Raw genomic sequence first — 93,931 nt, forward strand, 5'->3', positions numbered from 1 at the left:
CATCGTAATTAAACGATGCGGCTTTTATATGTATACGCTATATGGCAGTTAAACTTTAACAAAATGCAGTGCAGTCAAATCCAGGATTTGAAATCTATGCCATAAAAAAACGGCTGGTTCATCAATTTTATAAAGGGTTAATATTGTCCTATAGAAAGCAAAACCAGGGTACATGCCTCCACAGGTTCAATGCCATTTGCTTTTAACAAGGATTCCAATTCAGGATTCTCCGTCCCAGGATTAAAAATAACACGGGCAGGTTTAGTATCCAGAATATAATCATAATACTGATTTTGCAAATGCGGACCTATATATAAGGTTACCGTATCAATATCGTGATGAACTTGTCCTGGTTTTTCTATGGCTACACCTGCAACCTCTCCTTTCTTGATACCAACATTTACGATGTCATGGCCTTTTGCCGTCAGCATGTGGGCTGCACGATAAGCATAACGCTCCGGATTTGGTGCAGCACCTATAATTAATGTCTTTTTCACGTCTTTCTTATTTATATAGATTCCTTAACTTCTTATCAGGAACATCAGAAGAATAACAAATGCCTGTTGTAAATGTTTAAATATACTTGAGTATCGCATTTGCACAATTCAACCCGTCGATCGCAGCAGACACGATGCCCCCTGCGTAGCCTGCCCCCTCTGCACACGGAAATAAACCCGCTACCTGAGGATGCTGGTAACTTTCTTTATCCCTCGGGATACGCACTGGTGAAGAGCTTCGGCTTTCTACCCCCACCAATATCGCTTCATTGGTATAATATCCTTTCATTTTTTTCCCAAACAAAGGCAAAGCATTCTTTAAACTCGAAGCTACAAAATCCGGAAGGGTTTCTTTCAACATCACACTTCTGGTTCCTGGCAGGTAAGAATTTTTGGGCAAATCTGTCGACACCCTTCCTTCCACAAAATCAACCATACGCTGAGCAGGTGCAACTAAATTTCCACCACCCAATTGAAAAGCAGTTTTTTCTATTTCCGCTTGAAAGTGCATCATTCTTAAAGGATCAGTTCCTTTTACATCGTCTAAAGTAACCTGAACTACGGTACCAGAATTGGCAAACGGGTTGTTGCGTTTGGAGGGCGACCAACCGTTTACGACAATTTCGTTCTCGTAAGTTGCACAGGGAGCAATGATACCACCCGGGCACATGCAAAACGAAAACACCCCCCTGCTGTCTACCTGCTCCACCAAGCTATAATATGCTGGTGGTAAAAACTCACTGCGGATATCACAATGGTATTGCGCCGCATCTATAATAGCCTGCGGATGTTCAATTCGAACGCCCAGGGCAAAGGGTTTAGCCTCAACCAAAATTCCTTTGCGATGAAGCAACTCATAGATATCCCGCGCCGAATGTCCGGTGGCCAGGATCACGGCATCCGATAATAATTTTTCTTCGCCATTGATCAGCACCCCGCTAATTTTACCAAAATCGATCAGCAGGTCAGTCACCTTTTGCTCAAACCGCAGCTCCCCTCCAGCATTTAAAATGGTTTCGCGGATAGCGGTGATGATTTGCGGAAGTTTATTTGTGCCAATATGCGGGCGGGCATCGATTAAAATATCCGCATCCGCACCATGCTGCACAAAGGCCTGAAGCACTTTATTGATATCTCCACGCTTGTTGGAACGCGTGTAGAGCTTTCCGTCAGAATATGTTCCTGCACCGCCTTCGCCGTAGCAGTAATTGGATTCTGTATTGACCAAGCCTTCCTTATTGATGGCAGCAAGATCTCTGCGCCGTTGTTTCACGTCTTTACCACGCTCCAGTACAATGGGCTTTAGCCCGATTTCGATGCATTGCAATGCGGCAAATAGACCCGCCGGGCCTGCACCTACAATAATCACCTGTTTGGCCTGACTGACATTTTGATAGTTGGTATTGAAAATAGCTGCCAAAGGTGACTCATCAATAAATACTTTAATCTGTAATCGATAAATTACATTTCTGGAGCGGGCATCGATCGATCTTTTCAGGATCTGATAGCTGTTAATCCGCTTTGCGTCTATGTTTAGGGCATTGGAGAGCTTTTTCCGGATGGCTGGCTCAGACTCCACAATTTCTGGAGCCAGTGTAATTTCTATATCTTTTTGCATAAACCTTGTCAGGTTTTTATCCTGAATCGTAACAAAGGTACGGAATATAAGAATAAACACTATCTGCTAGGTGGTTACGAATTAACAAATTTTATAACCCACTAAAAAGGTATCAAAAGTTTATGGTAATTAAACCTTATCCATTAAATCCAAATTGTTCTCACGTACATATTAATGTTGGAAAAGTACATTATGTGTATTTCTATTTCACACAAAATGGAAAGCGCAAACAAGTAAAATATAAAACCGGGCTTAATAAAGCCGGAATTACCGCTAAAGAAGTTGAGAAACGCATTAAGAATATGTACAATGCAGTTCATGACCTATTGACTACTAAAGTATATGATGGTAAAGATTTCAATGAAATCAATAAAAAACCGTTAATGCCATCATTTAATCAAGCCGCGACCGTATACATTGAAAACCGTAAACAATTTGTGTCAGAAAAAACAATAACCAATTACGAATTAGGCATCACATTTTTTAAGAAGTACCTATCCAATATCAATAGATCGAATATTCTTTTGGATTGTATAGACGGTGAGCTAATAGAAGATTACATTATCTATATAAAAAGTTACATATCACCAATGTTTCAAAAACCATTATCAAAATTTACCATAAAAGAATATAAAGAACGCCTAGGTGCAGTATTGGATTTCTGGTATTCAAAAAAAAGGGTTTTAAGTTTTAACCCAATGAAATCTATAAAATTGGGATATGATCACAAAAGAGAATATCAAGACAATAGCACAGTGTTCACGATCGAACAACTGCAGGCCATTATAGAATATACAAAAAAGCATCGTCGACCACCTTACTTAACGTTCTTATTGATGATTTACTACACTCACTTAAGACCAATAGAACTTTGCAGGTTGGAAATAAAAGATATTGACATGGAAACACGGATGATTCATCTTAAAGCAGCTAAAAGCAAAACCAGAATTGCAAGAAAAATTCCATTGGATGCCCCAATCTATAACCACCTTTGCTTACTTAATATCGATTTCGATGATGAAGCGATAAAAGATAAACATCTGTTCAGCTACCATGGGAATGCCAGAATTGGATATGTGGGCGAAAGAATGTATAACCACAAAAACATGACTTACAGCTTCAAAACGATGCTTGCCGACCTAGGAATTGATAAGAGATTCAATAAGTACAATCTGAAACATACAGCAAACGTTCATGAAATTGTATATGAAGGGTTGTCATTTGCAGAAGTCCAATCAAAAAACGGTCACACCCTAAGTAAAACAACGGAAGTGTATTTAAGAGATTTGAAAGACTTCTATTTGAAGCATCAACACCAGGAAAAAGAACGCGTTTTGAAATTCGATATCTAGTCAACATCTGCTTATCTATCCATGCGGCAAACGATTGATGTTACACCAAACCATCAATTATGGTTCTCATCCTTTGATTTTAAATAACAAAGTGGCTGTACCTTCCGACACAACCCCAAATTAACGCTCTCCAAACAAACGTAACAATTAATTTGATTTGTGAATCATTTTATTGTTTTATGGTTCCGGAAAATTGAAACATTGTTGAATCAATTACATCAAATTCCGTAGTCTAATTTTCTGGATCAGATTTTTTTTCCTAAACGAATTTTATAAAGCCATCGAAACATAAGTGTTCATGTTTGCTTTAACATCTTACCAAAAGGCAATCACCATGTCATTACAAAGCAATAAAGCCGCTTCTTTTTTTCACAAAAATGAAACTTTTTCAAATTCAGCACTATATAAGGGAGTAACAATTTAAAAATGAAAAAAATTAAAAATGCAAGCTTTATCAAGAATTATGGTGAAGCTAAAGAAGAAGATCCATTTCAACTAATAACCATTATGGATGTAAATATGACAACAGACCGGGTAAAAATTCAACCACCCGACCGACCTAATTCAGAGTTGATGATCATCAATTTCCAACTTCAACGATTTGTTACGAATTTCCTGATGGCAATCATAATTACCCCTCTTATAATACGTTATGCAGAATAATTGCACCCGTGTTAATAATTTAACTAAATCAATGAATATACTGTAATAATGATGGTCAACCAGATTAATAGCCACATTTTTTTAACAAAAAATATTTCAAAAAACAAAAATTAAAAAAACAACATATGGAATTAACAGAATTAAATCTAGATACAACAAGAATTAATGGCGCTATTAGGTCGTTCGCTACTAATACGAAATTCAGCCCTACACAATTTGAAAAAATGACGCAATATGCAATAAATGTACCGGGTCAACCGCAAGCGATATTACGCGTTTACAATTGTAAAAATCTTACTACAACACTAGATCCCAGTGCTGGATCTAACCAGGAATTGTCAACAGAATTGGCGCTTCATGTAAAAAAGAAATGCCAATCATATGTAACTAAACCTCTGTTTTGAAAAAATATCTTACGATTATATTACTTTATATAATAAATTGGTTGCGGGTTATGAAAATTTGCAATTGTAACCGGTCAAGATACTATTTTTGATTAAAATCAATACCACATTTTTCATTTTTAAAATGTGGTATTGATTTTCGACCGAACAATAGTGATTCTGTAATCGATAAGAAATAGCAACTTTTTTTTTCTCAATGTAATATTCTATAAAGAATGGAATATGTGGTCTAAGAACCAAAATGTTTTTTGGATTTTTAGCGGTTACCATTTTCAATTAGTCATTGTAGGTAAATGAAAATGCTTTAAAACTTTTTCATTTTTTGGCATACATGGAAATAAAGAATTATTTATTTATTCAAGATTCCATGAAGCAAATCCAAGTCAACACCTACACAAACGTAACGTCGCCAGCAGTAAATGACACAATATCTATTGAAGACCATCTCGAAAGAATTAAATGTCCACCAAAGGAGATATTAATAAAAATTGAAGAAGCCAGGGTATTCAAATATCAATATATTAATACTGATAATGAAAAAGTTAAATTTACATCAAAAGAAAAATATGATGCTGTAAAGCTATCCATTCCAACAGTAACGTATAGTGCATTGTTTTCTGGCTCCCGAAAAAATGAAAATTTCATTCGTGGCACTGGCTTAATGTACATAGATATTGACTCATCCGATTTTAATCCGGAGCGATTGGATAAAAATAAAATATTTAGTTTTTACAAATCAATCGGTGGATTAGGTTATTGTATTCTGGTAAGAGTAGATCATTTAACCCTTAAGAATTACGATGCAACATATCTATCCATAGTTGAGGACCTAAAAATTAATAGTGAATGTGATTTAAATGCTAAAAGAATAGGTCAACAATCAATTCAATCACATGATCCTAATATTTTTACGAACTATAATTCATTTGTATATTCCACCGCTAAAACTAATATACCAGAAAAAGAGCCCACGGATCCTATTAATAAAAAAAAGGAAGAACATAATGTGACCCTTGGTCTCTTTTATAAGTTGCGGTATAACAACATTGATGATTTTGATTTTAATGGAAATGCTTTTATTGAAGATTGGGTTAATGGATCATTAGAATATGTGTACTGCAGTAAGCCATTTAGCCTACTTATTGATGGCAGAAAAAGATATATGAGCAATTACGTAAGGAATTTGGTGTGCCTTAATCCCCTTGCAGATGGAAAGCAAATATGCAGTTCTGCTAAGTTTGTCAATTTGTCAATAGCCAAGGAACCATTGCCATGGGTATACATTGAAAATCTTGTTAACTCAATTTTGAAGCAAGAAAATGAAGGAAGTTTAACACCTAAAATAACATACAGGTCATTAATATTTAATCCAAAATATGGATTGACAAAAGTTGAAAAACAGAATTTAAGGGGCGAACGACAAAGAATCCATTATAATGATTTATACACCCGAAAAATATACGATTGTATTGAAGATTGGAGCTTTGAACACAACGGAAAAATAACAATCAATTCTGTTAAATCTTCTCTAGGTCTAAACGTCAAAACAGTTAAAAAAAGGTGGAAAAATGTTAAAAATTATGTGGCCGGCCGGAATGAAGAAAATAAGTTAGAAATAAAGACATATAGAGGCGTTCAATCGAAGATTAACAAAGATTCAACTGACAATAAGTTACTACAGCTAATGACTGATATGGATGTCAATACCTTAACAGCGCAAGCTTTGATCGAAGAGCCGGACTTAATTGGAGATAGCGGTGATGAATAATCTATTTTTTTAATATTCAACTTTACATATAATTCAAACAACGAACATCGAATAATCCGCATGGTGGCAACAATCGGGTTGCTACCTGCTATAATTCTTCAAGCAGTTGATATAGTTTAGTAATAAAAATGAGCATGGCACAATTTTTTAGCCATCTACCGTTCGCACATTTGTCTAAACTATTCCTCGATCAGTTAAATATTGGTTAAGGTATAAAGAAAATTCTTTATCAATTGCAGAACTTTCAATGATTTCTTGTCGCAAAATCTCTTTCAAACCGACAATTGTTTCTCTTTCGTATTTATCAATTAAATTCTGAAGTGCTTTTATCGCCTCAACTCTCCGTTCAATTAGTTCTTTTCTGTTAAGTTTGATTTCCAAATGCGTAAGTTCGCCTCGTTTGCTGCTATTAACGTGCATAACAATAGGTCCAAATGCCCTTAAGTGTTCATCAATATTATCAGTATAAGGGTTTAAAAGTTTGCACTTCTTATCAATGGTATTTCGCTTGTGATTATTGCACCAATAACATACAAACGATAAGTTATTCCAAGTAAAAGTTAGTCTAGGAAAAATTGACTTAGGAATAATATGTTCTATATCACCAGGATATTGATGGGTGACATAACTTTCACAATAAGCACATTTTCCATTGGTTTCCACTATTACTTGGTTTTTAATATCAACGTGCCTATATTTTCCCCTTATATTTTCAGGAACATTCGTTCCATTGGTGATATGTTGCATTATAGCCATTGTCCATTGCGATCCATTATCAATTAACACTTGTGGTTTTGCTGTTTTAAATAATTTAATCATTCTTTTTACTCTTTTCTAAAAGGTCAGCCACTGATGTTGAAACATATTTTTCTAGTCCCACTGTTTTTAATTCTGATTTGAATGCAGACAAGTTCTCAGTCGTAATTCCAATTTCAGAATATCTTGAAATAATAGCTTCAATTTTCGCATCTACCCAATCTGGCATAGTAGTCTCGATTCCCAAAACCTCTCTTAATATATCATTCGCACTTCCCGATTTTTCGATATTCTCTAGGAGCAACGATTCAACTCTATTATTTTGATTATAATTTAAAACATAAACATTAGAATCAGGAACTGAACTGATAATGAATGGATTATGAGACGCTATAATAAATTGGGCATTTGGAAACGCCGCAAGAAAATTTGGCAATAAAGTTTTTTGCATTTCCGGATGCAAATGATTTTCGGGTTCATCAAATGTTACAACATATTTATCTACTGTATCATCAAACATGTATATTTGCCAAGCTAAATCTATAATCGAAGCAATTCCACCTGAGACCGCATCAAGAGCGAATTCTCCTGATTTTGTAACTAATATAACTTCTGGAATTCTGATTGCAATCTTCTCAAAACCTAATTTTAAAGGTAAAACCTTTTTTAAAATTTGTTGAAAACCTTCAAAAATGTTAATTGCTTCATCATTTTTTGAGACCACTTCATTTCCATACCCGAAAGTCGCAAGAGAAATGAGCGCTTCTTTAATATAATAATTCTCTGTATGCTGTGTATGCCCTCCTTGATATCTCTGTACTTTTGTTTGGTTATATAAATTAAATGCAGTTGTTTTCGATACAGCTTGAGTAGAAATATTATGAATGGGCTGATATTTATAAATAGGCCTGTGGGAAGGAATATGTAGGCCTTTTATCCCTTGTTGGGGATGTAAACTAACGTTGTATACTGAACCAACATTTGTAGGCACACTTAAACTGCAAATTCCACCATTTTCGTATGTAATCTGTCCTATTGAGTTTTGGATATTCTGTTGGCCATTAATGTCTTTTTCAAAGTCTGTTAAAATTTTCCAAAAGTCAGAGAAGAATTTTAATCCTCCGGTTTTCTTATCTTTTTTTGGTGTTCCAATTAATTGAGTTGGCCAACCAAAATGCTGATTTAACAAATTGAGTAAAGTTGTCTTACCTGCTCCATTGGCCCCTGTCAAAATTGTTAAACGTGGATGAAAATTAATATCAATTTCTTCATATTGCCGCCAAGTATTTATTTTTAATGATTTAAACATGTTTAATTTTCATTTGTTAGATCTAAATAGATGAGATATGTTTTTAGAAAGCAATTCCTCTACCGAAATGATAATGGAACGCAACCGATGTAACTAATTTTTATGATTAGAAGCACTACCACATTATGAAAATGGTACTTACTCTGATTACTTTTTGGAGTCATGTTAATTTAGTTAAGCTATTGCACTAAGATATGGTTATTACCAACCATAATCAAACGGTTATAAATAAGATGAAACAGTGATTTAAAAAAATAGAATGAAGGCTGCTTTTGTCGAAATGCTATATAGGTATAACAAAAGCTATTGAACGGTATGTGCAAATGAATTGAATCTACAAAAGACCTTTTCCGATAAAACAATAAGTCAGCTGACAATAATCAGTGGTTATAAATTAACCGCGATAAGTTGTTTGACTTTTTGAACCGTAGCGCTACTTTTTTCTGTTAACTTCATAATATTTCTTATGCTTTGGCCTTGTTTCAAGAACTTTACAACATCTTTATGTTTTTCCAAAATTTGATCTTTGGTTTCTTTAGTATCCATATTTCTTCCCAATCGACCACCATTTGCAATATACTTAGAGCGACCACTATTAAGCCTTTGTTGGGTTTGCTTTAATTCCATTTCTGAAAATGCAGCCCCTATTTGCAACATCGTTTTGGTTATCGTGTTTTCCGTCTTGTCAGCATTTAGGCTGTGCATGTTGTAATTATCAATTACAACATTTATTTTGTGTTTTGTGCAATCCTGGATAAATAAAAGAATTTCAATAACCCGACGAGCAACCCGGCTTACTTCGGTAAAAAGAATATGATCTATACCATTGGTTTTTGCATAATTTATAATTTCTGAAAGTTGTTCATCATTAGACAAGCCAGATTTATAATATTCGAAATTCCTTACAATTTGGTACCGGCTTTGGTATTTATTATCTAAATCGAAAGATTGTCTTGTAACATCTTGTTTGGTTTCGTTTGTTGAACATCTCGAAATGATTATTGCTTTTTCCATATTATAGTTGCTTACTGCACATTTAAAGATATAAAAAAACAGTACAGTATCAAATTAAATCAAAGATAATTACTGATACACATTTATCAGTGTATCAATCGCTGTTTAAGATTTAATTTGATACACTTCTAATTTTGATACAATCGTAACGTCAATTCTCTAGTGATTTCAAATTTGATTTTATGAAGTCATGTGATCGGTTACGAACCCAACCTTTTATATGCTATTTATGTTTACCCAAAATTGGGTTCAAATCATTGGCTAATTCCACTTCGAATACGCTCGCGAGTACCGCTAAATTTTCTGGTAGGTAAATCACATTCAATTTCAGTTTAAGTCCTACCCTATTTATCCAATGGCATAGCTGCAAGCCTTGTGGCGACGCACTCCTATTGTACCCAAGATGCAGCAACATACGACCAGCTAAGTTGCTCTTAACCTTCCCAAGATATAGTACATTGGAATTGGCATCTTTAAGCACCTGGTGATGGGCAGGTAGATTCCGGTTTGTGTTCTTCTTAAGTTGGATTACTGATTCGTAGATTTCATTTGCCGTATGATCGGATGTGATTTCGAACCAATACAAAGCCGGTTTATTTCTGTGACTACTTTCATCTTCGGTTTCAATAGCTTTAATAAATCCAGTTGCTGTTGCGCATGATTGATAGCCGGAAATGAAATCCGGAAGAATACCACAATCCAGATCGTATGATATAATTTGTTTAAATGAACATTCCGTTAGGTGGTTCAAAGATTTTGCTAAGTCATTAGCATGTTTAAATAATGATGTTGAGATTGATGATAATTCTGGGTTTGCCATAATGGATTATTCTTATTTCCCTATATTACTTAAATGATATGCTTTGTTGCAATAACCTATCATTGTAAAATAAATTCATGTGAACAATGGAGAATATACCAATTTTAACGCCTAAATACTAAAACACTCATCCAAAAGCATTTGATAATTGTAATCGGAATAAATCAACCGGTAATATATATGCTAATGGACAGATATATTCAATTGACCGGTAAAGTAAAAGTCTACATCAACTGTACAAAAATATGCGCAGTTACACCAACCCTAAGCGGCTGTACAGTGCACATGGACAACGGAGATGCGATTCAAGTGAAAGAATCACATAAAGTGGTAATCCATAAGATCTTTGCCATTATATAGCATAAATCAATTATTAATAGGTATACACCTTCCGAAACTTAATATATGCACCGGAAGGTGTAAACAAAATAATAACTATCTTTTATACTTGGTTCCCTTAAGCCGCCGCCATTATATTACGACCTATTGAATAGACTTTATGTATTTTCCGTTCTTGTATGAATAGGTACTAGATTGATTAATTGTAACAATTTTTTTATTTCGCATGATTGTGCCTGTTTTCGATACATGAATATCGTAAAATGCTTTGCCCGTATTTATAAATTTCAATTTGCTATCATATTCATAACGGCCCAACTTACCATAATTACCACTATTGTCTCCAGCGAAATCAACTATATTCAGTACTTTAGATAATGAATTACAGTCGTAACAGAAAATTTCATATGAATAAGTACCTTCCCCGTGACCGTAATCACTAGTGGTAACCAAAAAACCAATGCCAGTACCAATATTTACGAGTTTAGCTTCAAATCCAATATAGTCCAGTGGAGAAAAGACATAGTCTTTAAGATTATAGTGATCAATTTCCTTTTGAAACGTAAATAGCATCATTTTAGGCGCATCCCCGAATCTATCATCTTCGCCATTCGTGGGTGCAACGGCCAAAAGCACATATAACAAATTTTCATTTTTAACATTGGCCGTACCCATACACACTACTTTAGACGAAAAATACGAGGTTTCAGTTAAGGAAAAGGCTTTAAGAATTGTTAAGTCTTTACATTGAAACGTCGAATTCTTCGATTCGGAATTATAATTACCATACATCTTTTTCATAAAAATTTCACTATTTGTATCGGATAATGTAAAACCGGTTTTAGGATCCCAAGGTAGATATGTTAGAGATGCAAGTTTTTCGTTTCTTACTTTTGAAATTTCTATCGAATCTATTTTTTCTAATTTGCTATTGATATCCGTTAATTCGATTGGCCGAACCACATTTTCATGTTCTTTTAGTACCTTTTCGTACAACAATTTGGCACGGTCAAAATTATTCGCCTGAAATGAATGTTCTGCATCAATATAATCTTGTTCGCTCTTAAGATTGATAAATTCAAAAGGCTTTAAGCGCCTCATGTAGCCCCCATTATATTGTACAGAAATACCATCACCTTCACGTTCTATCAATTTATCACCTAAAATAGTTGAATACATGAAGTCAGTGTTATTGAAGATGGTTTCTTTAAAATCCAATAACTTGTTGGAAAAAACATTTGTTTCATTAGTCGTATATCCGGCATTTTTTAATTCGGATAAATCTATCTTACCTGAAGCAAAATTGATTTTTAAAGATTTTAGGGCTTCATCATCAACTTCCTTTTCCAAAATTTCACCATTTGGCATTGATCTGTTTACTCGGTTAATCACAAGCCCATGTTTGTAATCGGTAGTTTCTTGATTCACATCAGTATTCACAACCCATTGACCATCACAATAACCATTTGTATCAAAATTTCCGGTAATCGTTCTTGTTGAAGTTTTTATCTTGATCGGGCCTGCAAATTTGCCATCCTTAAATGAAATTGAAACTTCGATATCTCTAAAAGGTTGATACGGACCAACGATTAACTTACCAAAGAAATACCGTTTATCGCGATTGGAAAGTACTTTACGATATTTCCAAATTCCATTTGGTAATCCGTTCAAATAAGACGCTGTAAGTGTGACTTGACCGGTTACGTTCACCAAATCACTAAAATCTGCCCTTGCGTAGTCAAGGTAATTTAAAGAATAATTCCAAATCCCATCTTTATTCCCATTTTTAAAAAATCCACTTGCTTTTTTTGAAAACGTACCTGCTATGTCATTTCTCTCATTGAGAACATAACTAAACGCACCATGCTTCACTCGATTCGAATTGGATTTATTCGTGTAGTATGAATATGTTGCTTTACCAAGTCCACCAAGCCCCAACCCTACCCGATATGCCCCACTATATGTTTGAAGATTTTGTGCCTTTACGACTGAGGAAAGCGTTAAAATGCATATACATAATGCAACTGTAATTTGTGTTCGTTTCATCGTTATTTAAGATTTGTTAATTAAGATTAATTTCTTTGTTAAATAGTCCTACGTCGAGTCTATTCCTGCTATTCTTTAAGCAAGAACCCAATAGTTTTAAATCAAAAAATTTGAAAAATGTAATATGCTGGATACCCCTATTGTATACTTTGAAATCTGTATCCCGCGTTCTCATTTGGATCCTTGATCACTGTGTCAAGTTGAGTCGAATCCGAAATTATTAATATCATATAATTTTCAGTTGTAACATTAAATGTAAATGTACTACATGTCGTACACGATGCAAAATATTTTATCCGAAATTTTGCTAGACATGGCCACAAAGAATCCACGTAACGATAAATTGATTAAAACATTCGGCCAAAATGTTCGGAAATATCGTATTACCAAAAATTTAACAATGATTCAATTAGCTGGATTATGTGACGTAGAATACGGAGCTATCAGCACCATTGAGCGTGGAATTGTTAATTGTTCGATTAGTACCGCACATACAATAGCCAAAGCCTTAGAAGTAACTTTAGATCAATTATTTGAATGAAATGCATATTGATAGGAATCTTAACTCAATCAATATTCTTGTAAATGTGACATAATTAATGTTGATTATTCCCAGCTTAGCAGAATGGAAAGAGGGATTGTCAATGCGAATGTTTTGATAACATTTGACATCGCGAACGCATTGGATGTAGATGCAAGCAGGTTCTTGGAGCAATTATCTACCACGTAGATACAAAATGTTTCTAATAAACGAAAGATTGCGATCAACATTAGCCGTTTATTATATCAAACCTTTCGGGAATTTATCACCGATCAAAATATCAGTAACGGTAATGATTTATTTACCGAAACACGTAATCGAACCAATTAATCAATTGAATATAAATCAATTACACAATATTTTTCAATCAAAAAAAAGGGTATCAAAATTGGCTCAAAAAAGGTATCAAAAGTTTACTATTTTAATCGATTTTGGCTACTTTTGACAGGTAATCACTAGCAATTATGTCAGTTCTTTTCTATTCCAAAAATTAAGAAATTACGCCTTATAGATTACATTTCTGGAGCGGGCATCGATCGATCTTTTCAGGATCTGATAGCTGTTAATCCGCTTTGCGTCTATGTTTAGGGCATTGGAGAGCTTTTTCCGGATGGCTGGCTCAGACTCCACAATTTCTGGAGCCAGTGTAATTTCTATATCTTTTTGCATAAACCTTGTCAGGTTTTTATCCTGAATCGTAACAAAGGTACGGAAATTGAGTTCTAATGTGTAAATTAACACTTGTGAAAACGAACAATGTTAAGTACAATATTAACTTATACTAATAAATAAAAACTATGAAAAGAACAGTATTAGGAATCTTAGGCATTCTATTTTTAGGCGTCTTATTCAGCGGATGTGGCTACAACGACATGGTAAGGCTGGATGAGGATGTAAAAGCAAAGTGGAACCAGGTAGAGACACAATATCAACGTCGTTCTGATTTAATTCCTAATTTGGTCAACACCGTAAAGGGTGCTGCTAAATTTGAGCAAAGTACTTTAACCCAGGTTGTGGAAGCACGTGCAAAAGCAACCCAGATCACTATAGACCCCGATAAATTAACACCGGAAAACATCGAAAAGTACCAGGCAGCACAGGGCCAGGTGAGCCAGGCTCTGGGCAGATTGTTAATGGTTACAGAAAACTACCCAACTTTAACCGCAACTGCACAATTCAGAGATGTATCGGCAGAGCTTGCAGGTACAGAAAACAGAATTGCGGTGGCCCGTAAAGATTTTAACGAAGCAATCCAGACTTACAACACCAAAATCAGGTCGTTCCCTACTAACCTGACATCTGGCATGTTTGGATTTAAGCAAAAAGAAGGTTTCAAAGCAGAAGCCGGAGCAGAAAAAGCACCAAAGGTAGAATTCTAATTTAAATCTATCATGGGGGTATTCACAGAAGAAGAACAAGAGTTAATTACCAATACCATTGCCGAAGCTGAAAAAGCAACTTCAGGAGAGATCAGAATCGTAGTAGACAAACACTGCGAAGGAGATCCTTTTGAAAGGGCTACGGGTTACTTCGCGAAACTGGGAATGGATAAAACGGCCAAACACAACGGCGTTTTGATATACCTGGCCTACGAAGACCATAAGTTTGCAATTATTGGAGATAGCGGAATTCATAAAGTTGTTCCGGAGAATTTCTGGGAAACGACACATATTGCAATGAAAGCGCATTTTGCAGGCGGTAACCTGGTACAGGGCATTATCGCAGGTATTGTATTGGCCGCTGAAAGGATGGCAACATTTTTCCCATTCGAATCAGGAGACATCAATGAGCTGCCGAATGACATTGTATTTATGGATCAACAAAAAACAGTATAGCTATGAGAAAATCAATCATAGCTATATTTTTATGTACACTTTATGCCTTTGCTGGTTATGGTCAGGATTTTCCGGCGCAATCAAACCGTCTGGTAAACGATTATACCGGTACACTGACGGCCGATCAAACCGCCCAACTGGAGCGGAAACTTGTCGCTTTTGACGATTCGACCTCAACCCAGATTGCTGTAATTATGCTCAAATCAGTCGGAGATTACGACATCAATGACTATGCACTTCAATTGGGCAGGAAATGGGGAATTGGTAATAAAGGAAAAAACAATGGCGTGCTGGTACTGGTGGCTTTGGGCGACCGGAAGATATCCATTCAAACGGGTTACGGCGTTGAGGGTGCATTGCCCGACATGTATGCCAAGCGCATCATTGAAGAGGACATTAAACCTTTTTTTAAAACGGGCAATTACTTCAAAGGCCTGGATGCCGGAACCGATGCCATTATTGGTTATACCAAGGGCGAATATAAAAATGACAAACCCCGGCCAAATAGAGAAGGTGCAGGTTTACCTGGCGTTTTCGTGATTATACTCATCATCATTGTCATCATTATCATTCTGAGAAGAGGTGGTGGCAGTGGCGGCGGCGGACAGGTTATGGGTGGCCGTGGTGTTGCCGATGCCCTTTTCTGGAGTATGTTACTTGGTGGCGGAAGAGGCGGTCGCGGTGGCGGATTCGGCGGTGGCAGTAGTGGCGGCGGAGGCTTTGGTGGTTTTGGCGGTGGTAGTTTTGGTGGTGGTGGCAGCAGCGGAAGCTGGTAATTTAAGCATACATGGAAATATTAAAATGGAAAACACTCTCATCTGAATACCTGGTGAAAGAAAAATGGGCCACTTTACGGGTAGACACCTGTGACCTGAGGAACGGTCAGATCAAAGATGATTACTATGTGCTTGAATATCCAAATTGGGTAAATGCCATTGCCCTGACCCAGGACAATAAAATATTATTGGTTACACAGTACAGGCACGCAGGCGACATCATCTCACTGGAGGTTCCAGGAGGTGTAATGGACGGCAATGAAAGCCCGGAGTTTGCAATCAGAAGAGAACTGCTGGAAGAAACCGGCTATACATTTGACAGCGCAGAACTCATCGCCACCCTTTATCCAAATCCTGCTACAGCCAATAATGTCACCTATACGTATTTATTAAAGGGCGGTATCAAAACACAGGAACAGCACCTGGATGAACATGAAATACTGAATGTAGCAAGCTATACCATCGAAGAGGTGGAGCAGCTTTTAAATGAAAACAAAATAGATCAGGCTTTACATGCCGCTGCCCTATTTTACGGCTTGCTCAGGTTGAAGCAGGCTTAAAGCAGGCAATTCAATAACCAAAAAAGGGATGTTAAGTTTGGCTTAACATCCCTTTTTTGGTTACAACCTATAGGTTAACTCATTTTCAATTTCTTCTGAATGTCATGCACATAACCTTTAAATTTCTTATCTGTATCGATCAGATCTTCTACAGTCTGGCAGGCGTAAATCACAGTAGAATGGTCTCTGCCACCAAAAAAGGCGCCGATAGTTTTTAAAGAAGACTTGGTATGGCTTTTAGAAAGGTACATTGAAATTTGTCTTGCCTGTACAATTTCGCGTTTCCGTGTTTGCGATTTAACCATATCTGCCGGAACTTCAAAATATTCACAAACCAGTTTCTGAATGTATTCCATCGAGATTTCTTTGGAAGTATTTTTAATAAAGTTTTTCAGCATTTGTTTGGCAAGCCCCAGATCAATGTCTTTTTTATTGAGTGTTGACTGCGCAAGCAAAGAGACCATCGCACCTTCCAGTTCACGTACGTTGTTGTCAATATTATTAGCCACATACTCGACTACCTCTTCTGGCAGTTCAATACCATCGGCATACATCTTTTTACGGAGGATCGCAATTCTGGTTTCCAGATCAGGGATTTGCAGATCTGCCGAAAGTCCCCATTTGAAACGACTTAGTAAACGCTCTTCTAAGCCAGCCAGATCTTTAGGCGATTTGTCCGAAGTCAGGATGACTTGTTTGCCCGACTGGTGTAAATGGTTAAAGATATGGAAGAAGATGTCCTGTGTTTTCTCTTTACCAGCAAAATTATGCACATCATCCATGATGATCACATCCATGGCCTGATAAAAATTCACAAAATCGTTGATGGTATTGTTTTTCAGGGAATCCACAAATTGCTGGCAGAATTTCTCGCAGGAAACATAAATGACCAGTTTATCCGGCATGCTTCTTTTGATTTCATTTCCTATAGCCTGGGCCAGGTGCGTTTTGCCCAGTCCCACGCCACCATATATCATCAGCGGGTTAAATGAAGTCCCTCCAGGCTTAGCTGCAACAGCATAGCCGGCAGATCGGGCCAATCGGTTACAATCACCTTCTATATAATTTTCAAAGGTGTAATTGGAGTTGAGCTGAGGATCTACATTTAGCTTTTTTAAGCCGGGAATGATGAAAGGATTTTTGATGTCTTTATTGATCGACACTGGAATGGGCATGGACTGCCTTTTGGCTTCTGCCCCGTTTCCATTGCTGGGCATATTGGTGGTATAAGGAGAACCAGAATTCGAAGACTTATCTACCACAATATTATATTCCAACCGTCCCTCGTCTCCCAGTTGCTTTTTTACCGTTTTTCTGAGTAAACCAACATAGTGTTCTTCCAACCATTCGTAGAAAAACAAACTAGGTACTTGTATCGTTAAAATGTTACCTTCTAACTTTAAAGCAGAAATCGGTTCGAACCAGGTTTTAAAGCTTTGGGCTGGAATGTTATCCTTGATAATTTGGAGACAGTTTTTCCACACTTCTGTACAAGTTTTTTCCATAGGGATTCTACAATTTCTTGGTTTACAATAGCGATAGAGGCTTAAAAAAATAGCTCTTTCGAGAGATCGAATATTCAAAAAATTATCAACAAATAAAACTTAATTTTAACTTATTTGGTAAGTAACTAAACAGCAACAGAATACCCTAGTTAACCTCAATTTATTGTGTTGATAACTATTTTTTAACATCGATTTTTAATATTCTCCAAAAACATCACGCAAGATGTCGGCTATTTCGCCCAGGGTGGCATAAACCTCCACAGCAGCTAAAATAAAAGGCATTAAATTGGCGGTTCCTTTGGCAGCAACAGTCAAGTCATGGAGTGCTTTGGCCACAGCTTCAGCATCACGTTCAGCTTTCAGTTGCTGAAGTTTTTCTGTTTGTATGGTCCTGATGGATTCGTCGATGGTAAATACGTCATTGATGCCTTCTTTTTCCTGAGTAAATTTATTTACACCAACAATGATCCTGCTGGCATTTTCTATTTCCACCTGGTATTCATAGGCGGCTTTGGCAATTTCATTTTGAATGTAACCGTTTTCTATCGCCTGGACAGATCCGCCCATTACATCAATTTTATCAATATACAATTGTGCGGCAGCTTCGATCTCATCTGTTAAAGTTTCTACAAAATAGGATCCCGCCAAAGGATCAACTGTATCCGTTACCCCACTTTCAAAAGCAATAACCTGCTGTGTACGCAAGGCTATTTTAGCCGCAGCTTCTGTAGGTAATGACAGCGCCTCGTCGTAGCCATTGGTGTGTAAAGACTGTGTACCGCCTAAAACGGCAGCCATGGCCTGATTGGTAACCCGAATGACATTATTTAATGGTTGTTGTGCAGTGAGTGTTGAACCACCTGTTTGCGTGTGAAAACGCAGCATTTGTGCTTTCTCATCTGTAGCGCCTAGTTTTTTGGTGATGCTGGCCCACATCCGTCTGGCCGCCCTGAACTTGGCGATCTCTTCAAAGAAATTATTGTGACAATTGAAAAAGAAGGACAAGCGCTTGGCGAAGACATTGATATCTAATCCTTTTTCCAATGCTGCGTTTAAATAGGCCTTACCATTGGCCAAAGTAAAGGCAAGTTCCTGCACTGCTGTTGATCCCGCTTCGCGGATGTGATATCCGGAAATGGAGATGGTGTTCCATTTGGGTACTTCCTTACTGCAATATTCAAAAATATCGGTGATGATACGCATGGAAGATTTAGGCGGATAGATATAGGTGCCCCGGGCAGCATATTCTTTTAAAATATCATTTTGAATGGTACCCGAGATCTGTCTGATGTCTGCGCCCTGCTTTTTGGCAAGGGCAATATACATGGCCAGCAAAATGGAAGCTGTAGCATTGATGGTCATCGATGTCGTGATTTTCTGCAACTCAATGCCATCAAATAAAATCTCAATATCTTTGAGCGAATCTATAGCCACACCAACCTTACCTACTTCACCCTCTGCCATTTCATGATCTGAGTCATAGCCAATCTGGGTTGGTAAATCAAACGCAACGGAAAGTCCCATGGTTCCCTGCTTGAGCAAGTAGTGATATCTCTTGTTTGATTCTTCGGCAGTAGAAAAGCCAGCGTACTGACGCATGGTCCATAACCGCCCACGGTACATATCTTTTTGAATGCCCCTGGTATATGGGAATTCTCCCGGCGCTTCTATTGTGGTTTTAGCCTCCGTATAGACTTCTTTAATTTCGATACCAGATGTGGTGGTAAACTTCTTCTCACTCATAATTTAAAACAATTGATGAATATCTTTTTTAATCAGCGCCAGGGTCAATTCGTAGGGATTGTCTTTCATTTGTGCCATGTGCTGCAGGATGTTCCGGCTCAGATCTACACCTGCGGCATTTGCCGGCAAACTTTTCATCCCATTGTTCAGCATGGCAACGGTATCCTCTTTCAGTTTAGTTACCACATCCCAGGTACTGGCCTCAATATACAATTGCTGGGTGATGTTGTGCTGGTATTCTGCCCTTAACTCCGTTAACACCAATGCCTGCAGGTCTTGCGGGGATATGCCCGGCTGGTGTAACCTGAGCAGCAGGTTTGCCGGGTTGATGCGTTCTACAAACAGGATCAATCGCTCGTAAGCCTGTAATCTCAACGACAAAAGTACGCCTTGTCCTTCTTTTTGTTGCCCTTGAAATCTCAGTTTAAAATAAGTCTGTATGTCATTTTTAATTAAAGCATACGCAATGGCAACGGTAATACCTCCTCCTGCAGCCAGTACGGCAATATCTATGATCAATTTCTGTACGTTCATTTCATTTGTTTGAATACCGTAATAATTGGTGTTTAAGCTCAGCAAAAATGTACAAATTATTTATATTTACACATTAATTGATTTTTATTCCCAAAAGGATAGAGATCGTTTGTTTCCTTAATTTTGAATCGATATGAGTACTACAGTTGATACCGCATTTGCACCCGTTACTTTTACACAAACAGCTGTAAAGGAACTTTTTAAATTGAAAGATCAACAAGAGATTGCTGAAGACTTTGGCTTGCGCGTGGGCGTTGAAGGCGGAGGTTGTTCGGGCATGAACTATGTTCTGGGCTTTGATCAGAAAAAAGAAGGTGATCAGGAATTTATCATTGATGGAATTAAAGTATTTATGCACAAAGCACACCAAATGTATTTAATGGGGATGCAGGTAGATTGGCAGGACGGGTTAAATTCAAGAGGTTTTACCTTTAGCAATCCAAATGCAGCCAGCACTTGTGGTTGTGGCACCAGCTTTTCGGTATAATTAAATCAAAATTTTCAGTATAGTTGTAACAATATCAGGAGTCTTGTTGTCTTAGCAACAGGACTTTTTTATTTCTTAGCCTCCTCAAATTAAATTTAATGACTTATACTGAAAACGTACGACTAGCCTTACAATCAATCAAGAGTAACAGGTTAAGGACCTTGTTAACCGCATTGATTATCGCCATTGGTTTATCGGCGTTGGTAGGTATCCTCACGACTTTAGATGCGGTTAAGAAAAGCATGACCGATGCTTTTTCCAGTATGGGTGCAAATTCTTTTACCATTAGAAACCGTGGTACAGGAATCCGGATTGGTGGTTCGGGCCAGCGACAAAAGCCTTTTAAATCGATCCGTTATGCCGAGGCCATTGCCCTTAAGGAAAGACTAAATACCCCTGCATCCATGGCCGTTAGTGTCATTGCCAGCAGGGGCGCTACAGTAAAATACAGTACTGCCAAAACAAATCCGAACATTACGGTACAGGGAATAGATGAGAATGGTTTAAATGCGCAGGGCCTGGAACTGGCATTGGGTAGAAATTTCAGTCTTACCGAAATCCAGAATGGCAGCAATGTCTGTGTCATTGGTGTAGAGGTTAGCGATAAACTCTTTAACGGACAATCACCGCTTGAAAAAATCATCACAGTAGGAAGTCAGCGCCTGAAGGTGATTGGCGTGCTGGTCTCCAAAGGTCAGAGTATGGGCTTTAGCGGCGACCGATCGGTCTATGTTCCTTTACTCAAAGCCAGACTGATCAATGCCAATTCAAATCCTTCTTATACGATCACTGTCATTGTTCCGAATAACAACATCATGGATAATGTCATTGGTGAAGCGACCTCTACATTTAGAAACATCAGGAAAGTTAAGGTTACTGAAACCAATAATTTTGAGATCACCAAAAGCGATGCCATTGCGCAAACGTTATTTGAGAACCTCAAATACATCGTATGGGGCGGTATCGCTATTGGTGGTATTACCTTAATGGGTGCGTCCATAGGCCTGATGAACATCATGCTGGTTTCTGTTACGGAAAGAACTCGCGAAATCGGGATTAGAAAAGCAATTGGTGCCAATCCTTCTGTGATTCGAAAACAGTTCCTGATTGAGGCCGTGATCATTTGCCTGATGGGCGGAGCATTGGGGATATTTCTCGGGATATCCATAGGGAATTTGATTTCCCTGGCCATGGGTGGATCATTTATTGTTCCCTGGCTGTGGATATTTGGAGGCTTTGCCCTCTGCGTATTGGTTGGAATCGGTTCCGGTTATTACCCAGCTAAGAAAGCCTCCAAATTAGATCCTGTTGAAGCCCTGAGATACGAATAGTATTAACGTGCGCTATATTGTGTATCATAATAGGCCTGATAGTTACCTGAAGTAACATCAGAAAGCCAGTCTTCATTTTCAAGATACCAATCTACTGTACGTTCCAGTCCTTCTTCAAACTGCAGGCTAGGCACCCAGTTCAATTTCTCCTGAAGTTTAGTAGAGTCAATGGCATAACGTAAGTCGTGCCCTGCCCTATCTGTTACAAAGGTGATGAGTTTAGCAGATTCGCCAGCCTCGCGACCTAATTTCTTATCCATAATGCTGCAAAGCAAATGAATCAGGTCAATGTTTTTCCATTCGTTGTGTCCACCGATATTATAGGTCTCACCAGTTTTTGCCTGGTGAAAAATCACATCAATGGCACGGGCATGATCTTCTACCCATAACCAATCGCGTACATTCTCTCCTTTTCCATAAACCGGAACAGGCTGGTTATTTTTAATGTTGTTGATGGCTAAAGGAATCAGTTTCTCCGGGAAGTGGTGCGAACCGTAGTTATTCGAGCAGTTGGAAATCACCACATCGATGCCGTAAGTATCATGATAAGCCCTTACAAAGTGATCGGAAGAGGCTTTAGAAGCCGAATAAGGACTATGCGGGTCGTAAGCTGTGCTTTCAGTAAACATCCCTGTTTCGCCCAATGCACCATATACTTCATCGGTAGATACGTGGTAAAAGCGTTTTTTATCATAGTCGCCCTTCCAGAATTCCCTGGCTGAATTCAACAAGTTCACTGTACCAATCACATTGGTCATTACAAACGCCGTTGGATCTGTGATCGAACGGTCCACATGTGATTCTGCAGCCAAATGGATTACGGCATCAAATTGTTCCTTTTGAAATAAATCATTGATTTCCTTCGCATCCGTAATGTCTGCTTTGATAAAGCGGTAGTTTGATTTGTCTTCAATATCTGTCAGGTTAGCCAGATTGCCTGCATACGTCAACTTATCCAGGTTCACAATCTCATACTGCGGATAACTGTTGACAAACCTCCGGACTACATGCGAACCGATAAAGCCGGCCCCACCTGTAATTAGTATTTTCTTCATTGGTATATTCATTTATAGTTAAATCGGTTATAAATTTTCAGGCAAGCCCAATTCCCTGGCTACTGAAGCGGTTTTATGCTGGTAAATTTTCCGGAGCAAATCATTCATTGCATCCTGCATATCAAATCTTAAATCTTCATGTAGTTTCTGGTACTTATTCAATAAGGTTACTGTTGTTTTCACAAAATACACCATTAACTTCTCCTGGAATTTATAAGCTGCTGTAAAAACACCTTCATTCAATTGAATCGGCAAACTGTTCAGGAGGTGTATCCTCAATTCCAGTTCTGTTCCTAAATCTTTGGTCACTTTGAAATGATGGTTGATGCTGCCATTTAACTTGCGCATCATCAATAAAGTATCCTTAGCATTCGCCTTACGGCCACGGACCAGGCTTTCCACCCCTTCGTCAATGGCTTGAATCAACTGTTCCTGCCGGTCGACAAGATCCTGTTCATTTTCAAGCAATTTAAAGTGCAGGTGTTCCGTCAAGACTTTATCCTTTGCAATTAATCTGAGCAATAGTTTATCCTTCTCCTTTTCAGGCAGGGACTTGATCTCTGCTTTGAGATCTTTATGCTCACTTAATAACATTTAGAATGGATTTTCCTGAAGATATTTTTCCCAGTTCCAGGCAGATCTCATCATTTCTGTCACATCCAGTTCTGCTTTCCAGTTCAAATCGCGTGCTGCTTTTTCAACATTTCCCCATACCTGCTCAATATCTCCCTCTCTTCTTGCACCAATGGTATAATTCAATTTCACACCAGTTGATTGTTCAAAAGCGGCAATCACTTCTAAAACGGAAGAACCGGTACCTGTACCTAAATTGAAAACCTCATAATTGCTACTTGCGTTGGCACTTTCCAGGCGTTTGATTGCTGCCACGTGTGCTTTAGCCAAATCTACAACATGGATATAATCGCGGATCGCACTGCCGTCCGGGGTATTATAGTCGTTGCCATAAACTGTGATTGGTCCGCGTTTACCAATAGCCGACTGGGTAATAAACGGAACCAGGTTTTGAGGAACACCAATTGGCAATTCACCGATTAAAGCAGATGCGTGTGCACCTACCGGGTTGAAATAACGCAATGAGGTTACTTTTAAGCCAGGTGTCACAGCGCAGGTTTCCTGCAAAATTTCTTCTGCAATTTGCTTGGTGTTGCCATAAGGCGATTCTGCTTTTTTGGTAGGCTCAGACTCATCTACCGGCAAAACATCAGGCTGACCGTAAACCGTACAAGATGAAGAGAATACGAGGTTAATTTTGCTATTGAAGGCATTGATCAGGTTGATCAGGGAATAAAAGTTGTTGCGGTAATATTTTAAAGGCTGTTGTACAGACTCACCTACTGCTTTAAAAGCAGCAAAGTGAATTACACCAGTGATGTCGGCATTTTTAGCTACGAAATCTTTCACCTTTTGTTCATCACAAAGATCCAGTTCTACAAATTCAGGTCTGCTTCCTGTAATCGTGGTAATCTGATCCAGGATTTTTGGGTTAGAATTTGAAAAATCATCTACGATAATTACTTCATAGCCTGCATTATGCAATTCTACAACGGTATGAGAACCTATAAACCCGGTTCCCCCGGTTACTAATATTTTAGACATTCTTTTATTAACGGTTATAAACTGTAAAATCTTTATGTTCTTTATTGATCAATGCCTCCTCTGGCAGAGATTTGAAATATTCGTAGGTAATTTTCAACCCCTCTGCACGGTTTACTTTAGGTTCCCAGCCCAGAATTGCTCTGGCCTTGGTAATATCCGGGCGCCTTTGCTTGGGATCATCGACTGGCAAATCCTTAAAGATCAATTTCTGCGAAGTACCTGTCAACTTAATGATCTCTTCACCAAACTGTTTGATGGTAATCTCATCCGGATTTCCAATATTTACCGGCTGGGCATAGTCGCTCAACAATAAACGGTAAATACCTTCAACCAGGTCATCCACATAACAGAAAGAGCGGGTTTGTGAACCATCTCCAAATACGGTAAGATCCTCACCACGCAAAGCCTGGCCGATAAATGCAGGCAGTACACGGCCGTCATTCAAACGCATTCTTGGTCCGTAAGTATTGAAAATACGTACAATTCTGGTTTCCAGTCCATGGAAAGTATGGTAAGCCATGGTCATGGCCTCCTGAAACCGTTTGGCTTCATCGTAAACACCCCTTGGTCCTACCGGGTTTACATTACCCCAGTATTCTTCAGGCTGAGGGTTTACACTCGGATCTCCGTAAACTTCAGAAGTAGAAGCAATCAGCATCCGTGCATTTTTATTTTTAGCCAATCCCAGCAGATTGTGTGTACCCAATGAACCAACTTTCAAAGTCTGGATCGGAATCTTGAGGTAATCAATCGGACTGGCCGGTGAAGCGAAATGTAAGATATAATCCAATTCGCCGGATACATAGACAAATTTCGACACGTCATGGTGTGAAAATTCGAAATTCTCCAGACCAAACAAGTGTTCTATATTTTGCAGATCACCTGTAATCAGGTTGTCCATGCCAATAACATGGTAATCTTCTTTAATAAATCTGTCGCACAAATGCGATCCCAGAAATCCGGCTGCGCCGGTAATCAATACCCTTTTACGTCCCATTTAATTTATAAGCTTACGGCCAATGCTGTTGTAATAATATCCCAAATCAATCATTTTGTCCAGATCGTAAAGGTTACGTCCGTCAAAAATAACTTTGTTGACTAAAGTTTTTTCCATTCTTTCAAAATCCGGATTTCTAAACACAGACCATTCTGTTGCAATCAACAAGGCGTCAGCATTTTCCAGTGCATCGTACTGGTTCTCTGCATAATTGATTTTCCCTCCGATCAGTCCTTTCACATTTTTCATGCCTTCCGGATCAAATGCCGTAACTGTAGCGCCATGTTTAACCAGTTCATCAATGATATACAAGGATGGCGCTTCGCGGATGTCGTCCGTTTCAGGTTTAAAAGCTAATCCCCAAAGTGCAAAATGCTTGCCCTTCAAATCGCCCTTATAATATTTTAAAAGTTTATCTACTAAAATGGTTTTTTGTTTTTCGTTAACCTCCATCACCGATTTCAGAATCTGGAAATCGTAATTGTGCTCGTCTGCTGCTTTGGCCAGGGCCTGAACATCTTTAGGGAAACAACTACCTCCGTAACCAATGCCCGGAAACAGGAAGCGTTTACCAATCCGCGCATCGGCACCAATTCCTTTACGTACTGCATCCACATCAGCGCCAACAATTTCACATAGATTAGCCACCTCGTTCATAAAGGTAATTTTTGTAGCCAGGAATGAATTGGCTGCATATTTGGTCAACTCTGAAGAACGCTCATCCATAAATAAGATCGGATTACCCTGTCTAACATACGGACCATACAATTCTGCCATCAGTTTTTGAGCTTTATCACTTCTGGTACCGATCACCACACGGTCTGGTTTCATGAAATCTTCCACAGCTACACCTTCCCTTAAAAACTCAGGGTTAGAAACCACGTCAATTTCTATATCGGTATTCGCCGTAAATACGGCTTGCACTTTATCCGCTGTCCCTACAGGTACAGTAGACTTGTTCACAATCACTTTATATTCTGTCACCAGTCCGGCTACATCTTTTGCAGCACCTAGAATATAAGACAGGTCGGCCGCACCATCTCCACCCGGAGGCGTTGGTAAGGCCATGAAAATAATCTGTGCTTCTTTTACAGCCAAGGCAAGATCTGTGGTAAAGGATAACCTACCCTGTGCGATATTTCTATGAAAAAGCACATCTAATCCCGGCTCATAAATTGGCACAATGCCTGTCTGCATCTGATGCACCTTTGCTTCATTAATATCTACACAGATTACAGCATTGCCTGTTTCTGCCAGGCAAGTACCCGTAACCAAACCTACGTACCCTGTACCAATAACGGCTATTTTCATATATTCAACCTATTTTATGTTATATTCAAGTATCTTCGGCTAAGATAATAAATAAACACACAAAATGCTTTGGCTTTATAACATCGGAATTCAACTTTATGGCTTAGCTGTCAGGTTATTTTCTGTATTCAATACAAAAGCATCTTTTTTCATTAAGGGAAGGAAAGATATTTTCCAAAATATAAAAAAAACCATAGATCCTGCTGATCGCCCGGTCTGGTTCCACTTTGCTTCTCTTGGAGAATTTGAGCAAGGCAGACCCGTTTTCGAAAAGCTGCTTCAAAAATTCCCGGATAAAAAGATCGTCATTACTTTTTTCTCACCATCAGGTTATGAGATCCGGAAGCATTATGCACAGGCAGCAGGTATATTCTACCTGCCCCTGGACAGCGCCTCAAATGCAAAAAAGCTAATTGCAGCGTTCAATCCTGAAATTGCCATATTTACAAAATATGAATACTGGTATCACTATTTTAAGGAACTTAACCGTAAACACATTCCACTTTTCATCATTTCAGGGATATTCAGACCTGATCAGATCTTTTTCAAATGGTATGGCAGTTTCAACAGAAAGATATTATCCTTTGTAAACCATTTCTTTGTACAAAATGAGGAGAGTGTGCAACTGTTAAAGACAATTGGCATCGACAGGGCCAGTTTAAGTGGTGACACCCGGTTTGACCGCGTAGCTGAAAATGCAACGGCAGCTAAAAAAATAGCGTTAATAGCTGATTTTTGCGGAAACGCTCCTGTTTTTATCGGCGGTAGCACCTGGCCGGAAGATGAGCGTCTGATTTATGGGCTCACTAAATTACATCCCGATTGGAAATTTATCCTGGCACCGCACGAAATTGACCAAAGCCACATTAAAGCTATTCAAACCCAGTTTCCTGACGCGCTCACCTATTCCAAATTGAAGGACGAAGCCCAGGTTGATTCCAGTGCACATCAGACCTTGATTATAGACAATATCGGAATGCTTTCTGCTTTATACGCTTATGGAAGGATCGCTTATATCGGAGGTGGTTTTGGCGTAGGGATCCACAACACCCTTGAAGCCGCCGCTTTTGGTATCCCTGTCATATTCGGGCCTAAATACGACAAGTTCCAGGAGGCAAAAGATCTGGTGGCGCTGGGTGCAGCACAAAGCATTGAAAACCAGACCAGCATAAACAATGCGTTTGAAACTTTCCGGAAAAATCAGGAATCGGCTGGCTTCATAGCAAAAAAATATGTAGCAGATAAAAAGGGCGCTACAGACCAAATCATCAGCTACATCATGCCTTACCTGGCTAGTTCTTTACCATGCCAACAAGGGCCTCAATAAAGCGCGGATCATCATTCAAACTTTCCACCAGCTGTACATGTTCACCACCAAGCGCTTTAAACTCTTCATGGTATTCTACCGTAATCTCGTATAAGGTTTCCAGGCAATCGGCCACAAATGCAGGACTAAACACCAGCAGGCGCTTTTTTTCCTCGCCTGCAAGTTTTTTCAAGACATCGGTCGTATACGGTTGTACCCAGGGCTCTTTACCCAGGCGGGACTGGAAGCATACGGTATAATCTTCCCGTGCAATATTCAATTTATCGGCAATCAGCCTGGCCGTGTCGTGTCCCTGCGCAGAGTAGCAAAGCTTATTGGTATCGTTTAGCGTATCGCAGCAGTTTTCTTTTTTCAGGCAATAGCTGCCGGTATGGTCGCATTTTAACAACTGGCGTTCTGGCAAGCCATGGAAACTGAACAAAACATGGTCATAAGTTTCAGGCTGATACTTTCTGGCGTTGGCCGCAAAAGTTTCGAGCATCAATTCATTATTGTGGAATGAGCTGACAAAACTTACAGGTGGAATGGTTGGCCATTTGCTCAGTTCTTCCATTACATTTTGGATCACAGATCCTGTACTGGCAGATGCATACTGTGGAAACAAAGGAATTACCTGGATACTTTCTACCAATGCAGCCTTCATTTTCTCCAATGCTGAAGATATGGAAGGATTTTGATAGCGCATGGCCAGTTCAACATGGTATTCATCACCCAGTTGTTCCTGAACCAAAGCAGCTTGTATTTTACTAAAATACAATAATGGAGATCCATTTTCATCCCAGATTTCTTTATACAGTTTAGAAGTTTTAGGGCTGCGAAAAGGGACAATAATACCTTTAACCAACAACGTCCGTTTAAATGCATTGATGTCAATTACGCGTTCATCCATCAAAAACTGATCAAGATATTTACGCACGTCTTTCACCTCCGGACTGTCCGGGGTTCCCAAATTCACTAATAATACACCCTTTTTTCCCATAATTTGCCCAAAAATAAGTATTCAAACCGTTATTTCGGTCTGAGCCTGATTGCAATAAGAATATTTACTTTTTAATGATGAAGCAAAAAGGCCTTCACCTCTTCCATCAACCACATTGGCGTTGATGTAGCACCGCAAATGCCCACTTTATCGCCCGCAGAAAACCAATCCATTTCGATCTCTGCTACATTGGAAATGAAATAAGCATTGTCATTGTACTTTTTGCATACATCATACAATACTTTTCCATTTGATGACTTTTTGCCCGACACAAATAAGATCTTATCGTAATCGGCGACGAATTTCTCCAGATCGGTATAACGGTTGGAAACCTGACGGCAAATGGTATCATTTGCTTTAACCTCGTAGCCCCTACTGATCAGTTCGTCTTTAATGTGATAAAACTTATCTGTGCTCTTGGTAGTCTGGCTGTATAAGGTAAACCTTGCCGGAAGCTCCACATGATCCAGTTCAGCAAGATCCTGAAATACGATCGCTTTACCATCAGTTTGCCCCTGTAAGCCGATCACCTCTGCATGGCCATGTTTTCCAAAAATCAGGATTTGCTCATCGTCATCATGAGAATTTTTGATCCGGTTCTGTAATTTCAATACAACAGGACATGAAGCGTCAATGAGTGTGAGGTTATTTTCCAGCGCCAACTGGTAAGTAGAAGGTGCTTCGCCATGCGCACGGATCAGCACTTTTTCATTACTTAAGCTGTGTAATTTATCGTGATCAATAATCCGCAGGCCTTTTTCAGTTAGGCGTTTGACTTCCTCATCATTGTGCACGATATCACCAAGGCAGTACAAATAAGGTTCGTGATCCAGAATATCTTCAGCCATATCAATGGCATAAACTACCCCAAAACAGAAGCCTGATGCCTTATCAATGGTTACAGCCAAGTCGTATTTCATCTCACAAAATTACATAAAAACTGTTTCATATCCTTGCTTTAATGTTTAATTGCAGTCAAGATCTGAAGCGCCATTGCTTTAAGCATCAAAACAAATAAACAGATCATCTGTAAAGGATGCAGCAGCACATTCCATAATGGCGACTGAGCAGTGAGGAAGGAAATCATCATTCGTGACAAAAAAATCAATCCGACAGGTAACATCCACAACATGGGATCGAAGTAAATGCCGATAGCCAGCGGTCCGACAATAACCAGCAACAGATAAATTCCTGCGATGAGCGGTTGGTTGCCCAATAACAGCAATAACTTCGTGGCTGTAGCCTTCGAGTTCAAATCTTGTTCAACCACATCAATCATTCGATTACCCAATAAAACTTCTACAGGAAGCTTTTCCCGCTTTATAGCTTTCATGATTTCCAAAGCACCAGATTTCGGCTGATGATATTGGTGCCACCCATGTTGTTTATACAAAAAAGCATCAAAAAAAAGGCAGTCTGAATTTGCACTCACAAAAGCCTGGTTATTACTCAAACGTACCAATCTCAAGGGCAGGATATTGAGCAACACAAAATCATTCAAGGGTGCAAGGCAGCGTGACAATACATTCGTGTTTTTATAATTGGGGATGATGCTGAGCAAAGCCAGATTGAATGTCCTGGTTCTGTAGATCAGATTATTGATGAAGCTATATTGTATGGTGCTGTTTTCTGTTAAAAACAATAAGTATTTTCCGGTAGACCGACCAACCAGTTCTTTTACAGACATGCCCGGTTTTTGAATAAGCAGCTCAAGATCCTTATAATCCTGGGCCGCAATAGCAGCAGCCAGTCTGTCGGTATTTGGAGCTGAATTTGGCAACAAAACCAATACGGACACCCGATCGTTAAAATGCTTACCATAATGGCCAAGCTTAGGATTGGACAGGAAATTAAATAGAGTAACCGAAAATCTCAGGACTAAAAAAAGGAGGACAGCGTACAGAAATTCAATCATAAGCCATCCTTTTTCTTTTTAACTTAAATACACCCGATCTTCTTCACCTTCCACATCCATCACCACATCCACATGTTCTTTTAACACAGTAGACATTTGCAGTCCGACAAAATCTGTTGCTATCGGAAATATTTTATGACTCCGGTCTACCAGAACTACCGTTCTGATTTTCTTGTGCGGGGTATTTAGAAAAACGCCCAAACCATAGGCCAGTGTTTTTCCACTATTTAAAACATCATCAACCAGGATCACCACTTTGTTTTTCCAATGTGACTCATCTAAATCTGTATTGGCAATCAATCTGGAGCTTTTACGTTCCAGTTCAATTTTAAGCATCACGATTTTCATATCCGATATTTTGGCCAATACCTTTTTCAAACGCAAGGCAAGTTTGTATCCACGATCCCAAATTCCAGCAAGTACAATTTCCTTTTCATTGATGTTATCTTCCAGTATCTGGTAAGCAATTCTATTTATTTTTTGCTGTATTTGCTTTTTATCGAGAATGAGTAGCTGAGATCCTGCCATGTGTGTACCTTGTTTTATACTGCAAAAAGAACGATTTTAACACTTATATTCAAAACATTTGAAAAATAAAATATAAAACCTGCAACGTTTTGCTCCTTCATGCGTCTAATAGATGTAAACCTAACAAAACAAAATATGAAAAATGCTATTAAATCCTTATTTCTACTCTTTGTTTGCACATTATTTACTTTTTCCTTAAAAGCCCAGGAAAATAAAAACATTGGAATTACAAATTTTAATGCGGTTTCAGTGGCCAATGGAATTGATCTTTACCTTACACAAAGCACTTCAGAAAACATCAAATTATCAGGACATCCGGACTTGATCAAAGATGTAATGGTAACCAAAGAAGGTAATACCCTTAAAATCCGGCACAAGAACAACGGTGGCCTTGGTAAAATTTTCAAGGGTACAACGGTAAAAATCTACGTGAACTATAAAACCCTGGAAAGCATAGATGCCAGCGGTGGCAGTGATGTATATGCACAAAATACGATCAAAACAGAAAAATTGAGCATCCAATCTTCAGGTGGCTCAGACCTGAAACTTGATGTCATTACGAAGGATATCAAAATTCAAATTAGTGGAGGCTCAGATCTTGACTTAAAAGGCAGTGCCTCAAACATGGAGCTCAGCAGCAGCGGTGGCAGTGATGTGAAAGCTTATAATTTTATTGTAGAATATGCGAAAGTAAATGCCAGTGGTGGTTCTGATGCCAATATTCATGTAACAAAGGGGCTTGAGGCGAGTGCAACGGGTGGCAGTGACATCAATTACAAAGGCAATGCTGCCTTAAAAAAGACTTCGTCCAGCAAAAGCGGGGACATTAAGAAAATAGACTGAGGTCTAGGTTTTAGTTTTTTAGCGATCCCCCTCAGTAGCCATCTGAGGGGGATTTTTTTGCGCTTTACTTTTTATAAGGATAGTAAATGAAATTGGCACCTTCGGGCACAACGACAAATACACACATGAAGTTCTCTGGTTTTTTATAAGCTTTCAGGAACATTTCTTTTTTATCAGCAGCGATAATTCCTTTTTCGGCAAATTCTTCAAATGTTGAAGCTTGTATGGTCCAGTCCGTATTCAATTCTTTACGATCAAGGATCACCTCTCCGATACTCACCGTATGCTGGTGGGCAATAAAAATGGGATTTGCAGAAATACCTTCCATCATGATGGCAACCGCTACTTCTTTAATTGAATCAGAATACAATTCCAGGTCTTTTTCCAGACTGACCAGCGGACTTTTCTTTTGCTCCACCTTACCCTTTTCAGGTTGTTGGGGCAATAACTCTTCCATATCCATTTCTAATATCTTTTTAGATTAAGCAATTCCGTTTATTAATTTAAGCAATACTACGTTTTCAACGTGCTGCGTATGTGGAAACATATCGACAGGTTTGATGCGTACCACTTCATATTTTTCTTTCAATAGGGCAAGGTCACGTGCTTGTGTAGCAGCATTACAACTTACATAGACTATTTTTTCAGCTTCCATTTCCAATAACCGTTCCACAACATCGGTATGCATACCAGCCCTTGGCGGGTCGGTAATTACCACATCAGGCTTACCATGTTCAGCAATGAAATGCCCGGTCAGGATGTCTTTCATATCTCCGGCATAAAAAATGGTGTTTTCAATGCCATTTAAATTCGAATTGAATTTGGCATCCTCAATTGCCGTTGGCACATATTCGATTCCTACGACCTGTTTCACACTGCCGGCAACAAAATTGGCAATGGTACCAGCACCTGTATATAAATCGTAAACCAGTTCATCACCTTTAAAACCGGCAAATTCCTTGGTTATTTTATACAACTCATGAGCCTGCTCAGAATTTGTCTGGTAAAATGACTTAGCGCCAATCTTAAACTTCAGCCCATTCATATCTTCAAAAATATGGTCCCTGCCTGCATACGTGATCACTTCCTGATCAAAAATCGTATCGTTCTTTTTCTGATTGAGGATGTATAGCAAAGATGTGATTTCTGGAAACGTAGCCTTCAGATGTTCCATCAACCCATTTACTTCTTCTGGCGCTGCATAAGCAAAAACCAAGACAACCATCACCTCGCCAGTCGAGGAGGTACGGATGATCAGATTGCGCAGGTTTCCTTCATGATTGCGGAGATCGTAAAAGCTCAGGTTATTTTTCAATGCGTAGTCCCGCACTTCATTCCGGATCGAATTGGAAGGCTCCGCCTGCAGATAACAATGCTGAATATCCAGAATTTTATCAAAACGCAAAGGTACATGAAAACCCAGTGCATTCATTTCCAGTTCATCAGCAGCATCAAGTGCGGCCATATCTTCCTTGTTCAGCCAGCGCTTATTGGAAAAAGTATATTCCAGCTTGTTTCTATAATATTTATTTTCAGCAGAACCCAAAATAGGCTCCATGGAAGACGTATCAATTTTGGCGAGGCGCTGCAGTGCAGCTTCAACGTTGTTATACTTAAATTTTAATTGAGATTCATAGCCCATGTGTTGCCATTTACAGCCACCACAGGTTCCAAAATGCTGACAAAACGGATCAGTCCTTAATTCGGAAGGTTTATGCAATTGTTCTATTACCGCCTCAGCAAAGTTTTTCTTCTTCTTTACGATACGTACATCCACCACATCGCCCGGGACCGCCTTTTCGACGAACACCACCAGTTCATCTGCTTTTCCCACACCTTTGCCTTCTTCGGCAATATCAATAATACTTAAATTAGGAATGATGGTTACCGTTCCGGCTTTTCTATTTCTACTCATTATGCCGCGAATTTAAGTTTTTTTTAAGACATAAAGATTTACCACAGACATTTTGACTTGTCTGAGCGATGAGAGATACCTCAACTAATGCCTAATTTCCAAAGATGCGTAAGATCAATCCCAATACACCTCCAGCCAGATTAAAGCTCATGTCGAACTTCTCATCAACCAATACAGAAATTTCTAAAATCTCGTTACTCATTGCTAAAATATTGACTACAACGCCAATATACATATTTATATACCAAAAACCAAAACGGTATACATTAACAAATTGTAAAGAAATAGACAGATAAAAGAAAAGGTTGTCCTGAAACTATTTACAAAGCTGCTTTAACCAGAAAGGGTAATAGTTCTTTTTGAAAGCTTACAAAATTTTTGCGTACATCAGAATCACTCACCGATGTAAAGGCAAAAGAAAACACTATGTTTTTACTTGCCTTTAACAAAAAGGCCAGACCTTCTTTTCGGGAAGGATTGTTTTTAAAATGATCCAGTTGCAGATAAGCAGATAAAAGTAATGACTCCAATTGATCAGAAAGGTGCTTCAAAAACTCCTGGGAGTTTGCATTTTCACGTACAAAATCCCAACCGATAAATTCGTTGCAAACGGTATAAGAAAGCCGGCAGGTCTTCATCACCAAAGCTTTCAAATGCTCTTCCTCATTTACGAACTGAGCTTTATTCTGAATAATTTCGTGCAAATTAAGATCCAGATAATTCATCAAAATGGCATCCAGAATCTGTTCTTTACTCTCAAAGTATTTATAAATGGTTGCTTTGGCGATACGTGCCTTTTTTGCAATCTCATTCACACTGGTTTTATGGTAACCGTATTTCCTGAACAACTCCTTAGCAGCCCTGATTATACTCTCTTTTATTTTCTCTGGTTCCATTAGTTTCTAACCTGTAATGTGTTTCCTGAAATGAAAACGTCATATTTTTTGAGCGATAATTCTGCAGGTGCCTTAACCGGAGTGCCATCTTCCAACAGGAATTTAGCTCCCGAGCAGGGATCTGTAACCGTAAAAGTAGGATCGTCCAGTACCACAGCACACTGTTTTTCTGGATTAACTGTGCTACAGCGGTCGTATGCTACGTAATTGCCATTGGTTGTACGGTAAATAACCAATCCGGCTACTCCATAGCCAGTCAGCACCACACCACCTCCCGGACTACTTAACTTGAGCAAACGAGGGTCAGTCAGCAGGGCACTAAAGTTAACTGGAACATTGGGAATCACCATCCGCTCTTTCCCACAGCCCGCCAATGCCAACATCAACAAAAACACCCCTGCTACTTTCCTGATCATTATATCAATGCGGATTTATATTGTTTTAAGAACCTCGCATCATTTTCAGAGAACAAACGAAGATCTTTAATTTCAAATTTCAGATTGGCAATACGTTCTATACCCATTCCGAAAGCAAAACCACTGTATTTTTTACTGTCAATGCCACAGTTTTCCAAAACATTAGGATCAACCATACCGCAGCCTAGTATTTCTACCCAACCACTGTATTTACACAACTGGCAGCCCGCGCCTTTACAGATCGTACAAGAGATGTCCATTTCAGCTGAAGGCTCTGTAAATGGGAAATAAGAAGGGCGGAAACGCACCTTTGTTCCCTCACCGTACAATTCCTGTACAAAATAGAATAAGGTTTGTTTCAAATCAGCAAAAGAAACCGATTCATCTACATATAAACCTTCCACCTGGTGGAAAAAGCAATGTGCCCTGGCAGAAATGGCCTCATTACGATAAACGCGTCCAGGCATAATCGCACGAAATGGTGGTTTCCCGGCTTCCATCATGCGCACCTGTACAGAAGAAGTATGGGTACGCAAAGCGATATCGCCATGTTCGCCACCTTTTCTAATGAAGAAAGTATCCTGCATATCACGCGCCGGGTGTTCTTCAGGGAAGTTCAAAGCCGAAAAGTTATGCCAGTCATCTTCAATCTCCGGGCCTTCTGCAACCACAAAACCTAGTTTATTGAAAATTTCTACAATTTCCCTGCGCACCAGTGCCAATGGATGACGGGATCCGATTTCAAAACCCTCGCCTGGCAAGGTCATATCTAAACCACTGTCTTTTGAAGTTTCAGCAACCTCAGTGCCTTCTTTCAGGCTCTGGTATTTTGCTTCAGCAAGTTGCTTAAACTCATTTAAAACCTTGCCTAGTGTTCGTTTTTCTTCTGGTGATACCGATTTAAATTCATCAAAAATATCCTTGATGATTCCTTTGGTACCTAAAAATTTGATACGAAATTGTTCCAGTTCATCAACGATGACGGTAGAAAATGCATTGATCTCTTCAGTATATTGTGTTATCTTCTCTTGTAACATGGGGTCAAATATACAGCTATTTAGTTTATATTTTTATACTGCCTGAGTTCAAAATCTACTTGAAGGCTATTACAAGCAAGAAAATGAACTCAGCAGGTTATTTTTCTAGATTACACCCAGTGATTTACCAACTTTAGTAAATGCCGCAATGGCTTTATCCAAATGATGCTGCTCATGCGCTGCAGATAACTGCACACGGATACGGGCTTTACCCTGACCCACTACCGGATAATAAAATCCGATCACATAAATGCCTTCCTCCAGCATTTTCGCTGCAAATTCCTGGGCTAATTTAGCATCGTATAACATCACCGGAACAATGGGATGTACACCCGGCTTAATATCAAAACCAGCTTCAGTCATTTTTTCACGGAAATAACGGGTATTGCTTTCCAGCTTATCCCTCAAATCGGTGGTTTCGCTCAACAGATCCAATACCGCAACAGAAGCGCCTGCAATGGCCGGGGCCAATGTATTGGAAAACAAATATGGCCGCGATCTTTGACGCAGCATGTCGATAATTTCTTTCCTACCGGAAGTAAATCCGCCGGAAGCGCCGCCCAATGCCTTACCTAAGGTACCGGTAATGATGTCAATACGCCCCATTACATTGAAATGTTCATGTGTACCGCGACCGGTCTTACCGATGAAACCAGTACAATGCGATTCATCGATCATCACCAGTGCTTCATATTGATCAGCCAGATCACAAATTTTATCTAAAGGAGCAACTACACCGTCCATAGAAAAAGCACCATCCGTCACTATAATGCGATGTCTGGCATCCTTTGCTGCGATCAATTGCTGCTCCAGGTCCTCCATATCTGCGTTTTTATACCGGAAACGTTTGGCTTTACACAAACGCACACCATCGATAATCGAGGCGTGGTTTAGTTCATCAGAAATAATGGCATCCTGATCATTAAATAGGGGCTCAAAAACACCACCATTGGCATCAAAGGCTGCAGCATATAAAATGGTATCTTCGGTACCTAAAAATTCGGATATTTTGGCTTCGAGTTCTTTGTGTACATCTTGAGTACCACAAATAAAACGCACGGACGACATACCATAACCATATTTATCTATGGCCTTTTTAGCGGCCTCGGTAACCCGCGGATCAGCAGACAGGCCAAGGTAATTATTTGCACAAAAATTGATCACTTCCTGTCCCGTGCTCACTTTAATGTCTGCGCCTTGTGGCGTTACAATGATACGTTCACGTTTAAATAGACCATCTTTTTCAATTTGTTCGAGTTCTTGCTGAAGAACAGGTTGTAATGTTTTATACATAGTTATCCTATTATTAATGGTGACAAAGTTATACAATTCCTATCTTCGGGTGGTAAGCAAAACAGGTCTCACAAAAACTTTAATGTAAAAATTATGTTTACTCCCGTAACTTACCCGATATTTAGGGATCAATACCAGGTATGAAGAACACTTATTTAACAATTTTATTGCTATTTACCGGACTTTCTTATGCATTTTCACAACAATATAAAATCAGTGGAACAGTAACAGACGCAAGCGGACAAGCCGTACCCTTTGCTTCTGTATACATTAAAGGTACGACTAAAGGGACTTCAGCCAATATTGACGGCAATTATGCTTTCGCCATAGATGCTGGTACATTTACCATGGTATACAAAGCCATCGGATATCAGGCCGTTGAAAAAAAGATCACCATTAGCGGGGATGCCATTGAAAATACGGTCATTAAAGAGGAGGCCTATACCCTATCGGGTGTGACCATTACCAATAGCGGAGAAGACCCGGCTTATGAGATCATCCGGCAAGCCATCAGGAACCGGAGGAAACATTTACTGGAAATTAAAGCCTATACCAGTAATGTTTACATTAAAGGTGTACAGAAGATTGTGGGGGCACCTAAAAAAATCTTTGGAAGGGATATACAGAAATTATTGGATTTGGATACCAACAGACGTGGCATTCTATATTTATCTGAGTCGACTTCCACATTTGCCTATCACCGTCCCAATCTCATTCACGAAGAAATGCTCTCGTCTAAAACGGCAGGCAGGAACAATGCCTTTAGCTTCAATAAAGCGTCGGACCTGATGGTGAATTTCTATCAGAACCTGTTACTGGAAGGCAAATTGAGTTCCAGGGCTTTCGTATCTCCGATTGCCGATAATGCCTTATTTTATTACCGTTACAAATTACTTGGAAGTACGACCGAAAATGGCACGACCATCAATAAGATCCAGGTGATTCCCCGGCGGGAAAATGATCCGGTCTTCAGAGGAATCATTTACATCAAAGAAGATACCTGGCACCTGGTCAATGCAGAGGTATATCTGACCGCAAATAGTGGCATTAACCTCATCGACACCTTAAAAATTTCGCAGCAGTTTTTAAAAACCGAAAAGAACTATATGCCCTCCAATATCAATTTCCAGTTCAACGGACAGGTCTTAGGTTTTAAATTTGAAGGTTATTATGTTGGCGTTTACAGCAATTACAACATGCAGCCCAATTTCCCGAAGGGTTATTTTAACGGAGAAATTCTGAAAATCACCAGATCTGTCAATAAGAAAGATTCGTTGTTCTGGTTAAACAATCGGCCCATTCCGTTAACAGCCGAAGAAAGTGCAGACTACATTAGAAAAGATAGCATCGAAGCACGTAAAACGTCTAAGCATTACCTGGATTCATTGGAAAGGGTGAACAATAAATTCAGCATCAGTAAAATCCTGGTCACCAAATACACCTTAAACGATCGTTTTTACGCCAGGCGCTTATCCTTCGATCCCATTTTACCTGCTATCTTTTATAATACAGTCGAGGGACTGGGTTATATCTACGGTGTAACCTATACCAAAGGACTTAAAGACCGCCGGTATTACAACATCAGACCGGAACTGCGCTATGGCTTATCCAACAAGGTGCTTACCGGAACCTTAACGGCAAATTACTATTACAATGCCGTTAAACGTGCAAATGTAGGCGTCCGGTTTGGCTCTGGAATTTACGATCTGAACGATCTTGGTTCAATGAGCTTATTGGGAAACTCCATGAACACGCTGTTTTTCAAAACCAATTATTCTAAATTCTACCAAAAAGAATTCATGAATGTATCTACGCAAAGGGAACTGCTCACGGGGTTATATGGCAGCCTCTCAGTAGATTACTCCCGAAATAAAGCCCTGGTAAATACCACGCTATACACCATCAGGGATATCAAAGGTGAGGTATTTACGTCCAATAATCCTTTTAGCCCTGAAGATGACAGCCCGCAATTTCCAACCTATAAAGCCTTAATTGTAACAGCCAACCTCAATTACACTTTTGGCCAGCGCTATGTAACCCGTCCTGATCGCAAAATCTACGAACCTGCCGCCTACCCAACGCTTGATTTCACTTATAAAAAAGGCATCCGGGGCGCTTTTGGTAGCGATGTCAACTACGATTTCGTATCTATGGAGTTGCACCAGGATGAAATCAGTGCAGGCTTATGGGGTAAGTTTTCTTTCTCTGTTGGCGCGGGTAAGTTTTTAAATGCGCATGCTATTTTTTACCCGGAATACAGACATTTTATGGGGAACAACTCCTTGTTTAGCTTACCCAGTCTGAAAAAGTTCCTGTTCCTTGATTTTTACCAGTACAGTACAAATGCACAATATGCAGAAGCACACGTTGAGCATAATTTCTCCGGCTTCCTGACCAACAAAGTACCTTTTCTCCGCAAACTCAAACTGGAAGAGGTGTTGGGTGTAAGCTACCTGAGCCAGCCCATTAAAAGAAACTATACCGAAGTTTATTTTGGCTTCCAGCGCCTGATATTCAGAGCTGCTTATGGATTTGCCTATGATGGCAATAAATGTGTTCAGCAGGGCTTTCGTTTATCTTACGGATTCTAATCTGGCCTTGCTCCTGAAGCTTAATCATAAACTTCAGGATTAACCGGATGTGGTAATTGCTCACCTTTTAATCCTGCGATGATATTTTCAGCCGCCAGTACGGACATGGCATTACGCGTTTCCACGGTTGCAGAGCCGATGTGCGGCAATACAGATACATTTGGCATATTCAATAAAGGATTATCAGCCTTCATGGGTTCCGGATTGGTCACATCTAAGCCTGCGCCCCAAATTATACCGGCTTCCAGCGCATTGGTCAGATCGGCTTCATCATGAATCCCGCCTCTTGCCGTATTGATAAAAATTGCTGTTTGCTTCATTTTTGCAAAAGCTGCAGCATTGAAAACACCTTCCGTTTCCGGCGTCAATGCAGTGTGTACAGTAAGCACGTCACTTTGGGCCAATAGTTCGTCAAAACTCACCCATGTTGCACCCAGTTCAGCCTCAGCATCCGGATTAGTCGATCTGTTGTGGTACAAAATCTTCATGCCATAAGCATGTTTACAACATCTGGCCATTTCCAGTCCGATTTTACCCAGACCGAATACACCCAGGGTTTTACCACGAAGTTCAATTCCCAGGTTAGCTGTCGGTTCAAAAAATCCCCAGTTACCTTTTGCAATGCTTTTATGTAAATAAAAGGCTTTGCGAGAAGTAGCGAGCATCAGTAGAAAGGCAGTATCGGCAGTAGCTGCACTTAAAACACCAGGTGTATTCCCTATAGGAATCCCCAATTCAGTAGCCGCCGGTATATCAACATGATCATAGCCTACAGAATGCAGCGCAATCACCTTTAGGTGTTTGCAGGCCGCTAAAAACTCCCGGTCTACTTTACTGCCAACACTCAGCAGTGCATCTGCATCCTGACAAGCCGCGATCAGTTCTTCCTTACTCAACTGACGTTTCTCTTTCCATTCTACGATGTCAATTCCTGCATCTCTTAACAACTTCAATCCGGCTTCTGAAATTACCCGGGTAATAAATACTTTCATGTGTCTTATTTATATCAATCCAACAATTGACTGCGCTGAAAAGTTCATTAAAAAAAAGAAAGGCGGCTCCAGGATCTGGAACCGCCTTTCTTTCTTAGCAGCAATTGAAATTAAATGCTTAGTTTTTTACGGATATCACTTGGAATACCTTTTTTATTCAATAAGAATGCAGTGGTTTTGTATTTCACAAAGTTTTTTGATACATATAAATATCCTTTGTAATCATTTGTTGCACCCCAGGAGTTTTTAACAATATAATATTCTTTACCATTCTGATCTTTAGCAATACCAGTAATCTGCATACCATGATCATCAGTAGTTTCATAATTATCAAAAGCAGCCTGACGCATTTCTACAGTAATTTCTTTCTCTGGTTTAGGGCCATTGAACATTGCTTTTTTCTCATCACCGCTCATGCTTTCAAAGTCTTTAGCAGGAACATAAGCTACACCATTTTTCCAGCTGAAACCTTTTTCGCTCACATCAGTAGCCCAGGCCACAGTAAATCCTTTTTTCAATGCATTATCTATGATATCGGTGATGTCATTCATCTGAACATTGTACACCTGATCAAACGACCAGTTGTCTGGTACCATCAATACCGTTTTTTGATAATATGGTGCTGTAGTAAAAGAAGACAGCTCTACATAGTCCTCAGGATTTAAGCCTACCACTTCTTTTGCAAAAGTTTTAGGCGTGTATTCTTTTCCTTCGTATGTGAATTTCTCAGGAACGGCGCCCATGCAGGAATCAATCGTTGCGATATATCTGGCTTTCCAGGTCGGATCAAATTTACCTTCAACAGCTTTTTTCAAAATGGCTTCCGTCAATTTATTCATACGATCAGAAGAACCTGGAGATCCGTAATCATTTCCGCTATAAGCTTCCTGAGGTAGTGCACCATATTTAGCCAGCATGTTGGTTACATCGTGACAGGCACCACCATCACCTAAAGTCAGCGCGCCGTGCATACGTACATAATTGATTCCTTTTTCAATATAAGCGTTGCGGGCAGTAAACAAATCGGCCAGATCTACTGGTTTTTTACCACTGCGGATCATTTCTGATTCCAGGAAAGAGTTGGTGCTATAGCTCCAGCAGGTACCTGATGATTTTTGATTTTTCACAGAAGTAGCTTCTGCATTAATTACCGGAGTAAAAGTAAAACTACCTGTACTGTTGGCACTTTGGTTATTTTTAAGTGAGTTTACAAGATTGTCTTGTGCAAAACCAACGGTAGATCCGAACAGAAGGCCAACGGCCATCCACACTGGTTTCATTGAGATTTTAGTCATTTTTATGTTTAAAAGTTAGTTAGTATATGTTGTTTCAGGCGCTATCTCTTACAAAACTATGTAAAATTAGCGATCCACGAAGTGATGTCCACTAATTTTGTTACAAATGAGTGTTATCCATTAAATATATTGCGCAAACCAGGTCAGTAATGGTCCTTACCTGATGTATTGTTTTGCTGCTTTCATTTTCAGGACCTCTGCTTTAAACACAACAGGTATTAAGGGCAGGTCCTGCTTGCTGGTCGCCACCGAGTTAATCGCCTCCGCCACATCCAATCCAGCAACAATTTCGCCAAAGATCGTATAGTCACCATCCAGGTTCGGACAGCCGCCTATCGTTTTATAGGCTTTTCGTTGTTCAGCACTAAATTTCATGCCCTTTTTCTGTTCCAGGGCATCCAATTGCACATCAGTTTGAATCTTGCCCTGCACCAGATAAATCTGCGTTAAATAAGAGCGCATTTCCGGATTGTCATTCCGGCCAGCACCTAATGCACCTTTTTTATGAAAAATATCTGCCTTAATCTCCGCATCAATGCGTTTCAAAGGCTGCTCGGGGTGCAAGGCTTCCCGGTCCAGGATGGTTTCATCCAGTTCCCCAGCCTGACTCACAAAGCCTTTAATGACCCGGTTAAACTGCGCATCCCTGTATAAACCTTCTTTAATCATCCGCACAAACATATCCCGATGCTTCGGTGTAGCGTCATATAGTTGTAGTACAATCTCTCCTTTACTGGTAAGCAAGCGCACAAAGGTAGACTGCGCCTGCACTACCGTCAGTCCGAAAACCAGAAAAAACAGACACAAAGCCATTCTTTTCATAACAAATCTATTTAACATACGAATATACCAATTTGTACACCTCTATTGTTATACAACGGTTATTTTCATACTTTTGCAGCGCATTAAACGCCATTTGCACCGGTATCAATGAATATGAAAAAATTCCAGACATTACTTTATTATTGCTATAGTCCCATAACTGAGGCGGAGCAATTCGCCGATGACCATCTTAAATTTTGTAAATCTTTAAACCTTACGGGACGGATCATTGTAGCCGAAGAAGGATTAAACGGTACCGTTTCCGGTACACCAGAAGCTTGTACAGCTTATATGGCTGCCATTCACGCTGATGGACGTTTTTCAAAAACAGAATTTAAAGTCGACGAGGTTGACGAACCTTCATTCATCAAAATGCACTGCCGTTATAAATCGGAAATTGTGCATTCAGGTTTAAGAGATCCAAATATCATTGACCCAAATAAACAAACTGGAAAACACCTTGAGCCAAAAGAGTTTGAGCAAATGATTGGACAGGAAGATGTAATCATCTTAGATGTACGTTCCAATTATGAACATAACCTGGGCCGCTTCAAAAATGCCATTACACTGGACATTGAAAACTTCAGGGATTTCCCGGAGAAGATCAATGAACTGGCGCAATACAAAGACAAAAAAGTGCTGACCTATTGCACCGGTGGCATCAAATGTGAAAAAGCGTCAGCCTTATTGCTGCATCACGGATTTAACGACGTTTACCAGTTACATGGCGGAATTATCAAATATGGTAAAGAAGCTGGAGGTAAAGATTTTGAAGGAAAGTGCTATGTATTCGACAACCGCATTGCGGTTGACGTAAATACAGTTAATCCAAGCGTCGTTTCAACTTGTTTCAACTGTGGAAAGATCACGCCTAAAATGATCAATTGCGCCAACCCGGAATGCAACGAGCACGTTACGCAATGTGATGACTGTGGTGAGGAATTACAAGGCTGTTGTTCAGTTGCTTGTACCACCAATCCACGCAAGCGAAAATACGACGGAACCGGGTATTATGTAAAAGTACCGCAGCCAGTGAATGTAAGCACCAAATAGCTATATTAGCTATTTATGAAACCAATATACTTCAAATACTACCTGTACTGCCTGGCATTTCTGTTGCCTTTTTTTGCCACTGCAGATCGCATCAAAAGTATAGGGGTTCCGTATGTTCAAAATTATCCGAAATCCGTTTATCTATCCGGAAACCAAAACTGGTCCATCGTAAAAGATAAACAAGGCATCATGTATTTTGGCAATGCACAAGGCCTGCTCAGCTACGATGGCAAATACTGGCAGCAATACAAAATGCCCAACCGCCAAATTGTACGTGCCGTTGCCGCCGGTGCTGACGGCATTATTTATACCGGGGGCTTTGGTGAACTGGGTTATTGGTCAAACAAAAATAAAAAACTGACCTATACCTCATTAACCAGCCTCCTCCCTAAGTCGAAACAGATCAAAGATGAAATCTGGAAAATATATGTAGCGGGTAAAAAGGTCATATTTCAATCCTTCTCTGCAATATATATTTATGAGCACCAAAAAATAAATATCGTTACCGCAGCGCAGTCCCTATTATTTCTACATCAGGTAGATCAGCATTTTTATGTGGAAGTTATAGGTGCAGGACTTTTTGAGCTAAATGGCACCAAACTCTCCCCCTTAAAAAACAATGGCTCCGAAGTTCCAAAAGGGATCTTGTCTATCCTACCCTACAAAAATGGGAGCCTGCTGATCGGTACCAGTAAAAATGGCCTGTTTGTATATGACGGCGAGGGCTATACTGCATTAAATACCCCAGCCAATGACTTTTTAAAAACCTTTCAATTAAACAATGGCGCACGCATTCAGGGCAGATATTATGCCTATGGAACGATTCTAAACGGCCTGATCATCATAGATGAAGCGGGCAATATCGTACAGCGGATTAATAAATCAAGCGGACTGCAAAACAATACGGTACTGAGCCTGTATGCAGATCAGGATCAGAATTTATGGGCGGGACTGGATAATGGCATCGACCGGATCGAACTTAACTCGCCCCTTTACTTTTATTTTGACAAAACCGGACAGTTTGGGACAGTATACTCCAGCCTGATCTATAAAAACAATATTTACCTGGGTACCAATCAAGGCTTATTTTATAGTCCCTGGGCTTCCGGTACCGGAAACCTGTTCAATGCTTTAGATTTTAAGCTCATCCCCAATTCGCAGGGCCAGGTCTGGGACCTCACGCTAATCGACGATCAGTTGTTTTGCGGACATAACGATGGTACTTTTAAAGTAACGGGCAACCAGCTGGAGCGTATTTCTACAGTCAAAGGTGGCTGGACAATTAAAAAATTAGCAACCAATCCTGATTATCTGATCCAGGGCACCTATAATGGCTTGGTCCTCTTTAAAAAAGATCCCTACGGACAATGGAAGTTTTACCATAAAATTGAAAATTTTGGAGAACCTTCCAGGTATGTAGAACAGGATGCCAAAGGCGATATATGGGTAAGTCATGCCTATAAGGGCCTTTATAAACTGAGTTTGAGTGCAGATCTTAAAAAGGTGACTTCCATTAAAAATTATGATGAAAAAAATGGTCTGCCAGGCGATTACAATATCAACATCTTCAGTCTGGAAAACAGGCCGGTTTTCTCGTCCGATGCAGGATTCCTGGTTTACGATGAGATCAGCAACCGCTTCAGTAAATATGCAACCTTAAATAAAGAACTTGGCAGCTTTTCGGGTTCAAATAAAATCATCAGTGCAGGTTCAAAAAAATATTGGTTCATCAACCATGGGAAAATGAGCCTGGTACACCTGTTGGAGCCCGGTAAGCTGGAGGTGGATTCAAATACCTTTAGTATCCTGGACGGAAGGATGGTACAATACTATGAGAACATCAGTAAGATAAACGACAACATTTACCTGATCAGCGTAGACGATGGTTTTGTCATTTACAATGCCACGGATATCCAAACCACAAAAAAACACCCAAAACTGCCTGCGGTACTCATTCGGAAAATTGAAGACATTACCGATACTTACCATACCATCAGTGATGCGGGTGATGCAGGTACTGTCGTAGAAATTCCGTTTAGCCGCAATAACATCAGGATTTCCTTTGCTATGCCTTATTACCGGCAGGCAAAAATTAAATTTCAGTATTATCTGGAGGGCTATTCTAAACAATGGTCAGACTGGAGTTCGGCATCCCAGAAAGATTTCACCAACCTCTCCCGGGGAAGTTACGTTTTTAAGGTAAGGGCCAGGGTCAGTGAAAATGCCGTTAGCGGAATTACAGCATTTGAGTTTACCATCCTACCCCCTTTTTATGCCAGCAACTGGGCCTTCGCATTGTACTTTATCTTATTGGTTTTATTGCTTATTGCTTTCAAGCGGCTTTATCAACTAAAGTTGAAGAAAGATCAGCAGGCCATCACCAGGCATCTTCAGGCAGAAAAGGACGAGTTCCTGAAAAAAGAGGCCGAAGCTACAGAAAAACAGATCATCAAATTACAAACAGAAAAACTCCAGGCCGAACTCGCAGGAAAAAACAGGGAGCTGGCCAATTCTGCAATGAGCCTCGTCTATAAAAACGAGCTCCTGCAAAAATTAAGTCAGGAAATGCTCAAGCTGAAAGACAGCCATGGCAAACCGCTGACCGAAGATCAGCTTAGGAAAATCCAGAAAGTCATTGATGATGGCATGAACGACGTGCGCGACTGGAACCTGTTTGAAAGCAGCTTTAATGAGGCGCATGAAAGTTTCTTTAAAAAATTAAAAGCAAACCATCCCGATCTGGTACCTAATGACCTCAAGCTTTGCGCCTACTTAAGGATGAATATGAGTAGTAAAGAAATGGCTTCACTGTTAAACATTTCTTTGAGAGGAGTAGAAATACGACGTTACAGGTTGAGAAAAAAGCTGAATGTACCTCACGATAAGAACCTGGTCGAGTTTCTCATGGAGCTTTAGCACTACATCATTACCTCTCACAGCCATTTTTTTAAGGCAGTTATTTTGAGCATTAAATCAAGCCTTGCTGTAGTCGGTTTCTCTGATATCCATGCCCTAAAAAGGCCGTTTTTAGACCATATACAGATTCAGAATCCCTACTTGAGATACTACACAAGCGGCTCGTGATGTATTAATGTAGAGGTGTTTTTTTTGTATTCTCCACAATAGTACCAGAGATTTATCTGACAAATAAATAACCAAATAGTATGAAAAGAGTCTTTACAAAACTTTCTGTTTTAACATTTCTCTGTTTTCTTTTTACGAGTGTTGCACAGGCACAAAACATTACTGTAAAGGGTACAGTAAAAGATGGGGCAGATCAAACTACCCTACCTGGTGTAAGCATACAGGTAAAAGGAAGCACTGCTGCCGTCCAGACAGACGCTTCAGGAAATTATGCAATCGCTGCACCATCAGACGCCACGCTGGTATTTACCTATATAGGCTATACCAGTAAAGAAGTGCTGATCAACAATCAGGTGACCATCAATGTCACCTTATCCTCAGCTTCACAAGAACTGGAAGGCGTAGTTGTAGTTGGTTACGGTACGCAGAGAAAGCGTGATTTAACTGGCTCTATTACACAGATTAAAGGAGATGAGATCGCCAAAATGCCGAATACCAATCCGGTATCATCTTTACAGGGTAAAGTACCTGGTTTAACTGTAGTGAACAGTGGTACACCGGGTGCCGCACCAACCGTACGGATCAGGGGGATAAACAGTACCACAACAAGTGGTTCAGATCCGCTATACGTTGTAGACGGGGTACATCAAAGCAATATAGATTACCTTAACCCTGGCGATATCGAAAGCATTGAGGTACTCAAAGACCCCTCATCAATTGCAATTTTTGGTCTGCAGGCAGGTAACGGGGTCATTGTCGTGACCACAAAAAGAGCAGCTAAGGGCGAAACCAGGATAGCGCTCCAAAGTTCGGCCGGAGTGCAAAAGGTGATCAATAAAATCGCAGTAACCGATGCTGCCCAGTTTAGAAAATTATATGATAACCTGCTGGCCAACTCTGGTGCGGCACCTTTTGATTATACCAATTATACCGCCAATACCGACTGGCAAAAAGAAATCCTGCAATCTGCATTTCAAAGCAACAACAGTCTGAGTATCTCAAACAGTGGGGAAAAATCCACCACCCTCATTAACCTGGGCTACAATACACAGGAAGGCGTAGTTAAGTTTGGTAAATACCAGCGCTATGTAGCCAGGTTAAATGAAGAAATCAGGATCAACAGCAACATTAAAGTCGGAGCCGATCTGACAGGTACACACTGGATACTCAATTCATCAAATGCAGATTTAAACAGTGCCTTATGGGCAGCGCCGATAGTTGGCGTTAGGGAAAGTGAAACAGCCTATTATTCGATGCCTTCTTTTCAAAGAACACAAGTCGGAAATCCGATGGCCAGAATTTATCAGAACAATGGGAACAACATCAATAAAGGATACCGCGCTGTGGGAAGTCTTTTTGCCGAAATTAAATTCCTGAAACAGTTCAAATGGCGGTCACAGTTTTATACCGACCTTGGTTTTAACAACAGCCGCGGTTATACCGCACTCCCATTCACGGTAGTTAATTTAGGTGAAGGGACTACACCTACAGACCGGTTCAACAATCCAAATGCAAGAACTTCAGTAAGGCAAAACACCGATGAGTTCCGGAAATTTCAGCAGGACCATACCATTACCTACGACACGACTTTTAACAATACCCACAAGATCACTGCCGTTGCAGGTTTTACAACGATCTTTGAAAGCAGCACAAATCTTTCCGGAGACCGGACCGATATTGGGCTGAACATTCCCAACGACCCTTCTTTCTGGTACATCGGTATCGCGGAAAAAAACAACCCAAGTAATGTGAACGGTGGTGGTGCAGAAAGGTCTTCAATGGGTTATTTTGCCCGGGTTAACTATGCTTATAAAGACAAGTACCTCTTAAATGCAACTTACAGAAGAGACGGAATTTCAAAATTAGCACCTCAAAATCGCTGGGGTAATTTCGGGGGCTTCGGTTTAGGCTGGGTACTCTCTGAAGAAAATTTCTTTAAAAACATCAAAGGGATCAATTTCCTTAAACTGCGTGGCTCATGGGGAACCACTGGTAATGGGAAAGGTATCGACGATAATATTTTCAGACCAGGATTAACCACCTCCGGCTCTGGGGTATTCGGAGATTTCATTTATCCCGGGGTAGCACCAGCCTATATTGCTGACCCTGCATTAAGGTGGGAAGTTGTACGTGGAGTTGATCTTGGCCTGGACCTGAAAGCACTAAACAACCGCTTAACTGCCGAGTTTAACGTTTACGACAGGACAACGAAAGACATCATCACTCAAATACAGTTGCTCAGCTCCGGTACCAACCTAAACTACCGCACCAACCTGGGTTCAATATCAAATAAAGGTGTCGAACTCAGTCTTGGCTGGAACGATAAAATAGGAGATTCTTTCACATACAACGTTACGCCTAACGTAAGTTACAACACCAATAAAGTAGTCTCCATTGGCAATACCACCAATTACCTATTGATCGGTAACGGAGGTGCCAACAGAACAATTACCGGTGAATCAATCGGACATTTTTACGGTTACAGACAGATTGGGATCTATCAGTCGACCGCCGATCTGGATAAAATGCCAAGAATGCCCAACTCCTTACCTGGAGATATTGCTTATGCCGACCTGAACGGGGATGGTAAAATTACTCCGGAAGACCGGGAAAACCTGGGCTCTCCATTCCCTGCCTGGAGTTATGGATTAAATGTAAACTTCGGTTACAAGGGATTTGACCTGTTGTTGCAGGGACAAGGCGTTGCAGGAAATTATGTATATGCACAAAGACGTACCGCAGCATTTGCAGATCTCAACTTTGAAAGCAACAGATTAAATGCCTGGACTGGTCCTGGCACCAGCAATGTTGAACCTATTTTGCAAAAAGCAAGAGGAAACAATTACCTGTTTAGCTCTTATTACCTGGAACCGGGAGATTATTTCCGACTGCGTACTTTGCAACTGGGCTATACCTTCAAACCGAATGCGCTGGTAAAAGCAGGTGTTAAAAGTCTGCGGCTTTACCTGAGCGGCCAGAATTTATATACCTGGACCAAAACAACAGGTTATTCACCTGAAGCTCCAATCAGCAGTATCATTGGCGGAGGTGCAGATAACGGTGTTTATCCAATACCGGCTGTGTATACGTTTGGTATTAATGCAACCTTTTAATTGAATCATTTATACTATTTAAAAGATGAGAACATTACCTAAAAAATTCTGCATTATACTGTTGAGTATAACTGCAATTTCTACCATAACCAGTTGTAAAAAGAACTTCCTCGACCGCAATCCACAAGGTTCCTATACTTCCGATAATTATCCTTATCCAAAAGGTTCAGGACCTTTTGACGGGGAAATATTCGCGGTATATGATATCCTCCGGTCATACGATGCCTCAGGAAGCGGTTTTGTGGCTGCAACGGGCATCAGAAGCGATGATGCAGACAAAGGCAGTACGCCAACCGACGGCCCTACTTCCCTGGAGATGGACAATTTCAGCATCATTCCTTCAAATGCTTTAGCGAACGATTTATGGAGAGGATATTACAACATCATAGGAAAAAGTAATATCGTTTTAGATAAAGTAGCGAACGATAAAGATCCAGGAACGCCGCCTCAGGCTAAGGTTTCTGCAGAAGCCGAAGCCAGGTTTTTACGTGGTTACGCTTATTTTATGCTGGTTCGTTTGTTTGGCCGTCTTCCACTGGTGGATAAACTATATGAAGATCCAGCTGCACAGTCAAACATTCCTCAAAGTGATCCAGCTATAATTTACGCACTGATTGAAACCGATCTGAAGTTTGCCGGCGCGAACCTCCCGGCCGAATGGGACGTCAGCAAATTCCCGGGCAGGGCCACAAGTGGTGCTGCAAACGGTATCCTGGCAAAAGTTTACCTGACCCAGCAAAAATGGGCAATGGCCATGACTACAGCCAACCTTGTAATTAATTCTGCAAAATATGACCTGTCTACACCATACAATAAAATATTTGGCGAAGACGGCGAGAACAGCAAAGAATCGGTTTTTGAAATTCAGGCAACTGCAACCCTCCAGGAAAAAAGAACCTATGGCAGCCAGTTTGCGAGTTTACAAGCTGTAAGAGGAACCGGAATATGGAACCTTGGCTGGGGCTTTAACACCCCTTCCACCTTGCTTGAAGCTGCATATGAAACCGGGGATCCGCGTAAAGCCAGAACCATCCTTTATTCGGGAGGGACTTCGATATATGGGGAAAGCGTACCAACAGGTTTGCCAAACCCGAGGTACAACCACAAAATACACAGCAGTCCAACCGTAAGGAATTCCATACTGGATAACTTTAGCTACTGGATGAACATCAGAATCCTGCGTTATGCAGATGTATTGCTGATGTATGCAGAAGCTGCGAACGAAAATGGGAATGCTGCCGAAGCACTGGATAAACTGGAAATGGTCAGGTTAAGGGCAAGGGCCGGTAATGCCGGGATCCTCCCTAAAGTAACTACAACAGATCAGGATCTACTGCGTGAAGCCATTCGTAAGGAAAGAAGAATTGAGCTGGCCATGGAACATGAACGATTCTTCGACCTGGTACGCTGGGGCATTGCAGGACAAGTGCTGCAAAATGCCGGGAAAAGCTTCGTAACCGGTAAACACGAATTATTGCCAATTCCGCAAACCCAGATAGACATCAGTAAAGGTGTACTGAAACAAAACAACGGTTATTAATTAAATACATACCCACATGAAGTTTTCAAAACCATATCATAAATATTGTATTCCTGGCATCACCATGATTGCAGTGCTTTTTTCAGCCTGTAAAAAAGATGGCAACCCGAATAACCTGCCGGATGCAGATGCCGCAAAATATGCAGGAACCATTGATGGCTATAAAAGTTCTGACGAAGTCGCTTCGGCAAACCTGGTGGCTTACTGGGACTTTGAAGGAACCAACAATGAAAAGATTAGCGGGGCCAACCCGACAACCGTTGCCGGCAATTCCTTTGTTGAGGATGGTGTAAAAGGAAAGGCATTAAGTCTGAATGCGGGTTACCTGTACTATCCACTACAGCTTGCCAATCTGAAAACCGACGTTTTCCAGAGTTTCACCGTCAGCACCTGGGTACAAATCCTGAATAACGGTTCAAAAAGAACCATGCTGTTCCAGCTGGCCAGACCAGGGGTTTTTAATGGAAGCCTTAATTTCATCTTAAATACCCAAAGCTTTCCGGCCACAAATACGGATGAGTTGAAAATAAACCCAACATTCACGGCCATAAGTGGTGGCATGCAGGATAATGTGAATACAAAGAGAGATAATCCAGGTGATCCGAATTACTTTCCTTACCTCACACCGAAGATAGGCGCCAGCAAATGGACTCATTTACTGCTTACTTATGAAAGTACCACAGGCATGTTCCACATCTGGGCAGATGGCGTTAAAGTTGGCGCCTTTCCAAGCAGGAACGTAGGTACAAATTTATTTAAATCCTATGAGCCTGGCGAGATCATCATCGGTGGAAATTACAATGTAATTCCTGGTAAATCGGTAAACACCGATGTCAGCTTTGCTGCCATGACCGGCAAAATGGATGAGCTGAAAATATGGAACATCGCTTTAACCGATGCCCACATCAAGGCCATTTACAATTTAGGCCTTGCTAAAAAATAAGTAACCGGCAGGGGGATTTACCAAATCTCCCTGCTTTTCAAATCTCTTCCCCTTTGTATGCGTAATTTCAAAAAAATTTCATGTTATGTACTTTGCTGTGCCGCATTCGTATTCAACAACGGTTGCAAAAAAAGCAAAGAACCGGATATTTTGGCTTCCGATACCTCTTTGTCCTTTACAGTAAATGACGTATACAATGGCACATTAAATTATGAGGTAAGTGGAAAACCGGTTATAAAATTCACCTTTACGGAGGCTGTAGACCCTGCTACCAGTACGGAAGCTGTCAAATTAACTGATGCATCAGGTGGTAATATAGTGTTGAGCACAAGCTTAACTGATGCCAATAAAATCTTAACATTGATACCCCAGAGCAATCTGTTGGGTTTTGCAAGCTATAACCTGGCCATCACCAATGCACTAAAATCAGCAAAAGGCGGGCGTCTGATCAACCCCGTAACCATCAATTTTACCACCGGCCTGGACAATACAGATAAATTCCCCCGTATTACAGACGATGAATTGCTTACGTTGGTCCAAAAACAAACCTTCAAGTACTTTTACGATTTTGGGCATCCGGAAAGCGGACTGGCCAGAGAAAGAAATACTTCGGGCAACACGGTAACCACCGGAGGGTCTGGTTTTGGGATCATGGCCCTGGTTACAGGTATACACCGCAACTTTATTACCAGGGCAGAAGGCCTCGCCAGAATGCAAAAAATTGTCGGTTTTTTAAAAAACAAAGCCCAGACCTTCCATGGCGCTTTTCCGCATTGGCTGGATGGCAACACCGGTGCAATGCTGCCTTTTAGCGCAAAAGACAATGGCGGAGACCTGGTAGAAACCTCATTGCTGATGCAGGGTCTAATCACCGCACGTCAATATTTCAGTGGCCCGGATGCCGCTGAATCTGCTTTAAGGACAGACATCAACAGCATCTACCATGCTGTAGACTGGGATTGGTACCGAAAAGACAACAGCAATGTTTTATACTGGCATTGGAGTCCAAACTACAACTGGGAAATGAACCTGCCTGTCAAGGGCTGGAATGAAGCGTTGATCACCTACGTTATGGCAGCAGCTTCACCAACACATGCCATTCCAAAATCAATATATGACCAGGGCTGGGCTCAAAATGGAGGCATGAAAAACGGCAACAGTTATTACGGGATTCAACTTCCGCTGGGGCCCGCCATTGGCGGACCGCTTTTTTTTGCCCACTACTCTTTTATGGGCATCAATCCTTTCGGATTAACGGACGCCTACGCCAACTACGAAACGCAGAATAAAGCGCATGTACTGATCAACTATAACTATTGCAAAACAAATCCCTTAAATTATGCCGGCTATGGCGAAAACTGCTGGGGGCTTACGGCAAGCGATATTCCAAATGGTTATACCGCAAGTTCTCCTGCAAATGACAGAGGTGTGATTGCACCCACCGCGGCACTTTCTTCTTTCCCGTACAGCCCTGTTGAATCCATGCAGGCGCTTCAGTTTTTTTACTACAAACTGGGCGACAAGCTTTTTAAAGAATACGGCTTTGTGGATGCGTTTTCTTTACAACAGCGCTGGTTTGCCAGCACTACCCTGGCTATTGACCAGGGGCCCATTATTGTGATGATTGAAAATTACCGGACAAAAATGCTGTGGAATTTATTTATGAGTGCCCCTGAAGTAAAAATAGGTATGAAAAACCTTGGCTTTAATAGCCCTAACCTTTAACTATGAAGTACAATTTATCCATATTCAAACCCTTAACCCTCCTATTGCTGCTAAGCATTAGCCAGCAGTCCTGTGCACAACCGATCAGCAAAACTAAAATACTGATCAAACCGGAGCTGTCCATACAAAAAAATCTGACAGACAGCCAGTTGCTCGATCTTGTACAAAAACAAACCTTCCGCTACTTCTGGGATTTTGGGCACCCGGTAAGCGGCATGGCCAGAGAACGCAGCAATACCACCTTAAATTACGGACCAGAAGTAGTCACCACAGGTGGCACAGGTTTTGGCATAATGGCCATTATTGTAGCTTCAGAACGCAAATTCATTACGCGTCAGCAAGCCGCAGCAAGAACAAAAAAAATAGTCGATTTTTTATATCAGGCAGATCGCTACCATGGGGCCTTTCCACACTGGCTGGATGGTGCGACCGGAAAAACGATCCCTTTTAGCACAAACGATAACGGTGCTGATCTTGTTGAAACCTCCCTGCTTTTCCAGGGTCTTCTAACTGCGAGTCAGTATTATCAAGCCAACAATACTGTTGAAAAAGACATCAGAAACAAAATATCGGCCATGTGGACAGCCATAGAATGGAATTGGTTTACCCGGTGTCAGGATGTACTTTACTGGCATTGGAGCCCTGATAAGGGCTGGGACATGAACCACCAGATTAAAGGCTGGAACGAATGTCTCATTACTTATGTACTGGCAGCTTCTGCTCCCAAAAACGGGATCGATAAACGCATATATGATGAGGGCTGGGCAAAGAGCAATACCTTCATCAACGGAGCTCAGTTTAACGGTATTAAACTGCCCCTGGGTTCTGATTACGGCGGACCTTTATTCTTTTCGCAGTACTCATTTGTTGGCCTGGACCCCCGCGGTCTCAGGGATAATTATGCGGATTACTGGGAACAAAATAAAAACCACACGCTGATCAACCGGGCGTACTGTATCGAAAATCCAAAAAAATACAAAGGTTACCGTTCCGATAGCTGGGGTTTAACCGCGAGCGACAGCTGGGGAGGTTATGCAGCCCACTCGCCGACAGAAGATCTCGGTGTAATCACACCGACCGCAGCATTGTCAGCCTTTCCCTATACCCCGGAATATTCCATGCAGGCCTTAAAACATTTTTATTTTGATAAAGGTGATCAATTATGGTCTGAGTATGGCTTCATTGATGCCTTCAGCGAAGAAAAGAACTGGTACGCCAATGCTCACCTGGCTATTGATCAGGGACCGATCATTGTGATGATCGAAAATTACCGCAGTGGTTTATTGTGGAAACTGTTCATGAAAAACCCCGATGTCAGAAAAGGGCTAAAAACACTAGGATTCAGCAGTCCGGCATTATAGCATCAGGTAAACAAAAACACATCAATTCCCTTTAAATGAAACACATCATGAAACCATTATCTATATTTTTACTGTCGCTCTTGTTTGGTGCCAGTTCTGTATGGGCCCAGCAAAAAAGAACCAATTCCAGCCCTGATCAGAAAATGAACGCTTTTATCTCTTCATTAATGTCAAAAATGACCCTGGATGAAAAGATAGGACAGCTCAACCTGCTCACCGGCGGAGAAGCAACCACCGGATCGGTAGTCAGTACTGATGTTGAACGCAAGATCAAAAGCGGTCAGGTAGGTGGCATGTTCAGTTTTACCACCCCTCAAAAAATCCGTAAGGCACAAGAAATTGCGGTTAAACAGAGCAGACTTAAAATACCAATCATCTTTGGTCAGGATGTCATTCATGGTTACAAGACCACTTTCCCCATTCCCCTTGCCTTATCGTCTACCTGGAATATGGCCATGATTGAGAAAACAGCCAGAGTTGCAGCCATAGAAGCAAGTGCAGATGGCTTAAACTGGACTTTTTCACCCATGGTAGATATTTCCAGGGACCCACGCTGGGGCCGCATCTCTGAAGGCTCAGGAGAAGATACTTATTTAGGCTCTCAAATTGCCAGGGCAATGGTTAAGGGCTACCAGGGAGATGACCTCTCCAGATACAATACCATTATGGCTTGCGTCAAGCATTTTGCACTTTACGGTGCTGCCGAGGCCGGTAGGGATTACAATACCACTGACATGAGCTTAGATCGCATGTATAACGAATACCTACCTCCTTACAAAGCCGCCCTTGATGCCGGCGCAGGTAGCATTATGACTTCTTTTAACGACATCAATGGTGTCCCGGCTACGGCGAACAAATGGCTTATGACGGATTTGCTGCGTAAAGAATGGGGATTTAAAGGTTTTGTGGTAACCGATTACACTGCTGTGAACGAACTTATTGACCATGGATTAGGTGATCTGCAAAAAGTATCTGCTTTATCTTTAAACGCTGGTGTAGATATGGATATGGTGGGCGAAGGTTTTTTGACTACCCTTAAAAAATCTGTAGCACAGGGCAAAGTAAAACAGCAGCGGATTGACGAGGCTTGCCGATTGATACTGGAAGCCAAATACAAGCTTGGCCTGTTTGAAGATCCTTTCCGTTATTGTAATGAAGAACGGGCAAAAACAGAGATCCTGAAACCCGAGCACCTGCAATTTGCCCGGGAAGTAGCTGCCGAATCATTTGTATTGTTAAAAAATGAAAATCATACATTACCGCTTAAAAAGACAGGCACCATCGCATTAATTGGTCCGCTGGCCAATACAGGTAGTAATATGCCCGGAACATGGAGTGTAAACAGCGACCTGGTCAATACCAGATCACTACTGGAAGGCTTGCAAGCGTATGTGGGCCAGGATGCCAAAATTCTGCACAGCCTGGGTGCCAATCTGATAAGTGATGCAGCTTATCAGGAACGTGCCACCATGTTCGGCCGTAATATCCCGAGAGACAACCGCCCCGAAGCTGAGGTGATCGGCGAAGCCGTAGCACTGGCAAAAACCGCTGACGTAGTGATTGCTGCCCTGGGCGAGAGCTCGGAAATGAGCGGTGAAGCATCCAGTCGTACCGATCTGGAAATTCCGGATGTTCAAAAACGCTTGTTACAGGCTTTACTGAAAACCGGCAAACCCCTTGTATTGGTCTTGTTTACCGGCAGACCCCTGGCACTGAAGTGGGAAGATGAACATGTTCCTGCCATTTTGAATGTTTGGTTCGGTGGTACCGAAACTGCAAATGCAATTCCTGACGTATTGTTTGGCGCTATAAATCCATCTGGTAAATTAACGGCAACCTTTCCTCAAAATGTAGGGCAGGTACCTTTATATTACGCACACAAGAATACCGGACGGCCCTTAGCGGAAGGGAAATGGTTTACCAAATTCCGCTCTAATTATCTGGACGTGAGCAACGACCCGCTTTATCCTTTTGGCTATGGCCTGAGCTATACCAGTTTTACCTATGGTCATCTCAAACTCGATAAAACAAGTTTTAAGCCAGGTGAAACCATTACAATCAGCATAGAAGTGAAAAATACCGGTACGATGACAGGCAAAGAAGTAGTACAACTGTACATCCGCGATCTGGAAGGCAGTGCTACCCGACCAGTTAAGGAATTAAAAAACTTTCAAAAGATTAGTCTTAAACCCGGTGAAGCCAAGACCGTCAGTTTTAAAATTACCGAAGATGACCTCAAGTTTTACAATTCGGCCTTAAAATTTGTAGCCGAACCCGGTGATTTCAACGTGTTTGTCGGTGGAAATTCAAGGGATGTCACAACCGGGAAATTTACGCTGATAAAATAGCTTTAGTAAATAAATTGATAGGAAATTCATTATTTTAGCATCATGAACCAATTCAAATTAACGATCCTTATAGGCTTACTGCTTAGCAATTTTGGCGCGCGAAGCCAAGATTTCAAGCAGTACGACAGAGGAAGTTTTATTCATAAAAAAGATACCATAGCTTACCGGGTACTTTTCCCGGAACATTTCAATGCACAGCGAAAATATCCGGTTGTCTTTTTTTTACATGGACGTGGTGAGCAGGGAAATGACAACCAGAAACAGCTGACACATGGCGGAAAGCTATTTCTAAAAGAGGAATACAGAAAGAATTTCCCTGCTATTGTAGTCTTTCCACAATGCAGTACAGACAGCTACTGGAGCAATGTAGAAATTACAACCAACGACAAAGGCAAAAGGCAATTTGCTTTTCAAAAAAAGGGAAAACCAACCAAGGCCATGCATGCTTTATTAGGTATGCTGGAGAATTTTCTGGATAAACCTTATATCGATAAATCAAGAGTATACCTGGGTGGTTTATCGATGGGCGGTATGGGTACTTACGAATTACTGAGACGCAAGCCGAAAGTTTTTGCAGCGGCCTTTGCCATTTGTGGCGGGGACAATGTAGCAAATGTAGAAAAATACAAACATGTACCCTTATGGATTTTTCATGGGGAGAAAGATGACGTGGTATCCATGAACTTTTCTACAGCAATTGCCGATCAGTTGAAGGTATTGGGAAAACCTGTAAATCTGACTTTGTATCCGGATGCGAACCACAACAGCTGGGACTCTGCTTTTGCAGAGCCCAGGTTATTGCCATGGTTATTTTCAAATCATAAATAGCTGAATTTATTCAGCCATATTGTGATAAACAGCCTGTACGTCATCGTCCTCTTCTAATTTATCAATTAGTTTCATGACATCAGCAGCCTGTTCTTCTGTAACTTCATGGTGCGATAAAGCAATGCGCTCCAACTTTGCACTTTTTAATTCTATGCCTTTTTCTTCCAGTGCCTTTTGCAAGGTTCCAAAATTTTCAAAAGGACCCTGTGCTACCGCAATATCATTTCCTTCTTCATCAGCCTCTACGTAAAGTTCTTCTAATCCGGCATCAATCAACTCAAACTCCAGTTCTTCCAGATCCAGGTTCTCAGCAGGAACAAAGCGAAATATCGACTTTCTGTTAAATACAAAGTCAAGCGAACCGGTTTTACCCAAAGTCCCACTGGTTTTATTGAAATAACTGCGCACATTGGCAACAGTTCTGTTGGTATTGTCTGTAGCTGTTTCGATAAGTACAGCCACGCCATGTGGCGCATATCCTTCGTAAACAATTTCTTCATAATTGGCCATGCTTTTATCAGAAGCCCTTTTTATAGCTGCCTCAACACGGTCTTTCGGCATGTTTACTGCTTTCGCATTCTGCATGGCCGTACGCAGGCGTGAATTTGTCTCCGGATGAGGTCCGGCATCTTTCACAGCCATTACAATATCTTTACCTATCCTGGTAAACTGAACGGCCATTTTGGCCCAACGTTTAAATTTTCTTTCTTTTCTAAATTCAAATGCTCTTCCCATTTATTTTTTATTTCTTTAAATTCTTTAACATATCTGTGGTTAGTTTTGCCAGGTCAAATTCTGGTTTCCAGGCCCAGTCATTTACCGCAAAACTGTCATCTATAGATCTTGGCCAGCTATTCGCTATCTGCTGACGTGGATCATTTTCGGTGTAAGTTAAGGTAAATTCCGGAATATGCTTTCTGATCTCAGCCGCTAAAACCTCCGGTGTAAAGCTTACTCCGGCAAAGTTATAACTCGAACGGATAGAAATTCTGCTCGCCTCAGCGTCCATCAGTTCTATGGTACCACGAATGGCATCGTCCATATACATCATGGGCAATGCTGTAGCCGCATTTAAAAAAGAAGCATAAGTTCCCTTTTTCAAGGCATCATGAAAAATATGAATGGCATAATCCGTTGTACCACCGCCTGGCGCTGCTTTCCAGCTGATCAATCCCGGATAACGGATGCTCCTGACATCCAGGCCAAACTTCTGATGATAATATTCACACCACCTTTCGCCAGCCAGTTTACTTACGCCATAAACCGTATTTGGATCCATTACACAATATTGAGGTGTTTGATCTTTCGGCGAATTGGGTCCAAAAACAGCGATGGAACTTGGCCAGTAAACCTTAGCTGTCTGGTAGGAAATCGCGAGGTCCAGAATATTCAGCAAGCCATTCATGTTCAGATCCCAGGCCAGTTTTGGATTTTGCTCCCCGGTTGCCGACAACAATGCAGCCAGCAGGTAGACCTGAGTGGGCTTATACTTTTGAAAAATAGCATTCAGGGTATCCTTTTCCAAAACATTTACAAATTCGAAAGGACCTGAATTTTTGATGTCATAATCCGGCCTGCGGATATCACAAGCCACCACATTATCCTCGCCATACGTTTTTCGCAGCGCGGTTACCAGTTCTGTGCCGATCTGACCATTGGAACCTAGCACTATTATTTTTTCAGTCATGAATAATTAGGATTTGGGCAAAGGTAAATAAATGGACAAACCTATTCAAAATTGTTTACGCCGGCCAAAAGATAAGCGTCATTTTTATCCGCCATTTTTTTTCAATACCGATGACAAATTTCCTCCTCCGGCACCCCGTAACAAAAACATTACATATTGACTTTACGGTGTACAAATAACACTAACTAATTTTTTTTGCTTAATATTACCATACAAAACACATTTAAATACACAATACAACCATAACCACCAAATATGAACAGAAGAGACGCAGTGAAAAGTGTTGCCTTTTTAATGGGGGGAGCACTATCCGCAACTACAATTGGCGTATTCCTGGACAGTTGTAATTCTCCCGCCACCAATGCCAAGGGGGAATTATTTACTAAAGCACAACAGGATACGATTACCGAAATTGCTGACATCATTATTCCGACAACGAGCAGCCCTGGTGCTAAAGCAGCAGGAGTTGGACCGTTCATCAGTATGATGTTAAAAGATTGCTATCCTGAAGATGCGCAAAAAGCTTTTACTAAAGGCCTCGAAGATCTGGACAAACAAGCCAATACCACGTATAAAAAAACATTTTTGGAGCTCAGTACGCAACAGCGCCAGGAATTGCTGGGTAAACTCAGAGATGAGACTGTTGCCGCAATTAAGGTAGAGAAAGAAAACCTGGACAAGCAAAAAGAGGCTGAATCAGAAAAACAGAAAACGAACCCTGCACAGGCCAAGTCCCCAACAGAAAATGCAGGTACCATTTCCATCCTGCCAAAGGACAAGCCTAAAACAGAACCACGTTTCTTCGCCATCATCCGTGACCTGACCTTATTGGGTTATTTCACTTCTGAAATTGGAGCCACTAAGGCTTATGAATATCTGGAAATCCCTGGCCGTTACGATGGCTGTGTGGATTTGAAACCTGGTCAAAGAGTTTGGGCTTAATCTTATAACATTAAAAATAATGAGCAATCTAAATACAAAGGCAACAGCGCAAAACACTTATGATGCGATTGTTGTAGGATCTGGAATTAGTGGTGGCTGGGCCGCAAAAGAGCTGACAGAAAAAGGTTTAAAGGTTTTATTGCTGGAAAGAGGCAGAAACATTGAACACATTAAAGACTATACCACGGCGATGAAAAAGCCATGGGAATTTGAACATCGTGGTAAACTTACCGAAGCACAAAGAGAAACACATCCGGTTCAAAAAAGAGATTATCCGTATTCAGAATTTAATGAGAGTTTCTGGGTAAATGATCTGGACTGCCCGTATACTGAAGTGAAACGCTTTGACTGGTACCGCGGTTTCCACGTTGGCGGTAAATCCCTGATGTGGGGAAGACAAAGCTACCGTTTCAGTGATCTGAATTTTGAAGACAATTTGAAAGACGGACATGGTGTAGACTGGCCAATCCGTTACAAAGACATTGCCCCATGGTACGATTACGTAGAGAAATTTGCAGGGATCAGCGGACAGGCAGAAAACTGGCCGGCTTTGCCAGACGGGCAATTCTTACCACCCATGGAGATGAATTGTGTGGAAAAAGACGTTAAAAAAAGGATTGAAGACAAGTGGAAAAAATCCAGAATCATGACCATTGGCCGTACAGCAAATTTAACTGTAGAGCATGGTGGTCGCGGTAAATGTCAGTACCGCAACCTTTGCAGCCGCGGCTGTCCATTTGGTGCTTATTTCAGCACACAATCATCTACCCTGCCAGCTGCTGTGGCAACAGGCAATTTAACGCTACGTCCTTTCTCTTTGGTGAACACCATTATATATGATAAAGAAACGCAGAAGGCAAAAGGTGTTGTAGTGATCAATTCAGAAACTAAAGAAACGGTAGAATATTATGCAAAAATTGTTTTTGTGAATGGTTCTACACTGGGTTCTACTTTCTTGTTGTTAAATTCTACTTCAGATATTTTTCCTAATGGTTTAGGGAATGGCAGCGGGCAGCTTGGTCATAACCTGATGGATCACCATTTCCGTTGCGGAGCTTCGGGACGTGCAGAAGGCTTTGAGGATAAATACACTTATGGCAGACGTGCAAACGGAATCTATATACCAAGATATCAAAACATGCACGGTGAGAAACGCGATTATGTCAGAGGTTTTGGCTACCAAGGCGGCGCAAATCGCGGAAACTGGCATGCCGATGTAGCTGAAATGGCTTTTGGAGGTGATTTTAAAGATCAGATGACACAACCAGGTGCATGGAATATGGGCTTAGGTGGTTTTGGAGAATCTCTTCCTTACTTCGAAAACAAGGTAAGCATCGACAAAACGAAGAAAGACAAATGGGGACAACCGGTACTGGCCATTGACTGTGAGTTTAAAGACAACGAACGTAAAATGCGCGTTGACATGATGAACGATGCTGCCGAAATGCTGGAAGCAGCCGGAATGAAAGACGTAAAAACGTATGACAATGGTTCTGCTCCGGGTATGGCCATCCATGAAATGGGTACTGCCCGAATGGGACATGATCCGAAAACTTCCGTTTTGAACAAATGGAACCAAATGCACGAAGTAAAAAATGTATTTGTAACCGATGGATCTTGTATGACCTCAGCTGCTTGTCAGAATCCTTCATTAACTTATATGGCCTTAACTGCAAGAGCTTGTGATTTTGCTGTTAGCGAATTAAAAAAAGGTAACCTTTAATGGAACACAGAAAAATTAGAATGGGCATGATTGGCGGTGGTAAAGATGCCTTTATAGGTGCTGTACACCGCATAGCTGCCAATATGGATGGAAAAATAGAATTTTGCTGCGGCGCACTTAGCGTTCATCCCGAAGTAGCCAGGGAATCTGGAAGAATGTTATTTCTTCCGGAAGACCGGATCTATGAGAATTACGAGGAAATGATCGCACAGGAAAGTAAATTACCTGCTGATCAGCGTATTGATTTCATCAGCATTGTAACGCCGAATTTTGCTCACTTCGCTCCAGCGATGCTGGCATTGGAACATGGTTTCCATGTGGTGATCGAAAAACCAATCGCTTTATCGCTTGATGAAGCAAAGCAATTACAGGCCAAAGTTGAAGAAACGGGCCTAACCTTATGCTTAACCCATACCTATTCGGGTTATCCGATGGTAAAACAAGCCAGGCAAATGGTAAGTGATGGTGATTTGGGTAAAATCCGAAAAATAATGGTAGAATATCCACAAGGCTGGCTGAGCACCCTCACCGAAAAAGAAGGAAACTCTGGCGCCGCCTGGCGTACTGACCCTAAAAAAAGTGGAAAAAGCGGGGCTATGGGTGATATTGGCACCCACGCGGCACAACTTGCAGAGTACATTTCCGGATTGAAGATCACAAAACTTTGTGCCGATCTGAATATTGTCGTTGAAGGCCGGGGGTTAGACGATGACGGAAACATTTTGCTTAAGTTTGACAATGGCGCCAACGGGATCCTGGTAGCTTCCCAAATTGCCGCAGGTGAAGAAAACGCGTTAAAAATCAAAATATACGGGGAAAAAGGTGGCATGGAATGGAGCCAGATGGAGCCCAATACATTAGTGGTTAAATGGTTGAACCAGCCCGCACAGGTTTACCGTGCAGGACAGCCCTATTTATCAGATATTGCCAAACACAATACCCGGGTGCCTGCCGGACATCCTGAAGGATACCTGGAAGCATTTGCCAATATTTATAGAAATTTTGCAGCAACGATCCTAGCAAAAAAACATGGCATCAACCCCAGCCCTGAAATACTCGATTTTCCTACTGTGGCAGATGGCGTAAGGGGAATGGCTTTTATTGAAAACGCAGTGGCATCAAGCCAGTCTGACCAGAAATGGTTTGATTTCAACATATAAATTAATGACAACAATTAAAGGACCAGGAGTTTTTTTAGCGCAGTTCATTACAGATGAAGCTCCTTTCAACTCATTAGACGGCATTTGTGCATGGGCTGCCGGACTAGGTTTTAAAGGCATCCAGATCCCAACACTTGATGCCCGTTTTATTGATTTGCAAAAAGCAGCTGAGAGTAAAACCTATGCTGATGAACTCAAAGGAAAAATACAGGCCCATGGTTTGGAAATCACAGAACTCTCTACCCATTTACAAGGGCAGCTGGTTGCTGTAAACCCGGCATATGACCTGGCTTTTGATGCATTTGCACCAGATGCTTATAAGAACAATCCAAAGGCGAGAACCGAATGGGCAGTTCAACAACTGAAATATGCGGCAAAGGCCTCTGAAAATCTAGGGCTTAATGCACATGCTACTTTTAGCGGATCCTTGCTTTGGCACATGTTTCATCCATGGCCGCAACGTCCTGAAGGGCTGGTTGATGCCGCATTTACCGAACTGGCTAAAAGATGGACCCCAATTTTAAATGAATTTGATGCCTGTGGTGTCGATGTTTGCTATGAAATCCATCCAGGAGAAGACCTTTTTGACGGTATTACCTATGAAATGTTTTTAGAAAAGGTAAACAACCATCCCCGGGCTTGCCTGTTATATGATCCTTCACACTTTGTACTGCAGCAATTGGATTACATTCAGTATATCGATTTCTATCACGAACGCATCAAAGCCTTCCATGTGAAAGATTCAGAGTTCAATCCGACAGGTAAACAAGGCACTTTCGGTGGTTACCAGAGCTGGGCAAACCGCGCTGGCAGATACCGCTCACCAGGTGATGGGCAGGTAGATTTTAAAACCATTTTCAGCAAACTGGCGCAGTACGATTATAAAGGATGGGCCGTGATGGAATGGGAATGCTGCATTAAAGATGCAGAGGTTGGTGCCAGAGAGGGCGCCGAATTTATCAGCAAAAATATCATTAAAGTAACAGAAAGAGCTTTTGATGATTTTGCTTCTTCTGGCGGAAATGACGACTTTAACAATAAAATTTTAGGAATATAAACAACACACACCTCAGTAAATGAAATCAAAACTATTTATCCTAAGCTGCCTTACACTCGCTATGGCCGCTTGCGGTAGTCCGGAAGAAAGAGCATCAGGGACTGCAACAACTGCAACTACAGAATCGCCAACAGTATCCGCTCCTGCAACAACTGCAGGGTCGAGAACTGAAGGAGAAAAACTCATAGCCAAATCGGATTGCATTGGCTGTCACAATAAAGTACAAAAGGTAATTGGCCCTGCCTATGTAGATATTGCCAAAAAATATCCCCTTAACGACGAAAATGTAAACCACCTGGCTGATAAGATCATTTCCGGCGGAAAAGGTGTTTGGGGAGAAGTCCCAATGACACCACATGCCAATATGAGTAAAGAAGAAGCAAAAGAAATGGTTACTTATATTTTATCGCTTAAATAAATCCAAAAGCAGGTTATGGAAGAAACTAAAAAACAGCAGGAAACAACGTCAAGACGTAATTTCCTGAAAACCTCGGCTATTGCCGCAACAGCATTTATGATTGTTCCGCGTCATGTTTTAGGCGGGCCCGGGTTTTTAGCACCTAGCGACAGGTTACTTGTTGCCGGAATTGGTGTTGGTGGTAAAGGGGAAACTGACCTGGCCAAGATTTATGAAAGTGGTAAAGCAGAGATCGCTTTTTTATGCGATGTTCATGACAGCAGGGCCGCCAAATCGGTTAAAGCATTTCCTAAAGCCAAGTATTACAGGGATTACCGGGAAATGCTGGACAAAGAGCACAAACATTTTGATGCGGTAACCATTTCTACGCCTGACCATAACCATGCCATTCAGGCGGTTGCAGCCATGCAGCATAAAAAACATGTGTATGTTCAAAAACCATTGACACACGACATTTATGAAGCCCGTTTGCTGACTGGTGCTGCCGAAAAATATAAAGTAGTGACCCAGATGGGAAATCAGGGGGCCTCCCACGACGGGCCAAGGCTATTGAAAGAATGGTACGATGCAGGGCTGATTGGTGATGTGCATACGATTTATGCCTGGACTGATCGTCCGGTATGGCCTCAGGGCATTCCATGGTCAGCCAATAAAGCACCGGTACCGTCTGATTTAGACTGGGACCTGTGGTTGGGTACTGCGCCTTACAAAGATTATGTAAATAAACTGGTTCCTTTTAACTGGAGAGGCTGGTGGGACTATGGTACCGGCGCTCTGGGCGATATGGGCTGTCACCTGCTAGAAGCACCATTCAGTGTATTGAACTTAAAATATGCTACCGAAGTACAAGCCAGTGTAGGCTCAGTATATGTAGATGAATTTAAACGGGGTTATTTCCCGGAAAGCTGCCCGCCTTCCAGTCATGTTACCTTGAAATTCCCGAAAACGGATAAAACACAAGGTGACATTACCGTACATTGGATGGATGGAGGTATACAACCGGAAAGACCTGAAGAACTACAAGCCAATGAAGTTTTTGGTGATGGTGGCAATGGGACGCTATTTGTAGGGACAAAGGGTAAAATGATGTCCGCTACCTACGGTCGGAACCCTCGTCTATTGCCATTAAGTAAAAATGAAGGCCTCAACATTCCTCAAACCATTGCAAGGGTACCTGGTGGTGACAATGGGCATTACGGACAATGGGTAGAAGCCTGTATTGCCGGATATGGGAAGAAAGAGGTCAGCTCCCCGTTCTCTATAGCTGGTCCTTTAACAGAATCCTTGCTCATGGCCAACCTGGCGATCCGGGCTACCGACATTCAGCGTAAAAACCAGGAAGGCAAAATCATTTATCCAGGCCGTAACATCAAATTGCTATGGGACAATGCCAATATGAAAATCACCAATTTTGATGATGTCAACCAATTTGTAAAACGAGAATACCGCGAAGGCTGGAACCTGGGCGTTTAAGGAAAAACAATTCTTCATCTTTAACCAAAACAACATGAAAAAATACATATTATCTGCACTGATCCTGACCACAATTTTTAGTGCAAATGAAGCCAGTGCACAAAAAGGATTTACCAAACTGTTTGATGGTAAAACAACCGATGGCTGGCATACTTATGGTAAAACTACAGCGGGAGAACGCTGGAAAGTAGAAGATGGTGCCATACATTTTAATGTCAATGCAGATAAAAGTCAGGCTGGCGATCTGGTTACAAATGAGGAGTATGGCAATTTCCATTTGAAATATGACTGGAAAGTTGCCCCTAAAGCAAATAGCGGTCTGATCTTTTTTGTGCACGAAGATCCGGTAAAATACAAGCAAACTTATAGCACCGGTCTTGAAATGCAGGTATTGGACAATGACGGACATCCGGATGGAAAAATCACAAAACACCGTGCCGGAGATTTGTACGACCTGATTAAAAGTAGTTCAGAGCCTGTTAAGCCGGTCGGACAATGGAATACCGCCGAAATCATTTGCAAAGATGGTAAACTGGAGCAGTACCTAAACGGCGTTAAGGTGGTATCCACCACTTTATGGGACGACAACTGGAAAAGCCTGGTTGCAGGGAGCAAGTTTGCGAACTGGGAAAACTGGGGTACATTTAAATCTGGTAAAATTGCTTTACAGGATCACGGTGATGAAGTCTGGTACAAAAACATCCTGATTAAAAAACTATAATTGCTAAACCAAATAAGAAATAACCAAATATGAATTTAAACAACCGCATTAAGTTATCGGCCATGATGTTCCTGGAGTTCTTCATCTGGGGTGCCTGGTTTGTAACACTGGGCACATTCCTGGGCAACAATCTGAAGGCTACCGGTGGCGAATCGGCTTCAGTCTTCTCTACCCAATCCTGGGGAGCCATCATTGCACCATTCATCATCGGACTCATAGCAGACCGCTATTTTAATGCTGAAAAAATATTAGGTGTATTACACCTTATTGGTGCTGTGTTGATGTACCAGATGTACAATGCTTCGGATATCAGTATTTTCTATCCGTATGTATTGGGATACATGATTCTTTTCATGCCAACCCTGGCGTTAGTAAATTCAGTCTCTTTCAATCAAATGAAAGATCCGGAAAAAGAATTTTCAACCATCAGGGTATTTGGAACAATCGGATGGATTGCAGCTGGATTGATGATCAGTTACATCTTTCACTGGGACAGTCCGGAAGGCACTGCAGCAGGTATGCTAAAAAACACTTTTGCCATGGGTGGTATTGCTTCCCTGGTATTGGGATTATTTAGTTTTGCCTTGCCTAAAACTCCACCTAAAGCGACCAGAGGTGAGAAAGTTAACTTATCTGAAATATTAGGACTAGATGCATTAAAGCTTTTGAAAGATAAAAATTTTGCTATATTTTTCATCTCCTCTATCCTCATCTGTATTCCATTGGCTTTCTATTATCAAAATGCACATCCCTTTCTGTCAAATGTTGGTATGGAGAATCCCACCGGAAAAATGACCATTGGTCAGATTTCGGAAGTACTGTTCTTACTGCTGTTGCCTGTATTCTTTACCCGCTTCGGTTTTAAAAAGACCATCCTGGTTGGAATGCTAGCCTGGGGCATTCGTTATGCCTTATTTGCTTATGGAAATGCAGGCGATTTAAGCTTCATGTTACTAATAGGTATTGCCTTACATGGCATTTGCTACGATTTCTTTTTCGTATCCGGACAGATTTATACCAATGCGGCGGCGGGCGACAAATATAAAAGTTCTGCTCAAGGTTTAATTACCCTGGCTACCTATGGTGTTGGTATGCTGATCGGATTTGAAGTAGCCGGTCTGATTACCGATACTTATAAACTTGCAGATGGCTCTTTCGACTGGAAAATGATCTGGGGTATTCCTTCAGGTATTGCTTTTGTCGTATTCCTGCTTTTTGCATTCTTTTTTAACGATAAAAAGCAACCATCATGAGCAACGAACTGAGCAGGAGAAACGCCTTAAAAAACATAGTTGCCGGAACCGCTGCACTCGGGGTATCGGCCGCATTACCTTCATTCGCTATGGAAGAATATCAATCTGACAAGTTAAAAGGAAACATCAACCACTCTGTTTGCCGCTGGTGCTTTAGTGGAATAGACCTGGATACCTTGTGCATCGAAGCCAAAAAGATAGGGATCAAAGCCATAGACCTGGTGGGTCCTAAAGATTGGGATATCCTTAAAAAACATGGATTGGATTCTTCCCTGTGTAACGGTGCAGAGATTAACCTGGTTGACGGCTGGAACGATCCAAAATTTCACGATACGCTGATCAAAAATTACTCAGAAATGATTCCTAAGGTTGCGGCCGCAGGTTATAAACAACTGATTTGTTTTAGTGGAAACCGCAGAGGCAAAGACGATGAAACCGGATTGCAGAACTGTGTAGAAGGTTTGAAAAAAGTATTGCCGCTTGCCGAAAGACATAACGTTGTGCTGGTCATGGAATTGCTGAACAGTAAACTGAACCACAAAGATTACCAGTGTGACCATACCGCATGGGGTGCTGAATTGTGTAAGCGCCTGGGCTCACAAAATTTTAAATTGTTGTATGACATTTACCACATGCAAATTGATGAAGGCAATGTCATCGCCAACATCAGGGAATTTAACCAATACATCTCCCATTACCATACTGCAGGTGTTCCGGGAAGAAATGAGATTGACGACACCCAGGAATTGTATTACCCGGCCATTATGAAAGCCATTCTGGCCACCGGTTTTAAAGGCTATGTAGCGCAAGAGTTCATACCCAAATACAAAGACAAAATCAAGTCTTTGAAAGATGCCGTAATGATTTGTGACGTATAATGCTAAAGATATGAATTCAAGAAGAAATTTCCTCAAACAGGCGGGCATGGCTGCAGCAGGAACCTTATTGCTGCCCTCCATCGCCAACAGTTCCGTTTTTGCAAAAAGACCTGTGGGACTACAATTGTATACCCTGAGAAACCAAATTACGAAAGACGTTAAGGGAGTAATTGAAAAAGTTGCCGCCGCAGGGTACAAAGAAGTAGAAACTTTCGGTTATGCCGCAAAAAGCGGGTACTGGGGCTTAGATGCAAAAGCATTTAAAAGCCTGCTTAAAGCCAACGGACTGCAAAGCCCGAGTGGCCATTTTGTAGTGGACGACTTCATCAGCACGGGTAAACTGGATGTTTTAAAAACCCAGATTGAAGGTGCTGCAGCTATAGGCAACAGCTACTTCACCATCGCCTGGCTGGGAGAACCGCTGCGTAAAAAGCTGGACGACTACAAACAAATTGCCACCCGCTTAAGTGAAGCTGCTGAACTGTGTAAAAGATCCGGTTTAAAATTAGCCTATCACAACCATAACTTTGAATTTGACAAACACGAAGGTGATGTCACCGGATATGAAATCCTGTTGAAAGGAACCGATAAAAACCTGGTAAGCTTTGAAATGGACTTATACTGGGTGGTGCGCTCCGGAAATGATCCGGTTGCTTTATTCAATAAATATCCCGGACGTTTCCCCATGTGGCATGTCAAAGATATGGACAAGGCCAACCATGGCATCAATACTGAGGTAGGTACCGGAACAATCGATTTTAAAGCTATTTACAAACAGGCCAAACAAGCAGGGCTTCAGCACCTGATTGTAGAACAGGAAAACTTTGCCATAGATCCATATGTGAGCATTAAGAAGAGCTTTGACTATGTAAACCGCGAATTGATTTAAAGGATTTTTAATCCTAAAATGAAAAAGGGAAGCGGTTAATCATAACCGGCTTCCCTTTTTTGTTAAATAATTCACATATTTGGGGAATTACTTATTAAAAACTCATAAAAGCTGAATCATAATTAATTAAAAACAAGTAAAATAACAAATTAGAAAAATGAAACCATCGAAAGCCTTTGGCTGACGATAGCTTCATGGCAATTAAAAAACAATTAAAGAAAATCATGAAAATTGCAGTAGTAGGCGCCACCGGATTGGTAGGTACCGTAATGTTAAAAGTATTAGAAGAGCGTAACTTCCCGTTGACAGAGTTAATCCCGGTAGCATCTGAAAAGAGTGTTGGTAAGGAAATTACTTTCAAGGGTAAGAAGTACGCTGTTGTAAATATGGATACTGCGATTTCGATGAGACCTGATATCGCGTTATTTTCTGCAGGTGGAGGTACGTCTTTGGCCGAAGCCCCGCGTTTTGCTGAAGCAGGTACCACTGTGATCGACAATTCATCTGCATGGCGCATGGATCCGTCGAAAAAGCTGGTTGTTCCTGAAGTAAATGCAAATGAATTATCGATTGATGATAAGATCATTGCAAATCCAAATTGTTCGACGATTCAAATGGTGGTGGCCTTAAAACCATTGCATGACAAATACAAAATCAAACGTGTAGTGGTATCTACTTATCAATCGGTAACCGGAACAGGTGTAAAAGCGGTTGAGCAGTTGATGAACGAGCGTAAAGGAATTACTGACGGGCCGATGGCTTACGCCTACCCAATCGATTTAAATGTAATTCCTCAGATTGATGTGTTCCAGGATAACGGATATACCAAAGAAGAGATGAAAATGATTTTGGAAACCCGTAAAATTATGGGCGATGACTCCATACGTGTAACAGCAACAACTGTGCGTATCCCTGTAATGGGTGGTCACTCTGAATCAGTGAATATTGAGTTTGAGAATGATTTTAATGTAGATGAAGTTAGAGCTTTGCTTGCTGCAACTCCAGGAATTATTGTAGTAGATGATCCTGCGAACCTGAAATATCCAATGCCTAAAGATGCTCATGAAAAAGATGAGGTTTTTGTAGGTCGGATCAGAAGAGACGAATCTTTACCAAATACTTTAAACATGTGGATTGTAGCAGATAACCTGCGTAAGGGGGCTGCAACCAATGCGGTTCAGATTGCAGAATACCTGGTACAAAAAGGACTGGTTTAATTTCGGATTTAGTTTATACTAAAACCATATTGTCACTACGGTCGTCATTCTGAATCCTTCAGAATGACGACCGTTTTAATTTTAAAAGCACATGTTTAAAAGATTAGCATTTTTCCTTTTGTACTGCCTGCTGGTCAGCAGTAGCTTATGCGCCCAAAGCCCGATACAGAAAATTGATAAGGCTTATGCTACATTTCTTGCGGATGAGCAAACTAAATATGCCAGCTTATCCCTCATCGTATTGGATGCCAACACGGGCAAAACGCTCTTTGCCAAAAACGAAAATGTAGGTCTGGCAACAGCTTCCACCTTAAAAACCATTACCGCTGCAACCGCATTCAGTATCCTGGGTAAGGACTTTCAGTTTCAGACTACCCTTGGATACAGCGGCAGCATTACCGCAGATGGCACTTTGAAAGGCGACCTGATCATTAAAGGCAGCGGAGATCCGACACTGGGTTCCCCACGCTATCAGAACAAAGAAAGTCTGGTACTATCCTTATGGGCGGAAGCCATCAAAAAAGCTGGAATCAAAAGAATTGAAGGGGCCGTGATTGGTGATGACCGCATATTTGGAACGCAAACCACACCAGAGGGTTGGGTTTGGCAGGATATCGGCAATTACTATGGTGCCGGAACTTCTGGTCTGGCCTGGCGCGAAAACCAGTTCGACATCTACCTGCGTCCCGGGGCAAAAACCAATGATGAAGTCAGTGTATGGAAAGCAGTTCCCGAAATGCCTTATATCAGGATGGTTAACGAAGTAAAAACTGGCCCCTCCGGCTCTGGCGACAAGGTTTATGCCTTTCTACCACCCTACAGCAATACCGCTTACCTAAGAGGTACCTGGGGTTTGGGCATTGGTAAATCCAGCATTGCTGCAGCTTTGCCGGACCCTGCTTTTGATTGTGCCTACCGTTTACAGGACACCTTAAAAAAATTAGGCATTACCATTAGTAAACCCGCAACAACCAGCAGAGTTCTCACCTTAAATCAGGTGGAAAGTCCGGCAATTGTACAAAAATTAAATACCATCAGCTCTCCTCCCCTCAGTGAGATCGTTTACTGGTTTCTCAAAAAAAGCATCAACCTCTATGGCGAGACCTTACTTAAAACCTTAGCCCTGCAGTCCGGAAAAACACCAGGCACAGCATCAGGTACAGCAACTGAGATCAACTTTTGGGCAGCCAAAGGTATCGACAAGCAAGCCATGAACATCATAGACGGCAGTGGGCTTTCTCCGGGAAACCGCGTAACTACCCGTGCTATGGCCACCGTACTATTTGAAGCGCAACACGAATCCTGGTTTGCTGATTACTACAAAGCCTTTCCCGACTACAACGACATGAAAATCAAAAGTGGCACCATCAACGATGTATCGGCATTTGCAGGTTACCATACCGACTCTGCCGGCAATAAATACATCCTGGTTATTAATGTCAACAATTATTCAGGTTCGGGAATTAACCGTAAAATATTTAAGGTATTGGATGCTTTAAAGTAATTCTTAAATTGCAGGAATTTGCAGATTTAAGCACAGAATCTGATAAAGAAAACCAGAAAAATAAAACAGATGAAACATACCTTGTTAGCCTTATGCTGTTCCGCCTTTTGCCTGACTGCATTTAGCCAGACTTCAGTTAAGCCGACCATCATTCCGGCTTCAGTAATCAGTGTCCTAAATACGCCTCCGGAGATTGCCATCATTCCTGAACCCGTAAGTCTCACCAAGGGAGAAGGACATTTTGTATTACCTGAAAATGTAGCAATCCATGCTACTGTAGCTGCGGATTTAAAACAGGCTATAAGCTTTTTACAGGAGAGGCTTTCGCAGCCTACCGGGAGTTATGTTTCGACTACAACAGGCTCCACTGCAACAGCACAGATCAGACTGATCCTCAACGAAAAGGAGAACCACCTATTGGGCACAGAAGGTTATCAGCTCAGCGTAACGCCGAGCCACATCACCATCCGCGCCAATAAACCGGCAGGCATATTTTATGGTGCACAGAGTTTAATCCAATTGTTTCCTAAAGAAATAGAAAGCAAGGAATTAGTTGAAAATATCGAATGGGCTATTCCTTGTGTGGAAGTGACCGATTATCCGCGGCTGGGCTGGAGGGGATTGATGTTTGACGTTGCCCGCCATTTCTTCACCAAAGAGGAGGTAAAACAATATATCAATGCCATGGTTCGCTACAAGTACAACATCTTACACCTGCACTTAACAGACGATGAAGGCTGGAGAATCGAAATTAAAGGTTTACCTAAATTAACTGAGGTTGGTGCCTGGAGCGTTAAAAAGGTAGGTACTTTTGGCGACTTTATTCCGCCTACAGCAGATGAGCCAAGAAACTACGGTGGTTTTTACACCCAGGACGACATCAGGGAACTGGTAAAATATGCCAAAGAACGTTTCGTGAATATCATGCCGGAGATTGATGTTCCCGGGCATAGTCTGGCTACAATAGCATCCTACCCTGAATTGTCTTGCACCCCGGGTGCCGAAAACTACAAAGTACGTTCCGGTGAAAAGATTATGGACTGGTCGAGAGGAGCTCCGCCAACTGCCCTGATCGACAATACGCTTTGCCCGGCCAACGAAAAAGTATATTCCTTTTTAGATACTGTAATTACACAGGTAGCCGCACTCTTTCCTTTTGAATACATCCACATGGGTGGTGATGAAGCTCCTTTCAATTTCTGGGAGAAAAACGATGCGGTTAAAGCCCTGATGCAAAGGGAGGGACTGAAAGACATGCACCAGGTACAGGGTTATTTTGAAAAAAGGGTTCAAAAAATTGTAGAAGCCAAGGGCAAAAAGTTTATTGGCTGGGATGAGATCATGGCTGGCGGCTTACCTACAAGTGCTGCCGTGATGAACTGGCGCGATGTAAAATATGGCAAAGAAGCGGCTTTACAAAAACGTGAAGTTGTGATGAGTCCGGCTGCGTATGCCTATATCGACTACATGCAGGCGGATGCCATTACCGAGCCCAGAGTTTATGCTTCATTGCGTTTAAGCAAGGCCTATGAATTTGACCCGATCCCGGCTGGCGTCGACCCAAAATACATCAAGGGCGGTCAGGCCAACTTGTGGACCGAACAGGTCTTTACCATCCGCCAGGCCGAATACATGACCTGGCCTAGAGGAATGGCCATTGCAGAATCGGTATGGTCACCTGTAGAAAAGAAAAACTGGCCAAATTTCTTTGCCCGCGTGGAACAACATTTCAAGCGCCTGGACGTAGCGGAAACGAAATATGCCCCTAGTGTTTACGATCCGATATTTAAAGTGAGCAGGACTGCAGACAGGCAGTTGTCTATAGAACTGAGTACAGAAGTACCCGGACTGGACATCTACTATAGCTTTGACAACTCATTCCCGGATCGTTTTTATCCTAAATATAGAGAAAAGCTAACGCCGCCAAAAGATGCTACCATGCTCAAAGTGATTACTTACAGAGGTAAAAATCCGGTTGGCCGCATGATGAATATGCCGATCGAAGAAATGAACAAAAGAGCAGGCAAAAAGTAGTTTATAAAATCTATACCAACATTGAGATACTTTGTACACATTGGTTACAACGGCGTAAAATACAATGGCTGGCAAAAACAGCCCGGAATCATGAACGTTCAGGGTGTTTTGGAAAATGCCCTGAGCCAGATCTTTAAAACCCCGCTATTCATTAACGGATGCGGGCGTACAGATGCCCGTGTTCATGCCAGTCAGTTCTTTTTCCATGTGGATATTGAACAGGAATGGGACTTTGACCTGGTATTCCGCTTAAACAAAGTGTTGCCTCCGGCAATCGCTGTGTTCGACATCATTGCGATGGAGGGTACACCCCATGCCAGATTTGACGCAGTACAAAGGTCGTATGATTACTTTATACACACCTACAAAGATCCTTTTTTAACCGGACTGAGTTCCTTTTACCTGTTACAGGATTTAGATTTTGCTAAAATGCAGCAAGCAGCAGCTGTGCTGCCTCATTATAAAGATTACAGGGCCTTCTGCACCAGCCCTGATAAATACGAACACACCCTTTGTTATGTCCGCTCTGCCGGACTAAAAGTAAGCCACAACGGCGACAACATTCATTTCAACATCTCATCCAACCGTTTTTTAAGTAAAATGATCCGGATCATTATGGGCGAATTGTTGAAAATTGGCAAAGGTGAGCTGAGCGTAGATCAGTTTGAACATTACCTGGCCAACCGACAAACGCCTCCACTGTTGACGCCTGCACATCCAGAAGGCCTGTATTTATCCAAAGTAACTTATCCATACCTCAATCTGGCCCCCAGAAAGGAGTTTTCCCTCCTGGCCAATACGCGCGCCTGGCAATAAACCCAACACACTAATTGTGAATATCTTAGCTTGATAATTTCGATATTATTGATTAGCTTTAATAGAGGACTTCATTTAAAAGAAGTATGTTGTATGACCGTTATTCAAAAAATTGAGCATTGGGGAGATCTTCATCATGCCAAATGGCTGGATGTGATCCGCGTGGTGCTGGGATTACTCATTTTTTCTAAAGGGATTGCCATTGTCAGCAATACAGCCAGTTTACAAGACCTGTTGCTTGAAAACAATGTTTTTGGCTTTTCAGGCCTGATGGCGAGTTTGGCCGTTCACATCATTGGCTTTGTACACCTGGTAGGTGGTCTATTGATCACCATTGGTTTACTAACCCGCTTTGCAGCAGTCATTCAGATTCCTATTCTCCTCTGTGCTGTATTTTTCGTAAACCTGGCACATGGCTTTTCTATGCTCAACAATGAACTGTGGCTATCCATCATTGTACTGCTACTCCTGGTATTGTTCTGGATTGTCGGCTCCGGACCGTTTTCTGCGGATCAAGCCATGAAAAAAAGAGCAAGGGTATCCGATTAAGGATGGCTCAGAACGAGTGCCCTAAGGTCATCAGCCGTTAGATTGATACCATTGGCAATTAATGCAGCACGACTGTAATCAGCTTCGCGCTCGGCTAGTTTATGTTCAATAAAAGCCACCAGACCGGCTTCATCAAGGTCTTTTAACAAAGGCCTTTTCTCTTTGCCATGTTCAAGTCTTCTGGCCAATGCCAATGGCGTCATTTGAATATAAACAGCCAGGCCATTGGCATTCATCCAATCCATATTGTCAAAAAAACATGGAGCCCCGCCACCTGTAGCAACTACGCAATTTTGCGGATAGTTAAAAGTTTTTAAAGTTTCACTTTCCAGTTTTCTAAAAGCTTGTTCACCATGTTCGGCAAAATAAGCGGCAATGCTTGTGCCCAGGTTTCTTTCAATCTGGTGGTCAAGATCTATAAAATCATAACCTAACTTAAGCGCTAACTTCTTACCATGGGTACTTTTACCACAACCCATAAAACCAATTAAAAATATCTTCATTTTAAGCCAGTTTTACCCTTGGATCTACCAGGGCATACAATATATCTACTAAAATATTCACAATTACGAAAACGAAGGCAATGAACAAAATGGAGCCCATCACCACCGGGAAGTCAGACATCTCCAGGGCGTTTACAGTTGCCCGTCCTAAACCATTATAACCGAAAATGTATTCGACAAAGAATGATCCGGCGAGCAAAGAAGCAAACCAACCCGAAATGGCTGTAATTACCGGGTTCAATGCATTTTTAAGTGCGTGTTTGTAAATGATGGCATTCCGGCCCAATCCTTTTGCCCGGGCAGTACGGATGTAATCCTGCGCCAGTACATCAAGCATTGCACTGCGCGTCAACTGCACAATAATAGCCAAAGGTCTCAGGCCAAGGGTAACCATTGGCAACCACAGGTTTTTCCAGGTCATGATTTCCCCTTTAAAAGGATCGTAACTATATAAACTACCTGACATGTTTAAACCGGTATAATCACTCAATACAAAACCAAACAACCAGGCAATGATGATCCCTGCAAAAAAAGAAGGTGCCGAAATACCCAGAATGGCAAATGAATTTGCAGTCTTATCAATCCAGGTATCTTTATGCACAGCAGAAATTACACCTAGAAACACGCCAATTACCGTTGCGAAAATCATCGCTGTTAAAGCCAGTATAAAAGTATTCGGTACCGTTTCAGACAAGATCAAAGTGACATCTCTTTTGGTCTGGTAAGAACGGCGCAGGTATGGCCATTTCAGGACCAGCACATCACCGCCTATGGCAAACAATTTCGCATAATGATATTTTTCCTGATTTTCCTGTGTATTTTCATGTAAGCTGACTGGCGAAAGATCTTTCAGGTACAATAAAAACTGCACCGGTTTAGACTTATCCAAACCAAACTCTTTACGTACTGCTTCCAGGGAAGAAACATCAGAGCGTTGCCCCATCGTCATTCTTGCCGGATCGCCAGGCAGGATATTGAACAAGACAAACACCACAACCACCACGCCTGAGAGCACAGCCAATCCGTAAAAGAATTTCTTGACAGCGTAGTATAACATGGTTATTTTGAAAAATAGGTTTCGCTAAGCTGATCGAAAGCAGGTACCCTGTTGTAATGCCATTTGTTAATGATTACCCCATTTTTCAACAGCAATACACCTGGATTAGCGCGTACCATACTTTTCAAAGGCACTGCATCTGCATAAAATACTTCAGCAAGCAATTTCACGCGTTTGCTAAACAAAGTCGCATCTGATGCTGAGTTGGAAGTGAGTAATACCGTTCTGATGTTAAACTGATCAGCCGCATTCAGCGTAAGTGCATTCAGCTCGGCAATGGCTTTGTCATTGGTATCGTCCAGGTTATAAGCTACAATAACGAGGTTATAATATGGGTTTTCAATCAGTTCTTTGGTATAATCGGTACCCGAACCATCGGTAATTTTAAGGTCTTTGATTTTAGGTTCATACCCCTTTTTAACCAATACCTGATCCGGATTGCCAACAATCTCCCAGTTTTCATCTTTCCATATTTCGGTTTTCAGGTATTCTTTATCTGTCATCCGTTTTTTCTCACCGCTCTGCTTGTTTTTCAAATTGTAAATGATGCCATATTCATCGCCCGTTTTACCTGCAGGAATTTTCATCAGTTCGGGAATATTGGCTCCGATTTTATAGGGTAGAAAATCCAGCACCGGCAAACAACTGTAGGTAAACACACTGAAAAACACAGACACCAACAGCACAAAAGCAAAAAGCCCCTGCTGTACTTTTCTATTGTTGCTGATCGGCTGGATGAGATCTTTTTGGATAAAAAGGTAAATGATCAGAATCAGCAATACAATATCTTTAGAGAATGATTGCCATGGCGTAAGCGGAATGGCATCACCAAAACACCCACAGGAAGTAACGACTTTAAAAGCAGCCGATACAAACGTTAAAAATGTAAAAAAGATAATAACGGCTAATAAGCCTCCGGTAACTTGTTTTTTCCAGAAACCAAACAGCAATAAGGCACCGAGCACAATTTCAAACACGCACAGCAAGATCGCGATCCCCGTGGCCATACCGCCCAGAAAGGACATGTGGAAGACGTCAAAATACTCTTGTAATTTATAGCCAAAACCCAACGGATCATTGGCTTTGATCAATCCTGAAAATATAAAAAGTACGCCTACAAATATTCTGGAAAAATTTAATGCAATCTTCTTCATTATTGAACACCCAGTTTAATCAATGCAAAAACGGAATAATTTAACATGTCCTGATAATTGGCATTTACACCTTCAGAAGCCAGCGTTTGTCCCAGATTATCTTCGATTTGCTTCACGCGGAATATTTTCATCAAGATCAGATCTGTTAAAGAACTGATCCGCATATCGCGCCAGGCTTCTCCATAATCGTGATTTTTATTGAACATCAGTTCTTTGGTTTCATTTACTTTTTGTTCAAAAAGGCTTTGTACCTGGTTCAGTTCCAGCTCTAAAGGATCTTCAGGCGTAAAATCGAGCTGCATCATGGCAATGACACAGTAGTTGATAATACCAATGTATTCAGAGGTGATGTCTTCACCTACTTTAGAAACTTTTTTTTCTTCCAGGGTACGGATCCGCTGGGCTTTGATAAAGATCTGATCTGTAATAGAGGATAGACGGAGTATACGCCAGGCTGTTCCGTAATCTTTGGTTTTCTTTAAAAAAAGCGATTTACAAACCGCTATGACCGAATCGAATTCTTGAGATGTGTTTGCTGCCAAAACAATTAAAATATTTAGTTTAAAGCTATTTGAATACTGTATTTTTGTACTGAAATGATGGCTAAAGATACATTTTTAAACCGAAAGCATACATTAAACCTGCAAGGTAAACTGATAGATTTAAGCGTTCCTCGTGTGATGGGCATCTTAAATCTCACTACGGATTCATTTTACAGCGATAGCAGGAACAGTTCCGTAACGGAGGCTTTACAAAAAACAGAAAAAATGTTGGCCGAAGGAGCCACTTTTATCGACATTGGTGCTTACTCTTCCCGCCCCGGCGCAGCCGATGTGAGTCCGGATGAAGAGTCTGACAAAGTAGTTGCCGCTGTAGAAGCCATATTAAAGGCTTTTCCTGAAGCCCTGATTTCCATTGATACTTTCCGCGCGCAGGTTGCCCGCGAGGCAGTCAATGCCGGAGCCCACATCATCAATGACATCGCCGGCGGAAATATGGATGAGGCCATGTTTGACACCGTAGCCGCTTTAAACGTACCTTATATCATGATGCACATGAAAGGCACACCTCAAACCATGCAGCAGCAAACCCATTACGAAGATATGATGCCGGAGATTGTTGATTATTTTGCCCGTAAAGTTAACTGGCTGCAAAAAATGGGACTTAAAGACCTGATTCTTGATCCCGGATTTGGTTTTGCCAAAACACTGGATCAGAATTACGTATTACTACAACAAATGCAGCAGCTGGATATTTTTGAATTGCCCATCCTGGTGGGTTTCTCCAGAAAATCAATGATCTATAAGTTTTTAGGTGGCGGTCCGGAAAATGCTCTAAATGGCACTACTACATTAAATACCATTGCATTGCTAAAAGGCGCAGGTATTTTAAGGGTACACGATGTGAAAGCCGCAGCAGAGAGTATTGCACTTGTACAAAAGATGAATCAATGAAAAAATCCCTACCTTGTCCGCAATGAAAGCTTTTGATTTCGATTTCCTGAGCGTCTCTTTCACAGACGTGGCCGACATCATATTTGTCGCCGTACTGATCTATTACATTTATAACCTGATCAAGAATACGCTGGCTGTCAATCTTTTGCTGGGGATGGCTATTATACTTATCATTTACTGGGTAGTAGATGCCTTACACATGCGCTTGCTCTCTACCATCATCAACCAGTTCATGAGTGTCGGGATTATCGCTTTAATCGTGATTTTCCAACCAGAAATCAGGCGTTTCCTGCTGCTGATCGGGAAGAATACTTTTTTACAGCAAAACAAAGCCTGGTGGGGTTATCTCTTTGGCAGCAAAAATATTGAACAGAATAATTTAATCCGCATCAAGCCAATTATTGATGCCTGCAAAAGCATGAAGAAATCCAGAACAGGAGCTTTAATTGTTTTTGTTAAATTTTATGACGACCAGCTCTTCGCCAATAGCTGTGAGGTGATTGATTCTAAGATATCCAAGCGTTTACTGGAAAGTATATTTCAAAAATACAGCCCATTGCATGATGGCGCAGTGGTGATCTCGGAAAACAAGATCAAGAGTGCGAGTTGCATTTTACCGCTGACAGACAATGATAAATTGCCTCCTCAATTTGGTTTACGCCACCGTGCAGGTATTGGCGTATCGGAAACTACAGATGCGGTTGCTGTGATTGTATCGGAAGAGACTGGCGAGATTGCTTATGCCAAACAAGGCCGGGTAAGAATGAATGTATCTTTTGGTGAATTGGAAAAATTGCTGAATAAGGACTTTTAATTAAATATCTAAAAATTCTGATATTTGGTCGAAGGTTGCGCCGGACAGGCTCGCTTTGCACGCAGCTGCCAAAAGCCTTCTCCCCAAACATCAGAATTTTATTGTAACTATACAGTTTTATAAGACGTTTAAGCAGCGGTGTTATTTAAACACCTCCGCCAGTTTCGCGTCAATTTCCTTTTCATCACCTGTGTATAACAGGATTTTTCCTTCCTTATCCAACAATACATAAAAAGGAATGAAATGAGTCTGGTATAAAGTACCCACCTTAGCAGGCATATTTTTGATTGGGAACTCATCGATCACCTGCGTCCATGGCATTTTTTCCTGATCCATGGCCTTTGTCCAGTCGTTCCATCTACTATCATCAGATACACTAACAATCTCAAAATCTTTGCCCTTATACTTGGCGTACACCTCTTTCCAATGTGGGATAGCTTCCCTGCAAGGTTTACACCAACTGGCCCAAAAATCGAGCATGATGTATTTACCCCGAGTTGACGAAAGGGTGAAAGCAGTACTGTCACGTTTCAGCAAGGTAAAATCTGGTGAAAGTTTACCTGGTAGCAGAGCTCTTCTTGATTCCTGTTCTTTTAACAAATCAGTGTAATATGTAGATCTTTTAGCTTCACCAGTAAACTTAGCCAGCATAGCGTCTGCTTCAGCTAAGGGCATCTCACTATTGCTTTTGTAGTAATTGCTAAATACATAAATACCGGCTACCGAAGCTGGTTTTTTGGCTACAAATGCATTGATCCATTTAATTTCCCAATCCTTGCTCAACTTACCCACCGAATCAAATTTAGACTTCATTTTCTCCTTTACCCCGGCATTTTTCTCCGCTTCATATGCCTTATTTAACTCAGCAAATACAGCTTTAAACTTTTGCTGCTCCGGGTCATTTTCAAATTCAACGTAACTATCTTGATTATCTGAACCTTTCACCTCAACTTGTTTAAGCGTCGCACCTTTTCCTCCGCCATAGTTTGTGTAATCATAATGACTGGCACCTGCCGTATCCGCCTGAACAGTAATTTCACTGTTCTGAACAAATAACTGTGCTACCCAACCACCAGGCTCAAAAATTAGCGTCATCAATTCAGGCTGCTCAACTTTTCCATTCAATTTAAAAGATCCATTGATCAATTTTACACTGTCCAATGTGGTTGACGTCCGATCACTATCATTATACCTAACTAGTTTTACAAGTCCGGAATCTAATCCTTTTACATGCCCGGTAATCTGATAAGCATCCATTTGTTTATTTGATGTACAACTACTGCCTGCAAACAGGAGCATCGCAAATCCTAAAACGAGCTTGATCTTAACTTTTTTATTGCTCATAAAGTATGTATTGAATAGTTTTAATTAAATAATTCTTCCAATTTTTTATTCAGGATTTCCCCTCTCAAGTCTTTGGCAATGATTTTTCCATTTGGGTCAATCAATAAAGTGCTCGGAATACCACGTATGCCGTAATAAGTGGAAACCTCATTCTCCCAACCTTTCAAATCAGAAACCTGGGTCCATGGCATGGCATCATCTTTAATTGCTTTTTTCCAATTTTCGCCTTTATCGTCAAGAGAAACACCTACCACAGTGAAATTCTTATCCTTATATAGGTTATAGGCTTTGAGCACGTTTGGATTTTCGGCTCTGCATGGTCCGCACCAACTGGCCCAAAAATCGACCAATACATATTTTCCTTTAAAATCAGCGAATTTGACTGGTTTTCCCTCGGTATCGTTTTGGGTAAAATTAAGCATCGGCTCACCGATTGCACTCCTTTTTAGTACAACTAATCTTTCTGAAATGCGTTTCCCTTCATCACTTTTTTGTGCTACCGGATCAAGTTTAGCAAAAGCCTCTGCTACACTTTGATAACTACCCATTGCAGCCCTGTCAGCAACCAGACTTAAACTAAAAGCACTTTTTGGATGTAACGCAATGTATTGGTTGGCTCTTTCTCTTTTCTGTCCCCTGAGCACCTCCAATTTTTGTTCCAATGCTACTTGCTCTTCTTTACTAACCTTACCATATTTTTGATACAAAGGCATTTCCTGGCTACTTAGGTCTTTCAATGAACGATCATAGGCATCCGACTCATCCTGAACTTTTGATCCGGTCACTTTTAGGTTCTGTACAGAATCTACTGTTCCCTTCAGATGAATTGTGCCGCTTTCCGCAAAAAATTCGACATACCGGTTTGTAAACATAATGGCCACCTTCTGCGGTTCAGCCATTTGGGTTATCCATTTAAATTTACCGGCTTTTACCTTGATGGTATCGGCAACATTTTTGTCGCCACGATAATAATGGACAACCAGATCATTCGCTTTCAGTCCGGTAATATCACCCAGTACCGTTGTCGTTTGTGCATACGAAGCTAGTCCGCAACAGCACAAAACCATGGTGATTAATTTCATTTTCTTTAACATAGTTTGAGTTGCTTTATGATTAGTTAAATATTTCAGCCAATTTTTGATCCATGGCGGCATCACCCTCTCCACCACCTCCATAACGACCTATAATAACTCCATCTTTGTCAATCAGTATCTTTGTTGGCAGAGAATGAATAGCGTAAGGTTCGCTGATATCCGTAGATTTATCATATCCTGTCGCTGTTCTTTTCAAACCCCTCAACACATGCTTCCATACACCGATTTTGTCCTGCGCAACAGCCTTTTTCCAGGCGTCAAGGTTGCTGTCATCATCAGACACACCTACTATTTCCAGGCCTTTATCCTTGTACTTGCTGTATAGTGACAATAAATGAGGATTGCCTTTACGGCATGGCACACACCAACTGGCCCAAAAATCAAGCAGCACATATTTTTTACCTTTAAAGTCGGCCATGCTCAGCGGCTGTCCGTTAATATCTGTCGAACTGAATACCGAAGCTATACCGCCCGGCGATCCGCCTTCAAGACTCCTGATCTCCTTTGCAATTTTTTCACCATAGCTGCTTTGTTTTACACGGTCTGACAGCGTCGCATAAAGCAATTTAGACTCTTTAAGCGGCAACGAAGATACCTTCCAGCTTAATGCATACGCGGAATAATCTGAATCATGATGAGTCCTGATGTATTCCATGTCAATTTTATCCATTTCCTCGATTAAAGGATCCATCTTGTCCTTTTCCGCATTTGCAGTTTCCTTTAAGACTTCCAGTTCCGATTCAGGTTTTCCGGCCTTCCTGGCTTCAATGTAGGTCATATTGGCCTTGTTATAAACAGCCGACAAAACACGCATTTGCTCCAGCTGTATTTTTTTACGGAGATTCAGTGCCACCAATTCGTCCTGTGTTTTAGAGCCTTTTATTGTCAGGTTTTTGAAATCACCGTGAATTAACTCCATACTCAGTTTTCCGGGCTCAATAAAAAAGGTAGCCGCATTCGGGTCGTCGAAGGCCTGGCTTTTTACTGTTCCCATAATATAAGCCATCACCGGACCATTTAACTTTCCTTTAAATTCAAATGTCCCGTTCCGTATGACCGCACTGTCCTGTACATAACCATCATTTGTGTCTGGATAGGTTAATTTTAACATACCGGTATTCTGGCCTTTTATCTTGCCCTGTAAAATAAATGGACTCTGCTGGGCAAATACCGGAAGCATTCCTGTAATTAATAAGCTAGTCAAAATGTATTTTTTCATAGAAATTTTTAATAAGCACAGTACCTGTTAGGTATTGTGCTGATGAAATAATAGGTTAATTTGCGCTGTATCCTGTATTCTGCTCTCCAAACTGAGGATTATAAACAAACTCTGTTTGCGGAATAGGTATAATATATTGAATCTGACTGGTGATGGTCGGCTTAAGTGATTTAACTGTGTCAAAAGGAAGTCTAAGTAGCGCCATCCATTCGCTGCCATCCTCAGCAACCAAACTTCTTGAGGTTTCTTTATATATTTCAACTAATAAGTTGGCTGGTGTAGTAGCCGAGGTAACTGCTATATAAGGTACATTTGCAGGTGTTAATCCTCCCTTTTGCTGAATGGTGTGAACCAGTGCTTTTGCATCAGTTAAACTTCCGCCCGAACGTACGATCGCTTCAGCCTTCAGCAAATAAACTTCAGTAAGACGGAACACGTAGTCTGTCTCAGTTAATGCCGTAGGGGTAGATCCTACTGCAACATATTTGGTAAAATAGGTTGTATTGGGCGAATATTGTTGATAAGGTGTTGGGATACCGATGATCCAGTTTTTGCGGGGATCGTCATTGTACAAATCCTTCAACGCAGTTTTAGCCACATACAGTGATGAAGCACCTGGCCAATATTGCCTGGTTTTGCTGTAAGGATCTGACGACTGTAGTGCCTGGGGCTTGATGCCCAGGATAACCTCTTTACTGGCTAGTCCAGCAATACGAAACAGATCCTGTTGACTCGATTGAAGTTCATAATTGGGATTCTGTATAATCTGATCTGCAAGGCGGATTACTTCAAGATAATCGCCATTTGCACCGCGATTGATCAAAACACGCATTTTCAATGCCATAGCCGCCCATTTTGTTGCATAGTGGTTTGGATTGGTAACGGATCCATTGGCGATTGCTTCATCCAGATCAGCGAGTATGAAGTCATAACTTTCATTTACCGTGCTGCGTTTTTTAAGGATATTGTTAAGCGTCGATAATTCGTCGCGCAACAATACACCCTGGGTACTGCTGAGCTTATACCACTCCGCATAATAACTTAGCACCTTAAAATGGGCATACGCCCTGATAAATTTCGCCTCAGCAAATATCTCTTTTTTACGGTTATCCTTAAAGGCTGCATCAGAAAGCGCAGAAACTCCTGCTATTACCCCATTTGCTGCGTTTAAAGTACGGTAAGACTCCTCCCAATATACACCTGCAGACTGTGTTGTGATATTGCTTTCATTAGGAGAGGAACCGAAACCATAGCCTAAATAACCTGCAAATGTAGCTGGAAGCAATTGATGTTGCTGCCAGCCGGTTTTGATATTGGTTGCATTGGCAAAGTTATAATATGCACCATTTAATGCGATTTGAGCAGTAGGCGCATCAATAATTGTGTTACCCTCTACTTTTGCATTTTCAGGTAGTGCACTGAGTTCCTTTTCACATCCGTAACTGGTGGCAATTGTCACAGCTAAGGCAATTATTTTACATAATGTTTTCATGTCCGTTTATATCTAAGTTATACTAATTCCTGCCCTACAAACCTATTCTCAAACCAATGCTGATCTGTCTTACGAAGGGATAACCTCCAGAATCACTGTAACCACCAACTAAGCTGTAAGGATCATTACTTACTTCCGGATCTACTCCGGGATAGCTCGTTATGGTCAGCAAATTTGTTCCAGATATGTAAGCAGACACACTATTGATTTTGAGTTTATCTGTCAGGCTTTTAGGAAGCTGGTAAGCTAATGTTACAGACTTCAGCTTAATGAACGAGGCATCATATACATTATCACTTGCCGCATAAGCATAGGAGCTTTCGCCCAGGATCAGCCTTGGTCTGGTGGCCGTTGGATTTTCTGGTGTCCATCTGTCCAGTATACGAATGCCTTTATTTGTTCTCTGAGAAACATCCCGGTTCTGAATATCTGCGAGATAGAAAATGTCATTACCATACGAAAACGTTGCGAGCGTAGTGAGGCTAAAATTTTTGTAACTTAATCTGTTGGTATAACCTCCATAAAACTTGGGTTCTGCCCGTCCAATGATATCGTCTTTGAAATAAGTATACCCCTGATAACCCATGTAATTTTCAACCACCTCATAACTTGCATCCCCGACGCCCAGGTATGGGTAGTATGAAGGACTTAATTGCTGATAAGCATTTACTTCATCCTGTGTGGTTAAAATCTTTTTAAATACCCTTCCGTATAGCAGGCCTACAGGTTCCCCCACTTTCAGCACCGTATTTCCAAAACGGTAAACGCCTGGGTTTGCAGGATCTTCAACATCGTTATTTAGTGCCAGCACTTTAGAGCGGTTACCCGCGATATTAAAGGTACCTGACCATTGGAAATTCTTATTGCGGATAAAATCTGCTCCAATCATTAATTCAAGACCCCGGTTGCGAATCTTTGCAATATTCGCCGTAACCTGATTAAAGCCAGATGTTCCTGCTACAGATGTAGGGAATAAAATTCCTGAAGTGGTCTTTTCGTAATACCCAATCTCCCCACGTAAGCGCGAATTAAATAATTCAAATTCCAGACCTGCATCTTTCTGCAATGTTGATTCCCATTTCAACCGTTGATTACCCAGTTGGGTTGGTGAGAGACCATTTAAGCCGGCATAAGATACAGGAGAGTATAGGGTATAAAACAGATTATCTGCAATATTTTGTGTCCCGGTATACCCAGCACTGGCTCTCAGTTTAAGCTCATTAATCCATTTCACATCTTTCAGGAAATTTTCCTGCGAAATGCGCCATCCCAAGCCGCCCGATGGGAAGTAACCTACCCGGTTAGCCTTCGGAAATTTGGAAGAAGCATCAGACCTTCCGGTAAATGTAACCAGGTATTTGTTCATGAAACTATAATTCGCCCTCAGGTAAAAACTTAGAAGCGAGTTTTGACCAGAAGTACCTGTTGATGGCAGTGTTATAGCCGCAGATGAAAGATTATTCAAATAGATATCATCAGGGAAGCCCTGACCGCTGGCAGAGAAAGCATTTTGCTTAGTAATTTGCCAATCTGTACCCAATACCACGTCCAGGCTATGCTTGTCGTTAAATTCCTTCTTCCATGTCAGCATATTCTGGATAAAGGTATTTGCCTGTTCAGCTTGTGCCTGGGTAGCCGTTCCGTTTCCTGAACTGCCTGAACCATTAGGCGTAGCTACAGACACCGTACTCGGCACATAATTAGTCTGGCGATAGTTGTTGTAATTTACGGCTACGGAACTTCTAAAGGTCAGACTCTTCAAAATATCGTATTCAGCGGCCAGGCTACCAATCGCGAAGATCGTATTGGATCGGTTAATGCCTTTGGTAAACAGCAGCGGGTTTTGAAAACCCTGATAGGCATATGCGCCAACGTCTGCAGGATCAAGAATTTTGATACTGCCATCAGAATTGTAGGGATCAAATGTCGGCGGTGCAAAAAGTGCCTGTGTATACAGTCCGTTGGTGATGTTATTGGTCATAAAACCATAGTCCAGATTGCTGTTGACGCGAAACCGGCTGCTGATCTCGTTGTCCAGACTCACCTTACCGGCTATGCGTCTGAAATCCGTACCTATTACCGTTCCTTCATTTTTATTATAACTCAATGAAGTATAGTAACGCGAGCCGGAGCCTCCTCCCCTTACCGAAAGGTCGGCATTTTTAGTAATCCCTGTGCGAGTCACCAGGTCCATAAAGTTGGTACTGGCCGTGCCAAAGAAATCAGGATCTGTAAGTATCTGAGTGGCCACTCCATCAGGGGTCTCACCTGGAACAAGCGCTCTCACATCATTCAGGTTCCTAGCCGCTTCCTTTACAATCATGATATATTGATCTCTATTTAGTACCTTCTCATTCTGAGCGAAGCTAAAGCCATTGTACACATTCGCTTCAAAAGTGGGTTTCTGATTGGTTTTACCCTTTTTCGTGGTAATGATTACAACCCCATTGGCTCCTCTTGATCCATAAATTGCTGTCGCTGAAGCGTCTTTCAATATGGTTATCGACTCAATATCATTGATGTTTAAGCCACCCAGACTGTTCAGTCCACGGGCAAAATTCCCTGATACGGAGGAGTTATAGTCATCTTCACCACCCCGGTCTACAGGGCTGACGATATCAGAAGCCGTTTGCTGGAACCGGTTTTGCACCTGTACCTGCACTCCGTCTATAATATATAACGGATCGTTCCCACCTATAAGTGAGGTCCCACCCCTGACCCTAATTTTAGCCACGCCGCCGGGCGAGCCATCGGCCTGAACCACCTGAACACCAGCAGCCTTACCAGTAAGTGCCTGGTCTATCGTTGCAAAAGGAACATCTCTGACTTCATTGATATTTATTGTTGCAACAGACCCTGTCAAGTCTTTCCTTCTGGCACTGCCATAGCCTATAACTACGAGGTCATTTAATTTATTCAGATCCGGCTGCATAATTACAACCATTTCCTGAGTAGCCAGGCGCTCTACCGTGATCATACCTACACAAGAAAACACCAGTACCGTACCTTCTTCCGGGGCATTTACAGCAAATTTTCCTTCGGCGTTTGTCGCGGTGGTTTTGTTAGTACCTTTAATCTTCACACTTACACTTGGAAGTGGCAATCCATCAATACCCCGCACTGTACCATTAATAATTAATACAGCCATATTATTCCGGTTACGGGCTTCTACAATCCGCTCCTTCACCAATATGGTTTTATCGTCAATGCTATAGGTGAAAGGCTGGTTGCTGAATATTTTATCCAGCACTACAGCAATGGGTGTGTTGATCAGGTCGACCGTAATCAATGCCGATTTTTTGAGCAGTTCAGAATCATATAGCAATTGGAAGCCAGACTGCTTTCTAATCTGTTGCAGCACCTTGGTTAATGGTGCATTTTTTTCACTAAGGGTTATTTTTTGTGAATAGCCAGTTGCAGAAACATGCAGACAGCAGGCTATCATGAGTATTGTAGTTAATTTCATAATTAAAATCAGTTTAGATTTTAAATAATCAGAATGGCCGCCACGTTTTTTATGGCTGCGCAATCCCTTGCATAGAATATTGAAATTCATACATTTGTAAGGTTAAGGTTAGTTCAGTTGATTAATTCTAATGGTCGCTGTGATTGCCTTAATGATACCGGCTGCGTTCCCGCGCATCCGGTATATTTTTTTGGCCGAAGTGTATACCTGTTACATAGGCTCTTTTTTTAGGTCTGTAATTTTTATGGTTTTGTTCTCTATTTTAAATTGAATTTTTCCGGTTACTTCCAGCATTTGAAGTACCTGCGATAAATTGACACCTCTGGATATAAATCCGGTAAAAATCCTGTTTTGAGGAATCTCATTGTAATCTACACGCACATTATACCACCTGGAGAGTTGTTTCATGATGTCTCTCAGATCGGTATCATTAAATAAAAAATTTCCATATTTCCATGCCGTCACTTCCTCCACATCGACAGATTTCACCTTAAACCGCTGATCCAATACTGCTTGCTGTCCTGGTTTAAGCAATACATGATCGTCATCATTTCCTTTAAAATTGGCCATCCTGGCCAACACTGCACCTTGCAACAAAGTCGTTTTGGTTACAGGCTCATCTTCATAACTGTTGATGTTGAAATGCGTACCCAAAACCAGGACCTCCTGCCGGTTTGTTTTCACCACAAAGGATTTTCCCTGATCATGAGCCACTTCGAAATATGCTTCACCGCTCAATTGCACTTCGCGTGCTTTCAGTTGCGTAAAGGAAGATGGAAACTTCAACGAAGACGCTGCGTTTAGCCAAACTTTGGTGCCGTCCGGTAAATTGACCTGATACTGCCCTCCAACGGGGGTTGCGATAGTATTGTAACTCACCACCTGATTTTCATCCTGCGCTTTTGCAGTATAAACCAATTTTCCGTCTGCAGCTTTGGTTATCGAAATTCCGGCCTGTTCTGCCAAATGCCCGTTCGCAGCATCACTTAAATTGATGCTGCGGCCATCTGCCAGGATTAACACCGCTTTGTTACCACCCGGAGCGACATCCTGTTTCACAAAGTCGGCTGATGAATTGAATAATGCGCCATTAAAATGAAATACCAGCGCTGTAAAAAGGCTCAGTAAAATTACAGCTGCCGCAGCCACGTTAATCGTCCTTCTCCAAAACGGGATAACGATAACCGGTTTAATTTTTTCATCGATGCGTTTTTTAAGCTTATCCTTGAGCATCGCTTCATCCCCCATTTCTGCTGCATTCCATGCTGCTCCCGCACGCTGATATTCCCTGTAATATTTATTATATATTGCTATATCCGTATCGCTGGCGTGTCCATCAGTGATTCGCTCTACGAGCGCACGGAATTCATCTTTGTTCATTTTATGGCTTTTATACAGGTAAGGCACTTGTCAAGCCCCTAGCACCCACGCCAACTGAAAAAAAATAAATTAATAGATGAAAATAAAGGCTGAAAGACGGCCAAGCTGCTTTCTCAATTGTTTTAAGGCTTTATTGATCTGGTTTTCGACTGTCTTTTCGGTAATCCCCAATCGCAGTGCAATCTCTTTATTACTCAAATGTTCATTCCTGCTGAGCTCAAAAACTTCTCGACAACGTTCTGGTAAACTGATTATAAAGCGGGCGATCATTTCTTTAAGTTCTTTGATTTCCAAAACCTCGTCCGGAAATTCTTCGTCCAGAGCAACCTTGGGTATACGCTCGTAAAACGAAGCCCGAACTTTTCCGTTGCGGATGTAATTGGCCACTTTATATTTAACGGCGACCAGCAGATAAGCTTTTACAGAATTGATTTTCAATACCGTGCGATTTTCCCAAAACCAGACAAAAACATCCTGAACAACATCCAGACAAGCCTCTTCTTCTTTTAACACGTTGAAAGCTGCGCGATAGAGCACAGACCAGTATCGCTCATAAATCTCATTAAAAGCAGTGGCATCATTGGGCACAATTGCTACCAATTCATCATCACTAAGCGAACTGTAAGAAACCATTTTAATTTTAACGGATAATAATGCAAAACCAATACCCAATGTTAAATAAATAATTCCGAATTCTAATGAAATAGAGGCAGATATATGGTTTTTATTTGATCAACCTATTTCACCTTTCTATGGTTCCACTGCGGCTCCATTCTGATTCCTTAGCAGTTGCAACCTTTCCTTATTCTTTCTTTATCCTTAATATGTCAAAGGTTATAGAAACGTTTAAGGAACGGCGAAAGCACACCGCGAAATATGCGGGAGCACAAGGGCAGCATAGAGTAGGCAGC

The 93,931-nt window shown here is 41.2% G+C and carries 84 protein-coding genes; 41 read left to right on the forward strand and 43 right to left on the reverse strand.

Annotation, left to right across the window (positions count from 1 at the left end; all coding sequences use genetic code 11):
- Positions 1-137: 137 nt before the first annotated feature.
- Together IM797_RS25920 and IM797_RS25925 are read right to left on the reverse strand one after the other, a co-directional pair.
- Positions 138-497, reverse strand: a complete 360-nt coding sequence (locus tag IM797_RS25920) for a CoA-binding protein (protein WP_194130133.1) — start codon at positions 495-497, stop codon at positions 138-140.
- 76 nt (positions 498-573) lie between these two features.
- A complete protein-coding gene (locus tag IM797_RS25925) occupies positions 574-2,115 on the reverse strand; it encodes an NAD(P)/FAD-dependent oxidoreductase (RefSeq protein WP_194130134.1) in 1,542 nt (513 codons plus the stop codon).
- A gap of 122 nt (positions 2,116-2,237) precedes the next feature.
- On the opposite strand from IM797_RS25925, the gene IM797_RS25930 reads away from it, so the two are divergent.
- From IM797_RS25930 to IM797_RS25945, 4 genes are all read left to right on the forward strand, one after another.
- A complete protein-coding gene (locus IM797_RS25930; RefSeq protein WP_194130135.1) occupies positions 2,238-3,467 on the forward strand; it encodes a tyrosine-type recombinase/integrase in 1,230 nt (409 codons plus the stop codon).
- Positions 3,468-3,893: 426 nt separating this feature from the next.
- Positions 3,894-4,130 carry a hypothetical protein gene (locus IM797_RS25935; protein WP_194130136.1) on the forward strand — a complete coding sequence of 79 codons (237 nt, stop codon included), beginning with the start codon at positions 3,894-3,896 and terminating at the stop codon, positions 4,128-4,130.
- 125 nt (positions 4,131-4,255) lie between these two features.
- Positions 4,256-4,534, forward strand: coding sequence for a hypothetical protein (locus IM797_RS25940; RefSeq protein ID WP_194130137.1), 279 nt, complete (start codon positions 4,256-4,258; stop codon positions 4,532-4,534).
- Between the two features lie 331 nt (positions 4,535-4,865).
- On the forward strand, positions 4,866-6,302 hold the full coding sequence (locus IM797_RS25945; protein ID WP_194130138.1) for a BT4734/BF3469 family protein: 1,437 nt from the start codon (positions 4,866-4,868) through the stop codon (positions 6,300-6,302).
- A gap of 174 nt (positions 6,303-6,476) precedes the next feature.
- On the opposite strand, the gene IM797_RS25950 is transcribed toward IM797_RS25945, so the two are convergent.
- From IM797_RS25950 to IM797_RS25965, 4 genes are all read right to left on the reverse strand, one after another.
- Positions 6,477-7,121 (reverse strand): HNH endonuclease, encoded by a 645-nt coding sequence (locus IM797_RS25950; protein WP_194130139.1) that lies wholly within the window; start codon positions 7,119-7,121, stop codon positions 6,477-6,479.
- A complete protein-coding gene (locus tag IM797_RS25955; RefSeq protein WP_194130140.1) occupies positions 7,114-8,367 on the reverse strand; it encodes an AAA family ATPase in 1,254 nt (417 codons plus the stop codon). The genes IM797_RS25950 and IM797_RS25955 overlap by 8 nt, the downstream gene beginning before the upstream one ends.
- Before the next feature lie 387 nt (positions 8,368-8,754).
- Entirely contained in the window at positions 8,755-9,381 is a 627-nt protein-coding gene (locus IM797_RS25960) for a recombinase family protein (protein WP_194130141.1), read from the reverse strand.
- Between the two features lie 223 nt (positions 9,382-9,604).
- A complete protein-coding gene (locus tag IM797_RS25965) occupies positions 9,605-10,201 on the reverse strand; it encodes a hypothetical protein (RefSeq protein WP_194130142.1) in 597 nt (198 codons plus the stop codon).
- Positions 10,202-10,387: 186 nt separating this feature from the next.
- On the opposite strand from IM797_RS25965, the gene IM797_RS25970 reads away from it, so the two are divergent.
- Positions 10,388-10,561: a hypothetical protein gene (locus IM797_RS25970; protein ID WP_194130143.1), complete on the forward strand. Its 174-nt coding sequence runs from the start codon at positions 10,388-10,390 to the stop codon at positions 10,559-10,561.
- Between the two features lie 123 nt (positions 10,562-10,684).
- On the opposite strand, the gene IM797_RS25975 is transcribed toward IM797_RS25970, so the two are convergent.
- Entirely contained in the window at positions 10,685-12,586 is a 1,902-nt protein-coding gene (locus tag IM797_RS25975) for a hypothetical protein (protein ID WP_194130144.1), read from the reverse strand.
- 280 nt (positions 12,587-12,866) lie between these two features.
- Between IM797_RS25975 and IM797_RS25980 the strand changes: the two genes are divergently transcribed.
- Positions 12,867-13,127, forward strand: coding sequence for a helix-turn-helix domain-containing protein (locus tag IM797_RS25980; protein ID WP_228099136.1), 261 nt, complete (start codon positions 12,867-12,869; stop codon positions 13,125-13,127).
- A 498-nt stretch (positions 13,128-13,625) separates the two neighbouring features.
- On the opposite strand, the gene IM797_RS25985 is transcribed toward IM797_RS25980, so the two are convergent.
- Positions 13,626-13,796 (reverse strand): hypothetical protein, encoded by a 171-nt coding sequence (locus IM797_RS25985; protein ID WP_194130145.1) that lies wholly within the window; start codon positions 13,794-13,796, stop codon positions 13,626-13,628.
- A 128-nt stretch (positions 13,797-13,924) separates the two neighbouring features.
- Between IM797_RS25985 and IM797_RS25990 the strand changes: the two genes are divergently transcribed.
- The 4 genes from IM797_RS25990 to IM797_RS26005 are packed head-to-tail and all read left to right on the forward strand — an operon-like array spanning position 13,925 to position 16,298.
- Positions 13,925-14,506 carry a LemA family protein gene (locus IM797_RS25990; protein ID WP_194130146.1) on the forward strand — a complete coding sequence of 194 codons (582 nt, stop codon included), beginning with the start codon at positions 13,925-13,927 and terminating at the stop codon, positions 14,504-14,506.
- 12 nt (positions 14,507-14,518) lie between these two features.
- Complete coding sequence (locus IM797_RS25995; protein ID WP_194130147.1) at positions 14,519-14,962, forward strand: TPM domain-containing protein; 444 nt, start codon at positions 14,519-14,521, stop codon at positions 14,960-14,962.
- 2 nt (positions 14,963-14,964) lie between these two features.
- On the forward strand, positions 14,965-15,738 hold the full coding sequence (locus tag IM797_RS26000; protein ID WP_194130148.1) for a YgcG family protein: 774 nt from the start codon (positions 14,965-14,967) through the stop codon (positions 15,736-15,738).
- A gap of 11 nt (positions 15,739-15,749) precedes the next feature.
- Positions 15,750-16,298, forward strand: a complete 549-nt coding sequence (locus IM797_RS26005; RefSeq protein WP_194130149.1) for an NUDIX hydrolase — start codon at positions 15,750-15,752, stop codon at positions 16,296-16,298.
- A 74-nt stretch (positions 16,299-16,372) separates the two neighbouring features.
- On the opposite strand, the gene dnaA is transcribed toward IM797_RS26005, so the two are convergent.
- The 3 genes from dnaA to IM797_RS26020 form a co-directional block, all read right to left on the reverse strand.
- Positions 16,373-17,803: a chromosomal replication initiator protein DnaA gene (gene dnaA / locus IM797_RS26010; RefSeq protein ID WP_194130150.1), complete on the reverse strand. Its 1,431-nt coding sequence runs from the start codon at positions 17,801-17,803 to the stop codon at positions 16,373-16,375.
- Between the two features lie 195 nt (positions 17,804-17,998).
- The gene (locus IM797_RS26015; protein WP_194130151.1) at positions 17,999-19,546 is read right to left on the reverse strand and encodes a methylmalonyl-CoA mutase; all 1,548 of its coding nucleotides are present in this window, start codon (positions 19,544-19,546) and stop codon (positions 17,999-18,001) included.
- 3 nt (positions 19,547-19,549) lie between these two features.
- Complete coding sequence (locus IM797_RS26020; RefSeq protein ID WP_194130152.1) at positions 19,550-20,080, reverse strand: hypothetical protein; 531 nt, start codon at positions 20,078-20,080, stop codon at positions 19,550-19,552.
- Between the two features lie 133 nt (positions 20,081-20,213).
- Between IM797_RS26020 and IM797_RS26025 the strand changes: the two genes are divergently transcribed.
- Together IM797_RS26025 and IM797_RS26030 are read left to right on the forward strand one after the other, a co-directional pair.
- The gene (locus tag IM797_RS26025) at positions 20,214-20,567 is read left to right on the forward strand and encodes an iron-sulfur cluster assembly accessory protein (RefSeq protein WP_194130153.1); all 354 of its coding nucleotides are present in this window, start codon (positions 20,214-20,216) and stop codon (positions 20,565-20,567) included.
- A gap of 98 nt (positions 20,568-20,665) precedes the next feature.
- Positions 20,666-21,898 (forward strand): ABC transporter permease, encoded by a 1,233-nt coding sequence (locus tag IM797_RS26030; protein ID WP_194130154.1) that lies wholly within the window; start codon positions 20,666-20,668, stop codon positions 21,896-21,898.
- A 2-nt stretch (positions 21,899-21,900) separates the two neighbouring features.
- On the opposite strand, the gene rfbB is transcribed toward IM797_RS26030, so the two are convergent.
- The 5 genes from rfbB to IM797_RS26055 are packed head-to-tail and all read right to left on the reverse strand — an operon-like array spanning position 21,901 to position 26,878.
- Entirely contained in the window at positions 21,901-22,953 is a 1,053-nt protein-coding gene (rfbB, locus tag IM797_RS26035) for a dTDP-glucose 4,6-dehydratase (RefSeq protein WP_194130155.1), read from the reverse strand.
- 27 nt (positions 22,954-22,980) lie between these two features.
- Positions 22,981-23,547 carry a hypothetical protein gene (locus IM797_RS26040; protein ID WP_194130156.1) on the reverse strand — a complete coding sequence of 189 codons (567 nt, stop codon included), beginning with the start codon at positions 23,545-23,547 and terminating at the stop codon, positions 22,981-22,983.
- Positions 23,548-24,570, reverse strand: coding sequence for a UDP-glucose 4-epimerase GalE (gene galE / locus IM797_RS26045; protein WP_194130157.1), 1,023 nt, complete (start codon positions 24,568-24,570; stop codon positions 23,548-23,550).
- 7 nt (positions 24,571-24,577) lie between these two features.
- Positions 24,578-25,567, reverse strand: a complete 990-nt coding sequence (locus IM797_RS26050) for a UDP-glucuronic acid decarboxylase family protein (protein ID WP_194130158.1) — start codon at positions 25,565-25,567, stop codon at positions 24,578-24,580.
- Entirely contained in the window at positions 25,568-26,878 is a 1,311-nt protein-coding gene (locus IM797_RS26055; RefSeq protein ID WP_194130159.1) for a UDP-glucose/GDP-mannose dehydrogenase family protein, read from the reverse strand. It abuts the gene before it with no gap.
- 64 nt (positions 26,879-26,942) lie between these two features.
- On the opposite strand from IM797_RS26055, the gene IM797_RS26060 reads away from it, so the two are divergent.
- Entirely contained in the window at positions 26,943-28,205 is a 1,263-nt protein-coding gene (locus tag IM797_RS26060) for a 3-deoxy-D-manno-octulosonic acid transferase (RefSeq protein WP_194130160.1), read from the forward strand.
- Here IM797_RS26060 and hemH read toward each other — a convergent pair.
- From hemH to IM797_RS26080, 4 genes are all read right to left on the reverse strand, one after another.
- Positions 28,171-29,184 carry a ferrochelatase gene (hemH, locus tag IM797_RS26065; protein WP_194130161.1) on the reverse strand — a complete coding sequence of 338 codons (1,014 nt, stop codon included), beginning with the start codon at positions 29,182-29,184 and terminating at the stop codon, positions 28,171-28,173. The genes IM797_RS26060 and hemH overlap by 35 nt on opposite strands.
- Before the next feature lie 71 nt (positions 29,185-29,255).
- A complete protein-coding gene (locus IM797_RS26070; protein ID WP_194130162.1) occupies positions 29,256-30,104 on the reverse strand; it encodes a 4-hydroxy-3-methylbut-2-enyl diphosphate reductase in 849 nt (282 codons plus the stop codon).
- Positions 30,105-30,142: 38 nt separating this feature from the next.
- Positions 30,143-31,099 (reverse strand): hypothetical protein, encoded by a 957-nt coding sequence (locus IM797_RS26075; protein WP_194130163.1) that lies wholly within the window; start codon positions 31,097-31,099, stop codon positions 30,143-30,145.
- Between the two features lie 18 nt (positions 31,100-31,117).
- The gene (locus tag IM797_RS26080; RefSeq protein ID WP_194130164.1) at positions 31,118-31,627 is read right to left on the reverse strand and encodes a phosphoribosyltransferase family protein; all 510 of its coding nucleotides are present in this window, start codon (positions 31,625-31,627) and stop codon (positions 31,118-31,120) included.
- Positions 31,628-31,762: 135 nt separating this feature from the next.
- Between IM797_RS26080 and IM797_RS26085 the strand changes: the two genes are divergently transcribed.
- A complete protein-coding gene (locus tag IM797_RS26085; protein ID WP_194130165.1) occupies positions 31,763-32,470 on the forward strand; it encodes a head GIN domain-containing protein in 708 nt (235 codons plus the stop codon).
- A gap of 64 nt (positions 32,471-32,534) precedes the next feature.
- Here the strand turns inward: IM797_RS26085 and IM797_RS26090 are convergent, their stop codons facing one another.
- The 7 genes from IM797_RS26090 to kbl form a co-directional block, all read right to left on the reverse strand.
- Positions 32,535-32,933 (reverse strand): hypothetical protein, encoded by a 399-nt coding sequence (locus IM797_RS26090; RefSeq protein ID WP_194130166.1) that lies wholly within the window; start codon positions 32,931-32,933, stop codon positions 32,535-32,537.
- Positions 32,934-32,951: 18 nt separating this feature from the next.
- A complete protein-coding gene (gene rlmD / locus IM797_RS26095) occupies positions 32,952-34,385 on the reverse strand; it encodes a 23S rRNA (uracil(1939)-C(5))-methyltransferase RlmD (protein WP_194130167.1) in 1,434 nt (477 codons plus the stop codon).
- A 91-nt stretch (positions 34,386-34,476) separates the two neighbouring features.
- Positions 34,477-34,587, reverse strand: coding sequence for a phenylalanyl-tRNA synthetase subunit alpha (locus tag IM797_RS26100; RefSeq protein ID WP_194130168.1), 111 nt, complete (start codon positions 34,585-34,587; stop codon positions 34,477-34,479).
- Positions 34,588-34,705: 118 nt separating this feature from the next.
- Positions 34,706-35,281 carry a TetR/AcrR family transcriptional regulator gene (locus tag IM797_RS26105; protein ID WP_194130169.1) on the reverse strand — a complete coding sequence of 192 codons (576 nt, stop codon included), beginning with the start codon at positions 35,279-35,281 and terminating at the stop codon, positions 34,706-34,708.
- Complete coding sequence (locus IM797_RS26110; RefSeq protein WP_194130170.1) at positions 35,281-35,697, reverse strand: hypothetical protein; 417 nt, start codon at positions 35,695-35,697, stop codon at positions 35,281-35,283. Before IM797_RS26110 ends, IM797_RS26105 begins: the two co-directional genes overlap by 1 nt.
- Positions 35,697-36,734, reverse strand: a complete 1,038-nt coding sequence (pheS, locus tag IM797_RS26115; protein ID WP_194130171.1) for a phenylalanine--tRNA ligase subunit alpha — start codon at positions 36,732-36,734, stop codon at positions 35,697-35,699. The genes IM797_RS26110 and pheS overlap by 1 nt, the downstream gene beginning before the upstream one ends.
- 105 nt (positions 36,735-36,839) lie before the next feature.
- The gene (gene kbl, locus IM797_RS26120) at positions 36,840-38,027 is read right to left on the reverse strand and encodes a glycine C-acetyltransferase (RefSeq protein ID WP_194130172.1); all 1,188 of its coding nucleotides are present in this window, start codon (positions 38,025-38,027) and stop codon (positions 36,840-36,842) included.
- Positions 38,028-38,167: 140 nt separating this feature from the next.
- On the opposite strand from kbl, the gene IM797_RS26125 reads away from it, so the two are divergent.
- Positions 38,168-40,618, forward strand: a complete 2,451-nt coding sequence (locus tag IM797_RS26125; protein WP_194130173.1) for a DUF5686 and carboxypeptidase regulatory-like domain-containing protein — start codon at positions 38,168-38,170, stop codon at positions 40,616-40,618.
- A 20-nt stretch (positions 40,619-40,638) separates the two neighbouring features.
- Here the strand turns inward: IM797_RS26125 and IM797_RS26130 are convergent, their stop codons facing one another.
- From IM797_RS26130 to IM797_RS26140, 3 genes are all read right to left on the reverse strand, one after another.
- A complete protein-coding gene (locus tag IM797_RS26130; protein ID WP_194130174.1) occupies positions 40,639-41,610 on the reverse strand; it encodes a D-glycerate dehydrogenase in 972 nt (323 codons plus the stop codon).
- A gap of 110 nt (positions 41,611-41,720) precedes the next feature.
- Positions 41,721-42,905 carry an aminopeptidase C gene (locus IM797_RS26135; protein ID WP_194130175.1) on the reverse strand — a complete coding sequence of 395 codons (1,185 nt, stop codon included), beginning with the start codon at positions 42,903-42,905 and terminating at the stop codon, positions 41,721-41,723.
- A 156-nt stretch (positions 42,906-43,061) separates the two neighbouring features.
- Positions 43,062-43,727, reverse strand: a complete 666-nt coding sequence (locus tag IM797_RS26140) for a peptidylprolyl isomerase (RefSeq protein WP_194130176.1) — start codon at positions 43,725-43,727, stop codon at positions 43,062-43,064.
- 114 nt (positions 43,728-43,841) lie between these two features.
- Here IM797_RS26140 and IM797_RS26145 point away from each other — a divergent pair, with 114 nt between their 5' ends.
- The 9 genes from IM797_RS26145 (at position 43,842) to IM797_RS26185 (ending at position 59,722) form a co-directional block, all read left to right on the forward strand.
- Positions 43,842-44,780, forward strand: a complete 939-nt coding sequence (locus IM797_RS26145) for a rhodanese-related sulfurtransferase (protein ID WP_194130216.1) — start codon at positions 43,842-43,844, stop codon at positions 44,778-44,780.
- Positions 44,781-44,795: 15 nt separating this feature from the next.
- Complete coding sequence (locus IM797_RS26150; RefSeq protein WP_194130177.1) at positions 44,796-47,696, forward strand: two-component regulator propeller domain-containing protein; 2,901 nt, start codon at positions 44,796-44,798, stop codon at positions 47,694-47,696.
- A 248-nt stretch (positions 47,697-47,944) separates the two neighbouring features.
- Positions 47,945-50,977 carry a TonB-dependent receptor gene (locus IM797_RS26155; RefSeq protein WP_194130178.1) on the forward strand — a complete coding sequence of 1,011 codons (3,033 nt, stop codon included), beginning with the start codon at positions 47,945-47,947 and terminating at the stop codon, positions 50,975-50,977.
- Between the two features lie 25 nt (positions 50,978-51,002).
- Positions 51,003-52,517 (forward strand): RagB/SusD family nutrient uptake outer membrane protein, encoded by a 1,515-nt coding sequence (locus IM797_RS26160; RefSeq protein WP_194130179.1) that lies wholly within the window; start codon positions 51,003-51,005, stop codon positions 52,515-52,517.
- A 16-nt stretch (positions 52,518-52,533) separates the two neighbouring features.
- On the forward strand, positions 52,534-53,460 hold the full coding sequence (locus tag IM797_RS26165; RefSeq protein ID WP_194130180.1) for a LamG-like jellyroll fold domain-containing protein: 927 nt from the start codon (positions 52,534-52,536) through the stop codon (positions 53,458-53,460).
- Positions 53,461-53,517: 57 nt separating this feature from the next.
- A complete protein-coding gene (locus IM797_RS26170; RefSeq protein WP_194130181.1) occupies positions 53,518-55,185 on the forward strand; it encodes a glucoamylase family protein in 1,668 nt (555 codons plus the stop codon).
- 2 nt (positions 55,186-55,187) lie between these two features.
- Positions 55,188-56,546, forward strand: a complete 1,359-nt coding sequence (locus tag IM797_RS26175; RefSeq protein ID WP_194130182.1) for a glucoamylase family protein — start codon at positions 55,188-55,190, stop codon at positions 56,544-56,546.
- 47 nt (positions 56,547-56,593) lie between these two features.
- Positions 56,594-58,894 carry a beta-glucosidase BglX gene (gene bglX, locus IM797_RS26180; protein ID WP_228099137.1) on the forward strand — a complete coding sequence of 767 codons (2,301 nt, stop codon included), beginning with the start codon at positions 56,594-56,596 and terminating at the stop codon, positions 58,892-58,894.
- 42 nt (positions 58,895-58,936) lie between these two features.
- A complete protein-coding gene (locus tag IM797_RS26185) occupies positions 58,937-59,722 on the forward strand; it encodes a prolyl oligopeptidase family serine peptidase (protein WP_194130184.1) in 786 nt (261 codons plus the stop codon).
- Between the two features lie 6 nt (positions 59,723-59,728).
- Here the strand turns inward: IM797_RS26185 and IM797_RS26190 are convergent, their stop codons facing one another.
- Positions 59,729-60,457 carry a YebC/PmpR family DNA-binding transcriptional regulator gene (locus tag IM797_RS26190; protein ID WP_194130185.1) on the reverse strand — a complete coding sequence of 243 codons (729 nt, stop codon included), beginning with the start codon at positions 60,455-60,457 and terminating at the stop codon, positions 59,729-59,731.
- A gap of 7 nt (positions 60,458-60,464) precedes the next feature.
- The gene (locus tag IM797_RS26195) at positions 60,465-61,409 is read right to left on the reverse strand and encodes an NAD-dependent epimerase/dehydratase family protein (protein ID WP_194130186.1); all 945 of its coding nucleotides are present in this window, start codon (positions 61,407-61,409) and stop codon (positions 60,465-60,467) included.
- Positions 61,410-61,664: 255 nt separating this feature from the next.
- Between IM797_RS26195 and IM797_RS26200 the strand changes: the two genes are divergently transcribed.
- From IM797_RS26200 to IM797_RS26270, 15 genes are all read left to right on the forward strand, one after another.
- On the forward strand, positions 61,665-62,351 hold the full coding sequence (locus IM797_RS26200) for a gluconate 2-dehydrogenase subunit 3 family protein (RefSeq protein WP_194130187.1): 687 nt from the start codon (positions 61,665-61,667) through the stop codon (positions 62,349-62,351).
- A 19-nt stretch (positions 62,352-62,370) separates the two neighbouring features.
- On the forward strand, positions 62,371-64,074 hold the full coding sequence (locus IM797_RS26205; RefSeq protein ID WP_194130188.1) for a GMC oxidoreductase: 1,704 nt from the start codon (positions 62,371-62,373) through the stop codon (positions 64,072-64,074).
- Positions 64,074-65,234, forward strand: a complete 1,161-nt coding sequence (locus tag IM797_RS26210; RefSeq protein WP_194130189.1) for a Gfo/Idh/MocA family protein — start codon at positions 64,074-64,076, stop codon at positions 65,232-65,234. Before IM797_RS26205 ends, IM797_RS26210 begins: the two co-directional genes overlap by 1 nt.
- A gap of 4 nt (positions 65,235-65,238) precedes the next feature.
- Entirely contained in the window at positions 65,239-66,291 is a 1,053-nt protein-coding gene (locus tag IM797_RS26215; protein ID WP_194130190.1) for a sugar phosphate isomerase/epimerase, read from the forward strand.
- Positions 66,292-66,310: 19 nt separating this feature from the next.
- On the forward strand, positions 66,311-66,709 hold the full coding sequence (locus IM797_RS26220; RefSeq protein WP_194130191.1) for a c-type cytochrome: 399 nt from the start codon (positions 66,311-66,313) through the stop codon (positions 66,707-66,709).
- 15 nt (positions 66,710-66,724) lie between these two features.
- The gene (locus IM797_RS26225) at positions 66,725-68,182 is read left to right on the forward strand and encodes a Gfo/Idh/MocA family protein (RefSeq protein WP_194130192.1); all 1,458 of its coding nucleotides are present in this window, start codon (positions 66,725-66,727) and stop codon (positions 68,180-68,182) included.
- 34 nt (positions 68,183-68,216) lie between these two features.
- Complete coding sequence (locus IM797_RS26230) at positions 68,217-68,903, forward strand: DUF1080 domain-containing protein (protein WP_194130193.1); 687 nt, start codon at positions 68,217-68,219, stop codon at positions 68,901-68,903.
- A gap of 29 nt (positions 68,904-68,932) precedes the next feature.
- Positions 68,933-70,156, forward strand: a complete 1,224-nt coding sequence (locus IM797_RS26235; RefSeq protein WP_194130194.1) for a nucleoside permease — start codon at positions 68,933-68,935, stop codon at positions 70,154-70,156.
- Complete coding sequence (locus IM797_RS26240) at positions 70,153-71,034, forward strand: hydroxypyruvate isomerase family protein (RefSeq protein WP_194130195.1); 882 nt, start codon at positions 70,153-70,155, stop codon at positions 71,032-71,034. The genes IM797_RS26235 and IM797_RS26240 overlap by 4 nt, the downstream gene beginning before the upstream one ends.
- Positions 71,035-71,044: 10 nt before the next feature.
- A complete protein-coding gene (locus tag IM797_RS26245; RefSeq protein ID WP_194130196.1) occupies positions 71,045-71,923 on the forward strand; it encodes a sugar phosphate isomerase/epimerase in 879 nt (292 codons plus the stop codon).
- Positions 71,924-72,147: 224 nt separating this feature from the next.
- Positions 72,148-73,140, forward strand: coding sequence for an aspartate-semialdehyde dehydrogenase (locus IM797_RS26250; protein ID WP_194130197.1), 993 nt, complete (start codon positions 72,148-72,150; stop codon positions 73,138-73,140).
- A 91-nt stretch (positions 73,141-73,231) separates the two neighbouring features.
- Entirely contained in the window at positions 73,232-74,644 is a 1,413-nt protein-coding gene (gene dacB, locus IM797_RS26255) for a D-alanyl-D-alanine carboxypeptidase/D-alanyl-D-alanine-endopeptidase (RefSeq protein ID WP_194130198.1), read from the forward strand.
- Between the two features lie 69 nt (positions 74,645-74,713).
- On the forward strand, positions 74,714-76,678 hold the full coding sequence (locus tag IM797_RS26260; RefSeq protein ID WP_194130199.1) for a beta-N-acetylhexosaminidase: 1,965 nt from the start codon (positions 74,714-74,716) through the stop codon (positions 76,676-76,678).
- Between the two features lie 21 nt (positions 76,679-76,699).
- Positions 76,700-77,494: a tRNA pseudouridine(38-40) synthase TruA gene (truA, locus tag IM797_RS26265; protein WP_194130200.1), complete on the forward strand. Its 795-nt coding sequence runs from the start codon at positions 76,700-76,702 to the stop codon at positions 77,492-77,494.
- Between the two features lie 93 nt (positions 77,495-77,587).
- On the forward strand, positions 77,588-78,043 hold the full coding sequence (locus tag IM797_RS26270; RefSeq protein ID WP_194130201.1) for a DoxX family protein: 456 nt from the start codon (positions 77,588-77,590) through the stop codon (positions 78,041-78,043).
- Here IM797_RS26270 and IM797_RS26275 read toward each other — a convergent pair.
- The 4 genes from IM797_RS26275 to IM797_RS26290 are packed head-to-tail and all read right to left on the reverse strand — an operon-like array spanning position 78,040 to position 81,299.
- The gene (locus tag IM797_RS26275) at positions 78,040-78,546 is read right to left on the reverse strand and encodes a shikimate kinase (protein ID WP_194130202.1); all 507 of its coding nucleotides are present in this window, start codon (positions 78,544-78,546) and stop codon (positions 78,040-78,042) included. The two genes, IM797_RS26270 and IM797_RS26275, sit on opposite strands and share 4 nt — an antisense overlap.
- 1 nt (position 78,547) lies before the next feature.
- A complete protein-coding gene (locus IM797_RS26280; RefSeq protein WP_194130203.1) occupies positions 78,548-79,603 on the reverse strand; it encodes an ABC transporter permease in 1,056 nt (351 codons plus the stop codon).
- 2 nt (positions 79,604-79,605) lie between these two features.
- Positions 79,606-80,757 (reverse strand): BT_3928 family protein, encoded by a 1,152-nt coding sequence (locus tag IM797_RS26285; RefSeq protein ID WP_194130204.1) that lies wholly within the window; start codon positions 80,755-80,757, stop codon positions 79,606-79,608.
- A complete protein-coding gene (locus IM797_RS26290) occupies positions 80,757-81,299 on the reverse strand; it encodes a DUF1599 domain-containing protein (protein WP_194130205.1) in 543 nt (180 codons plus the stop codon). The genes IM797_RS26285 and IM797_RS26290 overlap by 1 nt, the downstream gene beginning before the upstream one ends.
- Positions 81,300-81,356: 57 nt before the next feature.
- Here IM797_RS26290 and folP point away from each other — a divergent pair, with 57 nt between their 5' ends.
- Together folP and cdaA are read left to right on the forward strand one after the other, a co-directional pair.
- Positions 81,357-82,211, forward strand: a complete 855-nt coding sequence (folP, locus tag IM797_RS26295) for a dihydropteroate synthase (protein ID WP_228099138.1) — start codon at positions 81,357-81,359, stop codon at positions 82,209-82,211.
- Positions 82,212-82,233: 22 nt separating this feature from the next.
- A complete protein-coding gene (cdaA, locus tag IM797_RS26300) occupies positions 82,234-83,025 on the forward strand; it encodes a diadenylate cyclase CdaA (RefSeq protein WP_194130207.1) in 792 nt (263 codons plus the stop codon).
- A gap of 141 nt (positions 83,026-83,166) precedes the next feature.
- On the opposite strand, the gene IM797_RS26305 is transcribed toward cdaA, so the two are convergent.
- From IM797_RS26305 to IM797_RS26335, 7 genes are all read right to left on the reverse strand, one after another.
- Positions 83,167-84,369 carry a TlpA disulfide reductase family protein gene (locus IM797_RS26305; protein ID WP_194130208.1) on the reverse strand — a complete coding sequence of 401 codons (1,203 nt, stop codon included), beginning with the start codon at positions 84,367-84,369 and terminating at the stop codon, positions 83,167-83,169.
- Positions 84,370-84,389: 20 nt separating this feature from the next.
- Positions 84,390-85,451 (reverse strand): TlpA disulfide reductase family protein, encoded by a 1,062-nt coding sequence (locus IM797_RS26310; RefSeq protein WP_194130209.1) that lies wholly within the window; start codon positions 85,449-85,451, stop codon positions 84,390-84,392.
- Positions 85,452-85,482: 31 nt separating this feature from the next.
- A complete protein-coding gene (locus IM797_RS26315; RefSeq protein ID WP_194130210.1) occupies positions 85,483-86,682 on the reverse strand; it encodes a TlpA disulfide reductase family protein in 1,200 nt (399 codons plus the stop codon).
- Between the two features lie 55 nt (positions 86,683-86,737).
- Positions 86,738-88,174, reverse strand: coding sequence for a RagB/SusD family nutrient uptake outer membrane protein (locus tag IM797_RS26320; protein ID WP_194130211.1), 1,437 nt, complete (start codon positions 88,172-88,174; stop codon positions 86,738-86,740).
- 34 nt (positions 88,175-88,208) lie between these two features.
- On the reverse strand, positions 88,209-91,640 hold the full coding sequence (locus IM797_RS26325; RefSeq protein ID WP_194130212.1) for a TonB-dependent receptor: 3,432 nt from the start codon (positions 91,638-91,640) through the stop codon (positions 88,209-88,211).
- Between the two features lie 210 nt (positions 91,641-91,850).
- Positions 91,851-93,020 carry a FecR family protein gene (locus IM797_RS26330; RefSeq protein WP_194130213.1) on the reverse strand — a complete coding sequence of 390 codons (1,170 nt, stop codon included), beginning with the start codon at positions 93,018-93,020 and terminating at the stop codon, positions 91,851-91,853.
- A gap of 69 nt (positions 93,021-93,089) precedes the next feature.
- A complete protein-coding gene (locus IM797_RS26335) occupies positions 93,090-93,653 on the reverse strand; it encodes an RNA polymerase sigma-70 factor (RefSeq protein ID WP_194130214.1) in 564 nt (187 codons plus the stop codon).
- Positions 93,654-93,931: the final 278 nt, after the last annotated feature.

Origin of the sequence: Pedobacter sp. MC2016-24 (assembly GCF_015223055.1) — a bacterium.
Classification (GTDB): domain Bacteria; phylum Bacteroidota; class Bacteroidia; order Sphingobacteriales; family Sphingobacteriaceae; genus Pedobacter.

What these genes read in the sequence shown, in the direction of transcription:
- IM797_RS26190 (WP_194130185.1), bottom strand. Translation starts at nt 60,457, where the DNA reads ATGGGAAGAGCATTTGAATTTAGAAAAGAAAGAAAATTTAAACGTTGG.
- IM797_RS26150 (WP_194130177.1), top strand. Translation starts at nt 44,796, where the DNA reads ATGAAACCAATATACTTCAAATACTACCTGTACTGCCTGGCATTTCTG.
- IM797_RS26210 (WP_194130189.1), top strand. Translation starts at nt 64,074, where the DNA reads ATGGAACACAGAAAAATTAGAATGGGCATGATTGGCGGTGGTAAAGAT.
- IM797_RS26230 (WP_194130193.1), top strand. Translation starts at nt 68,217, where the DNA reads ATGAAAAAATACATATTATCTGCACTGATCCTGACCACAATTTTTAGT.
- IM797_RS26285 (WP_194130204.1), bottom strand. Translation starts at nt 80,757, where the DNA reads ATGAAGAAGATTGCATTAAATTTTTCCAGAATATTTGTAGGCGTACTT.
- bglX (WP_228099137.1), top strand. Translation starts at nt 56,594, where the DNA reads ATGAAACCATTATCTATATTTTTACTGTCGCTCTTGTTTGGTGCCAGT.
- folP (WP_228099138.1), top strand. Translation starts at nt 81,357, where the DNA reads ATGGCTAAAGATACATTTTTAAACCGAAAGCATACATTAAACCTGCAA.
- IM797_RS26185 (WP_194130184.1), top strand. Translation starts at nt 58,937, where the DNA reads ATGAACCAATTCAAATTAACGATCCTTATAGGCTTACTGCTTAGCAAT.
- IM797_RS26005 (WP_194130149.1), top strand. Translation starts at nt 15,750, where the DNA reads ATGGAAATATTAAAATGGAAAACACTCTCATCTGAATACCTGGTGAAA.
- IM797_RS26145 (WP_194130216.1), top strand. Translation starts at nt 43,842, where the DNA reads ATGAAAAAATTCCAGACATTACTTTATTATTGCTATAGTCCCATAACT.
- IM797_RS26280 (WP_194130203.1), bottom strand. Translation starts at nt 79,603, where the DNA reads ATGTTATACTACGCTGTCAAGAAATTCTTTTACGGATTGGCTGTGCTC.
- IM797_RS26000 (WP_194130148.1), top strand. Translation starts at nt 14,965, where the DNA reads ATGAGAAAATCAATCATAGCTATATTTTTATGTACACTTTATGCCTTT.
- IM797_RS26085 (WP_194130165.1), top strand. Translation starts at nt 31,763, where the DNA reads ATGAAAAATGCTATTAAATCCTTATTTCTACTCTTTGTTTGCACATTA.
- IM797_RS26075 (WP_194130163.1), bottom strand. Translation starts at nt 31,099, where the DNA reads ATGATTGAATTTCTGTACGCTGTCCTCCTTTTTTTAGTCCTGAGATTT.
- IM797_RS26165 (WP_194130180.1), top strand. Translation starts at nt 52,534, where the DNA reads ATGAAGTTTTCAAAACCATATCATAAATATTGTATTCCTGGCATCACC.
- IM797_RS25955 (WP_194130140.1), bottom strand. Translation starts at nt 8,367, where the DNA reads ATGTTTAAATCATTAAAAATAAATACTTGGCGGCAATATGAAGAAATT.
- IM797_RS26220 (WP_194130191.1), top strand. Translation starts at nt 66,311, where the DNA reads ATGAAATCAAAACTATTTATCCTAAGCTGCCTTACACTCGCTATGGCC.
- IM797_RS26110 (WP_194130170.1), bottom strand. Translation starts at nt 35,697, where the DNA reads ATGATCAGGAAAGTAGCAGGGGTGTTTTTGTTGATGTTGGCATTGGCG.
- IM797_RS26335 (WP_194130214.1), bottom strand. Translation starts at nt 93,653, where the DNA reads ATGGTTTCTTACAGTTCGCTTAGTGATGATGAATTGGTAGCAATTGTG.
- IM797_RS26245 (WP_194130196.1), top strand. Translation starts at nt 71,045, where the DNA reads ATGAATTCAAGAAGAAATTTCCTCAAACAGGCGGGCATGGCTGCAGCA.
- IM797_RS26155 (WP_194130178.1), top strand. Translation starts at nt 47,945, where the DNA reads ATGAAAAGAGTCTTTACAAAACTTTCTGTTTTAACATTTCTCTGTTTT.
- IM797_RS26305 (WP_194130208.1), bottom strand. Translation starts at nt 84,369, where the DNA reads ATGAGCAATAAAAAAGTTAAGATCAAGCTCGTTTTAGGATTTGCGATG.
- IM797_RS26030 (WP_194130154.1), top strand. Translation starts at nt 20,666, where the DNA reads ATGACTTATACTGAAAACGTACGACTAGCCTTACAATCAATCAAGAGT.
- IM797_RS26225 (WP_194130192.1), top strand. Translation starts at nt 66,725, where the DNA reads ATGGAAGAAACTAAAAAACAGCAGGAAACAACGTCAAGACGTAATTTC.
- IM797_RS25925 (WP_194130134.1), bottom strand. Translation starts at nt 2,115, where the DNA reads ATGCAAAAAGATATAGAAATTACACTGGCTCCAGAAATTGTGGAGTCT.
- IM797_RS26240 (WP_194130195.1), top strand. Translation starts at nt 70,153, where the DNA reads ATGAGCAACGAACTGAGCAGGAGAAACGCCTTAAAAAACATAGTTGCC.
- IM797_RS26100 (WP_194130168.1), bottom strand. Translation starts at nt 34,587, where the DNA reads ATGAGTAACGAGATTTTAGAAATTTCTGTATTGGTTGATGAGAAGTTC.
- IM797_RS26070 (WP_194130162.1), bottom strand. Translation starts at nt 30,104, where the DNA reads ATGAAATACGACTTGGCTGTAACCATTGATAAGGCATCAGGCTTCTGT.
- IM797_RS26310 (WP_194130209.1), bottom strand. Translation starts at nt 85,451, where the DNA reads ATGAAATTAATCACCATGGTTTTGTGCTGTTGCGGACTAGCTTCGTAT.
- IM797_RS26325 (WP_194130212.1), bottom strand. Translation starts at nt 91,640, where the DNA reads ATGAAATTAACTACAATACTCATGATAGCCTGCTGTCTGCATGTTTCT.
- IM797_RS26040 (WP_194130156.1), bottom strand. Translation starts at nt 23,547, where the DNA reads ATGTTATTAAGTGAGCATAAAGATCTCAAAGCAGAGATCAAGTCCCTG.
- IM797_RS25950 (WP_194130139.1), bottom strand. Translation starts at nt 7,121, where the DNA reads ATGATTAAATTATTTAAAACAGCAAAACCACAAGTGTTAATTGATAAT.
- IM797_RS26235 (WP_194130194.1), top strand. Translation starts at nt 68,933, where the DNA reads ATGAATTTAAACAACCGCATTAAGTTATCGGCCATGATGTTCCTGGAG.
- pheS (WP_194130171.1), bottom strand. Translation starts at nt 36,734, where the DNA reads ATGTTACAAGAGAAGATAACACAATATACTGAAGAGATCAATGCATTT.
- IM797_RS25935 (WP_194130136.1), top strand. Translation starts at nt 3,894, where the DNA reads ATGAAAAAAATTAAAAATGCAAGCTTTATCAAGAATTATGGTGAAGCT.
- hemH (WP_194130161.1), bottom strand. Translation starts at nt 29,184, where the DNA reads ATGGGAAAAAAGGGTGTATTATTAGTGAATTTGGGAACCCCGGACAGT.
- IM797_RS26275 (WP_194130202.1), bottom strand. Translation starts at nt 78,546, where the DNA reads ATGAAGATATTTTTAATTGGTTTTATGGGTTGTGGTAAAAGTACCCAT.
- IM797_RS25995 (WP_194130147.1), top strand. Translation starts at nt 14,519, where the DNA reads ATGGGGGTATTCACAGAAGAAGAACAAGAGTTAATTACCAATACCATT.
- IM797_RS26250 (WP_194130197.1), top strand. Translation starts at nt 72,148, where the DNA reads ATGAAAATTGCAGTAGTAGGCGCCACCGGATTGGTAGGTACCGTAATG.
- IM797_RS26105 (WP_194130169.1), bottom strand. Translation starts at nt 35,281, where the DNA reads ATGGAACCAGAGAAAATAAAAGAGAGTATAATCAGGGCTGCTAAGGAG.
- IM797_RS26330 (WP_194130213.1), bottom strand. Translation starts at nt 93,020, where the DNA reads ATGAACAAAGATGAATTCCGTGCGCTCGTAGAGCGAATCACTGATGGA.
- IM797_RS26055 (WP_194130159.1), bottom strand. Translation starts at nt 26,878, where the DNA reads ATGAAAATAGCCGTTATTGGTACAGGGTACGTAGGTTTGGTTACGGGT.
- IM797_RS26080 (WP_194130164.1), bottom strand. Translation starts at nt 31,627, where the DNA reads ATGGCAGGATCTCAGCTACTCATTCTCGATAAAAAGCAAATACAGCAA.
- IM797_RS25930 (WP_194130135.1), top strand. Translation starts at nt 2,238, where the DNA reads ATGGTAATTAAACCTTATCCATTAAATCCAAATTGTTCTCACGTACAT.
- galE (WP_194130157.1), bottom strand. Translation starts at nt 24,570, where the DNA reads ATGTCTAAAATATTAGTAACCGGGGGAACCGGGTTTATAGGTTCTCAT.
- IM797_RS26025 (WP_194130153.1), top strand. Translation starts at nt 20,214, where the DNA reads ATGAGTACTACAGTTGATACCGCATTTGCACCCGTTACTTTTACACAA.
- IM797_RS26215 (WP_194130190.1), top strand. Translation starts at nt 65,239, where the DNA reads ATGACAACAATTAAAGGACCAGGAGTTTTTTTAGCGCAGTTCATTACA.
- IM797_RS26090 (WP_194130166.1), bottom strand. Translation starts at nt 32,933, where the DNA reads ATGGATATGGAAGAGTTATTGCCCCAACAACCTGAAAAGGGTAAGGTG.
- IM797_RS26140 (WP_194130176.1), bottom strand. Translation starts at nt 43,727, where the DNA reads ATGAAAAGAATGGCTTTGTGTCTGTTTTTTCTGGTTTTCGGACTGACG.
- IM797_RS25980 (WP_228099136.1), top strand. Translation starts at nt 12,867, where the DNA reads ATGCAAAATATTTTATCCGAAATTTTGCTAGACATGGCCACAAAGAAT.
- IM797_RS26260 (WP_194130199.1), top strand. Translation starts at nt 74,714, where the DNA reads ATGAAACATACCTTGTTAGCCTTATGCTGTTCCGCCTTTTGCCTGACT.
- cdaA (WP_194130207.1), top strand. Translation starts at nt 82,234, where the DNA reads ATGAAAGCTTTTGATTTCGATTTCCTGAGCGTCTCTTTCACAGACGTG.
- rlmD (WP_194130167.1), bottom strand. Translation starts at nt 34,385, where the DNA reads ATGAGTAGAAATAGAAAAGCCGGAACGGTAACCATCATTCCTAATTTA.
- IM797_RS25965 (WP_194130142.1), bottom strand. Translation starts at nt 10,201, where the DNA reads ATGGCAAACCCAGAATTATCATCAATCTCAACATCATTATTTAAACAT.
- kbl (WP_194130172.1), bottom strand. Translation starts at nt 38,027, where the DNA reads ATGTATAAAACATTACAACCTGTTCTTCAGCAAGAACTCGAACAAATT.
- IM797_RS26320 (WP_194130211.1), bottom strand. Translation starts at nt 88,174, where the DNA reads ATGAAAACATTATGTAAAATAATTGCCTTAGCTGTGACAATTGCCACC.
- IM797_RS25990 (WP_194130146.1), top strand. Translation starts at nt 13,925, where the DNA reads ATGAAAAGAACAGTATTAGGAATCTTAGGCATTCTATTTTTAGGCGTC.
- IM797_RS25960 (WP_194130141.1), bottom strand. Translation starts at nt 9,381, where the DNA reads ATGGAAAAAGCAATAATCATTTCGAGATGTTCAACAAACGAAACCAAA.
- IM797_RS26160 (WP_194130179.1), top strand. Translation starts at nt 51,003, where the DNA reads ATGAGAACATTACCTAAAAAATTCTGCATTATACTGTTGAGTATAACT.
- IM797_RS26125 (WP_194130173.1), top strand. Translation starts at nt 38,168, where the DNA reads ATGAAGAACACTTATTTAACAATTTTATTGCTATTTACCGGACTTTCT.
- IM797_RS26130 (WP_194130174.1), bottom strand. Translation starts at nt 41,610, where the DNA reads ATGAAAGTATTTATTACCCGGGTAATTTCAGAAGCCGGATTGAAGTTG.
- IM797_RS26015 (WP_194130151.1), bottom strand. Translation starts at nt 19,546, where the DNA reads ATGAGTGAGAAGAAGTTTACCACCACATCTGGTATCGAAATTAAAGAA.
- IM797_RS26195 (WP_194130186.1), bottom strand. Translation starts at nt 61,409, where the DNA reads ATGACTGAAAAAATAATAGTGCTAGGTTCCAATGGTCAGATCGGCACA.
- IM797_RS25985 (WP_194130145.1), bottom strand. Translation starts at nt 13,796, where the DNA reads ATGCAAAAAGATATAGAAATTACACTGGCTCCAGAAATTGTGGAGTCT.
- IM797_RS26020 (WP_194130152.1), bottom strand. Translation starts at nt 20,080, where the DNA reads ATGAACGTACAGAAATTGATCATAGATATTGCCGTACTGGCTGCAGGA.
- IM797_RS26200 (WP_194130187.1), top strand. Translation starts at nt 61,665, where the DNA reads ATGAACAGAAGAGACGCAGTGAAAAGTGTTGCCTTTTTAATGGGGGGA.
- IM797_RS25975 (WP_194130144.1), bottom strand. Translation starts at nt 12,586, where the DNA reads ATGAAACGAACACAAATTACAGTTGCATTATGTATATGCATTTTAACG.
- IM797_RS26060 (WP_194130160.1), top strand. Translation starts at nt 26,943, where the DNA reads ATGCTTTGGCTTTATAACATCGGAATTCAACTTTATGGCTTAGCTGTC.
- IM797_RS25940 (WP_194130137.1), top strand. Translation starts at nt 4,256, where the DNA reads ATGGAATTAACAGAATTAAATCTAGATACAACAAGAATTAATGGCGCT.
- IM797_RS26135 (WP_194130175.1), bottom strand. Translation starts at nt 42,905, where the DNA reads ATGACTAAAATCTCAATGAAACCAGTGTGGATGGCCGTTGGCCTTCTG.
- dacB (WP_194130198.1), top strand. Translation starts at nt 73,232, where the DNA reads ATGTTTAAAAGATTAGCATTTTTCCTTTTGTACTGCCTGCTGGTCAGC.
- IM797_RS26175 (WP_194130182.1), top strand. Translation starts at nt 55,188, where the DNA reads ATGAAGTACAATTTATCCATATTCAAACCCTTAACCCTCCTATTGCTG.
- IM797_RS25945 (WP_194130138.1), top strand. Translation starts at nt 4,866, where the DNA reads ATGGAAATAAAGAATTATTTATTTATTCAAGATTCCATGAAGCAAATC.
- IM797_RS25970 (WP_194130143.1), top strand. Translation starts at nt 10,388, where the DNA reads ATGGACAGATATATTCAATTGACCGGTAAAGTAAAAGTCTACATCAAC.
- IM797_RS26270 (WP_194130201.1), top strand. Translation starts at nt 77,588, where the DNA reads ATGACCGTTATTCAAAAAATTGAGCATTGGGGAGATCTTCATCATGCC.
- rfbB (WP_194130155.1), bottom strand. Translation starts at nt 22,953, where the DNA reads ATGAAGAAAATACTAATTACAGGTGGGGCCGGCTTTATCGGTTCGCAT.
- IM797_RS26170 (WP_194130181.1), top strand. Translation starts at nt 53,518, where the DNA reads ATGCGTAATTTCAAAAAAATTTCATGTTATGTACTTTGCTGTGCCGCA.
- IM797_RS26315 (WP_194130210.1), bottom strand. Translation starts at nt 86,682, where the DNA reads ATGAAAAAATACATTTTGACTAGCTTATTAATTACAGGAATGCTTCCG.
- dnaA (WP_194130150.1), bottom strand. Translation starts at nt 17,803, where the DNA reads ATGGAAAAAACTTGTACAGAAGTGTGGAAAAACTGTCTCCAAATTATC.
- IM797_RS26205 (WP_194130188.1), top strand. Translation starts at nt 62,371, where the DNA reads ATGAGCAATCTAAATACAAAGGCAACAGCGCAAAACACTTATGATGCG.
- IM797_RS26050 (WP_194130158.1), bottom strand. Translation starts at nt 25,567, where the DNA reads ATGGGACGTAAAAGGGTATTGATTACCGGCGCAGCCGGATTTCTGGGA.